Here is a 115,343-nt window from a genome sequence, read left to right on the forward strand (position 1 = left end):
ATGTTTGATACTCATATTGCTGGTGGTTTTAGCGAAGTGGAAATACCCAGCTCCATTCCGAACCTGGAAGTCAAGCACTTCTGCGCTGATAATACTGCAGGGTCCCCTTGTGGAAATGTAGGTCGCTGCCAGCTCTTGAGTATATTTATACTAAAGCTTACCATTACCAACTTATCTTAGTTGCTAATGGTAAGCTTTTTTTTTATCCTGCTTATTTGGATCCCTCTCCCTTGTTAGCCTTTCTTTTAGCCTTTTTATATTTTTTGTAATCACATTGAAATACTATCAATCTATAATTTTAGTATCTTAATTAAGGAGTAGATATGAAACTTATATATTTAGTATTATCAGAGGGTAGTGAGCTAGAGTTTGTGGGTACAGATGTTGATTATACTATTTTAAAAGAAGAATATTTAAAATATATGAAAACAGGCGAACAAGAACAATATTTATACTCTTTTCCTAATGAAGGAGAACTTTTAATTAACTTTGATGAACTTGTTTGTATATATGCAGAGGAAGATACAGATGAGGACGAAGATATAGAAGAAGATTTTATTTAAGAGAACTCATATTTAAACTGCTAGAGAGTTAACTCTCTAGCTATATATTAATCTCTTGCTTCTAAAATCTTAATAGAGTTGATTTTATCACCTTGTCTAATTGAATCAAGTACTTCAAAACTCTCTTCATCATTTTCTTCAATCTCACCAAAAACTGTATGTTGACCATCTAAGTGAGGTTGTGATTCAAAACAAATAAAGAATTGACTTCCACCAGTATTTGGTCCAGCATGAGCCATAGATAAGCTTCCTTTATTGTGTACTTGTTTATCTGCATCAGTTTCACACTCTATTGCCCAATCAGGTCCACCCATACCAGAACCTTCAGGACATCCACCTTGTGCCATGAAACCTGGAATAACTCTATGGAAGTTTAAATCATCATAAAAACCATCATTTGCTAATGTTGCAAAGTTAGAAACAGTATTAGGAGTTTCTTTATTAAAAAGTTTAATAAAAATTGTTCCTTTTTCAGTATCTATTTTTGCATATTGAAATTTTGCTAACTCTTCAGGAGAGTAATTATATTCTTTAAGTTCTTTTCTATTAAAACCAAACATTTTAATCCTTTATTATTTTAATTTTTTGAAATTATATCTTTTTTTGGTGTAAGATAGTTTAACTTTACTAAGTTATTAATTGTTTCTTTAAAAACAGGTACTGCTGACCATGCAGCATAATAATAATACCAGTTTTTACCTGTTGAAATTGGATCAACAACTGTTACACCAATTGTATATGAACTTTTTCCATCATTAACAAAGCCAAAGAATGATGAAATATATTTTCTAACATATTTTCCACCTTCAGCAACTTGGGCAGTTCCAGTTTTACCTCCAATTTCTAAACCATCAATTTGAGCTGCTTTTCCTGTTCCTTTTTGAACAGTTTTAATAAGAAGTCTTTTTATCTCTTCGGCAGTAGATTTTTTAATAATTCTTTCCCCTTCTAAAGTATCTTTTTTAAACTTTTCATTATCAAGTTCAATATAAGATACAATTTTAGGTGTAATCATTTTTCCACCATTATTAAATACAGAATAAGCTTTCATAATTTGCATAAATGTTGAAGTCATACCTTGTCCATATGAAACAGTTGCTTTAAATACATTATCTTCTTTTTCTTTGTCATTTGCAGCAAACTGCCAAACTTTTGGCATGACACCTATTTTTTCATAGGGTAAATCAATTCCTGTTTTTCTTGTAAAACCAAATCTTTTCATTCCTTCAAAAAATTCTGGTCCACTAAGTCTTTGTGCTAATTGCAATGTACCAATATTTGAAGAGAACATAAAAATATCATCAAGGGTTAAATAATGTTTTTTGAATTCATGATCATCTTTTATAAAAAATCTATCTAATTTATATCTTCCCCTAGGATATTCACCTTTACTGTTTGCTCTACCTTTTGTATTGTATGCAAAGAAAAGCTCATTTTTCTTTACTCTCCCTTTATCTAATACCAATGCAATAGATATTGGCTTAATAACAGAACCTGGTTCATATTGATACTCAATGGCATTAACATTTAAAGAGGGAATATCTTTTTGATAAATTCTTTCTGGATTAAATCTATTTGATGAAGCTAAAGATAAAATCTTTCCAGTATGACTTTCCATTATTGAAACAATAATCTCTTCAGCTCCTAGTTTCTTTTTATATCTATCTAAAATTGATTCATTGTTCTTTTGAAGTTTTAATGGAATATTTAAAACTAAATTTGCTCCATCAACTCTTTTTTTAATTGTTGAGTCTTTATTGAATGAAATATAAGATAAAACGTCTCTATTCCCACTAAGAACTCCATCTTTACTGCTATTTAAAAGGTCATTAAATTTTTTTTCTAAACCTTTAATTCCTTTTACCTTTGTTTTTCCATTTTCTGACTCATATTTTCTAATATAACCTACAACTGGAGTTAAAGTATCTTCATATGAGTAAACTCTTTTTTCACCACTTTCAACTATACTAAGACCTCTTAGAATTCTTCCCCCATCAACTTTTCTTGCTTTAAATACATCTAATTTTCTTAATTTAAATCCTAACTCTTTTAAGTTCTTTGCAGTTCTTGAATCTATATTATATGAAAGTACAACGTATCCTGGATTACGTAAAGATTCATCTATCTTTTCTTTTACTTTTTCATAGGGAATATTACTATAAATTGCAAATAGCTTTATAAATAACTCTTTTTTATTTTTATCTAAATATCTTGAATCAATTGAGGCTTTATATATTTTTTTAGAACTTGTAATTTTAAAGTTATCAGCACTAATTATTTCACCTCTAACTGAAAGCTCCTTTTTTGAAGTTTCTAGTCTAGGTAAATCTCTTTCATTATTAATTGTAAAATATACTGAAGTAATTAATATAATAATTAAAAAAAGTATGAAAAAAAATAGAATTACAATTTTCTTAATTTTGTTATCATTATCGTTAAGTTTTGAAGACATATTTATCCATAATATAATATAATAGCGAATGCATTCTAACAAAAATCAAATTAAAAATAATAGAGTTTATCAAGCTGATTATGTACTATTTCTACTTGTTTCACTACTTATTATTACAAGTATCATATTCTCATACTCTTTAAGCGTGTATACAGTACAGTATTATGAGTATAGTCAATTTCATTTTTTTATAAGACAACTATTTGTTGGAGTTGTTTCTATTCTTGTAATGTGGGTATTTTCTTTATTAAGTCCAGATAAAATTGTAAATAAACTTGGAATGTTTTTATTTATATCATTTTTTATACTTATGGCAATAATGCCTTTTTTACCATCTTCTTTAGTAACTGCATCAGGTGGAGCTAATAGATGGATTAGATTACCTGGATTTTCCTTATCTCCTGTAGAATTTTTTAAAATAGGATTTATATATTTTCTTTCTTGGTCATTTCATAGAAGATTAATTGAAATACCAAAAAAAATTACACTTAAAGAAGAGTTTATTCTTCTACTACCATACTTTTTTAGTTTTATTATTATTGTCTTTATAATTGCATTTTTACAAAAGGATTTAGGACAAGTTGTATTGCTTGGTGGAATTTTGTTTATTCTTTTAATCTTTGCAAATAGATCATATAAAGTTTTTGTTACATTAGGTTTAGTAGGATTATTGGCTCTTGTTGGATTAATTCTTGCAGCACCACATAGAATACAAAGAATTTTCTCTTGGTGGGCAATGGTACAAGATGGAATTCTTATGGTTTTACCTTCATGGGCAGATAAATATTTAAGAATTGAAGATTTGCCAGAACCTTATCAAGTTTCCCATTCATTAAATGCAATGAATAATGGTGGTTTTTTTGGGCAAGGTATAGGACTAGGAGATATAAAGCTTGGTTTTTTATCTGAAGTGCATACGGACTTTGTTTTAGCAGGAGTTACAGAAGAAATAGGTTTTATAGGTTTAGTATTTATAACTGCTATTATGTTTTTAATAGTGCTTAGAATCTTTAAGATAAGTGGAAGAGTAGAGAATAAGATTTATCATCTATTTACTATTGGTGTAGCATTGATGATTATAATTGCATTTTTAATAAACTCTTATGGAATATCAGGGATGATTCCAATAAAAGGTATTGCTGTTCCACTTTTATCTTATGGTGGTTCTTCAATGTTATCAATGGCAATAGCTATTGGTATGGTATTATCTATTAGCAAATCAGTCGATATGAAAAAAAAGGTTAAATAATGAAAAAAAGTGTAGTAGTTACTGGTGGCGGAACTGGTGGACACTTAAAAGTAGCAGATGCTTTTATTGAAGAGTTTCATAAAAGAGGCTATAAGGTTATATTTATAGGTTCTGCAAATGGACAAGATCCTAATTGGTTTGAAGATGATAAAAGATTAAAAAAAGCAATATTTTTAGACACTAGAGGAGTTGTAAATAAAAATATATTTGGGAAAATCCAATCTTTAATGCAAATAGTTTCTCAAGTAAATAAGTGTAGAGCAATCTTTCAAAAATTTAAAGTATCTACAGTAGTTAGTGTAGGTGGTTTTTCAGCTGCACCTGCAACCTTAGCAGCTATTACAACAGTAGATTGTTATTTATTTATTCATGAGCAAAACTCAGTTATGGGTAAATTAAATGAAAAAACTGCACGATTTGCCTCAGAAGTTTACTCATCATTTTTAGTAGATTCTCCAATAAAAGATTATCCTGTTAGTGAAGAGTTCTTTGATAATGCAAGAATAAGAGATGAGTTAAAAACAGTTATTTTTTTAGGTGGTTCACAAGGGGCAAAAGCTATTAATGATTTTGCACTTAGTGTTGCTAAGGACTTAAAAAAATTAAATCTAAAAATTATTCATCAAACAGGTAAAAATGATTTTGATAGAGTAGAAAAAGAGTATAAAAAATTAGGAATAGAAGCTGATGTTTTTGCTTTTAGTGATGATTTAGCTTTAAAAATGGGTAAAGCAGATTTTGCAGTAAGTCGTTCAGGTGCTTCAACTTTATGGGAACTATGTGCAAACTCTTTACCTACGCTTTTTATCCCTTTTCCTTATGCAGCAAAAGATCATCAATATACAAATGCTAAATTTTTAGAAGATAAAGGTTTATGCTATGTATTAAGAGAAAATGAACTAAGCTCTGAGAAATTTATGAATATTTTAAAAAAAGATAATTATAGTATAAGTAAAAAGTTAGTTGACTCTATAAAGTATAATGCTATAGAGTCAATCGTTGATGATATGTTAGGCAAAGCTTAAAAGTAAAATACCAAAAACTATTCTATAGATTCCAAAGGCAACAAAAGTGAAGTTTTCTAGGAATTTTAAGAATAGTTTTATTGCTACAAATGCAACTAAGAATGATACTATAAAACCTATTGCAAGATTTATAAAGTTTCCTGCAATAAATAGTTCTTCATGATGTTTTAAAAGATCATATCCTGTTGTTGCACACATTACTGGAAATGCAAGTAAAAAAGAGAATTCAGCACTTGCTTTTCTATTTAACCCAACAAGCATAGCTCCTATAATAGAAGAACCTGCCCTTGATGTTCCAGGAATTAGTGCAAAAATTTGAGCAAGACCTATATATAGTGATTGTTTAAAAGAAATATCTTCTACATCAGAGGTTATATGTTTTGATTCATCATAAAACTTTTCTACAATTAAAAAAACAATACCACCGATTATAAACATCCAAGCAACTATTTGTATAGAAAACATTGCTTTTACTTGGTCTGAAAAAATAAAACCAATAGTTGCAATAGGTAAAAAAGCTATAAGAACTTTAGTCCAAAGATTAATATGGGAAAAAGTAAACTTTGAAGGATAGTTTAATACAACTGCTAAAATAGCAGCAAATTGAATAATTACTTCATATGCTTTATTTACATTTGTTTGATCTATTCCTAAAAATTCGCTTGCAACAATTAAGTGCCCAGTTGAAGAAATAGGCAAAAACTCCGTTAACCCTTCAATAATTCCTAAAATAAGTGAATCATATATTGTCATTATAAACTCTTTGTTAGTTGTAAAAATTTTTTGATGGCTCTTTTCTCTTTTATTCCAATATCATAATCTATCTTTTTCAGATATTCTGTTATTGCCTTTTTAGGAATGCCACTTCTTTTTGAATAACTTTCTAATATATATTGTGGAATATATATTTTTCTTTTATCAAATCTTTTTGTAACTTTTTTTAAGTACTTTTTATTTTTGTTAAAACATAAGGTTGCAAAAACAAAAGGTAAATTATATTTGTCTTGCCAAGCAAGAGCTAAATCGATAAAATCTTTATCCTTACTATCATGAAAATATTTTAAGGCTTTATCTCCAATTAAAACTTTCCCTTTTAATCCTAATACTTTAGCTAGAGCATTAGAAGTTTCACTTTGATAGTCTTCTTTTTCTTCTCCTGGAATCAAAATAACAGATTGTACATCAGCTCTTGCAATAATTCCAAAATCTAATCTTTTTTCACCCCTTGAAGCAATTGATGAGATAAAAGCAGAATCTACTTTTCTTTTTTTAAACTTTTTATTGATCACTGAAGGGTAAGATTTTTTGTACTCTATGATAGCTTTAACTTGATTGGACTTTATGTTTCTTTTTATATAAACATGAAATGGTAGTAAATTTATAAAATCTATTTTAGCAAATAACATTGATTTAGGTCATCCTAACTTAAATTAAATTTGATATAATACATAATATTTAGTAAATAAGGGGTTAAATATGGTTAAAGTAGAATTTCTTGGCCCAATAAATAAAGAAGCATTAAATGTTGAAATTTCTAATTTAAATGAGTTAAGTACATTATTAAAAGAAGATCAAGATGTTTCTAAGTGGTTAGAGACATGTGCAGTTGCTGTAAATGATACATTAGTTGCATCAAAAGATGTTGCTTTAAGTGATGGAGATAAAGTTTCATTATTGCCTCCTGTATGTGGTGGATGATTAATTAAATAAAAAGTGAATAAAGAATAATGAATAATAAAAAACTACAATTATTTGATGGAAAACTACCTGTTGAAGATATAACTAATGCTTGGTATGATGAATTTAAAAATTCTAACTATGGAGCAATTATAACTTTTGTTGGTGTTGTTAGAGATGAAAACTCAATTGATGGATTAAGTTTTGATATATATGAACCAATCTTAAACTCTTGGTTTGATTCATGGCAAGAAAAAGCAAATGAAAAAAATGCAATAGTTTTAATGGCTCACTCAAAGGGTGATGTTTTAAATCATGAAAGTTCATATATTGCAGCTGTTTGTTCTCCTAAAAGAAGAGTAGCTTTAGAGATGATTGATGAATTTGTAGAAGATTTTAAAGCACAAGCTCCAATCTGGAAATATGATATTATTGATGGAAAAAGAGTTTATGCAGAAGATAGAAGTACAAAAATTCAAGGTTCAGGTATTTTAAATTGAGTATCATAAAACAAAGAATTGATTTACATAATCATACTTCTTTATGCAATCATGCAAATGGAACTACAGAAGAGTATATAAAAAGAGCAATAGAAATTGGAATTGATGTTTTTGGTTTTTCAGACCATGCTCCTATGCCTTTTGATCCAAAATATAGAATGGATATATCTCAAAAAGAGTTTTATGAAAATGATGTAAAGTTCTTACAAAATAAATATAAAGATAAAATTGAGATACTTCTTGCTTACGAAGTAGATTTTATGCAAGATAAAAATCTTATGTTAGATGAAATTTTAAAAGCTGATGTTGATTATTTAATAGGTTCAGTACACTTTATTCAAGAAAAAAACAATAATCTTTGGGGCTTTGATAATCCTGAATTTATAGGTAAATATAAAGAGAAAAATATTGATGATATTTGGGCTGATTACTTTTCTGCAATTGAAGAACTTGCAAAATCAAGACTATTTGATATGGTAGGACATTTAGATTTAATAAAAGTATTTAAGTATCTTCCTAATAAAGATATCAAAATGATTGCAAAAAAAGCTATGCTAGAAATAAAAAAAGCAAATATGGTTTTAGAAATAAATGCAGCAGGATTAAGAAAACCAATAGCTCAGACTTATCCTTCAAAAGAGTTACTTGAATTAGCTTATGAACTTGATATTCCTATCGCTTTCTCTTCAGATGCACATGAGATAGAGCAAATAGGCTTTAAATATGATGAGGTAACTAAACTAGCAAAGGATATTGGTTATACAACTTGTATAAAATTTAAGTCTAGAGAAAAAATAGTAGTTAAATTTTAAACAAAATATATAGTTATTTGAATATAAAAAATATTACATTGTATATTTTTTATACAGTTTATTTATCTTAGATTTTTTTTATTTAGCTACAATAATTCATAACAATTTCAAGGAGTAATTATAATGGGAAAATTTGTTAACAACACTGAAGAGTTTTTCAAATTTTGTGAAGAGAATGAAGTTAAATTTGTTGACTTTAGATTCTCTGATCTTAAGGGTATGTGGCATCATTTAACTTATATGATGAATGCAGTTAGTGCAGATCAATTAGAAGGTGGTATGCCTTTTGATGGTTCATCTGTTGATGCATGGCAACCAATTAATAAATCAGATATGATTTTAAAGCCAGATGTAGAGACTGCTTTCTTAGATCCATTTACTGCTGATTCAACAATAATCGTATTTTGTGATGTTTATGATATTTATAAAGGTCAAATGTATGAAAAATGCCCAAGATCAATTGCTAAAAAATCATTAGAACATTTAGCTGACGCTGGAATTGGTGATGTTGCATATTTTGGACCTGAAAATGAATTCTTTATTTTTGATGATGTAAAAATTAGAGATGACATTAATGAGTCTTATTATAGAGTAGATTCAGAAGAGGGTTGTTGGTCAGATGATACTGATTATGAAATGGGTAATATGGGACACAGACCAAGAACTAAAGGTGGATACTTCCCAGTACAACCAACAGATTCAATGGTTGACTTAAGAGCTGAGATGATGCAAATCTTAGAGCAAGTTGGATTAGAAGTTGTTCTTGGACACCATGAAGTTGCTCAAGCACAAGGTGAAATCGGTATTGTATTTGGAGATTTAATTGAAGCAGCTGACAACGTACAAAAATACAAATATGTTGTAAAAATGGTAGCTCATTTAAATGGTAAATCAGCTACATTTATGCCAAAACCTTTATTTGGTGACAACGGAAACGGTATGCACGTTCACCAATCAATCTGGAAAGATGGTAAAAACTTATTCTATAAAGAAGGTGAGTACGGAAACCTTTCTGAAATGGCAAGACACTATGTAGGTGGTATCTTCAAACACGCTAGAGCAGTTGCTGCGTTTACTAACCCATCAACAAACTCTTATAAAAGATTAATCCCAGGATTTGAAGCTCCTTCAATCTTAACTTACTCTTCTCAAAATAGATCTGCATCTTGTAGAATTCCTTATGGAGCAGGAGAAAAAGCAACAAGAATCGAAATGAGATTCCCAGATTCAACTGCTTGTCCATATTTAGCATTTGCTGCAATGTTAATGGCTGGTCTTGATGGTATTGCAAACAAAATTGAACCTATTGGTCCAATGGATGAAGATTTATTCGAAATGCCATTAGATGAAATTAGAGAAAGAAAAATTCCTCAAATGCCTCATACATTAAGAGGTTCATTAGAAGCATTAATTAGAGATAATGACTTCTTAAAACCAGTATTTACACAAGATATGATTGATACATATCAACACTATAAATTTGAAACTCAAGTTTGGCCTGATGAAGCTAGACCAACAGCATTCGAATTTAAATCAACTTATTCTTGTTAATAAGAAGATAAATATAAATAAAAAAGGTAAGCTTTTTAAGCTTACCTTTTTTTATGCCTAATTTTTATTTATTATAAGTTTAGAATTGAATATTTTGTTGTTGTGAATTATTATTTGTAGGAATTGAATCTAATTCTGGTAAAGGTGATTTATCTGTATAATACTCTTTTCTACCATTAATAATTGAAGTTTTAACTCCCTCAGGTTTTTTGAATTCTCTTTCTATCTCTGGATGAATTTGAATATATTCTTTATAAAAATGTCCAAATGCAGGACCTGCTGTTGTTCCTCCAGTTTCACTTCTTCTCATAGGAGTATTATTATCTTTCCCAAAATAAACAACTGTTTGAATAGTAGGAGAGAAACCACAGAACCAAGCATCTATATTATCATTAGTAGTTCCTGTTTTACCCGCTAGCTGGATGCCTTTCACCTTAGCTTTTCTTCCTGTACCTCTTTCAACAGTATCATACATTATTGATTTAGTTAAAAAAACTTGCTCAGGAGAACTAATATATTTATATTCTGGTTCAAATGTCATTGTTTCATTTTTTAAATTTGTAATTGAGTTAATTAAATATGGTTCAACTTGTGTTCCATCATTAGATAGTAGTGAAAAGGCTTTACTTAAATTTAAAGGTGAAATTGAAAAAGAACCAAGAGTAATTGATAGGTCTCTTGGAATATTTGTTATTCCATATGATTTTAAGCCTTTGTACATTTCATTAATTCCAACATCGGTAACTAAATTAATAGTAGCAAGGTTTCTTGATTTCATAAGAGCTTCTCTTAATGTGATAACACCTTTAAAAGTACCTCCATAGTTTTTTGGTTTCCATTTTTTCTCTTCTTCTCCAACTTTATACTCATATGTTCTTCCGATATCTGCTACTTGTGAAGCAGGAGAGTATCCTAATTCTATAGCAGTATGATATAAAAATGGTTTTACAGCAGAACCTGGTTGTCTTTCACTTTGTACAGCTCTATTAAAGTTTGATTCTTTGTAATTTATTCCTCCAACAAGGGCAAGAATTTTTCCAGTACTATTTTCTATAGAAACAAGTGCACCGTTTAAAGTATCAATAAAATATCCCTCTTCTACAGGTTCTCCATTTAAGTCAACATTGTTTGCAGAATTTTTTTGAAGCCATGCATCCCTTGCTAAAATTTTGTCATATGCAACTTTTAAAGACTCTCTACCAATTCTTTGAGCTTCTAAATCAATTGTTAAGTTAACAGTATATCCACCTGTTTTAATATCAGGGATATCTTTCTTTAAAAGTTTTAATGCATAATCTATAATATAAGGAGCTTTATTTAAAGTAAGTGTATCATCATAAACAGTTGGAATATAGTTTATTGCTTCTTTATATTGAGTCTCGTTTATCCAACCTAATTTATGCATTCTACTTACAACTTGGTTAGCTCTTGTAAGTGAATATTTTAAGTTTCTTGTTGGATCATAAAAACTTGGAGCTTTTGGAAGCCCAACTAAGATTGCAATTTCTTTAAGATTTAGTTCATATAAATCTTTTCTAAAATAACCTTTAGCTGCAGTTCTAATTCCATAATACCCATGTCCAAAATATACTTCATTCAGATATCTTTCTAAAATTTGTTCTTTTGTTAAGATAGTTTCTAGTCTTATTGAAAGAAGTGCCTCTTTAATTTTTCTAATAAGTTTTTTTTCTCTAGTAAGAACAATACTTTTAACTAACTGTTGAGTAAGTGTACTTGCTCCTTCAACATATCCCATGGCTTTAATATTTTTAATCATTGCTCTTGAAATTGCATCTGGATTTACACCTGAATGTTCAAAAAATTGTGTATCTTCAATAGCAACTAATGCTTCAACAACTCTTGCAGGAATATTGTCATAATCTACATACAGTCTATGCTTTTTATCAAAAATATTTGCAATAAGTTTTCCATTTTTATCATAAAACTGTGTAGTTACGTTTGGTTTATAATTTACAATTGCATCAATATCATGTCTAATTTCTGAATATAAATGTAGTAACCAACCAGAAATTGCAATTCCTACAAATACAATAAAAGCAAAAAAATATTTAATCATACTATTTCCTAAATTCTTTATTTTTAAATGTTGAGTTTATTAACTTTTTCGTATATTCCTCTTTAGGATTAGTTAATACCTCTTTAGTTAAACCTTGTTCAACAATAGCTCCATCTTTTATGATAATAAGCTCCTCACATAAGTTTTTTATAGATTCAATATCATGGGTAACAAAAAGAATAAGCAAATTTAATTTTTCACTTATGTCTTTTATTAAATTAAGTATTGTTTCTTTTGATGTTTCATCTAAAGCTGTAGTTGGTTCATCTAATAATAATAGTTTAGCATTATTAGATAAAGCAATAGCTATAACAACTCTTTGAAGTTGTCCTCCACTTAACTCTTTTGGAAAACGATTAAGAAGAGAAATTTCTAATCCTACTAACTTTAAAAGCTCTTTTTTTCTATTCTCCTCACAAAAGAATTGATCCTTAATTTTTGTCATAGGCGATAAAGAAGTAAAAGGATTTTGAGGAATAAAACCTATTGTTTTATAGTTGATATCAAAGTTAGAAGATATTTTTTTTTCACAAGACAAAGTAGAGGGAAGTAAATTTAATATAGCTTTTAAAGTAAGAGATTTTCCACTTCCACTTTGTCCTATTAATGCTGTAGAGTTTTTTATAGAAAAACTAATATCTACTAATTTCTTATTATCTACTTTTATGAGTAGTTTTTTGATATCTACAGCTTTAGACATAATTAAACTAGAGCCTCATCCATTTCTTTTGGAATATCAAGATTCATAAGTTTAAGTATAGTTGGAGCAATATTATTTAAACTTCCTGTTTTTACTTTTTTTACATTATCTGCCATAACAAAACAATATACATCCCCAACAGTGTGATTTGTTAAAGTTTTACCTGTTTCATCTTTCATCATTTCACAGTTTCCATGATCACTTGTTAAAACAACACTATATTCAAGCTCTTTTGCTTTTTCAAAGATAGCTCCAAGTTCTTTATCAACAGCTTCAACAGCTTTTACTCCAGCTTCATAAATGCCAGTATGACCAACCATATCTCCATTTGCAAAATTCACAACAATAAAGTCAGTTTCATTATCCATTGCTCTTTGAACTTCAATACTTACTTCAGGTGCACTCATTTCAGGTTTTAAATCATAAGTTGCAACATCAGGTGATGGAATTAAAACTCTACTTTCATTTAATACAGGTTCTTCAACTCCTCCATTAAAAAAGAAAGTTACGTGTGCATATTTTTCTGTTTCTGCTGTGTGTACTTGAGAAAGTCCTGCATTTGAAATAACTTCTGCTAAAGTATTTTTTGGAGTCTCTTTTGGAAATAGTATTGGAAGAGGTAAGTTTTTATCATATTGTGTCATTGTTGCAATATTTAAATTACCTTCAAACTTATCAAATTCACTAAATTGTTTATTTGCTAAAGCTGTTGAGATTTCTCTCATTCTATCAGATCTAAAGTTGCAGAAAATCAAACCATCATTTTCTTTTAATCCTTCGTATCCTTCAAAAGCAGTAGGTTCAATGAACTCATCATATATATCTTCTTTATATGAATTCTCAACATACTCTAAAATATTTGAAGATATATTTGGAGTTGCAAAAGCTACTACGTCATGACCTTTTTTAACTCTTTCCCATCTATTATCTCTATCCATAGTATAATATCTTCCAGCAATAGTAGCAATTTTAATATCTTCATCACAAATATCTATAAGTTGTTTGATATATTTATTTACACAATTTGGTGCAACATCTCTTCCATCTGTAATCACATGAATAAATACTTTTTTATTTTTATCTTTTGCAATTTTTGCTAATGCAATTATGTGTTTGATATGAGAGTGAACACCACCATCACTAATTAGACCTAAAAGATGAATATTATTAGATTTATCAATTGTTGTTTTTAGAGTTTCATTATCTTTTAATGTATTATTTTCTATAGCCATATTTATTTTTACTAAATCTTGGTATAAAACTCTTCCACTTCCTATTGTCATGTGTCCTACTTCAGAATTACCCATTTGTCCATTAGGTAATCCTACATGGTCTCCGTAAGTATGAATTAATGAGTAAGGAATATTTTTAAATAAGTAGTCATATGTTGGTGTAGAGGCATTTGTAAATGCATTAAATTTGTCTGATTCATTGTGCCCAATTCCATCAGTAATTATTAATATTGCTTTTTTCGTCATAATATAACCTTAGTAAAATTATTAAGTTAAGTTTTAGTATAATCTCGCGATTATATCAAAACTTTCTACTATCTTCGCTGAAGTATAATCTTATAAATAAGACTAAAAAGTTTTGAAGAATTCGGGATAATTTCCCACTAATTAAGGTTTCAATTTGTTTTATTGGTTTTATAGACACTTAGACATAAATATTTTTCAATATATCTCAGTTCGTGCAGGTCTTGCATTTTTTATATCATTTTTTCTTACAATGTATTTGTTACCAAAATTTGTAAGGTGGGCTAAATCAAAGAAAGCCTCACAGCCTATTTATGAATATGCTCCTAACTCTCATCAAGAAAAAGCTGGAACACCAACTATGGGTGGAGTAGTATTTATTTTTTCAACTATTATTGCAACATTATTAACTGTAAAGCTTAATAATTTTTATGTAGTTGGTTCTTTATTAACACTTGGGCTTTTCTCTTTAATTGGAATGAAAGATGATTTTTCAAAGATTGCAAAAAATGCAAATAATGAAGGATTGTCTTCAAGGGCAAAATTAATTTTACAATTTATAGCTGCCTTGATAGTAGCCGGGGTATTAATAACTTATAATCACACAACAACACTATATACACCTTTTTATAAATATCCTTTATTTGATATGGGAATATTTGCATTAGTTTTTTGGATATTAGTAATGGTTGCTGCATCAAATGCGGTAAATTTAACTGATGGTTTAGATGGTTTAGCAACAGTACCCTCTGTAATGGGACTATTTACTTTATCTGCAATTGTATATGTAAGTGGACATGCAATTTTTTCTTCATATTTATTATTACCTAATATTAAAACATCAGGAGAATTAGCAATTGTAGGAACAGCAATGATTGGCTCTTTAATTGCCTTTTTATGGTATAACTGTCATCCAGCACAAGTTTTTATGGGGGACAGTGGTTCCTTACCTATTGGAGCATTTATGGGATATATGGCAATAGTATGTAAATCAGAAATATTATTAATAGTAATTGGATTTATTTTTGTTATAGAAACAGTATCAGTTATCTTACAAGTAGGTTCATATAAATTAAGACAAAAAAGAGTTTTCTTAATGGCTCCAATACATCATCACTTTGAAGAAAAAGGTTGGAAAGAGAATAAGATTATTGTAAGATTTTGGATTATATCATTTATGGCAAATTTAGTAGCTCTTATGAGTTTAAAAATAAGATAAAGAGTAAAACATGATTAGAGTACTTGGTAAAGGACTTACAGCCCAAGCTATTAAAGAAGAGTATGAAGATGTAGTTCTTTATGATGATAGTGATTTTAATACATATGATAAACAATCTAATGAGATAACAGTTGTAAGCCCAGGTATTCCACCTAATAATAAGATGGTAAAAAACTCAAATAATATAATAAGTGATTATGATCTTATATATAAAGAGATGCCTTTTTCTATATGGATAAGTGGAACAAATGGAAAAACAACAACAACTCAAATGTGTCAACATATATTAAAAGATAAAAATAGTGTATGTGGTGGAAATATTGGAACACCAGTTTCCAAGCTAAACAAAGAATCTAAAATTTGGATTTTAGAAACATCTTCTTTTACTTTTCATTATACAAAGTATGCAAAACCTAATTTATATTTATTGTTACCAATTTCAGATGATCATGTTTCTTGGCATGGAAGTTTTGAAGAGTATGAAAAAGCAAAATTAAAACCTTTATATATGATGGAAGAGAGTGAAATTGCAATTGTTCCTGAAAAGTATAAAGATATAAACACAGTATGTCATCTTATAACATATAAAGATAGTGATGATTTATGTGAGAAATTTGATATAGATAAAACACAGATTAATTTTAAAGAACCTTTTTTATTAGATGCACTTCTTGCCTTGGCAGCAAAAAAGATAATATTTGATGAGGTAGATTACGAAACTATTAATACATATAAAGTTGATGAGCATAAAGTAGAAGAGTTCAAAGATAAAAAAAATAGACTTTGGGTAAATGATTCTAAAGCTACAAATATAGATGCAACAATTAATGCTATTGTACCTTATAAAGAAAAAAGAATATATTTAATTCTTGGTGGAGATGATAAAGGGGCAAATTTAGAACTTTTATTTGAATTTATAAAAGACTTAGATATCGAAATATATGCTATAGGAAGTAATTCTAATAAATTAGAAAAGTTAGCAGAAAAATTTTCTATAAAATTTTATGGATGTAAAATATTAAAAGAAGCTATAAAAAAAATATCCACAAAGCATGATTTAGAGGCTGTTGCAATGCTATCACCAGCTGCTGCATCTTTGGATCAATATACATCTTATAAAGAAAGAGGGAAAGAATTTAAAGAGTTTGTTTTAGGATTAAGCTTACTTTAATGTACTTCTGTATATAATTTCACTCCAATTTAAGAAGGACGCATTAAAAAGCGTATCTGGTTCGATAGCTCAGTCGGTAGAGCAAAGGATTGAAAATCCTTGTGTCGGCAGTTCGATTCTGCCTCGAACCACCACTTAAATTAAATTTGGATGCTGGTGTAGCTCAGTTGGCTAGAGCAGCTGATTTGTAATCAGCAGGTCGGGGGTTCAAGTCCCTTCACCAGCTCCATTCAAATTGTCGTGCGTAAGTCTTAAGACCAGCGCTTGACCAGAACAATAATATTTTTCAACCGGTGAGGTTGGAGAGTGGTCAAATCCTACGGACTGTAAATCCGTCGCCTTAGGCTTCGAAGGTTCAAATCCTTCCCTCACCACCACGCAAATGTTGCGGGAGTAGCTCAGTTGGCTAGAGCCTCTGCCTTCCAAGCAGATTGTCGCGAGTTCGAGTCTCGTCTCCCGCTCCATTAATTATTTATTGATTACTGGGAGCTGAGTTATAACGCAATTATACATTTATAACTCCTTTTTATTCAAAGTAACTCCCATTAAAGTTTATATTTAGTATTTTTTAAGTAAAATACCAATCCACAAAAAGATATTAGTTTATTTTTTTGTAATTAATAACAACAAACACCCCTCTGAATAGAGAAGCCACAGGGCTTATCTACTCAGAGGGCAATAACCAAAATTTTTTAAGGGGAATTTTATGGCAAAAGAAAAATTCGAGCGAAGTAAACCGCACGTAAATATTGGTACTATTGGTCACGTTGACCACGGTAAAACTACTTTAACAGCTGCAATCACTATGTGTTTAGGGCTTAAAAATGGTCAAGCAACTATGGATTATGATCAAATTGATAATGCTCCAGAAGAAAGAGAAAGAGGAATTACAATTGCTACTTCTCACGTTGAGTATGAAACTGAAACTAGACACTACGCTCACGTAGATTGTCCAGGTCACGCCGATTATGTTAAAAACATGATTACTGGTGCTGCACAAATGGATGGTGCTATTTTAGTTATTGCTTCAACTGATGGACCAATGGCTCAAACAAGAGAGCACATCTTATTATCTAAGCAAGTAGGTGTTCCATACATCGTTGTTTTCTTAAATAAAGAAGATCAATTAGATGATGAAGATAAAGAAGAGATGTTAGAGTTAGTTGAAATGGAAGTAAGAGAATTACTTTCTGAGTATGACTTCCCAGGTGATGATACTCCAATCGTTGCTGGTTCTGCATTCCAAGCTTTAGAAGAAGCAAAATCTGGTACAGCTGGTGAGTGGTCTGAAAAAATCTATAAATTAATGGATGAAGTAGACGCTTATATTCCAACTCCAGAAAGAGATGCTGATCAAGATTTCTTAATGCCTGTTGAAGATGTATTTACTATTCAAGGTAGAGGTACTGTTGTTACTGGTAGAATTGAAAAAGGTACAATCAAACTTAACGAAGAGATCGAAATCGTTGGTATGAAAGATACACAAAAAACTACTGTGACTGGTATTGAAATGTTCAGAAAAGAAATGGACGAAGGTCAAGCTGGTGATAATGCTGGTATCCTTTTAAGAGGTATTAAAAAAGAAGATGTTCAAAGAGGACAAGTTCTTGTTAAGCCAGGTTCAATTACACCACACACTAAATTCAGAGGTGAAGTATATATCCTTTCTAAAGAGGAAGGTGGTAGACATACTCCATTCTTCTCAGGTTATAGACCACAATTCTATGTAAGAACTACAGACGTAACTGGTTCTTGTGAATTACCAGAAGGTACTGAGATGGTTATGCCAGGTGATAACGTTGAATTAACTGTTTCATTAGTTGCTCCAATTGCTCTAGAAAAAGGAACTAAGTTTGCTATTAGAGAAGGTGGTAGAACTGTAGGTGCTGGAGTTGTTGCTGAGATTATCGAGTAAGGATAACTTATGGGTAACGGTGTAAGCATCAAAATTGGACTTAAATGTGAGGAGTGTGGTGATATTAACTACACTACTTACAAAAACCCAAAAACTCACACAGAGAAAATGGCGGTTAAAAAGTATAGTCCAAGATTAAAAAAACATACAATTCACAAAGAAGTTAAGTTAAAGTCGTAAGACTTTCTTAACTCTCTTTATCTTATAGGTCAGTAGCTCCAATGGTAGAGCGCCGGATTCCAAATCCGATGGTTACGGGTTCGAGTCCTGTCTGGCCTGCCACGATAAAATTTTTTTAAAAACAGTCGCGACTTTTTTTAAAAGAATTTTTAAGCTTAAATACTTGGAGTCGATTGTGAATAAATTTAAAACATACTATAAAAATGCTAAAGAAGAACTATTCAAAGTAATTTTCCCTATTAAAGAACAAATCAGATCTGCTTATCTTTCTGTTTTTGTTGTTGTAACAGTTATTACACTGTTTTTAGCATTAATTGACACAATCATGTCTTTAAGCTTATCAGCTGTAATGAACTAAGGATAATCAATGGCACAACAATGGTATGCAATACAAACTCACTCAGGTAGTGAATTAGCAGTTAAAAGAGCACTTGAAAGACTTTCAGAAGAAATGGCAGATGAAAGAATCTCAGAAGTATTAGTTCCAACAGAAGATTTAATTGAAGTAAAAAAAGGTAAGAAAACAATAGTTGAAAGACCTTTATATCCAGCATATGCTTTTGCTAAAATTGATTTAGATACTGCATTATGGCACAGAATTCAATCTATGCCAAAGGTTGGAAGATTTATTGGTGAATCAAAAAAACCAACTCCATTATCAAAAAAAGATATTGATGCTATTTTAGATAAAGTACAAAATAGAGCTGCGGCTAAACCAAAAGTTTCATTTGATGAAGGTGAAACTGTAAGAATAAATGAAGGACCATTTGCAAACTTCAATGGTATTGTTGAAGATTTTGATATGGCATCTGGAATGTTAAAATTAAATGTTTCTATTTTTGGAAGAAATACTCCAGTAGAGATTACATATACACAAGTAGAGAGAGTAATTTAACTCTCTTATTTTAGGCATTAGGCAATAAAACTTCGCTTCCTTTAGAGTTTTATTCCCTAATGCCTAAATCACATTAAAAACAAAATTTAAAAAGGAATTACGATGGCTAAAAAAGTAGAAGGTTTACTTAAACTTCAAATACCAGCTGGTGCTGCAAATCCATCACCTCCTGTTGGTCCTGCATTAGGTCAAAGAGGTATTAATATTATGGAATTTTGTAAAGCATTCAATGAAAAAACAAAAGATAAAGGTGGATTTACAATTCCTGTAGAAATCACTGTATATTCTGATAAAAGTTTCACGTTTGTTACAAAACAACCACCAATGACAGATTTAATTAAAAAGGTTTCTGGAATCAAAAAAGGTTCTGATAATCCATTAAAAAATAAAATTGGAAAATTAACGAAAGATCAAGTACTTGAAATCGTTGATATGAAAATTGCAGATTTAAATACTGATGATAAAGAACAAGCTTCAAAAATTGTTGCAGGTTCAGCAAGATCAATGGGTATTGAAGTTGAATTATAATTCAACAAAACAAGCCTGACCACTGGCTTTAAATAGCGGTAGCAAAAAAATATAAAAATTGCGGAGAAAAAAATGGCAAAAAAAGTTTCAAAAAGATTTAAAGCATTATCTGAAAAAATTGAAAATAGAAATTATTCATTAGCAGAAGGTTGTTCTTTAGTAAAAGAATTAAAATCTGCTAAATTTGATGAGTCAGTAGAAGTTGCGCTTAACTTAAATGTTGACCCAAGACATGCTGACCAAATGATCAGAGGTGCTGTTGTACTTCCAAATGGTACTGGTAAAACTGTTAGAGTAGCAGTATTTGCAAAAGGTGCTAAAGTAGACGAAGCAAAAGCTGCAGGTGCAGATATCGTTGGTAATGATGATTTAGTAGAAACTGTACAAGGTGGAGAAATTAACTTTGATGTTTTAATTGCAACTCCAGATTGTATGGGACTAGTTGGTAAACTAGGTAGAATTTTAGGACCAAAAGGTTTAATGCCAAATCCTAAAACAGGAACTGTTACTATGGACGTAACTAAAGCAGTTAATGATGCTAAAGGTGGTCAAGTAGCATATAGAGTTGATAAAAAAGGTAACATGCAAGCAGCTGTTGGTAAAGTATCATTCTCTGAAGAAGCTATTAAAGAAAATATTGAAGCATTCGTTGCAGCAATTAATAAAGCAAAACCTGCATCAGCAAAAGGTAAATATATTACTACTGCAGCTGTATCTTTAACTATGTCTCCATCTATCAAACTTGATACATTAGAGATTATGGATATTAAATAAGGATTTTTCCTTATTTAATAACATTCAATAATAAGGATTTTGATCCTTATGTTTGAGTGTTATTTCAAAGCACTGATATAAAACTAAAGACAGCTGGTAAGGAACTTCCTCGTTCCTTGTAAATCCCGCCGAAGTCGATGTTTTGAAGGGAGGAAAAAACAAGAATGACTAAAGCACAAAAATCAGAAGTTATTGATTTTTTAACTGGTGAATTTAAAGAGTCTCAAGCAATCGTTGTATGTGATTACAAAGGACTTTCTCACAAAGAGTTAGAATCTTTAAGAAAAGATGCTAAAGAAAATGGAACAAAAGTTCAAGTTGCAAAAAACTCTTTAGTTACTATCGCAGTTAAAAATGCAGAGTTAGGTGACATTGAATTAAATGGAACTAATATTTTCTTATGGTCTGAAGATCAAATCTCTGCTTGTAAAGTTGCTGATAAATTTGCTACTGCAAATAAAGATAAGTTCGAAATTAAGTCTGGTATTATTGAAGGTCAAATTGCTGATCTTGCAACTGTTAATGCATTTGCTAAATTACCATCTAGAGATGAACTTCTTGGTATGCTTGCAGCTACATGGATGGCTCCAGTTACTAACTTTACAATCGGGCTTGATGCTCTTAGAAAGAAAAAAGAAGAAGAGGCTGCATAATTGACCCCGCAATGAGCGAGGACAATAACTATTATGTAGAGTGAATAATTGTTGGTTTGTAAAGCAAACTATTAATAAAAATTAAAAGAAAATTATAAGGAACAAAGAAATGGCAATTTCTAAAGAAGACGTATTAGAGTATATCTCTGGTTTATCTGTATTAGAGTTATCTGAATTAGTTAAAGAATTCGAAGAAAAATTTGGTGTATCTGCACAACCTGTAGCTGTAGCTGGTGCTGTAGCTGGTGGAGCTGCTGAAGCTGCTGAAGAGCAAACTGAATTTAACGTAGTATTAGCTGACGCTGGTGCTAAGAAAATTAATGTTATTAAAGTAATTAGAGCATTAACTGGTCTTGGATTAAAAGAAGCTAAAGCAATGGCTGAAGAAGCTGGTGCAATCGTTAAAGAAGGTGTTTCTAAAGAAGACGCTGAAGCTGCAAAAGCTGAATTAGAAGGTGCTGGAGCATCTGTAGAATTAAAATAATTACTAGAAAGTAATTTTTTACCTGTATACAAGGCTATAAAAGCCTTGTATAAGATTAGCATCTTTGAAGGTTAAGGTTAGAATTTTAAGGAATTTTAACCCTATCCTTTAAGGATGCTTTTGCGCTTTATACACAAAGCTAAAAGTAAACCACATTTTTAATAAGGTCGACAATGTTAAACTCTTTAAAATCTGGTAATAGACTTAGAGTTGATTTTGCAAAAAATCCTCAACAAATTGAAATTCCAAATTTATTACAATTACAACAAAATAGTTATGAAAACTTCCTAATGATAGGGAAAGATGACCGAGCAGAAGCTGGTGTCGAAAAAGTTTTCAAATCAGTATTCCCAATCCATGATTCACAAAATAGAATAACATTAGAGTATATAGGTTCAGAAGTTGGTAAACCTAAATATGATGTTAGAGAATCTATGGTTAGAGGGCTTACTTACTCTATACCTTTAAAAATTAATATTAGATTAACTTTATGGGATTTAGACGAAAAGACTGGTGAAAAAATCGGTGTTAAAGATATGAAAGAACAATCTTTATTCATCAGAGAAATTCCACTAATGACTGACAGAACTTCTTTCATCGTAAATGGAGTTGAAAGAGTTGTTGTTAATCAATTACATAGATCTCCAGGTGTTATCTTCAAAGAAGAAGAATCAAACACTGCTGGAAATAAATTAATTTATACAGGTCAAATTATCCCTGATAGAGGTTCATGGTTATACTTTGAATATGATGCAAAAGATGTATTATATGTAAGAATTAATAAAAGAAGAAAAGTTCCTGTAACAATTCTATTTAGAGCACTTGGTTACTCAAAAGAAGATATTGTTAAATTATTCTACCCAGTATTAAATATCAAAATTAAAAACAATAAATTCTTAACAGAATTTAATCCTGATGACTTCACAGGAAGAGTTGAGTTTGATATTAAAGATGACAAAGGTAACTTAGTTATTGCTGCTGGTAAAAGACTTACAGCTAGAAAAGCAAAAGCTTTAGTTGATGGTGGTCTTAAATTAGTAGAATATCCAGTTGATTTATTAATGGATAGATCTACAGCTAATACAATCTTTGATCCAGAATCAGGAGAAGTATTATTTGACGCTTTAACTACATTAGATGAGTTAAAACTTAAAAAGTTACTTGACCTTGGTTTTGATAATTTTGATATTGCAAATGATTTAGCAACTGGTGTTGATGATTCTATTATCAATGCATTTAAAGCTGATGCAGAGTCTTTAAAACTATTAAAACAAACTGAACAAATTGATGATGAAAATGATTTATCAGCAATTAGAATTTATAAAGTTATGAGACCAGGTGAGCCTGTAACTAAAGAAGCTGCAAAAGAGTTTGTTAGAAAACTATTCTTTGACCCAGAAAGATATGACTTAACTAAAGTTGGTAGAATGAAAATGAACCACAAGTTAGGTGTAGATGTTCCTGAGTACGTAACTGTATTAACTTATGAAGATATTATTAAAACAGTACAATACCTTGTAAAAGTAAAAGCTGGTCACGGTCACATTGATGATAGAGATCACTTAGGTAACAGAAGAATTAGAGCTATTGGTGAATTATTAGCAAATGAGTTACACTCTGGGCTAATTAAAATGCAAAAAGCTATTAGAGATAAAATGACTACATTATCTGGTACATTAGAAGATATTATGCCACATGATTTAGTTAACTCTAAAATGATTACTTCAACAATTACTGAGTTCTTTACATCTGGTCAGTTATCACAATTTATGGATCAAACTAACCCATTATCTGAAGTTACTCACAAAAGAAGACTTTCTGCACTTGGTGAAGGTGGTTTAGTAAAAGAGAGAGCTGGATTTGAAGTAAGGGACGTTCACCCAACTCACTATGGTAGAATCTGTCCAGTTGAAACTCCAGAGGGACAAAATATTGGTCTTATCAATACTTTATCTACATTTGCAAAAGTAAATGAATTAGGATTTATTGAAGCTCCATATAAAAAAGTTGTTGATGGTGTTGTAACAGATGAGATTATCTATGTAACTGCTACTCAAGAAGAGGGAATGATTATTGCTCCAGGTTCAACAAAAATTGATGATAATGGAAAGATTTCAGAAAACTTAATTGAAGCTAGACAAGATGGTGAAATTTTATTAGTTGAAAGAGCAAAAGTTAACTTAATTGATATCTCTTCACAAATGGTTATGGGTGTTGCTGCATCTTTAATTCCATTCTTAGAGCATGATGATGCCAACAGAGCCCTAATGGGATCAAATATGATGAGACAAGCTGTTCCATTATTAAGACCTAATGCTCCTGTTGTAGGAACTGGTTTAGAAAAAACAGTAGCAAGAGACTCTTGGGAAGCTATTAAAGCTAGAAGAGCTGGTGTTATTGAAAAAGCAGATTCTAAAAATATTTACATCTCAGGTGAAGATGAAAATGGTGCATTTATTGACCATTATGAAGTTAATAAAAACGTTAGAACAAATAATAATACATCTTTTGGACAAAGAACTGCTATTAAAGAGGGTGATTTCATTGAAAAAGGTCAAGTTATTGCTGATGGTCCATCTATGGATAATGGTGAACTTGCGGTTGGTGTTAATGCTATGGTTGCATTCATGCCTTGGAATGGATATAACTATGAAGATGCGATTGTTCTTTCTCAAAGATTAATTAAAGAAGATGCATTTACTTCTGTTCATATTTATGAAAAAGATGTAGAGTGTAGAGAACTTAAACATGGTAATGAAGAGATTACAAGAGATTTACCAGGGGTAAAAGAAGAGTCTATTACTCATCTTGATAACTCAGGTATCGTTAAAGTTGGTACTTATGTTAAAGCAGGAATGATTTTAGTTGGTAAAGTTACTCCAAAAGGTGAAATTAAACCAACTCCTGAAGAAAGACTATTAAGAGCTATCTTTGGTGAAAAAGCAGGACACGTAATTAATAAATCATTATATTGTCCAACTTCAATGGAAGGTGTAGTTGTTGACGTTAAAGTATTCACTAAAAAAGGATACGAAAAAGACGAAAGAGCAGTTGCAGAAATTGAAGCTGAAAAAAGTGAATTAGATATTAAACACCATGATAAATTATTAATGCTTGATAGAGAAGAGATTCTTAAAATTAATGATTTATTATCTAAATCACCATTAGAAAAAGAGTTAGAATTAGACGGTAAAACATACAAAAAAGGTGATAATATCCCTGTTGATGTATTAGCAAGTGTAAATAGATTTGCTATGAAAAAAGTTGTTGCTTCTTATTCTAAAGAGATTGAAGCAAAATATAATAGTATTAAAGATCACTTCATTAAAGAAAAATCTACTTTAAGAGAAGATCATGAAGAGAAACTTCAAGTATTAGAACATGATGATATTTTACCAAGTGGTGTAATTAAACAAGTTAAAGTTTATGTAGCTACAAAAAGAAAAATTAAAGTTGGGGATAAAATGGCAGGAAGACACGGTAACAAAGGTATCGTTTCTAACATCGTTCCTCAAGTTGATATGCCATACTTAGAAGATGGAACTACAGTTGACGTTATTCTTAACCCACTAGGGGTACCTTCAAGGATGAATATTGGTCAGATTATGGAAGTTCACTTAGGTTTAGTTGGTAAAAAAATTGGTAATCAAATTCAAGAAATTTTTGAAGCAAAAAGAGATGAGTTTGTAAAAGAACTAAGAGAAAAAATGACTGAAATTGCTTCAGTTGCTAAGCTTATGAATGGTAAAGAGTTTATGGATTCTTTATCTGATGAAGAGCTTATTAAATATGGTCAAGACTGGGCAAAAGGTGTAAGATTTGCTACTCAAGTATTCGATGGTGTTCAAGTTGATGAATTTGAAAAACTATTTGAATTAGCAAAAATTGATACTGATGGTAAGTCTACATTATATGATGGTAAGACTGGTGATAAAATGAAAGAGAGAGTAAACGTAGGTTACATGTATATGCTAAAACTTCACCACTTAGTTGATGAAAAAGTTCACGCAAGATCTACTGGACCTTACTCACTTGTTACACAACAACCAGTTGGTGGTAAAGCACTATTTGGTGGACAAAGATTCGGGGAAATGGAAGTTTGGGCTCTTGAAGCATATGGAGCTACAAGTGTTCTTAAAGAAATGTTAACGACTAAGTCGGATGACGTTGAAGGTAGAACAAGAGCTTATAGAGCTATTGCAAACGGTGAAAATGTTCCAAGATCAGGTGTTCCTGAAACATTCTTCGTATTAACTAAAGAGCTTAAAGCTTTAGGTTTAGATGTTGATATTTTTGACGAGGTGGAAGATAATGAGTAATAATGAAAGAGTATTAGAACCTATTGAAATAAAAGAACTAGAAAGACCACAAGATTTTTCTGCTTTTCAATTAAGATTAGCTAGTCCAGAAAAAATTCTTTCTTGGTCTTCTGGTGAGGTTAAAAAACCAGAAACTATTAACTATAGAACATTAAAACCTGAAAGAGATGGTCTTTTTTGTGCAAAGATTTTCGGACCTGTAAAAGATTACGAATGTCTTTGTGGTAAATATAAAAAGATGAGATACAAAGGTGTTGTATGTGAAAAATGTGGTGTTGAAGTAACATCATCAAAAGTTAGAAGACACAGAATGGGTCATATTGATTTAGTATCTCCTGTTGCTCATATCTGGATGGTATCTTCACTTCCAACAAGAATAGGTACATTACTTGGTGTTAAATTAAAAGATTTAGAAAGAGTATTATACTACGAAGCATATATTGTATCTGAACCAGGTGAAGCATATTATGATAATGAAAAGACTAAAAAAGTTAATAAATATGATATCTTAAATGAAGAACAATATAGAACAATTTCTGATTTATTTGATCACACAGGTTTTGAAGCAAACATGGGTGGAGATGTAATTAGAGATTTATTAGAAAATTTAGATTTAATTGAGTTATTAACTGTATTAAAAGCTGATATGGCAGCTACTAAATCTGAAGCTAAGAGAAAAACTATTGTTAAAAGACTTAAAGTTGTTGAAAACTTTATTAACTCTGGAAATAGACCTGAATGGATGATGTTAACTCAACTTCCAGTTCTTCCACCTGATTTAAGACCACTTGTATCATTAGATGGTGGTAAGTTTGCAGTTTCAGACGTAAATGACCTTTACAGAAGAGTTATTAACAGAAATAACAGACTAAAAAGATTAACAGAACTTGATGCACCAGAAATTATTATCAGAAATGAAAAAAGAATGCTTCAAGAAGCAGTAGATGCATTATTTGATAATGGTAAAACTGCAAATGCAGTAAAAGGTGCTAATAAAAGACCTCTTAAATCTTTATCTGAAATTATTAAAGGTAAACAAGGTAGATTTAGACAGAACTTACTTGGTAAAAGGGTTGACTTCTCAGGTAGATCTGTAATTGTTGTTGGGCCTTCTTTAAATATGGACCAATGTGGTATTCCTAAGAAAATGGCTTTAGAGTTATTTAAACCACACTTAATGGCTAAATTAGAAGAAAAAGGTTATGCAACTACTTTAAAATCTGCAAAAAGATTAATTGAATCAGAAGCAAATGAAGTATGGGAATGTTTAAATGAAATTGTTGATGAATATCCAGTATTACTGAATAGAGCACCAACACTTCACAAACTTTCTATTCAAGCATTTCACCCAACATTAATTGATGGGAAAGCAATTCAGTTACACCCATTAGTATGTTCTGCATTTAATGCCGACTTCGATGGTGACCAAATGGCTGTTCACGTTCCTTTATCACAAGAAGCAATTGCGGAAGCAAAAATTCTTATGATGTCTTCGATGAACATTCTTTTACCAGCATCTGGTAGAGCTATTGCTGTACCATCACAAGATATGATTTTAGGTATTTATTACCTATCATTAGAAAAAGATGGTGTAAAAGGTGAACATAAACTATTTACAGATGTAAATGAAGCAACTATTGCTTTAGAAATGGGTCAAGTTGATTTACATGCGAAAATTAGAACAAAAATTAACGATAAAGTTATTCATACAACTATTGGTAGATTAATTGTTCATGAAATTTTACCTGATTTTGTTCCTGTTGAATTATGGAATAAAATTTTAAAGAAAAAAGATATTGGTGCACTTGTTGATTATATTTACAAATATGGTGGATATAAAGTAACTCCAAGATTTTTAGATAACCTTAAAAACTTAGGTTTTAGATATGCAACTGATGCTGGTATTTCAGTATCAATTGATGATATTAGAGTTCCTGAAACTAAAGAAGAGCATATCACTAAATCTAAAAAAGAAGTTATTGAAGTTCAAAAACAGTTTGCACAAGGTTTATTAACTGAGCAAGAAAGATATAATAAAATTATTGATATTTGGACTGAAGTTAACAATAAACTTGGTTCTGAAATGATGAATTTAGTACAAAGTGACAAAGATGGGTTCAACTCTATTTATATGATGGCCGATTCAGGGGCTAGGGGTTCTGCTGCTCAGATTAGACAGTTATCAGGTATGAGGGGTCTTATGGCTAAACCTGATGGTACTATTATTGAAACACCAATTATTTCAAACTTTAAAGAAGGTCTAAACGTACTTGAGTACTTTATTTCTACTCACGGTGCAAGAAAAGGTCTTGCGGATACAGCACTTAAAACAGCAAATGCTGGTTACTTAACAAGAAAGCTGATTGACGTTTCTCAAAATGTTAGAATTACAATTGAAGATTGTGGTACTCACGAAGGTATCGAAATAACAGATATCTCTTCAGGTAATGAACTTATTGAGTCTTTAGAAGAAAGAATTACAGGTAGAGTAATTGCAGAAGATATTATTGATCCAATTTCAAATGAGATTTTATTTGCAGAAGGTTCATTAATTTCTGAAGATGATGCAAAAGTTGTTGCTGAAGCTGAAGTTAAATCTGTAGTTATTAGAACTCCATTAACTTGTAAAGTTGAGCATGGTTTATGTTCTAAATGTTATGGTCTAAACTTAGGTGAGCAAAGAAAAGCTACTCCAGGTGAAGCAGTTGGTGTTGTTGCTGCTCAATCAATTGGTGAGCCAGGAACTCAGCTTACACTTAGAACATTCCACGTTGGTGGTACTGCGTCTGCAACTCAAACAGAAAGAGAGTTAAGAGCTGATAAAGAAGGTTTCATTAGATACTACAATATCAGAACTTATACAGACAAAAATGGTAAGCAAATTGTTTCAAATAGAAGAAATGCGGGTATTTTATTAGTTGAACCTAAAATTAATGCACCATTTAAAGGTAAGGTTTCAGTTGAAACTATTCATGAAGAGACTATCTTAACAATTACAAATGGTAAAGAAGAGAAAAAATACTATTTAAGAAAGAATGACGTTGCTAAGCCAAATGAGCTTGCAGGTGTTTCTGGTAAAATTGAAGGTAAATTATATTTACCATATAGAGATGGACATGAAGTAGAAGAAAATGAATCTATCGTTGAAATGATTAAAGATGGATGGAATGTTCCAAACAGAATTCCATTTGCCGCTGAATTAAAAGTTCAAGATGGAGCACCAATTACATCTACTATTATCTCTGGGTCTAAAGGAATAGTTAAATACTATAAACTTAAAGGTGATTATTTAGAAAGAAGACATGACATTAAAGCTGGTGAAGCTGTAAATGAAAAAGGTCTATTTGCTGTTATCGTTGATGGTGAAGACAGAGAAGCTTTAAGACACTATGTTGCAAGAGGTTCTGTTGTTGAATTAGATGATAACTCAGAAGTAGAAAAAGATTCAGTTATTGCAAACCCAGCAAGTGCAGAGCAAGTTGTAATTGCTGAGTGGGATCCATATTCAAATCCTTCTATTGCAGAAGAAAAAGGTAAGATTTCATTCGAAGATGTTATTCCAGGTGTTACAGTTGCAGAGCAATTTGATGAATTAACAGGTACATCTAAACTTGTTGTTAACGAATATATTCCTGCTGGTTATAAACCAACAGTTGTATTAACTACTGAAAACAAAGAGTTATTAAGATACTCTTTAGAGCCTAAAACTTCATTATTTGTAAGTGAAGGTCAAAAAGTAGAAGTTGCAGATATCATTGGTAAAACACCAAAAGCAACTCAAAAATCAAAAGATATTACTGGAGGTCTTCCAAGAGTATCTGAATTATTTGAAGCAAGAAGACCAAAAGCAATTGCTGTATTAGCATCTTTTGATGGTATTGTTTCATTTGGTAAGCCGCTTAGAAATAAACAAAGAGTTATTGTTACTGATGAAAATGGTAACAAAGCAGAGTACTTAGTTGAAAAATCTAAGCAAATTTTAGTACATGAAGGTGAATTTGTTCACGCTGGTGAAGCATTAACTGATGGTCAAGTTTCTCCTCATGATGTATTAAGAATTTTAGGTGAAAAAGCATTACATTACTTTATTGTATCTGAAGTACAACAAGTATATAGATCTCAAGGGGTAAATATTGCTGATAAACATATTGAGGTTATTTTATCTCAAATGTTAAGACAGGTATCTATTTTAGATGGTGGGGATACTAAATTCATCATTGGAGATATGGTATCTAAAAAGAGATTCAAAATTGAAAATGAGAAAATTATCAAGCTTGGTGGTAAACCAGCAATTGCTGAACCATTATTACTTGGTATTACAAGAGCTGCTGTAACATCAGACTCTATTATCTCTGCTGCATCGTTCCAAGAGACTACTAAGGTATTAACAGAAGCTGCAATTAGTGCAAAAATGGATATGTTAGAAGACTTAAAAGAAAACGTTGTAATTGGTAGAACAATTCCTGTAGGAACTGGTCTATACAAAGATCAAAAGATCAAATTCGCTTCAACTGAAGAAGAAGCTGAGTAAACCAAATAGGGCTTTTGCCCTAATGGTATATAAAGATGGATATACTTTCACTTTTTTTCATTTTTGTAGCCATTGAACTTTTTGAAACAAACTGGCAAAAATCAGATTCTATACATGGAATCTTACTTAATAACTATAAAGTATATAGATACAACATTTTCTTATTTTTCTTATTAAACTTTAGTTTTATTTATTCAATTTTTTTAGTAATATATTTACAAAATAACTCATTTTGGATGTTAAGTATTGTAGGTATAAAGTTTTTAGATATCGCATTTAAACTAAATATTATGTCAAGAATCAATAGTGATACACCTTTAGAAAATATTATGCCTAATATTAAAGTAGGTTTATTATTTAGATATGCAAATGTAATAATTTATCCAATTACTTTTTTATTTGCTACAAATTATTTTATTTTTTAAAATTGATAATCACTATTAATTAAATTTAAGAATAATATGGATATTATTTTATCCATGAATACACAAGAATTTAAATACCTTATAAAAAATGCAAAATATAAAACAAAGTACGAACCAATAATCTCTTCCATAGATGATTCTATCTACGCATATGAAGCACTTTCAAAATTTGAAATTAAACAAGATGTAATTAGTACAGAGGAAATATTTAGAAAACTGCATCATAATAATATGCTTTTCTTTGAACTTGAAAGAAGAAATAAAGAGTTACAAGTTGAATGTTTTGATATGGATAAAAAATTATTTCTAAACTTTGATGCTGATATTGTTAATACAATTGAGCAAAAAGAGTATTGGGAGAATTTTTTAAGTCCACATAAAAAAGATGTAGTAGTAGAAATAACTGAAAATGGAAGTGATGATGAAAAGAGTGCAGAAATAATAAGACAATTTAGTCAATGGCTAAAAAATAAAGATATTGACTCTGCACTAGATGATTTTGGACAAGACGGATCAATGTTTTCTTTCTTTTTAATGGGACAAAGTAAATATATTAAAATTGATAAATCCTTTTTAAGACAAATAGCTTCAAATAAAAACTATATTTACTATTTAGAAGGATTATTAAAAACTATCAGTAGAAATGGGCAGAAGTCTATTATTGAAGGTATAGAAACAAAATATGATTATCAATTGGCAAAAAAACTAGAGTGTGACTATATGCAGGGTTACTACTTTAATCATTTAGTAATCATAAAATGATATACTTTTAAAAAAGAAGGAGTCCAAATGCAATACTTAGTAATAGCATATGATAATGAAGGTGCATTAGAAAAAAGACTTGAAGTAAGAGATGCTCATATTGAAGGTACAAAAAAATTAATGGCTGAGGGGAAAGTAATTAAAGCTGGTGCTTTAATTGAAGAAGATCAAATGGTAGGTTCAACTTTATATGTTGATTTTGAAAATGATGATGAAATCAATGAATGGCTTTCAAATGAGCCATACGTACAAAATGGCGTATGGAATATGGAAGAGTTCCAAATCGTACCTGTAAAACTACTTCCAAACGCATAATAATATTTCCAAAAAAAGCCCATAAACTCTTATAATATGGGCTTACTTTAATCCAAATCTTTCCATTAATTTTCGATTCTTTTTATATTATTCACAGTTTTTTAACGGTACTATGTACGGTACTGAAGAAATATTAAAAAGTGAGTACCGTAATAAAATGGCAAGAACCGTTAAACTCCCTAGATTATACGCAACTTAAAAATGCTATAAAATGAACTCGTATGTTAATATCCTTTATTCTCTTCCCACTCTAAATTAATTTATTAAAGGTGTAATATAATATTATTTTAAATTAGAAAAAGGCAAAAAATTGGGTATAAATAAGCTTGATAAGAAAAGAAGGATTATAGATATAATAAAGTTTGCTATTATTTGTGTAATAGTTTTTTCTTTTTTATTATTATTTTTTCCTTCAAAAATTTTAGTAGTGTTTTCTTTTATTTTAATATGTTTATTTAGTTTAATTTCTCTTTTTTATTATTCTTATCGTGCAAATGAAGATGATAGAAAAATAATTATTGATATGTGGAAAATTTATTATTCATTTATTTTTGTATTTATAACTACTTTATTTGCTTTATTGGGTTATGGGCTGGATAAAAGTATTGATATGCAAAAAAATAAAATTGATTATTTGGTGAGTGTAAAGAAAAAAAAAGAAGCAGAAAAAATATATCAAGATTATTTAGAAACGAATGAAATTATTATTAATCTTTTTTCTCCTCTAACAATAGTAGAATTCTTTGAAGAAAGAAATTTTTCGTCATCTAGTAATAATAAAGAAAATAATGCTTATATATTTTGGTATATAAATTTTTTATGTTTATTAATAAGTTTAATGACTTTAATTCTATTTTTAAGAGCTATAGTTGAATTTAATGAGTTTAAGAAATAAAAGAATTAAATGTACATAAAATTGAATATAGAATTTGTGTCTTTTCCTTCCCCCCCCTTCTCTAACTTATAAAAGAGATAAAATCATATTTAAGACTAAAAGGAAATCTGTATTTTCTTCTCCTCAAAAAAGTAATAGAGGTGTCTCAGGTGTAACTCTAAGTAATACATTAGTAAGACTTGGATATTAAAATAGGCATATTGTGCATGGCTTTAGAAGTATGTTCTCTACTACTGCGCATAATTTTTATAAAGAACATGGTTTTCATTCTGATAGTATAGAAGCTTGTTTATCTCATAAAGAAAAAGTTTAATATAATAGAGAATCAAAGTTTAAGTACTTTGAAGAGAAGAGGGAGCTTATTCAGTGGTATGCAGATTGGTTGGATAAACTCCTCTGTTAAGATAACTAAAAAGTTATATTAATCTTCATCTTCATCATGATTATAATCATCATAGGCATCATTGTTGTCATTATGAGCATCAGCCCAATCATCCATATCTGCATCATTGTTTGGATTATTTATATCACTCCATAAATCATTATAGTCTCTAGACATTCTTTTTCCTTTTATATTTAATTGATATAGTTGATAAACTCTATTTTTGAAACGTTGATATTCTTTAATATGCTATAGAGTAAACCTAACTTTACTAACTTCTTCTTATCCACTGGAATAATTAATATCTTTTTATTTTCTTGCTTATAGACTCTGTGATTACCCTTGTTTAATCTTTCAAACTTATAACCAATTGAATTTACATATGATATTAACTCTTTTTCAGTTAAATTAGATTTAGAAACCATTATTTTCCTTTTGAACCTTTTGGGTTATTAGGATTCAATTGAGATCTCCTATTTCTATGTACTTTTGAATAAACACTATGTGTGCGTTAGTATCTTTATTTGAATTTGCTTAATTTCCTTTATGGTTATTGTTTGTCATATCTTCCTCCTTAAAAATTTAATTGAAATTGTGTCACAATATGTTAATTTAAGATAGGAATTAGGCTGGACAACTTTTTATGGATGGAAAAATTAGAAGTATTGAAGAGGTTTTTGATTGGTATTTAAAAGCAATAGATGTAAAACTCGATAGAAAAACTATTGAAAGATATATAAAAAATGAATCTCAAAAAGTAGAAAAGAATACTGATGTTTTCGATAATTTAGTAAATAATATTCTAGAATCAATAGAGTTTCAAGATAATTCTAAAGAACATTTTAAATACTTGCTAGAAAACTTTATTGAAGTTTATAAATGTTTTACTCAATATGTTGAATCTTACCATACCTCACAAAAACAATTAGACTTTTTATTAGCAAAGGACATCGTTATTCCATTTCTTGCTCTATTCAGTTCATATGTGTTTGGCAAGCATTTAATTATATTAAGACAAATAAAACCAGATGAAGTAAAAAAGTCTTTTCAAAAATTTTTAGTTTGGGCAGAAAGAAACATCTGTCAGCAAGATATAAAAAAATATTTAATAGGTACGTACGAAAAAGATGAAGACTATGACAAAGGCTATGATACTGTAAGAAAGTTAATAAACAGTTGGCTTGATTTAGAAGAACAAACTATTCCTAAGAAAGAACACCTTCAAAAAATAGTTCAATATTTAAAATATTGTAACAAAGCAACACACCTTAATTTACATAACCTATCACTTTTTTCAAAGCTTTTTCAATTTATTAATAAAGAACTTGAAAATAATTTTAATTATAAGGAAATAGAACTTCTTGTAGAACACTATTTTTGCTTATTAGAGTTTTATTCAGTTTCATCAACATCATTTGATATTCAAGAAACTGAATATAGAATTTATACTGAGCTTTTAAATCATATTAATCCTAATATAATAAATCTTAACCATTATTTTGATGATTATTTTATATGGCTTCGAAAAGTTGTAAAAAGAGATTATATTACTCCCTATAAATTGATAAAAAAAGTACTTGAGAGAAATAGGTTATTTTACAATTTATCTGAAACAGATTGTATGAAATATATTGAAACAAATCTTCCTGTATTATATTTTAATAAAACTAAACATCAAAATGAATATGTTGATTTATGGAATCAAATGAATTCACAAAAAGACAATATTGAACAACTTACACAATCAGCTAGTAGTAAGTTACTGACTAAACTGTACGTTGAACATTTAGATATGAAAAAAGAGAAAACTCTGGATGACAAAACAGAATGCCATGAGATTTTCAAGAAGTTAGAAAGTGAATTTAAAGAGGATGATACAAATCAATATATATGTTTTTTAAAAACTCGTTACTTTATTTTTGATAATAAACCAAAAGAAGCATTAGAATATTGTAAAAAATGTGTTGAATTAGGCATTGGAAAACTGGGAGAACATTTTAAAGAAGCTGTTATGACTGGTATTTTACTATCGGCTAAGAATAATAGAAAAAAAGAATATAACTTTTTCAGAACGATAGCAATCAAATATGATAGCTTGTTTTTTAACAGATTAAAAATTCCAGCTTATGGAAGAGGTGGCAAAGTGGTCGATATTCCTGAAGACAAAAACAATTTTACAGAGCTTATAAATGAATATAACAATTATTTTTGTCATAAGTTCGAATAATAGATACATAAATACTAGTTTTTATACAAATAACTATCAACTTCCATATCATTACCTCTAGCACTTTGTTCTGTTAAATTTGATTCTTCAATTTCATATCCATACTTGTCTAAATAATTAGTTTACTCTAAGTACTTATCTAAAAATGCAAATAAAGTAGGATTTTTAATTATTCGTTCTGATTCAGCTAATAAATCAATAAGTAAGTCAATTTTTTGACTAGGCTCTAATCTGATAAGCTCTTTGATATCATCAAATTGTTCCATTGCTTCATCAAGATACATTGCTAACCTAAATGGACATTTGTATTTTTTTATTTCATCAATAAAATACTCATATTCAGTTTCATAGTAGAATATTGCACAATCTCCAACTGCCTCTACAGGTTTTCCTAGTTTTATTTCAATAATCATAGTTTTTCCTTTTTAAATTGAATACAGAAACTTTACAATAGCATTGATTCTAAATAATAGTATAGGATCTACTCCTGTACTAAAAATTACAAGACTATAAAATAACTTAACAATATACCTTAATATCAATATTAAAATTAAATATAATAAAAGAAAAAAACTGCAATAATTATAAATATATTTCATAATATAAATAAGAAGGAGTTAATTATGTTATCTAATAAGATGAAAATGGTTTTACCCATTATTGTTGCAATTTTTATTGCTATTTTACCAACTCCAGAAGGTTTAACAACAAATGCTCATTATTTCTTTGCAGTATTTATTGGTGTAATCGTAGGATTGATTTTAGAACCAATTCCAGCAGCAATGATTGGATTAGTAGGTGTTGCATTTAGTGCAACTTTTGGATTAGTAAGTGATAGTGCAAAGGCAAGTAGAGATTGGGCTTTAAGTGGTTTTTCTAATGGTGTTATCTGGCTTATTTTTGCTGCATTTATGTTTGCCCTTGGATATAAAAAATCTGGGCTTGGTAAAAGAATAGCCTTATTATTAGTAAAAAAACTAGGAAAAACTTCTTTAGGATTAGGGTATGCAGTTGCTTTTGCAGATGGTATTTTATCTCCATTTATGCCTTCAAACACGGCAAGAAGTGCAGGTACTATTTTCCCTATTGCAATTAATATTCCACAAATGTTTAATTCAACTCCTGATAATGAACCAAGAAAATTAGGTGCTTATATCTCTTGGGTTGCAATTGCAGCTACTTGTGTTACAAGTTCTATGTTTTTAACCGCACTTGCACCAAATTTACTTGCAGTTTCTTTAGTTGAAAAAAATGCTAACATAGTTATCTCTTGGGGACAATGGTTTTCAACATTAGCAATTATTATGATTCCACTGTTTTTATTAGTACCATATTTAGCTTATTTAATTTATCCACCAGAACAAAAACATTCTCCCGAAGCTCCAGCTTGGGCAACTGAAGAGTTGAAAAAAATGGGTTCTATTACTAAAAAAGAACTTATTATGTTAGGACTTGGTATGTTAGCTTTAGTATTATGGATTTTTGGTAAACAAGTAGGAGTAAATAGTACAGTTGCAGCTATTTCTGTATTATGTTTACTTGTTTTAACAAATGTTATTACTTGGGATGATGTTATTTCAAATAAAGGTGCAATCAATGTATTTATTTGGTTTGCAACTTTAGTTGCTATGGCAGGAGGGCTTAAAAAAGTAGGTTATTTAGATTGGGCAGCAGGATTAATTTCTACTTGGCTTCAAGGCTTAACTCCTTCAATAGTAGTATTGGTACTTGTTGTATTATTCTTCTTATTCCACTATTTATTTGCTAGTGTTACGGCTCACGTTGTAGCTTTATTACCACTATTTTTAGGAATTGGAGTAAACCTTATTCCTGCTGATATGGTTCCTTCATTAGCTCTTTTATTAGTTGGATCTTTAGGTTTAATGGGTATTTTAACACCATATGCAACAGGACCATCGCCTATTTGGTATGGAGCAGGCTATATCTCTCAAGCAAAATGGTGGATGTTAGGTGCAATCTTTGGAGCTATCTATTTAGCAGCACTTGTTCTTTTAGCATTATTTATATTATAAAGAAGTAGCACTTTAAGTGCTACTTTTATAAAATAACTCTTATGACACCCTTTCAAAAATTTAATAAATGGTTTGACCAAAACTCAAATAAAATTCTATGGATAGTATTAGGCTTACAAGCTTTGATTGTAGCAATTGCAAGTTACAATAATTAGTTCATAAAATACATAACAATTCATAAATTTTATTCTTCTATAACTGCCTTGTAAATATAATTTCTAAAATAATAGAAAGGCAAATCATGAAAAAAATCATTTCAACTTTAGCAATTATTACTACAACAATTGTAAATGCACACTTTTTGACATTTATACCATCTACGGATAATGTTAATTCAAAAAAACAATCAACAATAAAACTTGATGCTATGTTTATTCATCCTTTTGAACAAACTGGTATGACAATGGAAAAACCTAAAGGTATTTATTTAGGAAACAAAAAAGAAGAATTGCCTTTAAAAGAAGTTAAAAAGTTTGAACATAAGGCATGGGAAACTACATATAAGATAAGAAGACCTGGTGTTTATAAGTTTTTTGTGCAACCAGAGCCATACTTTGAACCAGATGAAGGAAAATATATATATCATGTACCAAAATCAATAATTTCAGCATATGGAATGGAAGATGGTTGGGATGAACCACTTGGGTTAAAGTATGAAATCATACCTATGACTAAACCTTTTTCTTTATATGCAGGTAACATTTTTACAGGTAAAGTTTTACATGATGGAAAGCCTGCTAGTAATGTAGAAGTAGAAGTTGAACTATATAATGAGTTTGGATTAAAAGCACCAAGTGATACTCATATTACACAAGTTGTTAAAACAGATGAAAATGGTAATTTCTCTTTTGTAATGAATCACAAAGGGTGGTGGGGATTTGCTGCACTTATAGAAGAAGGGCAAAAAGAGTACAAAGGGAAAATGTATCCTATTGAAAATGGTGCATTAATTTGGATTAAGGCTTACTAATTATGCATATATCTGATGGAATTTTAACAAGCGAAGTAGCTATAGGAACTGCAATTATTTCTGTTGGACTTTTAGCTTTTTCTTTTAAGGATTTAAAAAACAAAAATATAGCTATAGTATCAGCAATGTCTGCACTATTTTTCATAGCTTCATTTGTTCATATTCCATTAGGTTTTGTTCAAATACATTTAATTCTTATTGGAGTAATAGGTATAGTTTTAGGAGCTCAAGTTTTCTTGGCTATTTTTATAGCACTTCTTTTACAAGCAACACTTTTAGGATATGGTGGAATTAGTTCTTTAGGTGCCAACTTAATAATTATGTCTTTACCTGCTTATTTACTATATTTGGCTTCTAAAATGCAATTGTTAAATATCTTTCCAGAAAAACTAAAATATTTTATGATAGGATTCTTAGCAGTTTTTCTAGCTACTTTACTGTTAGCATTGATATTAGCTTTATCAAAAGAAGAGTATTTATATGCTTCATATACAGTATTTTTAGCAAATATTCCTGCTATGTTTATAGAAGGATTAATAACACTGTTTTTAATTAATTATTTAAAAAAATCAATTCCTGATTTATTAGACGAGGCAAAAGTTTGAGAGTAGCTTTTTTAGTATGTTTTTTATGTTTGAATTTATTTGCACATAAATTGAATCTTTTTTTAGATTATGAAGAGGATAAACTTTATATTTATTCTTATTTTAATTCAGGTGCTCCATGTAAAAACTGTAAAATAGAACTTTTTGATTCAAAGCAGATATTATTAAAAACTTTAGAAACTGATGAAAAGGGTGAATACTTTTTAAAAGATTATGAGAAAGTATCATATGTAAAAGTTGAAGCATTAGGTGGACACTTGGCAAAAGAAAAAATTAATGATGCTTTAAAAAATGACAAAGAGAAAAAAGCAGAAATAAAAAGCGAAAGCTCAATTTTATCCTCTATTATTGCAATAGGATTAATTATTTTAATTTTCTTAGGTTTAAAAAGAGTAAAAAAGTGATAAATCTTTCTCCTACGGCTAGTTTTATAGCTGCAATTTTTTATTCTCTTTTTATTAGTTTCTCAAATGTTGAGTTTCTTTATTTCCTTCCTTTACTTTATGTACTATTTTGTGAGTATAAAAACTTTTTTCAAATTTTTAAAAGAGTGATTTTACTTAATGTATTTATTGTGATGATTTTTGTAGTTTTACTTTTTCAAACTTCTTTAGATGAAGCCTTAAATGTATATTTACGAACAAATATGATTATTATCTTTAATATAGCAATATTTTTCAGATCAAGTGGTTATGATATAGTAAGAGCTTTAAATGACTTGAAGTTCCCTAAAACAGTAGTTAGTTCAATATACTTTACTCTAAAAATGATACAAGTTTTAAGTGATGAATTAAAAACGATAAGGCAGACTTTAAAAGCAAGAGGTTTTAGGGCTAATTCTTCACTTTTTGCTTATGAAACATATGGAAACTTATTTGGACATATTTTTGTTAAATCAATAAGAAAAGCATATGCTTTAGAACAAACTTTTAGCCTAAGAGGTTTTCATGGTAGAATATATCTTATAAATACTATTAAAATCTCTTTTTATGATTTAATACTAATATTTCTAATCACACTTATTTATGTAAAAAGGTTTATTGTATGAGTTGCTCAATAAATGTAAAAAATGTATCCTATGAGGTAAATGAAAGAGTTCTTTTTGAAAATATAATTTTAAATGTATCCCATGAAGAGAAAATTGCAATTATTGGTTCAAATGGAAGTGGAAAGAGTTCTTTTTTAAAAATTGTTGCAGGTCTTGTAAAACCAAAAGAAGGTGAAGTATTTTTATTCCATGAAAAAATGAACAAGCTAAAAGATTTTAAAAAATATAGGTCTGATATTGGATATTTACCCCAAGATGTAAATGATCTTTTTCTTTGTCCTACAGTTATAGAAGATGTAATGTTTAATCTAAGAGCTAAAGGAATAAAAAAAGATGAAGCTTATGCAAAAGCAATTAAAATTTTAAAAGAGTTAGAAATTGTGCATTTAGAAAATAGAAATATTTATGATTTAAGTGGAGGAGAACAAAAAATAGTGGCTTTGGCTAGCATTTTAATTACTAAACCAAAAATTTTATTACTTGATGAACCAACAAATGCCTTAGATGAAGAAGCCGAAAAGAAAATAGTAAACATCTTAAACAGTATTAAAAAGTCAATGATTATAGTTTCTCATCACAAATCATTTATTGAAAGTCTTGCTCCTACAATTTATAGATTAAAAGAAAACTCTTTAGAAAAAATCAATTAGTAAATTAATTGCTAAGAATTTTAGATATACTTACGCTAATATATAACATAGGACAATCATGGATTTTAATAAATTAGATACTAAAACAAAAGAAGAATTAAGTTCTCAGTTTAAAGAATATTGTGAAACTTTAGGTGGGAAAAACTTCTTTTTAAAAACATTAGAAGAAATAAGAGATATCAAACCAAACCCTTTATTAAATAAAACAGGAGCTTTTCATACAAGTAAAGCAAGAATTTCATTAAGTAAATCTTTATTTAAAGATACTTTTACAACGCTTTTTGACTCAATTAGAAGAGAAGAAAAACTAGGGGATATGCTAGATGGAATCAATCCAAAAGAGTACAAAGTTGTAATGAATATGATTAAAACTTTAAAACCAACTACAGTAACTTTTGAATCAAAAGAGACAGGAGAAACTTTTACTTTTCCTATTTTAGATACAAGTGTTGAGAAGAAGACTAAAGTGACTTTTGCATTTAAAGCATTTTTCTTTTATCATTTAGATGAGGCTAAAAAAGCTTTAGCTTATGAAGATAAATAGATGATAAGAGATCCAAAAGAAAGGGATGATATTAACATTGGATTAAAAGTTAATATTGTTTTGAAAAAAGATCAAAGAACAAATAAACTTACACAAGGTGTAGTAAAAAAACTTTTAACTAACTCTTCATATCACCCACATGGAATAAAAGTTCAGTTAGAAGATGGACAAGTAGGAAGAGTAAAAGAGATTTTATAATGACATTGTATGTAGATGGTGATGCTTTTCCTAATCTTTTAAAACCTATTCTTTTAAGAGCAATTGAAAGACTAGGTTTAAAAACTCTTGTAATAGCAAACAAAAAAATCAATATTGGTAAATCTTCAAATATCACTTATATGGTAGTAGACCAAGGAGCTGATGAAGCTGATAATAAAATTGTTGAGCTTTTACAAGAAGGTGATTTAGTTATTACTGCTGATATTCCCTTAGCTTCTAGGACTATAGAAAAACAAGCCCATGCAATAGACCATAGAGGTTTAGAATATACGCAAGACAATATAAAAGAGTGTCTAGCAGTTAGAAATCTAATGCAAGAGATACGTGATAGTGGTGAAATAACAAAAGGACCAAGTGCCTTTACTCAAAAAGATGCACAGAAGTTTGCAAACTCTTTAAATGCATTTTTGCAAAATTGCAAAATGTAATACTTTATTTACTCCTTTAAATATTTAGATACCATTGCTTTATGAATTTAACTAAAGAACAAAAAGATATTATAAAAGCAGTTAGTAGAAACAAAAATATAAAGATAAATGCTTTTGCAGGTACGGGTAAAACAACTACTTTAAAAGAAGTTGCAAATGAGTATAATGATAAAAGAATTTTATACTTAGCATTTAATAGTGCAATCAAAAATGAAGCAAGCTCGATTTTTCCAAATAATACAAATGTAAAAACAACCCATGGACTTGCATACTCTGCAATTAAAAAATATACACAAATAGATTTAAACTCACTTGTAAATTATCGTGCTATTGATATCGCAAATGAGTTTGAAATACCATACACACAAGCAGTTAGTGCACTAAGAATATTTGAAAACTTTTGTAATAATACTCAAGATGAAATCTCAAAAGATGACACAGAACATAAAACTGCAAAAAAGATGTTTGACCAAATGCTAATTGGTGTTTTAAAACCTACTCATAGTTTTTATTTAAAGTATTACTATCTTCTTATATCAAAAGAGCAAATCCCTCAATTTGAGTATGATATTGTGATGCTTGATGAAGCACAAGATACAAATGAAGTAACTTTAGGTATCTTTGAAGCAATTAGTTCTAAGGTTAAAGTATATGTAGGAGATAGACATCAACAGATTTACTCTTTTAGGGGAAGTAAAAATGCCCTTGATAAAATCTCTTGTGATAAAGAGCTTTTTTTATCTCAAAGTTTTAGGTTCAACGAAGAGATTGCTTCTTATGCAAATACTCTTTTACAAAACTTTAAAAATGAAAAAGTAAATATTCAATCTCACTTAAATCCAAGTTCAAAGACTAAAGAGATAAAAAGTCATGGCTATGTATCAAGAACAAATGCCCAACTTATTTCTATTATTTCAAAAAGAATTGAACAAAGAAATCCTTTTGTAACTGTTAGAAATCCAGAAGAGATATTTAATCTTAGTATTGAAGTATATTATTTACTAAATAACGAAAGTGACCAAATTAGAAGAAACCAATTTTTAAAAGGGTTCAAAGATGAAGAAGAGTTAGCTTCTTATGCAAAAGAAGTTGATGATTTTGAGTTAAGAACAGCAATTAAAGTAGTAAAAGAGTATGGTGAGCGAATTTTTGAGTTTAAAGAGATAGCTATAAAGTTTTATAAAGCATGGCAAAATAGAAAAATGAACAATTTTGAAAGTAGGGTTGAAGAAATACTTTTTTTAACTACAGCTCATACTGCAAAAGGTTTAGAGTGGGATAGTGTAATTGTTGCAGATGATTTCCCAAACTTTGCTGAGCTAATTTTTGATTTGGGATGTGATAGTTTAAAACAGTTTAAAAAAGAGTTAGAAAAATTATCAAATCAAGAGTTAATTGATGAATTCAATCTTTTTTATGTAGCACTTACAAGAGCAAAAAAGAGTCTTGTAAAAGACAGTGAAAATTTTCACTATCTTATGAGTTCAAAGTTAGAAAAACTAATTGACACTAAAATTGATGAAGCAAAAGATAGTTTTGAAAAAGGCGATGAGAAAAAAGCAATTTCAAAAATGGATTATGATGAGGTTCAAAAACTTAAAGAAGAAAAAAACTTACAACAGGGAAAAGCTAAAAAAAGTGGTCTAAAATGGAGTTTAGAAGATAGAGTAAAAGTAAAGAGTTTATTTAAAAAAGATACAAATATTAAGCTTATAGCTTCAAAATTAGAAAGAAGTGAAAGTGCTATATTAGGTGAACTTTTAAAAAGTGAAGTTATAAATAGGCAAGAACAAATTTTCTTATCAAGCCTATTAAAAAATAATCAAAAAGCTAGTAAAAGTAGTCTATCTTAATATACTAGCTAAGAGTTTAAAGTGATTTCACAAATAACTAAAGCATGGTCACTTTGAACTAGGCTTCCATCTTTGTTATCTTTTAAGTGATTATCAAAGACTTCATAAGAGCTTATCTTTCCTAGATGATTTTTATATCTTTTATCAAACTCTTTTGAAACAAAAATATAATCAATAACATTTCCATATGATTGATAATAACTTGTAGGAGTTCTTTTAATCTCTTTTTGTTCTGGATGTGGATTATAAATCTTTTTTTCATATAAATAATAAGCATCATGAAGTAGTTGAAAGTTTTTATCTAAGTCTTCATGGTAAGTTCTATTTGTAAGTGCATCAATACTTAATGAAAACTCTTTGTCATTTAAATCACAAAGACAAATAATAGGTGATTTTGTTCTTTTAAAATCATAATACAAAGAGGAGGTTTCACAAAGTCTTTGTTTTAGTGCAGGGGAATAATCCTTTTCTAAAGCCTCTTTAACTTTTTCTTTTTTCATCTTTAGAGTATCTTTTTTAGTAAAGATATATTCAAACTCATTTAATCTATTTGATTTAAAGTGGTTTACATAAACTGTTATTTCTAAATTGTTTGGAAACTGGATTAAAGCTTTTATAGGTATTCTTGAGAACCTAAATTTACCTTTAAAATTATACTTCTTTAAACTATACCCATTTGCTTTTACTTCAGAGATTTTTTTTATTGGATATTTTGAAGCAAGTGCTAAAGTTGTACTTATGTAAATATTTGGTTTATTTTCATTTACTCTTGGTTTATCAACAGTTGCAAAGTAGTTAAAGCCTAACTCTTTTGTTAATTTTTCTAATTCTTTACTTGAAAAAACTTCTTGGAAACCTATAACATCACAATTCATTTGAGTGATTTTTTCTTTTATCCAAGTTGTTTTTTGTTGCCACTCATCTTGTGTGAATCTTTCTTTTTTTGTGTAATATGAAAAAGAAGGTTCACAAAACTGAAAAAGATTAAAAGTAGCAAATCTTAAGGTCATCTACTTTTTAACTCTCCAGTTAAATTTATTTTTAAAGTTTTCAACTTTACTTCTACTTTTTGTAGTTAAATCTATTTTGCTTTCTTCTATATTATCTCCAAAATCAATATTTAACATATCTGATTTTGAGAATTTTAAAATTTGAGAAGGGAATACACTTCTATGTCCAGTAAGTAAGAATGTAATCACTGCACTAACAGCAGCATAGTGAGCAATTTCAACTCCAAAAAGTTCTACTGCCATAATAGTTGCTGCAATAGGAGCATTAGTTGCCCCAGCTAAAACACTTGTAAATCCAAGTGCAGCAAATAATGCAAGATTATCTCCTAATAATGTTCCAAAGAAATGTCCACTTGTAGCGCCCACATAGAATATTGGAGTAATAACTCCTCCACTTCCTCCAGCTCCTAAAGTCACAGAAGTATATAAGGTTTTAGCAATAAATGAGTACCACGGAATATCTTCTATAAGTTCAGGATTTGAGAAAAATAGTTTTGAAATAGTATCTAAGCCTAATCCAAAGAATTGATCTCCAATAAAAAATGATAATATAACAAGAAAAAGACCACCAATAAATGCTTTTATATATGGATTTAGTTTTATTGCTCCAATTGTTACTTCAGCTTGTTTTACAAATATTATAAAGAAATATGAAATTAAACCAAAAAATACACCAGCAGCTGCAACTTGGAATATAAGACTTAAGTCAAAAGGAAGAAAGTCCATTACATAGTAAGTATAATGAACACCTAAAAGTTTGGCTGTAGTATAAGCTGCAAAACCAGCAATAAATGAAGGTAATAAGACATCATACATAATAATACCTACAATTAATACTTCAATTCCAAATATTGCACCTGAAATAGGTGTTCCAAATACTGAAGCAAAACCAGCACTAATACCACAGATTACAAGTTTTTTTCTATCTTTTGCAGAAAATTTTGCTAATTTTGAGATAAATGAGGCAGCACCAGCACCAATTTGAGCACCCGGTCCTTCTTTACCTACAGAACCTCCTGTAAAAATAGTAATAACTGTTGCAACAAGTTTTATAGGAATAACTGCAAAATCAATTTTTCCTTCTTTTTTATGAACAGCTTCAATAATCTTTTCAGTACCATGACCTGAAGCACTAGGTGCAAAAGTTCTAATAAGATATACAGTTAACATTAAACCAAAGGGAAGTAAATAATATGAAGGAAAGGGCAGAAATTCTTTAAAATCATCTGATTCATGAATAATATTTAAGAAAAACGTAACAATAGCTCCAATTACAACACCTATTACTGATGATAGGAGCACCCATTTTAATACACTAAAAAATATAACTGATTGTTCGATAAGATGTTTTTTCATTGAGAATACTTTGCTAAATAAATGTCTTTTTTTATTTTATCAAAATAATATGTTATTTATCTGATATAATACGGTAATTTAAAAATTTAAAAAAGGCTTTATAATTATTTTAACTAATAAAACTTTAAATGAACAGTTTCAATACTTTTGTGAAACAAATAAACCAAAAGATATGCAAACAGCAGTAAATTATTTTGCAGTATTTGGTGGACTAGATGTTAAACTAGATTTAACTAAACCTTTAAGAACATTGATAATAAGACATATCTTGGATGAATTTTATGAAATTCATGATTTTATAGAAAAAAAGACTAAAAATTCTTCTTTATTTCATAAAATATTAACAGGAATCTCTTTAGGTGATAGAAGAATAAATAGTGCTTTTAAAAGAAGCGATTTAGATTATGATGAAGCAATAGATTGTATTGATGATTTGGAAGATTTACAATTTATTACTGAAGAAACTTCAATGGACTTTTTAACAAATCAATTTGAAAAAAATGAATCAGCGGATAAACTTCTTTTTACTACACCATTTTTAAGGTTTTGGTTTGCTTTTGTTTCTCCTTTATATAAAGGAATAGCAAGAGAAGACTACAATGAGTGTTTCAAAAAATTTGATAACTACCAATCTGAATTTATGGATTTAATTTTTGAACAATTATGCCATGAATATACAAAAGAAATTTTTTCAAATGATGAAATTGAAGAAATAGGAAGATATTGGGATGATGAAAAAAGAGAGATAAATCTTTTAGCTGAAACTTCTAATGGAAAAGTTATAGTTGGGCTTTGTAAATATACAAACTCAAAGATGAAAAGTAGTGATGTAAATAGACTAAAAGAGTTATGTTTAGAGTTAGACTTAGTACCTGATTATGTTGTTCTTTTTTCAAAAAGTGGTTTTACCAATGAATTGAAGTCTCAAAAGAGTGAGAACCTTAGATTATTTACAGTAAAGAGTTTAAAAGCACTTATTAAATAGTTTATGAAAAATATTATTGATCAAAGTTATATTAACTATAAAGATAAAAAGTTAGTAGAAGAGTTTATCTTTTCAAGGAAAAAAAAGTTTATCTTAGGAATTAATAAATTTACAAAATCTATTCAAAAACATATAGAAGTAGATGGAGTGATTGATGACTTTACAAGAGTTCAAAGCTCTAGAAAAAAATCTATTTATAAAATAGAAGAGATTCCAAAAGATGCTCTTATTCTTTCTGTTTCTACAGGAAGTCCCTTAGAAGTGAAAAAAGAACTTGATAAAAGAGGCTTTGAAAATATAAACTATCTTAGTTTTTATAAATATTCAGGTCTTGACTTAAAAGAACCTCCTTTTATCTGTGACTTTGAAGAAGACTATAAGAACAATAAATTAAAATATGAAAAGGTTTATTCTTCTTTATGTGATGAAAAATCAAAAGAGGTCTTTACAAAAGTTATAAATTTTAAAATAAGTTTTGATTTAAAGTTTATGGATGGTTTTACAAATAACCATGAAGAACAATACTTTGATAAAGATTTAATACCACATATAAAAGATATTGTTTTTTTAGATGGTGGTTCATATGTTGGAGATACTCTTCTTTTTATAATAAAAAACTTTCCTGACTATAAAAAAATATACTGTATAGAACCAAATAAACTTCATATAAATATTGCAAAAAGAGATTTTGGGACTTGTGATAGAATTGAGTTTATAAACTGTGGTTTAGGGAAAGAAAAATTAGTAAGAGATGAGAATACTCATATAAAACACCATGGAACACATGATTACCAAGCTTTAAATATAGATACAATAGATAATCTAATACAGCAAAAAGTTGACTTTATCAAACTAGATATAGAAGGTGCAGAACAAGATGCTTTAATAGGTGCAAAAAATACTATTAAAAAGTATCAACCTATCTTAGCTATTTGTATTTATCACAAAGCCCAAGATTGGTATAAAGTTCCAGAGATAGTATTAGAAATTTGTTGTGAATATGATATTTATTTAAGACACTATATGGAAGGAATATATGAAACGGTTATGTATTTTATTCCTAAAAGATATTCTTTAAAATAAAGGTTTATTTTGGCTATTAAAAGGTATGAATATGAAAAAAACTATTTTTTAGAGTATAGCGATTATAACAGTTCTTGTTCAAAAACTCTTGTTATGCTTTATGGAACTTTTGGAACTATAAAACAAGATGAGTTAGCAAAGTTCTATGAAAAAAAACAGACCAGACTTATAGTTATAAGCCGTGTAGGTTATGGAAACTCAACATATAAAGAACTGGAAAACTACCTTGAATATGCAAATATAATAATCAAACTTCTTGATAGTTTACAATTAAAAGAATTTTCACTTTTAGGAACTTCTGCTGGAGCGTTACACTGTTATTGTCTTGATACTTTGATTTCGAATAGAATAAAAAACATCTTTGTATATAGTTCTATGGCAGCAGTTAATGAAGAAGAGGTTATTAAATGTTATGGTAATTATGAACAGATAAAAAGATTTTATGAATTTTTTGCAAAACAAAGCAATAAACAAAATGGTGATTTTATGTTTAATTTTTATAATGAGATTTTTGATGAAGAGTTTAAAAAAAGCCATAGATATAAAGATACAATTGCAAATGAGAATAAAGCTTTAGGTCAAGAAGTAAAACTACAAAGCAAGTCTTGGGGCTTTTCTATAAAAGATGTAAAGACAAAAGTATATTTACACCATGCAAAAGATGATAGGGAAGTTCCATATCAAGCAGTAGAACAAACAGCAAAAATACTTAAGAACTCTTCTTTGAAATTAGTAGAAAAAGGAGGTCATAATAATAAGACTTCCTTTTTTGATTTTAATGAGTTTTTATCTTCAAAACTTTAATTTATATTTTTAAAATAAACTCTTCTACTTTTGTAGCAAAATAAACAGGACACTCTATCATAGGATAGTGTCCTGCTTCCATACACTCTATTATTTCAAAATTATTATAATAACCTTCAAACTGTTTTCTTATATTGTTTTTATGAAAAGCAGGTAAATCATGATGCCCTACCATTATTTTTATAGGCACCTTTATATTCTTTGCTTCTTCTATAAAATCAGTTGTAAGATACATAGTCATATATCCAGTTCTAGCTTCTAAGGTTGAAGACTCATATCCCATTTTGATTCTATACTCTTTCCATGGTTGGTTATATCTTTTACTTGCACTTTCAACAACATGTTCGATTAAGTTTTCATTTTTTTTCATACTTTCAATTAATTTTGCTTGTGCAGTTGGTTTCATTTTTATACCAGCTGCAGAGATAGGAGTGATTAAAATTAATTGTTTAACTCTATTGTCTATCAAAGCAAGTTTTTGAGCTATCATTGTTGACATTGAGTGTGCAATAATATGTACTGACTCAAGGTTTAAATGGGTGATGAGGTTTTTAACATCATTAGAAGCTTCATTGCATGAATATTCACCTTTGAACTCTTTTGATAAACCATAACCTCTTAGGTCTGTAAAATAGTATGTGAATTTTGTAGTATCAAGATATGGAAATATTGCTTCGTAGTTTTTACACGAACCCATAAGTTCATGTAAAACAATTATACAAATATCTCCCTTACCTATTTTTTTATAATTTATTATAGACATAAAAGCTCTTTATTTTTATTTGAATTTTAGTGTGTTATGCCTTAGACTCCATAAAAATTAAATAAATATAAAATTCTTATATTAATATTATACTTTTATTGTATAATTAGAATAAGAAATTTAAAAGGGGAAAAAATGAATGTTTCAAGTATAAAATCAAAGCTTTTGATATTATTATTTATAAGTATTTCTTGTGCATTTCTTATAATTGGATATAAAGATGCTTCAAGTAAGTATGAAGTCGAGTCTTCTTTAGTAAAGAAAGATGAATCAGCATTAGCCCAACAAACAGCAAAATTTATTAATGATTATCTTCAATCAAAGCTTACTGTAGTAGAGTCTGTTGCTACTATGATTGAAAATGAAAATCTTTCTATAGATAATAAAGTCTTAGTAAATCAACTTATGCTTGGCAAAAGAGCAGGTGATTTTGCAAGTATGTATCTTGGAATAGAAGAGAGTGGAGATTTAGTTAAATTTAATGGTGTTTTAAAAAGTATCGCAACTATGAATTATGATGCTAGAATTAGACCATGGTATAAAAAAGCCGTAAAAATAAAAAGTTCAGGTGTTACAGAACCTTTTGTTGATAATACTACAAAAAGATTAGTTATTACAGTTTTTGCCCCATATAAAAAAGATGGAAAATTTATAGGTGTAATAGGTGCAAATATATTTTTAGATACTGTAGTAAATCAAATATTAAATTTAAAATTAGGTGAAGATGGATTTGCTTATCTTTTATCTAATGATGGAAAAGTGATAATTCATAAAAATAAAGAATTATTAAAAAAAGATAGCCTTTTATTCAAAAGTATTAAAACAGATGAAGATAATAAGTTCGCAGAGGCTAGTGAAAATGGAGTTGAAAAACTTGTAGCTTATAGCAAAGTTCCTATTCCTTCTTGGTATTTAGTTGTTGAAATAGATAAAGAAGGAGTATATAAAGAAATAAATAAGCATATTTATACACAAGTAGCTATTTATTTAGTATTATTAATTATAATCTTATTGCTTTTATATTTTTTATTAAAAAGATTATTGAATCCAATTAATACTCTAGAATCAGGGCTAAATGACTTTTTTGAATACTTAAAGGGTAAAAAAAATACTGTAGAGCCATTAAATATTAATACAAACGATGAATTTGGAAATATGGCAAGAAAGATTGACGAAGAAATAGAGTTTGTAAAAGAGGGTATAGATAAAGACAGATTATTAATTGAAAATGTAAAAGAAGTAGTTACTAAAGTTAAAAATGGAAATCTAGATGTTCAAGTAGAAAAAACTTCTTCAAAAGAATCATTAAATGAACTAAAAGACATTTTAAATGAAATGATAGATGCAATTAGTAAAAATGTAAATAATAATATCAATACAATTTTGTCTGCACTTAAAAACTACTCAAAACTTGATTTTGAAAAAAATATAGATAATGCTACTGGTGAAGTTTCTAAAGGGTTAAATGGATTATGTGATATTATCAATGAGATGTTACAAGAAAACCACCAGTTAGGTGTAACATTGGAAAATAATGCAAAACAACTTTTAGAAAATGTAAATACACTTAATAATTCATCAACAGACACGGCAGCTTCATTAGAAGAGACTTCAGCTTCAATTGAAGAGATAACTTCAACTATTGTTGAAAATACTCAAAATATTTCACAAATGGCAGTTTATTCAAATAACTTACTTAAATCAATTAGTTCAGGACAAGCTTTAGCAAAACTAACAGTTGAATCTATGAATGAAATAAATGATCAAACAAGTGCAATTGCAGAGGCAATTACAGTAATTGACCAAATAGCTTTCCAAACAAATATATTATCTTTAAATGCAGCAGTAGAAGCAGCAACGGCAGGTGAAGCTGGAAAAGGTTTTGCAGTTGTTGCAGCTGAAGTTAGAAACCTTGCATCTAGAAGTGCAGAAGCAGCAAAAGAGATAAAAAATCTAGTAGAAAATGCCACAATAAAAGCAGATACTGGTAAAAAGAATGCAGATGAGATGATTAGTGGATATGCACAGTTAAATGAAAATATAAATAAAACTACGCAATTAATATCTCATGTGGAAGTTGCATCAACAGAACAAAAACAAGGAATAGAACAAATCAATGATGTAGTATCAAGTCTTGATTCAAGAACTCAAGAAAATGCTAATGTTGCAAATCATACTTATCAAATAGCAATGGATACTTCTACTATTGCTAAAAATATTATTGAAAATGTAAATAAAAAGAAATTTAGGAAATCATAAAAACAAGGCTATCTTTTAGCCTTGTTTTTATAAATGGTTCAAAGTTTTAAAAGAAAGAAAACATACAGCTATATTTAGTTACTAAGCCTAATTTAATTTTATTTTAAGTATAATCTCTAACTTTTTTAGAAAACTCAACGTTTCCTAGAATGGTAGTATCGTTTTGATTATGTAGCTTAACATATGTCAAAGTAGACGAGAAGCATGAGCCGCTTTAAAGCTCAAACCAAATTTTATAAGGAAAAAAATGCCTACTATCAATCAACTTGTTAGAAAAGAGCGAAAAAGGGTGATTAAAAAATCTAAATCACCAGCTTTAGACAAATGTCCACAAAGAAGAGGAGTATGTACAAGAGTATATACAACTACACCAAAGAAACCTAACTCGGCTTTAAGAAAAGTTGCAAAAGTTAGATTAACAACTGGATTTGAGGTTATCTCATATATCGGTGGTGAGGGTCACAACTTACAAGAACACTCTATCGTATTAGTTAGAGGGGGAAGAGTTAAGGATTTACCTGGTGTTAAGTATCACATCGTTAGAGGTGCTTTAGATACAGCTGGTGTTGCAAATAGAACTGTTGCAAGATCTAAATATGGTACTAAAAGACCTAAGAAATAAGTAGAAGGATAAGATAATGAGAAGAAGAAAAGCTCCTGTTAGAGAAGTAATGGCTGATCCTATCTACAATAGTAAAGTGATCACAAAATTTATTAATACTGTAATGTTAGATGGTAAAAAATCTACTGCGCAAAAAATTATGTATGGTGCAATTGCAAACTTAGATGCTAGAGGTGAAGAAGCTGGTATTGAATTATTTGAAAAAGCAATTGAAAATGTTAAACCACTTTTAGAAGTTAAATCTAGAAGAGTTGGTGGAGCTACATATCAAGTTCCAGTTGAAGTTAGACCTGTAAGAAGACAAACTTTAGCTTTAAGATGGATTGTAGACGCTGCTAGAAAAAGAAATGAAAGAACAATGGTAGAAAGATTAGCAAACGAATTATTCGAAGCTGCTAATGACAGAGGTGCATCATTCAAGAAGAAAGAAGATATGCACAGAATGGCAGAAGCAAACAAAGCATTTGCTCACTATAGATGGTAATAGGAAACAATTAACATGGCTAGAAAAACACCACTTAACAGAGTTCGAAATATCGGTATTGCTGCACACATTGATGCAGGAAAAACTACAACAACAGAAAGAATTTTATTTTATACTGGTGTATCTCACAAAATTGGTGAGGTTCACGAGGGTGCTGCAACTATGGACTGGATGGAACAAGAGCAAGAAAGAGGTATTACAATTACTTCTGCTGCTACTACTTGTCACTGGCCTCACCCAAAAACTAATGAGCAACTACAAATAAACATTATTGACACTCCAGGTCACGTTGACTTTACAATTGAAGTTGAAAGATCTATGAGGGTTCTTGATGGTGCTGTAGCTGTATTCTGTTCAGTTGGTGGGGTTCAACCACAATCTGAAACAGTTTGGAGACAAGCTAATAAATATAGAGTACCAAGAATGATATTCGTTAACAAAATGGATAGAACTGGTGCAGATTTCTATATGGTTGAAAAACAAGTTTCTGAAAGATTAAAAGCTAATCCAGTACCTATTCAATTACCAATTGGTGCTGAAGAAAACTTCCAAGGTATAGTTGATTTAGTTGCAATGAAAGCTATTGTTTGGGATGAAGATGCAGCTATGGGTTCTAACTACCACGTAGAAGAAATTCCAGCAGATATGATGGACAAAGCAGAAGAGTATAGAGAAAAAATGATCGAAGCTGCTGCTGAGTCTTCAGAAGAGTTAATGGAAAAATACTTTGAAGAAGGTGAATTATCTGAAGAAGAAATTGTTGCAGGTCTTAAAGCTCAATGTTTAGCTATGCAAATTACTCCAATGACTTGTGGTACTGCATTTAAAAACAAAGGTGTTCAAACTTTACTTGACGCTGTTGCAATGTATTTACCAGCTCCAACAGAAGTTGCTGATATTAGAGGTGAAACTCAAGATGGTGAAGCTGTAATTGTACCTTCTTCTGATGAGGGTGAAGTTGCTGCATTAGCATTTAAAATTATGACTGACCCATTTGTTGGACAATTAACATTTACAAGAGTATATAGAGGACAATTAGAGTCTGGTACTTATGTAATGAACTCAACTAAAATGAAAAAAGAGAGAATCGGAAGATTACTTAAAATGCACGCAAACAACAGAGAAGAAGTTTCAGAACTTTATGCTGGTGAAATTGGTGCAGTTGTTGGTCTTAAAACTACAATTACAGGTGATACTTTAGCTTCTGATAAAGATCCAGTTATCTTAGAAAGAATGGAATTCCCTGAGCCAGTTATCTCTGTTGCAGTTGAGCCAAAAACAAAAGCTGACCAAGAGAAAATGGGTATTGCTTTAGGAAAATTAGCAGAAGAAGATCCATCATTCAGAGTAAATACTGATGAAGAATCTGGTCAAACTATTATTTCAGGAATGGGTGAATTACACCTTGAGATTCTTGTAGATAGAATGAAAAGAGAATTCAAAGTTGAAGCTGAAGTTGGTGCTCCACAAGTTGCTTATAGAGAAACTATTAAGAACCCAGTTAAAAATGAGTACAAATATGCTAAACAATCTGGTGGTAAAGGTCAATATGGTCACGTATTCTTAGAGATCAACCCATTACCATCTGATTCTGAAGAAAACTTCAAGTTTAATAACAACATTAAAGGTGGGGTTGTACCAAAAGAGTATATTCCTGCAGTTCAAAAAGGTTGTGAAGAAGCTATGGCTGGTGGTATTCTTGCTGGATATCCAATGGTTAATATTGAAGTTACTTTATATGATGGTTCTTACCACGACGTTGACTCATCTGAGATGGCGTTTAAATTAGCTGCATCAATGGGATTTAAAGAGGGTTGTAGAAGTGCTGCTGCACAAGCTGTAATCTTAGAGCCAATGATGAAAGTTGAAATTGAAACTCCTGAAGAGTATATGGGAGATGTTATCGGTGACGTTAACAAAAGAAGAGGACAAGTTCAATCTATGGATGAAAGAGCTGGTGTTAAACTAGTTACTGCAATGATTCCATTATCTGAAATGTTCGGATACTCTACTGACTTAAGATCTATGTCTCAAGGTAGAGCAACTTACGGTATGTTATTTGATAACTATGCTGAAGTTCCAAAGAATGTTTCTGAAGAAATCATTACTAAGAGAAATGGTTAATCACGTTAAGTAAGAGTGAATTGCTTCACTTCTTTAGTGATTAACGAGATTTACTTTGTTTAATAGAAATCTATGATTTCGTAATTAAACAGTAAATGTCAGAACTAATAGCGTTTAAAGCTCAAGCTTCGGCTTGGGCTTTTTTTATACCCACTGCTTTTTAACTTTTAATTAGATAAAATCTCTACAAATTATATAATCAAATAGGAAAAATATTTGAAACTTACAAGAAGTGCAAAAAAGCTTAAAACCAAAAGTAAAGCGGGAATCATCTTAAAACCAGAATCGCCTGAAATAGGAAAAGAGTACTTTGAAATAGTTGATTATTTTAAAGCCCATAATATAGAAACTTTTTTAGAAGAAAAAAGTGCGAAAATGCTTAATCTATATAATGGTGTCTCATTAGAACAATTATGTGAAAAAGTTGATTTTTTAGTATCAGTTGGTGGAGATGGTACTTTATTATCAGTTGTAAGAAACTCATTTAGATATAATATCCCAATCTTAGGTATTCATATGGGAACACTAGGATTTTTAACTGATATTGTGTATGAAGAATTACCAAATTTTTTAATTGACTTTTTCAATAATAATTATAGAATTGATAATAGAATGCTTGTAGAATGCCAAGTAAATGATAAAACTTTTGTTGCTTTTAATGATATAGTTATTTCAAGAAAAACTGTTTCTTCAATGATTAAAATCAAAGCAAAAATTGATGGTGCTTCATTTAATAACTACTATGGAGATGGTGTTATTATATCTACACCTACAGGTTCAACTGCATATAATTTATCAGTTGGTGGACCTGTTGTTTATCCTTTAACAGAAGCTTTTATTATAACACCTGTTGCACCTCATAGTCTTACTCAAAGACCACTTGTAATGCCAGCAGATATAGAGATAGAATTTAAGATAAAAGATGAACAAGGAGCTGTTTTATTAATTGATGGTCAAGATACTTATGAAGTTGATAATAACACAGTAGTAAAAGTAACTATTGCCAAACAAAAAGCTAAGCTAATACATAGAACTAAAAGAAACTTTTTTGAAGTTTTAAATGATAAATTACAGTGGGGTAATTAATTTTATGATTGAAAGAATTTATTTAAAAGATTTTCTATCGTTTAAAGAAGTAGAAATGGAACTTGATAAAGGTTTAATAGTTTTTACAGGTCCATCAGGAGCTGGTAAATCAGTTTTAATGCAATCTATTTTATCTTTATTTGCCATAACTGAGAGTAAAGCAAGTTTAGGAGAAGTATCATTAATAGATTCAAAGATAGAAGATGAAGCTTATGATATTTCAAAAGATGATGATATTGTAATAAAACAAATAAAAAAAGATAAAGTAAGATTTTTTTTAAATAACCAAACTGTTTCTAAAAAGAATTTAAATACCTTTTCAAAGAAATTAATTAAACATCTTCATTTAAAAGATACAAGTGATTTTGATAGTAAAAAACTAATTGCCTTTTTAGACTCGTTATGTATGAAAAACAATAAAGAGTTTAAAACATTAAAAGAACAATTTGATAAAGAGTATAAAGAGTTAGAAAAAACAAGAAAAGAGCTTGCAAAGATTAAAGAAGATGAATTAAAATTAGAAGACTTAAAAGAGTTTGCCAAGTTTGAAATTGAAAAAATTGATAGTATAAATCCAAAGGTTGATGAATTTGAGGAACTTGATTCTATAAAGAAAAAATTATCAAAAAAAGAGAAAATAGAAGAGGCAATAAAACTAGCTAGTCCTATTTTTGATTATACTTCTCATGTAAATAGTGCATTAGAATTATTAGATGAAGATTCAAGTTTCTTTGATGAGAGTATAAATGAAGTAAATAATATATTTGAGAAGTTTAATGACTCATTATATGAACTAGAAGAGTTAGATATTGAAACAGTTTTAGATAGATTAGAAAAACTATCTTCGTTACAAAAAAGATTTGGTTCTATTGAAGAAGCAATTGCTTATAAAGAAGAGAAACAAAAAGAGTTAGATGGATATGAAAACATCTCTTTTGAAAAATCTGTTTTAGAAAAAAATTTAAAAAAATTGCAAGAAAGTATTTCAATTTTAGTTGACAAAATCTCTTTATACAGAAAAGAGTCTGTAGAAATTTTAGTTGAAAAAATAAATCATTATCTAAAATATCTATATCTTTCAAATGCAACAATTACATTAGAGAAAAAAGAGTTAGACCACACAGGTATAGATGAAGTTATTTTTGAATTAAATGGAGTGAATCTTGATACTATAAGTAGTGGTGAGTTCAACAGACTAAGACTTGCACTATTAACTTCTATTAGTGAATTTGAAATAGTAAACAATGGAATACTATTTTTAGATGAAATTGATGCTAACTTAAGTGGTAAAGAAAGTTCAGCCATTGCAACTGTTTTAGAAAAGCTATCACAAAACTATCAAATATTTGCAATATCTCATCAACCACAATTAACATCAACTGCTGATATTCATTTTTTAGTTGATAAAAAAGATGGTATTTCTAGTGTGAAAAAACTTGATGATAAATCAAGAGTAGATGAAATAGCAAGAATGATTAGTGGTGAAGATATAACAGAAGATGCATATACTTTTGCAAAGAATCTTTTAGAAAAAAGAGTTTAAGAAGAAACTTCAAACTCTTTTTTCATATTTGAGATAAGTTTTGTAACTTTCTCTTTTTTAATTGGATCTTTAGTACCTTCTAAAACTTTTGGTAAGGTATCATGGAATTTTTTTAAGAAGGTTAAAATATATTTTGTTTTTTTGTGGGGGTTATTAATATGAGCCCCTTTTTCTAACATCTCTGAAACAATTTTTGTATAACCTAAAAATGCTGCATAGTTTATAGGTAAAACTCCAAACTTATCAGGGGTATTTAGTAATTCTTGGCAATGAGCAAAAATATATTTAAACATTTTTAAATCATTTTTCCAAACTGCATTATGAAGCATATGTCTGCCTTTATTATCAACTGCTTTTAAATTTGCTCCATTTTTCATTAATATTCTAACTACATTAATATCTAGGTCTAATATAGCTTTATGTAGAACAACACCTCCAAAAGAATCTTTTGCATTTACATTTGCCCCAAGTAGTAAAATTGTATTTAGATTATCATAATACTTTTTCTTTTTTACTTCATTTTCTTCTTTTAAATTCTCTTCCATATATTTGTAAAGAACATGATAACCTTCCATATCTGTTTGATTTATATCTGCTCCATATCTAATAAGTATTTTGATTAAATCAAAGTTGCCATATCTTAAAGCTTCAAAAAAGTATGGTTCTCTTTTTGAATTAAGCATAGTAAGGTTTGCATTTGTATTTTGCAAAATTGCTTCAAATAGCGTAATATAGTCCGTATTTGAGCTAATCTCTGGGAATCTTGGTTTCTTTTCACTTTTAACCGTTAATATAGCTTCAATTAATTTTTCAATTGCTGTTACACTATCTTTATCTTTTATATTTGGATCTGCACCAAAATCAATTAATATTTGATTTATTTCTGTAAAACTTGAGTTTTGAATAATAGATTGGCTAAGTGCAGTTTGTCTATCTCTATTTTTTATATTTATATCAACTTCACAATCAAGTAAAAGATTTAATATTTTTACAGATTTATATTTTACAGGAAGAGACACAGCTGTTTCATTGGCATAATTACAAGTATCTAAATTAATTCCACTATTTGCAACTATTGGTATCATATTAGTTAGATTCTCTAACTCTTTAACTTCTTCCTCATAATTTTCAACAATTCCGTTTTCTATTTTGTACTCTTTTTCTAAAACAATAGACAATAAATGCAATAGAATATTATTACCTTTTTCATCAACATGATTAATATCGACAATTTGAGTAAAAGGAGCAAATAACTTTTTACTTTTAACTCCATTTTCAACAATATAAAACAAAGCATTTCTTTGATGTTTATCTTCAACACTAAACTTATTAAATCTAGGAATTAACAGTTTAAAAATTTTTTCATCTAAAAATGTTTCATTGTAAAAAAGTATCTCTTCTTTATTTTTTAAGTTTTTATTATCAAGAATATCTTGAACAATCTCAATTGATTTATTCTTCACTGCAAGTTGTAGAAGGGATAAACCTTTATGGTTTTTTTTATTTACATCTGTAATCTTAGTTTTAATTTTTTTATAAATTTCAACTAAATTGTTTTCAATAATATATTCAACAGCTGATGTTTTATCATAGTCTAACTTATTTACATCAACATCATACTTTATAAGTTCTTCAATGCATTTAACATAATTATATTTGCAAGCAATTAATAATGCAGTTTGACCTTCTCCATCAACATCTCTTACATTTATACCATTTTTTAGAAGCCAAGCAACAGCTTTATGATTATTTTCTAATGTTGCAATATGTAAAAAGTTTTGTAAATTTTGATTTGTATGATTAATATTAATATGTTCTAAAATTGAATTTGCTTTTGATTCACTAAAGTTTTTACTTTTTATTTCTGTAATTAAATCATCAGCAGTTTTTTTAAATAGTTTTCCTATCATTTTTTCTCCATTAAAATTGGATTTTAACATAAATAAAGAAAAATAAAAATAATTTTTACAAATTCTCTAAGTAACTTGACAAATTTTGTTTTTAAAAGCTAAAATATATCAAAATAATGAAAAGGGATGCTAATATGGGGGGATTATCTATCAAAGGTAAATTGCTGCTTATTTCTTTAGTAGCAATAGTACTAGTTGTAGTTACAACTGAAGTACAATCTATTTACTCAATAAAAGAGTTATCTAAGAAGGACGTTGAAAAATTTAGAAAGGAAGCTTACTTAAAAAAAGAAAAAGAGTTGCAAAACTATGTTTCTTTAGCAATGAAAACAGTTGATTCTTATTATAAAAGAACAGCTATTGACAAAGTAAAAGTTGAAATTCAAGAGGATATTAAAAAGCATACAGGCTTTCTTTTTTCAATCTTAGAAGCAGAGTATATTAGATTAAATGGAAAAATATCTCAAGATGAATTAAAATCTAGGCTTAAAAGTATTGTAGAAGGAACAAGATACGGAAAGACTGGATATTTCTGGATCAATGACACTGATGCAGTAATGGTAATGCATCCTATTAAACCTCAATTAAATAATAAAGACTTATCTGAATTTAAAGATAAAGGTGGGAAAAAGATCTTTACAGAATTTGCTAATGTTGCAAAAAAAGATTCAGAAGGCTTTGTTGATTATGTTTGGCCTAAACCAGGCTTTGAAAAACCACAACCTAAAGTTTCTTTCGTAAAGTTATTTGAACCTTTTAATTGGGTCATTGGAACAGGTGAATATGTTTCAGATGTTACCGCAAATCTTAAAAAAGAGGCTTTACAAGCTATTAAAAATATGGGATATGGAAATAATGGATATTTTTGGATTAATGATTCACATCCTAAAATGATAATGCATCCAATCAAACCTAGTCTTGATGGAAAAGATTTATCAGCAGTAAAAGATAAAGCAGGAAAATTTTTATTTAATGACATGTCAAAAATTGCTAATGCTAAATCTGAAGGTGGTCTTATTAAATATATGTGGGAAAAGCCAGGTAAGGATGTGCCTCAACAAAAATTTTCATTTGTGCAAAAATTTGAGCCATGGGATTGGATTATTGGTACTGGAGAGTATGTAGACGATGTAGAAGATAGTATTGTTGCAATGGAGAAAAGAACTATTGATGAAATTAATTCAATTATTAAATACACATTTGTTTTTATCTTAATTTCTATTATTATCATTTACATTATTTATTCATATTTAATAAAAAAAGTAATTACTAATCCATTAGAAGATTTAAAAGATGCAATAGAAAATCTAAAAAGTTCAAATAGTAATAATATGATTGAGAAAAAGAATGATGATGAAATTGGAAAAGTTGTTGATTCTTTTAATGGTTATATAAAATCTTTACAAGATGAGCAAGCGCAAGATGCTATTGTAATTGATGAAGTAAAAGATGTAATACAAAAAGTAAATAATGGATTCTATGTTTATAAAGTAAATGCAACTTCAAGTAATCCTCAAATACAAGAGTTAAGAACTTCTATTAACGCTATGATTGAAGGTACTAATGTAAAACTTGAAGAAATAAACAAAATCTTAATTGAGTATGGTAATTCTAATTTTGATTATAAAACAAGTAGTAAACATGCTGTATCAAATGGTATTATTGGTTCTATTTTCACAAGTACAAAACAACTAGGTGGAACTGTATCTGAGTTTTTATCTATGATTACAACTACTGGTGAGAAATTAAATAATGATACTGATGTTTTATCTTCATCTTCATCTACATTATCAACTTCAGCTAATGAACAAGCTGCAAGTTTAGAAGAAACAGCTGCTGCGGTTGAAGAAATTACTTCAATTATTAAATCAAGTAATGAAAAAGTAAATAGAATGTCAATTTTGGCAAATGATTTAAATAAGTCAGCTCAAGATGGTCAAGAATTAGCTACTAAAACAACAAGTGCAATGGAAGAAATTGATGTGCAAGTTAGTTCAATTAATGAAGCAATTACTGTAATTGACCAAATTGCATTCCAAACAAATATTCTTTCACTAAACGCAGCAGTTGAAGCAGCAACAGCAGGTGAAGCTGGAAAAGGTTTTGCAGTTGTAGCAGGGGAAGTTAGAAATTTAGCCAATAGATCTGCTGAAGCAGCAAAAGAGATTAAAGAGTTAGTTGAAAGAGCAACTAGTAAAGCAAATGAAGGTAAGCAAATTGCTAATAATATGATTGGTGGTTATGCTGACTTAAGTTCTAAAGTAACTGAAACAATCGGATTAATTTCAGATGTAAACAGTGCAAGTAAAGAACAAGAAACTGGAATTGTTCAAATTAATGACGTTGTAAACTCTTTAGACCAAGCTACTCAAAAAAATGCTGAGTCTTCAACTCAAATCAGTAATCTTGCAAATGAAGTTGCAGGACTATCAACAAATATGCTTGAAATAGCAGATAGAGCAAACTTTAATAAAGAAAAAAAGAATGAGATTTGTGATATTAATCTTGTCTTTGAAATTGCAAAACTTAAAAATGATCATATTAAATTCAAAAATGATAACTTTGCAAAAGTAGGAAACTCAAATAGTTCTTGGAAAGTTAAAACTTGTAAAGAGTGTGACTTTGGCAAATGGATTTTAGAACAAGAAAATAAAGGAAAAGATTTTACAAAAACTTCATCTTGGCCTTCATTAAAAGAACAACATGAAAATGTACACAAAGCAGTACAAGAGTATGTTGATGAAAATGCTAAAAATGCTTCAAATGATAAATTAGAAATGATTTCTAAAAAGCTTGAAGATTCTACTCAAAGTTTATTTGATATGATGGATAATATAAAAGTAGAGCATTGTAAAACTTATACTCAAGATGTGCATGTTGAAAAAAAACCTTCAATAGAACCTAAAAAAGAAACAGTTATAAAAAAACATGTAGAAAGTGAGGTTTCTTCTTCTAAAAAAATAGAACCGAATACAAATCCTACTTCAGCAAAAAAAACTATAACTGCAAACAATAATGACGATGATGAGTGGGAAAGCTTCTAAGAAGCTTCCTTCTTCATCTGTATAAGCAAAATCTTATAAAATTTAACTAATTTTTTTTAAACTTTAATCTATAGAATTTTTTGATATAATCACGTTTTAAAAACAGTGTCTTGGAAACACAAAGGAATATAATGAACAAAAATAATAAGGTAGAATTGCTTTCACCTGCTGGTAATTTAGAGAAATTAAAAATTGCCTTTGCCTATGGTGCTGATGCAGTTTATGGTGGTGTAAGTCACTTTAGTTTAAGAATTAGAAGTGGAAAAGAGTTTAGTTTTGAAACTTTTAAAGAGGGTATTGATTATGCCCATGCAAGAGGAAAACAAGTTTATGCAACTATTAATGGGTTTCCTTTTAACTCTCAAATAGATTTATTAAAAAAACATATTATTAAAATGGCAGAGTTAGAACCAGATGCATTTATTGTTGCAGCTCCTGGGGTTGTAAGACTTTGTAGAGAGCTTGCTCCTCAAATACCAATTCATCTTTCAACACAAGCAAATGTATTAAACTATTTAGATGCTCAAGTATTTTGGGATATGGGTGTTAGAAGAATTATTGCAGCACGTGAAATCTCTTTAAAAGATGTACAAGAGATTAAAAAACATTTACCTGACATGGAAATAGAGATTTTTGTACATGGGTCTATGTGTTTTGCATATTCTGGAAGATGTTTAGTATCAGCTGTACAAATGGGAAGAGTTCCAAACAGAGGAAGTTGCGCAAATGACTGTAGATTTGAATATACTTTATATGCAGCAAATGAAGATCATAGTACATTATTTAGACTTGAAGAAGAGCCAGGTGTGGGAACATATATCTTTAATGCAAAAGATATGAACCTAGCTTCTCATGTTGATGAGATTTTAGAAAGTGGAGCAGTTGATTCTATTAAGATTGAAGGTAGAACAAAGTCACCATATTATGCAGCTGTAACAGCATATGCTTATAGAAAAGCAATTGATGATTATGAAGCTGGAAAATTTGAAGCAGACAAATATCAAGAAGAACTAGCAACTACAAAAAATAGAGGTTTTACAGATGCCTATTTAGTGCATAGACCTTTTGATAGAACTAATACTCAAAATCATGAATATGCATTAAGCAAAGGAAGTTATGAGGTAAGTGGACTTATTACAGAAGATGAAGAACATTTCTATTGTAAATATAAAACTTATCCAAATGATGAGATAGAAATTTTTGCTCCAATTGGAAGTTTAATTCAAGCGTGTGAAAATGAAATTGGAAAAATCTATAAAAAAGAAGATGGTAAATATTATGTTTCATTTAAAAAGATTCTAACAGAAACAAATAAAGAGTTAGAATCAGTACATAGTGGAAATACAAATAAAATTAAACTTCCAGGAAAGTTACCTTATTTAACAATGCTTAGAGTTAAAAGTGAAGAAGAAGTAAAATCTTGTGAAGGTTCTTGTAATAGTTAAGAATGGTAGTTTTTAGAGTTACAGAAAATATAAATATCAAGACAACAGATGGGACTTTAGTTAAGTATGAAAAAGTAAAAGGACCATCTAACTTATTAAATGAAACTATTTATATAACTACATTAGATGATTTTGGTGATTTAAAAAAAGTTTTTGCAAATGTCGGAAATAAATACAAAGCAAAAATTATCGATGAATCAAAAGTTAGATATTTAAGTCAGTTTCCTAGGGAACTAGGTATTACAAATATAAATGAATACAATATTACAAATAATTTAAACTATAAATATAGAAATAAAATAGCTATTCAAAGTGAAGAAAATCTTGTAGAGTCTGTTTATTTAAATGAAGAACAAAGTGATTTGAAAAAACAAATAGATGGTACTCTAAAAAAAGATATAAAAGTTCTAATTTTAGGTAGCTTAGGTTCAAGTATCTCTGAAATGATTTGTGCTTGTAGTGCCCTTAGAATTTTTTATGAAAGATTAAAAAAGAAGTTTAAAACAGTAAGCTTAGATATATATATTAATGCTTCTGAAAATAGATTTTACTCAAGAGATAAAATGATTTTTTCAAATCAAAGTTTTATAAACAAAATCAGTGCTTTATCAATTGATGTTAAAGAGTTTTGTTCTTATGATTTCTTTGTTGATGCAAGTTCAGTTACTAAAAGAAGTTTTTATCAAAGGCTTAACTACACTGATGCTTGGTTATATAAGTTAGGAATAGATTATAAAACTATACCAGAAAAGAAAAAATATAATGAAATCAACTTTACTTCATATAAGCCTAAAAAAGAAATAAAAGAAAAAATTGAATCAATAAAACAAATGGGAAAGGTTTTATTATTTCACCCATATTCAGCAAATGCAGCTAAATCTATACCAAAAGATTATGCAGTAAAATTACTAAAAAAAATGATAGAAAAAATGCCTGATTATGTTTTTGTATCGGCACTAAAACTTGACCCAAAATTTAAAGATAATAAATATATTGACCTTTCAAATGATTCAAGTAGTTTCTTAGATTTTTGTTATATTGTCTCAAATTGTGATAAGGTATTTACAGTTAATACTTCAACATATCATATTGCAGATGCTTTTTTTATTCCTAGTGTTGTTATCTTTACAGATTATGACCGCAAAAGAAATGTAAAACAGTATGAACATTCAAAAGCAATATATGTAAAAGATAAATCAAAAGACTATAGTCAGTTTATTTTTAAAAATGAATCTTTAGTTTTATATCGCTTTGATGGATGGCAAGAACTTAAAGCATCTAAAGTAATTAAATTATTAGAAAAACTTTGATAAAATCACGTGTTTAAAAAATAACAGGTGAGAAAATGAAGTTTGTATCTATTATTATGGGTAGTGAATCTGACTACGAAACAATGAAGTGTTGTGTTGAGACTTTTGAGAAGTTTGAAGTTAAATATGAACTTGTTGTTTCTTCTGCCCTTAAGTCACCCAAAAGAACGGAACAGTATGTGTTAGAAGCTGAGAGAAAAGGAGCTGTAGTATTTATTACTGCATCAAAGGTTGTTTCTCATTTAGCGGGAATGGTTAGTTCTTTAACTACTAAACCAGTTGTATCACATCAAACAAAAAGTAGTGATATTAATGAATCCTTTTCAACTGTTTACACCCCAGCAGGAATACCTGTTTGTAGTGCAACACTTGGTGAAACAGGAGCTATAAATGCTGCATATTTTGCGATGCAAATTTTAGCAATCTCAGATAAAGAGTTGGCTGTAAAATTAAAAGAAGATAGAATAGTTCAATCAAAAAAAGTTGAAACAATTTCTAAAAAAATAGAAGTAATTTTATAGTACACACAAATTAACCTGTGTTATTAATTGAAGTAAGCTATTACTTTCAATAAACAAAAATTTAATAAAGAGTTAGGAATAAAATAGATGGTAACATTTTCAGAAATTCTATTAAAGTTACAAGAGTTCTGGGCAAAGCAAGGATGTAATATTGTACAACCATATGATATCCCTGCTGGAGCTGGAACTTTTCACCCAGCTACACTTCTAAGAAGTTTAGATTCTACACCTTGGAGTACAGCATATGTTGCACCAAGTAGAAGACCAACAGATGGAAGATATGGAGAAAACCCAAATAGATTAGGAGCTTACTATCAGTTCCAAACTTTAATTAAACCTAGTCCAGATAATATTCAAGATTTATATTTACAATCTTTAGAATATTTAGGATTAGACCTTTCTAAACATGATATTAGATTTGTTGAAGATAACTGGGAATCTCCAACTCTTGGAGCATGGGGACTTGGTTGGGAAGTTTGGCTTGATGGAATGGAAGTAACACAATTTACTTATTTCCAACAAGTTGGAGGTCTAGCTTGTGACCCTGTTGCAGTTGAGATTACTTATGGTACTGAAAGACTTGCAATGTATCTTCAAGGTGTTGATTCTGTATTTGATATTGTATGGAATAAAAATGAACATGGAACAACTACTTATGCAGATGTTCACAAAGAGGATGAATATGAATTCTCTAAATATAATTTTGAGATAGCAAATACAGAGATGTTATTTAGACACTTCGATGATGCTTTTAATGAGTGTAAATCTTGTTTAGATGCGCAGCTTCCATTACCTGCATATGATCAGTGTATGATTGCTTCACATGCATTTAATACTCTTGATGCAAGAAAAGCAATCTCAGTAACTGAAAGACAAAACTATATTCTTAAAGTTAGAGAGTTAGCACAAGGTTGTGCTGTTTTATATAAAGAACAGGAAAAAGAGCGTTTAAAAAGAGTTATGGGATAACTCTTTTAGCTTTTTTTGATTTTTGTTGTAAGTTAAGAACTTACACAAAAAGCAGGTGTGAATTAGACACTATGTGTCGTATCAATCGTAGTGAATAAAATGAACTAGATTGTTATGAGAAAATTAATAAAGGACTAGTTTTGAAAATAAAAGAAATATATAGTTTTTTAGATGAATTATCACCTTTTGAGTTACAAGAAAAGTGGGATAATTCAGGTCTTCTAATAGGAAACTTTGAAGATGAGGTTAAACAAGTTTATATTTCTATAGATTTAGATGAGCAAATAGTTGATGAGATGGAAGAAAACTCATTAGTTATAACTCATCATCCTTTAATCTTCAAAGCTTTAAAAACTATCAATTATGATAGCTATAGTTCTAAATTAGTTAAAAAATTAATTCAAAAAAATATTGCTCTAATCTCTATGCATACTAATATTGATAAAACACATTTAAATAAGTATGTGGCACGTGAAGTTTTAGATTTAGAAGTTATTGATAGTGAAGAGTTTATTTGCTATGCACATGTGAATGATAGCTTTGAAAACTTTGCAAACAAAATTACTAAGAACTTAGGATTAGAGTATTTAAAATATGTAAAATGTAACGAAGAAGTTAAAAAAGTTGCATTAGTAACAGGTGCAGGTATGTCATTAATAAATGAAGTTCAAGCTGATCTCTTTTTAACAGGAGACATAAAATATCATGATGCTATGGAAGCCAAAGCAAGAGGTATTTCCTTAATTGATATTAGACACTACGAAAGTGAAAAGTATTTCAGCACTCTATTAGAGGGACTTGTTAGTGAATATTTGAAAAAAAATCAATTAAAAGCTATAATAACAGCTTCAAAAAACCCATTTAAGTTTTGTACACAAGGAGACACGGTTGAATAAGTATTTACAGGATTTAGTAAAACTATCTAAGTATGATGGTTCTATCAGTATGTTTGAACCAAAAATAGAAAATGAAAAAGCAAAGTTATCGACATTTATTGAAGTAGCAGAAACAATTAAAACTTCAATTAATGATACATATGCACAAATAGATGATGTAAAATCAAAAAGAACAAAAAACAATATTCATTTAGCAGAATTAAAAACTAAATTAGATGATATTTCTAAAAAGCATAATGAAGTAACAAATGAAAAAGAAGTAAAAGCTTTACAATTAGAAGAAGAGATTGCAAAAGAGCAAATTGCTTTTGCAAACGAAGAGATTGAAAGATTAGATGAAATTGCAGCAGCTAAAGAAGAAGAATTAAAAGAATTACAAGCAAAATTAGCTGAAGAAGAAGATTCAATCAAAGAGATTCAAATTGCAGTTGATAATGCAATTGATGAAATTAATCAAGAAAGAAATGCAGTTTATCAAGAAAGAAGTGAACTGTTAGAAAAATTTGATAATAAAATTTTAACTTTCTATGAAAAAATTAGAAGATGGGCAAAAGATTCAGCAGTAGTTCCTGTAGTAGACCAAGCGTGCTATGGATGTTTTATGAAAATCAATGACAAAACTTATTCAGAAGTTATCAAATCAGAAGAGATCATTAACTGTCCACATTGTGGAAGAATTCTTTACAAAGAAGATGAGACTGAAGAGGCTTAATTTTGAGCCTTTTTAGTATTTTTTATTATCTAGTTTCTTTAGTAATTTATATACTAGCAATTCCCTACTTACTTTATAAAACAAAAAACAAAAAATACAAAGAAGCAATTCCTGCAAAATTTTTTTTAAAAAACAATAAACCTTTTGAAAAAAGTGCTATTTGGTTTCATGTTTGTTCTTTAGGGGAAGCAAAAGCAATTGAACCTTTAGTAAAAGAACTAGAAGAGACAAATATAAGTGTAATAACAAATACAGGTTTTGAAGAAGCAAAAAAGCTATCTTTTAGTGTTAGATATTTGCCTTTTGAAATATTTTTACCTTTTTGGATAAAAAAACAAAAAGCTTTAGTTGTGATGGAAGCTGAGCTTTGGTATTTTTTATTTTTATTTGCAAAGAAAAAGGGTGCAAAAACATACTTAATAAATGCACGAATATCTGATAAATCTTATGCTTCATATAGAAAGTTTTCTTTTTTTTATAAAAGAGTATTTTCAAATATAGATAAAGTATTTGCTCAAACAATAGAAGATAAAGAAAGACTTTTAGAACTTGGTGCAAAGGATGTAGAAGTTATAGGAAATATAAAACTAGCACAACTTCCTAAAATAACTAGAAGTTTTGAAAAACCAAGTGAAACTTTAATTACAGCTGGAAGTACCCATGAAAAAGAAGAAGAGCTTATTTTAGAAGCATATGATAGAAAATTTGGGAAACTAGTTATTGTTCCAAGACATCCAGAAAGATTTGAAAAAGTAGCTGAACTTATTGAATCTTTTGCAAAAGAAAAAAATTTGAATTTTCATAGATTTTCACAACAAGAAAACTTCTCTTCTGATATAATTTTAGTAGATAAGTTAGGTGAACTTAATAACATCTATGCTATTTCAGATATAGTGATTTTAGGTGGAGCTTTTGCAAATGTTGGTGGTCATAATCCAATTGAACCAGCTTTTTTTGAGTGTAAATTAATTTCAGGAAAAAGAATTTTTAATCAAAAATCACTTTTTGAATGTGTTAAAAATTATAAGATAATAGAAGATAGTGAACTGAAAGAAACATTGGAAAATGTTCATAATATAGAAAAATCATCTTTAGTACAAGAAGGTGATATAAAGCCAATAATAAAGGAATTACATGGCATACGATAAAGCATATAAAGTTCTTGCAAAACAAGAAGGAATTTCGAACTCTAAAGCAAAAGAGCTTATTGATAAAGGTTTAGTTAGAGCTGCTGGCAAAAAAGTAATGATTGCTAGAGGTGAAATTGATACTGATACAAAGTTTACTGTTAAAGAGATTGGAATAGTTAAGGTTATTTTTCAAGATGATGATATTTTGGCAGTAGATAAACCAGCATTTTTAACTTCTGATGAGATAGCAAAAAAATTTCCAAAAGCAATTATGTTAAATAGACTTGATAAAGAGACAAGTGGAGTAATGCTTTTTGCAAAAAATGAAGAGTTCCAGAAAAAAGCAATTAAAGAGTTTAGAGATAACAATGTATATAAAGAGTATGTTGCAATTGTAGATGGAAAAGTAATTGATGAAATTGAAATAGATAAACCAATTCTAACAACAAAAGATAGAGGTCAAGCAAAATCAAAAGTTGATAGTAAAAAAGGTAAGCCTGCAAAAACAACTGTTTATCCAATGTTTGTTGAAGGGAATAAATCTAAAATCAAAGTTGTAATTGATACAGGAAGAACTCATCAAATCCGTGTACATCTTAATAATATAGGACTTCCAATTATTGGAGATACAATTTATGGAAAGCCTGTTGCTAATATAAATAGAGTATTATTACACTCAAAAAGAACAAAAATATTTGACTATGACTTTGAGGCAAAAGAGCCAAGAGAATTCAAAGTGTATGACTTTAACTAAAATTTAAGCTTATGAAAAATAAAATCTCCCTTTTTATGGGAGATCTATTTCTTATTAAAATTAATAATTACTTAAACTATTACTTCACTTAACCTAACTTAAAGTATACTTTTAATATAATCCACAAAAATTATTAAAGTTTGGAGTTTATTTTGTTTGATTCAATAACCGGTTCGATAAAAAATGCAGTTAATAAAATAAGACATAAAGATGATGCCGCTTCTCTTAAAAAGGCGACAACTGAACTTAGAAAGTCATTATTAAAGTCAGACGTACATCATAAAACTACAAAAGATCTTGTTACCGCAGTTGAATTAGAAACAAAAAGACTAGGAATAGGACAAGACTCATTTTTAAGAGCATTAAAAAGTGAATTAACAAAAATTTTAACTACAGAAGGGAATCAAGGTTTTGTATTCTCTGCTACTCCTCCAACTACAATTTTAATGACAGGACTACAAGGTTCTGGTAAAACAACAACAACAGGTAAATTAGCAAATTATTTAAAACTTAGAAAGAAAAAAGTTTTAGTTGCGGCTTGTGACTTACAAAGATTAGCAGCAGTTGAACAGTTAAAACAAATTGCAGCTCAAATTGAAGTAGATATTTATTTTGATGATAATGAAAAAAATCCAATTAAAATCGCATTAGCTGCACAAGAAAAAGCAAAAAAAGAACATTATGATGTACTTTTAATAGATACAGCCGGACGACTTGCAATTGATGAAGAATTAATGCAACAATTACATGATGTAAAACAAGCAGTTGTTCCAGATGAAATTTTCTATGTTGCTGACTCATTAACAGGACATGATGCTACTAAAACAGCAACTACTTTTAAAGAAAAAATTGGAATTGATGGGGTTGTATTATCAAAATATGATGGTGATACTAAAGGTGGAGTTGCAATCTCTATTTCTCATCAAGTTGGTGTTCCTTTAAGATTTATAGGTATTGGTGAAAAAATGCCAGACCTTGAAGTATTTATTCCAGATAGAATTGTATCTAGACTTATGGGTGCAGGGGATATTGAAGGTTTAGCTGAAAAAACAGCAGCTGTTATTGATGAGAAAAAAGCAAAAGCTGTATCAAAGAAGATTAAAAAAGGTGAATTTAACTTTAATGACTTCTTAGATCAGCTTTCAATGATGAGTAAATTAGGTTCTATGAAATCAATTATTGGAATGATTCCTGGACTTTCTCAAATGGCAGGACCATTAAAAGATATGGATTTTGAAAACTCTGATGAAATTAAAAGAATCAAAGCTTTAATTGGTTCTATGACTCCTAAAGAAAGAGAAAACCCAAGCTTGATGAATCCAAGTAGAAAAAGAAGAATTGCTAAAGGTTCTGGGCTTTCAGAAATGCAAGTAAACAAAATACTTAAGCAATTTAAAAATGCATCAAAAATGGCTAAAAAACTTTCTTCTAAAGGTGGAATGAAAGGTTTACAAAACATGATGCAACAAATGCAAGGAAAAGGTGGTCCAGGAGGACTTAATTTACCTAAATAGGTAAACAAATAAATAGTATTGAGTTGTAAACTTACTTTGAAAGAAGAGGAGTTTAGAATTCAATACTATAAATAAACAGAAGGAAAAAAAATGACAGTAATTAGATTAACAAGAATGGGTAGAAATAAAAAACCATTTTACAGAATCGTTGTAACAGACTCAAGAAAAAGAAGAGATTCAGGATGGATTGAGTCACTAGGTTATTATAACCCAGTATCTGAGCCAAAAGTATTAAAACTAGATGAAGAAAGATATAACTATTGGTTAAGTGTTGGTGCAAAACCATCTGAGAGAGTTAAGAAATTAGCTGAAAAAAAGTAAATTTATTATAAGATTTTATCATGATTACTAATTTTATAGAAAACTATGCAAAACTTATAGTAAGTTACCCTGAAGATGTTAGCATCTCAACTAATGTAATTGATGAAACTTTTACTGAGATAACTGTTCATGCAAATAGTGCAGATATCGGTAAACTTATCGGTAAAAATGGAAACATGATAAATGCATTAAAAACAATGGCGAACGGTTGTAAAGCCAAAGATGGTGTATCTTACAAAATACAAGTGTTGTCAAACTAGAATGAATGATAAAATCTATGTTGCTAAATTAGGAAAGGCTGTTGGTCTAAAAGGTCACTTAAGACTTTTTATTGACTCTGACTTTCCTGAGCAATTTAAAAAAGGCGCAAGCTTTACTACAAACAAAAAACTTACATTAACTCTTGAGGAATATAATCCCAATAGAGACTTAGTTAAATTTGAAGACTATGATGATGTAGATACTGCAAAAAAGCTTACAAATCAACTTTTATATGCAACAATAGAACAAACAAAAAATGATTGCAAATTAGAAGAAAATGAACACTTCTGGTTTGATATTGTTTCTTGTAATGTTATTGAAAATAATTTAGATTTAGGTGAAGTTGTTGAAATTCATCGATATCCAATTGAAGACTATTTAGAAATTAAAACATCAAAAGAGTTAGTAGATAAAGGTCATCCAAAAACTTTTTTAATCCCTTATAATATTGAGAACTATATTGTAAGCGTAGATACTGATAATAAAAGAATTGAGGTTAAAAACTCTTTAGTAATACTAGAAAACTCTTAATTAAGTTTTCTAATAATTACATCTTTTTTGATACTCTTCTTTTGTAAAATCAACTAAAAATGAATCCTTAAACCCATTGTCCATTAGAGCACTAAATACTTTGTTTCTTTCTACTGAAGATTCATATGGCCCAAAATAAATTTCTATTCTATTTTTAGAATCTCTACATAGTGAAATCTTTTTATCAAAGCTTTCTACTTTGTCTAAATATGATTTATGAAGTTCTCCTTTTATAATAGCTACATTAATAAATGGTAAGAAAAGATTTGAGTTCATAACATCATTAGCTTCTTCTTTTGTAGGAATAGCTATTGCTACTTCTTTTTTCTCTTCTTCATTAGTATTAGAGTTTGGTTCAATTATAACAGTAGTGTCTTTATCTTCATTTATTGCATTCTCTATTATTTGTTCAACGTTATTACTTGTTTCTACAACTTTTTTAACTTCTACTGGTTTTATAATATTTTTTTGTTCTTCAAGTTCTTTAAATATCTTTGCTTTTTGTTCTTTAAACTCTTGTCTTATTTGTTCTTGCAGTTTTAAAAACTCTTCTTGCTCTTTTTTTATTGCCATTTGTCTTTCTTCAAGAAGTTGTTTCTCTTTCTCTAAAGCCTCTTTTTCTTTGGCAATTTTTTCTTCTGCTTTTCTTTTTTCTTCTTCAATTGCTTTTTGTTTAGCTTCTTCTTTTTTTCTTTCTTCTTCTTTTATTTTTCTTTCTTCTGCTTCTAACTGTTCTTTATTTAAAATCTCTGTTTTAGTTAACATTTTAAGTTTTTGGTTTAACTTATTTTTATCAATATCATCAATATTAATATCAACTTCAGGTTTTTTTTCTTCTTTTACTTGTTTAACAATAGGTTTTTGTACTTTTTCTTCTTCATCAAAGAAACCTGCTAGAAATAGAATAGTTCCTAAAGTTAAAATAACAGATAATGCAGCTATGACACCAATTAATATTTTTAAAACCTTTGGTTTCTTTTTTTGAATTGGCTCTTCATCTAAATCTTCATTTTCAATGGTATTATCTTCATATTCTAGGTTCTCTTCGGTGTTTTGAATATTCTCTTCTACAGGATTATCAGATGATGAGTTTTCTTCATTATCAACAAGTTGAAGTGTATCTTCTTCATTAGTTTGATTATTATCTTGTTCTAAACCTAACTCTTCTATTATTTCTTGGTCTGTTTTCTCTGCCATTTTTTACTCTTTATTTTGTTTTCTTTTTTCTTTTTGTTTTGCTAGTATTTTTTCTTTGTTTCTTTTATAATATTCTCTTCGGTACTCTTTAAGCTTATCTTTTTTTCTTTGTCTATACTCTTTATCGTAGTTTAGTCTTTCTTCTTTATTTTCTTCGTAGTACTCTTTTTTACGTTTTTTATAGTCTTGAATCTTTTTAATGATTTGTTCTTTTCTATCATCAATATGACCTTTTTGCTTTTTTGCAATAAGTTTCATATTTTTTAAAAAGTTTATATCATTTAATTCTTCAGAGTAATCTATACTTTTTAAGTTTTTATATTTAGCAGAAGAGTCTTTATCTTTACTTTTTAAGTAATATTCTCTTTTCTTCTTTTTATGTTTTAAAAAGTTTTCTTCTCTTAGTCTTTTTAATTCTTTTAAATCCATTGAACTATAAAATTAATAATTATCTTTTTAATCTATTAACTGTATCAAGCATACTATCAGTTGTAGTAATTGCTTTTGAATTAGCTTCATAAGCTCTTTGTGCTGTAATTAAGTCAACCATTTCATTAACCAGTTTTACGTTTGATAATTCAATCATTCCTTGTCTTAATCCACCTAACTGATCTTCAGTAGGATTTGCTACAATTGCATCACCTGACGCTTCACTAGCTTTAAATAGTGATTCACCTGTAGGAGTTAATCCAGCAGGATTAATAAAATCAGCAATTGTAATTTGTCCAATTTCAACTTCTTCTTCTGTTTGAGGATCTTTTCCTGTTACAATACCATCAGTACCAATTGAAATATCAACTAGGTTATCAGGAACTGTAATTTGAGGTTCTAAAAGGTATCCATTCCCATTTACAATGTTTCCTTCTTCATCAAGTTTAAATTGACCATTTCTAGTATAAGCTAATTCTCCATTAGGTAATGTGATTTGAAAGAAACCTTTACCTTCAATAGCTATATCTAGTGGATTTGAGGTTTCTTTTAAGTCACCTTCTAGAAAGTCTTTTTGTATACCAGAAATTCTAACTCCTAAACCTACATCCATTCCTGTTGGATTGATAGTGTTTAATGAAGTTCTTCCTGCTGTATAGTTTAAACTTTCGTACATTAAGTCTTGAAATTCTGCTCTGTCTTTCTTAAAACCAGCAGTATTTACATTTGAGATATTATTAGATGTAACATCAATTTGATGCTGCATAGAATTCATTCCTGTTGCTGCAGTATATAAACCTCTTATCATGGTATCCCTTTTATTTAAAGTAATATTAAATAATTATATTTAAAGTACTTTTAAACTTTGATAAATTCTATTAATCATTTTTTTATTTATTAAGTATAAATTTAAAACAAATTTTATATAATGTATAGATTTTGAATATAGTTTTTTGATAAGGGTTAAATTATGAAAATTTTGATAGTGGATGATAGTTCTACAATGAGAAGAATCATTGGTAATGTTGTTATGCAATTAGGTTTTGCAAAAGATGACTTCGATGAAGCAGAAGATGGTGTTAAAGCATGGAAACTTCTTACTGAAAGTCAGTATGATATTATTTTAACAGACTGGAATATGCCTAATATGAATGGTTTAGATTTAGTTAAAAAAGTTAGATCAGAGGGAAATCACCAAAAAGTTCCAATTATTATGATTACTACTGAAGGTGGAAAAGGGGAAGTTATTACAGCACTAAAAGCTGGAGTAAATAACTATATTGTTAAACCATTTAATGCACAAGTTTTAAAAGAAAAACTTGATGGAGTTTTAAAATAATAAATAATTTACAGTACCAATAAAAGGTTTTAAAATGAGTATGAGTCAAGAAGAAATTGAAGCTTTAATGAATGGTTTAGACTTTGAAGATGATAGTTCAAAGGAAGAATCTACACCTGCAGAACAGCCAGAAATTTCTAAAGAAGTAGAACCAGAGCCTCAAGCAGAAGAGACGACAGAAAACTCAACGATGTCAGAAGATGACATTAATGATTTGATTGCACAAACTGAAGAAATAGTTAATAATAAAGAAGAAGATACAGAAGAAGAAACAGTTGATGATATTTTAAATAATATTGAAGAAACAGAACCAGTAGTTGATACAACACAAAATATTGATGATGTTTTAAAAGAAGTTGAATCAATTGAAGAGGTAAATGAACCTGAGGTTACAGAAGATAGTATCCCTTCAGTAGATATTCCTACAATAGACGAAACAGATATCCCTTCAGTAGAAGAACCAACTAAAGAAGAATCAACTGATGAAAGTATTTCAGAGGAACAAGCTTTTGAAGAAGATAATTTTGATGATATTCTTTCTTCAATTGATGGAATACAAGAAGAAGAGCCAAAAGAAGAAACTACTTCTGAATCTGAAAAAGTGGATATCCCTTATGATATTCCAGCAAATGATCCTGATATAGAAGATATCGATTCAAAAATTAATAGTGGGGTTTTTCCATTGCCAGTAGAACAAGATAATAAAGTAGTAAATCAATTAAGTCAAGTTGCAAATGACTCAGAAGAGAAAGCAACAAAAATATTTGATGTATTAAGTAATATTTTAGACTACAATAATGAAATTCAAAATGATGTTCAAGAGTTAGCAAACTTTAGTGACAAACAAACAGCAATGTTATCTTCATTAAATCAAAAGTTTCCTAATATAGACGCTTTTAAACAAAATCTTGAACAAGCAGAGAAAATGGGAAATTTTATCTCTGATATTAATGATAAGATAAATAATGGAAATATGGAAATATTCCAAGCAATGGAATTAATGCAATATCATGATATTAATAGACAAAAGATAGAAAGAGTAATGTCAGTTATTAGAAAATTAACTGTATACTTAAATAATCTTTTCGAAGATGAAAATGATTATAAAGAGATTGCAGTAGCAAAACATATTCATGGAGATTCATCTACTGGTGATTTAATGGCAGAAGATGATTTAGATGCATTAATTGCAGAGTTTAATAAATAGGAGAAGATAATGGCAAAATATCCTTTAGCAGCATCAATGATTAATCAAATAAATAGGATTGATGTAGTTTCTAATAATTTAGCAAATGTTAATACTGTTGGTTTTAAACAAGAAGGAACAGCTGAAGGGTCTTTTAATTATTATATGCAAAGAGCCAAAAAAGATGGTTTTGATCCAACAAAATTAAACGAAGTAGTTAATACAATTCCAAAAATGGATACAAAATATATAAGTGCTGAACAAGGACCAATTATACCTACAGGAAATGCTTTAGACTTTTCTTTAACCCAATCAGATACCTTTTTTAAAGTTAGAGATGAAAATACAGGCGACGTTGTTTATACAAGAGATGGGTCATTTAAAAATTTAAATGGAGTTTTAGTTGATTCAAATGGTCAAGCTGTATTATCAAATGACGATGAACCAATCGCAATAGAAGCTGGTGAAAATTTTGAAGCTCAAATTGGAGTAGTTCAAATAAACTATGATGATTTACAAAAATATAAAGATAATAATTTCAAAGCTAGAGATGGGCAGGCAAATATTATTCCAATAGAGAATAATGATGGACAATTTATGCAAGGTTCATTAGAAAAATCAAATGTAAATAGTGTCTCATCTATGGTAGCATTAATTGATGCTCACAGAAGATTAGAACAAGCACAAAAAGCAGTTCAAACAGAGAGTGAAATGAATGAAGTGTTAGTTCAAAAAATTGGAGATACAAGTAGATAATGGAAGCAAGTGGCGTAACTAACTTATTATTCAAACATTTAAGCTTTAGAAGTGATAGACAAAATGTTATTTCAAGTAATATTGCAAATGTAAATACACCAGGATATAAAACAAAAGATTTAGTTTTTGAAAATGAACTAAATAAAGTAAAAGGTAATAGAGAATTAGAACTTTATACAACAAATAAAAAACATATCAATCCTTCTTTAAGTGACATTAATAAATTCAATGAACCTAAATTAGTTAATGTAAAAGGATTAGAAGAACAAAATGATGGAAACAATGTTAGCATGGATAGTCAAATGAGTGAAATGTCAAAAAATAAGATTATCTTTGATGCTATACAATCATCAATTAAAAAAGATTCTAGACTATTTAGGTCAGTAATTGAATCATCACAAAAAAACTAGTTAGGATTATTATTATATGGATCAACTTTTAAAGTTTATTAACAACTTAAATGCTGCACAAAGAGCTGTAATAATTGGAGGTTTTTCTATTTTATTTGTGCTACTAGTTGGATTATTGGTATATTCAAATATAAAAGCAGAAGATAAAAAACTTAATTATACTATTGCAAGTAATTTAACTAAAAATCAAGTAATGATGGCAAGTAATGAGCTTGAAGCATCAGGTGTTCCTTTTTCTGTTATAGGAAGTGGAAACTCTCTTACACTTAAAACATCAAAAGAGTTTATTAATATTGCAAAAATTAAACTTGTTACAAGTGAAGCTGCAACAAGTAAACACGTTGGTTGGGAAATATTTGAGAAATCTTCTTTAGGAACAACAAATTTTGAAAATAATGTAAAATTTTTAAGAGCAACAGAAGGTGAATTATCTAGATCTTTAGAGTCTCTTTCTGGAGTTTTAAGTGCAAGTGTTAAAATAGCAATTCCTAAAAATACAATTTTTACAGAAAGAAAAAGTGAACCAACTGCATCAGCAGTACTTTCATTAAAACCTGGAGTTTTTTTAACACAAAAACAAATTGATGGAATAAAAAACTTCATTGCATCAGCAGTTCCTGATTTAGAAGTTGAGAATATCAAACTTATAGATCAAGATGGTGCTTTATTACAAATGTCAACAGATGATTTAGAAAATGAAAAATCATTAACACAAAATAAGTATAAACAAAAACTTGAAAAAGATTATGAAAAAAAGATTGTAGAGTTATTAGAGCCAGTAGTTGGGGTTGGAAGAGTTGTTGCAAGAGTAACAATGGAATTAGATTTCAAAAAAAGACATGTTCAAGAAGAAATATACGAACCTGAAGGAACAATAAGAAGTCAACAAACTACAGAAAATAGTTCAAGTGCAACTGGAGGAAATCCTGGTACTGGTGGAACAGCTGGGGTTGAGAATAATATTCAAGTACCTGATGAAGCAAATGGAAATAACGGGATTCAATCAAATAGCGAAAGTTCTAAGAATATAACTAACTATGAAATCTCAAAAAAAATAATAGATGAAAAGAACAATAACTATTCTTCTGTTAAAAAAGTAAGTGCAGCAGTAACTTTTGATTCAACAGTATTTGAAAATAATGAAAATAAAGAAGAATTTTTAGCCTCAATAGAGTCTATAGTTCAAGAAACAATAGGTTTTAATGCAAAAAGAGGTGACAAAATTGCAGTAAAAGCTTTCAAATTTGTTACAATGAAAAATACGAAAGTTCAAGTTGACGAAAATGGAAATCCTGTGATTGTTGATGCTTCAGAAGCAGACTCTTCAGTTGATACTTTAAGTATGGTTAAATCAATATTAAAAGAGTTTAGTGAATATTTCCAATATTTAATTGCAGCATTACTATTATTTATTTTTTACAAAAAATTCATTGTTAATCATGAAGTTGTTATATTAGGAGATGAAGGCAAAAGAAAAGTTGATGCTGATGGTAATCCTATTGATGATGATTTTATGAATGAGTTCTTAGGTGATTATGAAAATGAGTTTGATAGAAATACTGCAAAAGGTAGATTAAAGTCTAAAGTCAAAAGTCAAATTATGAATAATATTGAAGGCTTAGATGAAGAGAGTGCTGCTAAGTATGAAGTATTAATTGAAGCAATTGATAAAGAGATAAATAATAATCCAGAAGAAATAGCAAGAATGATTGAGTTACTACTTACAGAAGGTAGTGGTAAATTTAAATCGGAAAGAAAATAAAGATGGCTGAAGAGTATAAAGATTTATTAAAAGGGATGTCAATGCTAAGTAAGGTTGCACATTTCTGTGTCCTTATTGGTGAAGATGCAACAGTAAAGATTTTCCAACATTTACCAAAAAATGTTGTTGAGGACATTTCTACTGAAATCACAATGATTCAATCTGTTGATAAAGAGATATCACTTGCGATATTAGAAGAGTTTCATTTATTTACTAGGTCTAAAAACTTTATTAGTTCAGGTGGATATGATTATGCTAAAGATATTTTATATAAATCTTTAGGAAAAGGTGAAGCAGATGAAGTTTTAGCAAAACTATCAAGAATGAAGCTTGCAGCGCAATCATTTGCTTACTTAGATGCAATTAATCCGAAGCAACTATCTGACTTTATTAAAGATGAGTCTCCTCAAACTATTGCAGTAATTCTTTCTCATATGGAAGCAACAAAAGCAGCTGATGTTTTAATGCAACTTGAAGAAGATATCAAAGTTAAAGTTACGATGCAAATGGCAACAATTAAAGATGTATCACCAGATGTTGTAAGAACTATTTCTGTAGTATTAGAGAAGAAGCTTGAATCTCTTCTTTCTTCTATTGTTGATGTTGGTGGTGTTAAAGTTGTTGCAGATATGTTAAATAGGGTTGGACCAAAATCTCAAGATATTCTTAAAAATATCAATGGTGTTGATACATCATTAGCAACAAAAATTAAAGAAAACATGTTTGTGTTTGAAGATTTATTAAATTTAGATTCAGAACATGTAATGAAAATTTTACAAAATGTTGATACAGCAGATGTTGCAGTAGCAATGAAAAATGCAACTGAAGATGATATGGCTAAAGTTACAAGTGCAATGTCTCAAAGAGCTAGTGATAGATTTAGAGAAGAGTTTGAAATGCTTACAAAAGTTAAAATTAAAGACATTGAAGCTGCACAAAGAAAAATGCTTGATGTTGCACAAAAGATGATTGAAGAAGGTACAATTGATAGAGATATGGATGAACAATAATGAATAAAGCAAATGTATACTCAAATGCAAAAGTTGTAAAAAACAGTGAAGTTCAAGAGTACCAATTAGGTACTTTTGTTAAAGATGAAGCTGGACAAACACAACAGGTTAATATTCCAACATCTGTACTAAATACAAGTAATATCAATGGTGATATGGAAGCTGTACTAAGTGAAATAAAAAATTTAAGTACTCAACTTACTCAAATGAATCAAAAAGTTACTAGTCTTGAAAATGCAGGAGTAAAAGAGAAAGATATAGATGCACAAGTTGTTCAAGCTATAAAAGATTTAAAACATTATGCAAACTTTTTTGAACAAGCAACTTTTCAGATGGAAACAAAACTTCTTAAAACATCTATTTCAATAGCACAAAAAATTATTGCAATAGAAATTGGACAAAACTCAGCAGCAATTGCAAAACAAACTATTTCTCATCTTTTAGAGAAGATAAAGAATGCTTCAAAAGTTAAGATACATTTGAATCCAAAAGATTATCAAGTATTAAAAGATGAACTAAATTTAGAAAATTTTATTCAATTAGTTGACGATCCCAACGTAACAGCAGGTGGAGTAGTTATAGCTAGTGATTTAGGAAACTTTGATGGCAATATTGAAGCTAAAGTTAATACTATGCTTGAATCTTTAGATAATGTCTTATAAAAAAACTTACAAAAAATAAACTATTTAAATATTTCTTTTATATAATCTTTTTTACTATAATTTTGTGATATAATGTAGTAATTTAACAAAAAAGTGCATTTATGGAAATTAGTGAAAGAGATTATGACCTATTAGTAGATACAGAAATTACTGTTGATGTTATGCTAGGAAGTGCAAATGTTACTATAAAAGAGTTTTTAGAACTTTCAGAAGGTGACATTATATCTTTAGATAAGCAAGCTGGTTCAGGTGGTGATATCTTTGTAAATAAAAGAATTATCGGTACAGGTGATATCATTGTAATTGACGAAAAACTAGCAGTAAGAGTTCAAGAAGCAATGGATTCTGATAATGTAGTTAGATATTTCTTTGATGAAAAAGCAAACTAGGAGATTATTATGGCAGTAGAAAATAATGTAACAGTTAATAGTTCAAGGGGAGCAGATGGCAATTCATATACTACTTCTGTAGCTAATGATGAACTAACAAACAATGACTTTTTAAGATTAATGTTAGAACAGCTTAAAATGCAAGATCCTACAAAACCTATGGATTCTGAACAAATGCTTACTACTCAAATGCAAATGTCAAGTATCAATACCAATCTTGAAACAATTAAAACAATGCAGTATCTTGCTGATTCTTTTAAGCAATCAAATATCTCTAATGCAGCAACAATAATAGGTAAAAATATAGAAGATGGAAATGTTGGTGATAATGGAGTTACTAAAGCATATACTGTAAATTCAGTAGAAACTGTAGATGGAGAAGTTATATTAAAAGCGCGACAAATTTTATATATTGAAGACCAAGTAAGAGATAAAGATGGTAATTATGTTTTTTATGATGTAAAAGGTCAAATATTAGATGAAAATGGTAAACCAACTGGGAAAAAAGTTGCGTTAGAAGATCCAGGAAGGGTAATCATAGATAAAGATGGAAATCCTGTAATTTTAGATGAAAATAATGAAATCATTGAAGATTCAGGATATACAGTAGATGGAAGTACTATGCCTGTTTATTCTGACCAATTGTCTGCTATTCCTTTTTCTCAAGTTACTAAAATATTCTAAAGGCTAAAAAATGATTAGTGGATTATGGAATGGAATATCTGGACTTAGTGCCTTTGAAAGAGCATTAAGTTCTCAATCAAATAATGTTACAAACTCTAATACAATCGGACATAAGTCAGATAGAGTTAGTTTTGCAGATATGATGTATCAATCAGGCTATGGAAAAGGTGTAAATATTCAATCTGTACAAAAAGACTTTTCACAAGGTGGACTTAAAGATACAGGAAATGATTTAGATGTTGCCATTGAAGGAAGAGGTTTTTTTGTTGTAAATGATCCCTTAACCGGAGAGACTTTCTACACAAGAGCTGGAAACTTTAAAATGGGTGCTGATGGAACACTTCAAACAGTAGATAACAAAAAAATATATGGTTCTTCTCCTGCTTTAACTAATTTAGTTAGCTCTGATGGTTCAACACAGTTTAACTCAGATTATAGTGTGGATATTAGTTCAAAACAAATCTCTACATCAGACTATTTAGAATCAATAAATGCAAAAGCTACAGATTATACTAAAACTGCAAAAGATAGTGGTGTTTCAGGAAGTGGATTTAAAGATAAAGATTCAAAAATTTCTGATATCCAAGCTCTTATTACAAATTATAAAGAAAAATTAGAACTTTTTGCAAGTGATCCTAATGCAACTAGTCAAGCCTCTACATCTCAACAAAATCAAATCTCTTATAGCACTTTTTTAACAGATTTACAAGATACAGATGATTTTGTAGAAGTTACAGTTGATGGTGAAAAAGTAAGACAATATTTTGATACTGATGTTCAAACTACAATGAATCTTTTTGCTGATAAATTATCTTCTGTAATAGGTTTAACAGCAAGTGTTGATGCTACTGGACTTGTAACAATAGATTCTTTAATCCCTGGGAAAAGCTTTGATATAAGAGAAGCTGCAATAAATACTAGTTCACCTGCAATAACTGAGACAATATCTCCATCAAATGGTACTGGAAGAGCAATGCTTGATGATGCTAGAGAGGCTTTAAAAAATGCATTAGAAGCAGCAGATGCCAAATTAATTGAAATGACCCATACTATTCCTAGTAGTGGTGCTGCTTTAGGTGCAATAGGAGAATTACAATTAAAACTTGATAGTTTAGGTATAACAGAAGATGTATTTGGTAATTTATCTATAGAAAATGGAGCAATATATGCAAAGGATGGGGATAATAAGTTTTTAATAGGAAAATTAGAAACTGTTATGTTTACTAATCCTAATGGATTAGATCCTCAAGGAAATAATTTATATAGGGCAACTAAAGAGGCAGGAGAAATGATGAATGCATCTAACGTAAATAATTTAGTTGGTTCATCAGTAGAACTTAGTAATACAAACTTAGGTGAGGGTTTAGTTGATTTAATGGTATATCAAAGAGCATTTGAAGCAAGTTCTAAATCAATTACAACATCTGATGAGTTTCTTAAAACAGCAATACAACTAAAGAAATAATTTCTTTAGTTTGTGTTTAAATATCAGTGCTTAATTTTAAGCATTAATATTTGAACATGAAAGTGTTTAAAAATTTATCTAAAAGGATAAATCATGATCGGAGCATTATGGACAGGAATTTCAGGACTTGCGTCTCATCAAGCGGCGTTAGATAACGAATCACATAATATCGCGAATGTTAATACAATAGGTTATAAATCTTCAAGAATCTCTTTTGCAGATCAAATGTATCAAGATAGAATTGGTAAAGGTTCTAAAATACTTGATGCTGAAAAACTTTATGTACAAGGAAGCTTAAAGCTTACTGGAGTTGATTATGATATGGCAATTAATGGAGATGGTTTTTTTACAGTAAAAAACACTACTTCTAGAGGAAGTGGAGAAAATTATTATACCCGTGCTGGTAACTTCAGAATGGGTGATAATGGTACACTTCAAGATGCAGCTGGTAATGAAGTTCAAGGGTGGGCTATGAGAGCCATTGATCCAAATAAAGATGTTGTATCAACTGACCCAAATAACAAAACTTTTACTAGTGATTATACTAAGCTTTTAACATCAAAAGTAATTAAATATTCAAACTATATAGAGACAATTACAGCTAAAGCAACTGATTATAATCAAAGTGCAAAAGCAGACTCATCAACTATTTATGAAGGAGCAGGTGGAAAAAGTAAAGCATCAAAAATTTCTGATGTGGAAGCTTTAGTTGCTGATTATGCTTCTTGGCTTCAAAAACTTGCAGATAATCCTGATGGAGGAAGTGCAAGCTCAATTGCTCAAATTTCTCAAGTAAACTTTAAATCAGGTTCTGATGGACTTATCTCTAAAGAAGGAGATCAAGTATATGTATATATAGATGGAAAGAAAATTTCTCAAAACTATATTTCTACTTCAGCATCTCAAGATTTCATTGATAGTTTAAAAACAGGAAAAGCTTCTGTTACAGGTAATAATACATCAACAGCAACTTATTCTGTAGATAGCCCAACTAATAATACAAGATATGAAATTGAAATAAATGGAACAACTGTATATTATGAGAGTGATAATGATGCAACTACAGATGAAATTAGAAATGGACTTAAGCTTGCAATAGAAGCAGAAAGTACTCTTTCAGGGTATACTGTAAATATGCCTGCTGCACCTGATAAAACAATTACTATCTCTCATGCAGACCCAATTGAAATTTCAGAAAGAACTTTTGATAGTCTTGTACCTCTTGATTTAGATGTAGCTGCAAGTAGAATTGCTACATATAGAGCTTTAGCTGATAAAATTTCAGAAATTCAAGGTCTTAGAGCTACTATGGTTAGTGAGACAAACTCTACAACTGGAAATAATGATGTTTTAGAAGATAGTGATAACTTTAAGTTATCTACATCTAATATGGATATGATAAAAGGGATTCTTCAAATTAAATCTTTAATTCCTGGTGTAGCTTTTGATATTTCTGAAATAGGTGAGATATCTGGTAATAATACTGTTGCAGGTGATTTCCAAACTACAACTGTAGCTTCTGCTGGTGAAGGTGTTGGAGCACTTCAAAGTGCGAGAGATGCCCTTGCAAGAGCAATTACAGGAAATCAAAGGGATGTATATACTACAGCTGATTTAAAATTAGATATACCTAATATCAAAAATGACTTTACATATTCTATTTCAATCTTTGATAAAGAACTAGATAAAATTATTCCTGTACCAAATGATAATGGAACACCTCCTCAAGCTACAAATATTAGTATTGGCGATGTTGATAGTGTTCAAGATTTTGTAGATAAATTTAATGCACAAGCAGCTTTATCTAGTCCTATGTTATCTGATTATGTAGAAGCAGTAAATATCAATGGAAATGTTGTAATTCAAACATTAGATAATAATTATGATGTTGAGTTTAGTGGAAACTTAAAAGGTGCATTGCCATTTTATTTAGATGAAACTTCAGGAATTACTAACTCTCATACAGCTCCTGTAGCGGCAACTTCTACTATTGATACAGCAACGCTAACTTTCCCAGGTACATTCACATATAATTATAGTGGTTCAAGTGGTTCTAATACTATTACTCTAACAGGAGTAACAGATATCAATGATTTAGCTACAAAATTACAAGCAGATCCAAATATTGATACTGTTACAACATCGGGAACAGATATAGCAATTACTTTTGCAGATAAAACAATGGATATAACTGCTTCATCATTAGATGATTCAGATGGTGGTACTGCAGCTGTAAATGATGCTGTGCTTCCTCAAAATCACACAGGAGGAACAACAACTTCTGCAATTAATACAGCAACATTAACATTCCCTACAACTGATAATTTTGTATTCTATTATGAAAAAGCAGATGGTACAAAAGGTAGTGTGGATATTCCAGCAGGAACAGCTAATGAAACAGCTATGGCTGCATTAATCCAAGCAGATTCTAATATTACTACAGCTGCATTTGCCGGAAATACAATAACTATTACTCCTGCAAATGAAGATTATGCATTTACTTCTACAACATTAATTTCAGATGCACCTACTTCTATGTTACCACTTGATAAAAACAATGATTACAGTGGAAGACAAGGTGCAGGAGCTGAGTTTATTGAATTAGTAAATACAATTGATCAAACTACGACTCAAAGTTCACTTCAATTAAAACTTGATACTTTAGGTATCTCTGATTCAGCATTCGGAGAGTTTTCTGTAGATAGTACAGGACTTATTACAATGAAACAAGACGGTGCAGAGTTTGCTATTGGTCAAGTTTCAATTGCATTGTTTAATAATACAAGAGGGTTAAATCCAAGTGGAGACAACCTACTAGCAAAAACAAATGAATCTGGGGAACCAATCTATAACCTAAATAATGAGAAAACTGCTAAAATTGAAGGTAAAACTTTAGAACTTTCAACAGCAAATTTATCTGAGAGTTTAGTTAACTTAATGGTATTCCAAAGAGCATTTGAAGCAAATGCTAAATCAATTACTACATCAGATCAATTACTAAACACACTAATCAATCTAAAAAGATAATATTTTAAGAAGGCTTCTTTAGCCTTCTTAATGAATTAAAGAGGGGAATTTGGATAATTTTTTATTAATTACAATAATAGGAGTTTTACTTTTATACTTTTTTTCTAGTACAAATGTTCATAAATCTTTATATAGAAAAGTAAATGAAGAAAAAAATATGGTAGAAGAAGAAAACAAACGTTTACAAGATATAATTGATAGATATGAAAAACAAGTAAAAGTAAGTTCAGGTACTTTAAAAAACTCTCAAGACTCTTTACAAGTTGCAAGGGATGATCTACAAAAATTAAGGCTTGAAAATACTGAATTAAAGCATCAAGTTGAAATCTTAGAAAAAAGAACAGAAGAACTTTATGCTCAAGTAAATACTATGGTTTAGGAAAACTTTTTTGAAAAAGATATATAGTTTATTATTTATTATACTTATTGTGCCAATTGTAGCTTTTTCAAATGAGGGTAAAATTGATTCCCAACCAGAAATACTTTTTAAATATGATAAATTAAAAAAAGATCAAGAAAAATTTAGATTACAAGTAGAGTTCAATAAAGCTATTTTATTACTTGAAAAAGGTGAATATAAAAAAGCAATTGAAAGCTTTAAAGTTACTTCCGACTTATTAAAAGTTCCATCTTTTCTAAATATAGGAATTGCATATTACAAGCTAGGACAAATAGATAATGCTTTACTTTATTTAAATAATATTTATGACTATAAAGAGGCAATTTACTCAGATACTTATTCTTATATCTCTGCTAGTTATTATTTGTACTTAATAAAAAAAGAGAGAGAATACCTAGAAACCATTGTTAATATTACAAAAAAATTTAAAAATTTAACTGAGCATTCAAAAAGATTGGTTGTAGATACTTTTATTTTATTAAAAAATTATGAGTTGGCTTTAAAGATATTAGAAACTATGGATTTTCCAATGAATATGAAAAAAGCTTTACTTTATTTGAAATTAAAAGACTATATTAAAGCAGAAACACATTTGCAAAGAGCAAAAGAAGAAACCTTTAATCAAGATAGAATTAATTTAATTATTTGGCTAATGATTTATAGAGATTTAAAAGCAAATGATGTTCAGAAGTTATTAGATAGATTAAAAGAGTTAGAAAAAGTAAAAGATAATTTTAAAGTAAATCAAGAGTACCCTTTAAAAATATTTTTTAATAAAGCAAAATATACACCAAAAGAGTATCTAACTTTTGTAACAAAGTTTGACAAAGATAGAAAAATTGATTTCTTATTTTATTTTGCACCATTTGTATTTTCTGATAAGCAAGAAATTCTTTATGATATTTCAAAAGGATTTATTTTTAATAGTGAGCAAAATGTAGAAAGTTTAGAAGAAATGGTTAAGTTTAATGCTAAATTTATTGATGTAATAAAAGAAGACCCAATTATTAGGGTAAATAAAATGTTATCATTTTTAAAAGAAGACTCTAATTCTTATATTTACTATAATTTAGCTCTTTGTTATGCACAAATTAGTGATTTTCACAATGCATATAAGTATTTTTCAAAAGCATATAAGTTGAATCCAGGAAATAAATTATATGCGGTAATGACTTTAATTAGTGCAGATAAAATAAACCGAGCTATAAAAGATAAAGAATACATTATTCAAAATATAAAATCAAAGAATGGAATGTATAAATATTTTGGGCAAACTATATATAAAGAGTATGTAGATCAAAAGTTTAGTGTAGTTTTTGATCCTTTATCATATAGTGAAACAATTTTTTATAAGGCTTTAGATTATTTAGATAAATTAGCACAAAATAAAATTACCTTAGAGCATCCATTATTTGTGGAACATTACAAAGATCCATTAGTTTATTTAATGATGTCAACAATTAGACGAGATGGGGAAAATGATTATAATTATTTTGCAAGACTTCAAGATAAAACTCCTTTAAGTATTAATAATAACTTTTTAGAAGGACCTTTAGTTATTACTAAATATTACATAGATTTATTAAAAGCAATTGGGCTTTTTCAAAAAGCTGATCTATCTTTAAGTATAGATGAAAGCCCATCGTACTTGAGAACAAAAGCTTTAAGAGAGTTACATAATAGTAATCCTAAAAAGAGTTTGAAAATTTTACAAAATCTTCAAAAAAAGTATAAACTAGAAGATAAATATACTATGTATTTAATAGTAGCTGCACAATTAGAAGACAAAAAATACAATGAAGCATTACTTCAAATATCTTTAATTAAAGCAATTTTAAAAGATCCTGGTGCAGACTTTTTAACAGGGGTACAATTAATACAAGACCTAAAGTTAAATAGTGCATCACAATATTTCACTCAACCTTATAAAGACTCTTTTATTGATTTTAAACTTCTTAACTTTGATTCACTTTTAGAGTCAATGTAAAAATAATATAATTCCCCTCGTTTTTTTAGTAATATTCATCTATTTTAATATTTTTTTGATATAATAAATGTAATTCTGTACTTTTCAAGGAGGTTCTTATGGAACTAGGAAGAATTGCTGAAATTGATAATGCACAAGTTAACCATACAGAAAAGATTAAAACTGTACAAGAAGTTGATGAAAAGCATAAGTCTATTCAGGATGACCAGTACAAAAAAGTACAAGGTTCATTACATGAAACAGAAAAAAATGAAGTTATACTAGATAATGTGAAATTCGGTTATAACAAACAATCTCAGGACTTTTTTGTAAAGGTTACAAGGGGTGATGCTGAGTATAAGTATCCTACTGAGGATATGATGAGAATAAAGGCTCATATGCTTGAGTCTATAAACGAAGAAGAAAAAAAGAATATATAATCAAAGGGTTTATTTTTGGCGTCTGATTTATCAAGTTTTTTAAAAGATGAACTAGCTAATACTTTAGAGCAATTATTGTCTAAAAGCACAACTGTTGATTCAGTATCACCATTGGATGTTAATAGTTTAGATGATTCTCAATGTATTGAGGTATCGGTTAAGTTTGAGTTTTCATCAATTAGTTCAACTTGGAAGTTTTATATACCTTCTCTTACTGCAACTAAATTTGAGTACTTTATGCTTGGTGGAATGGGTGACTTAAAAGAGCATATTGATGATGAAATTGCAGATGCAGTAAATGAAATAATTTCTAATGTATGTGGTAGTTTATGTACTTCTGTAAATGCACAAGGTTTTCCTGATGTATCTTCAATTAAATCTGAAGTTTTAGATTTTTCAATAAAATCATGTTCAGATATTGAAGATAATGACAGAACTTATAATTTAGATTTAGCATTAGATGGTGAGAAATTACCAATTTATTTATCTTTAGACGAAATAATTTTGCCTTATTTATCATCAATAACTGGATATGATGACTCTTCTAACCATGAAGTAGTAACAGCTCCACAAAATGCATCTAGTAGTTCAAGTGTAGCTTCTACTCAACCTGCTATGAGTCCTAGTGTAAGTGCAATAAGTTCTTTATTATCAGAGGATTCAGCTGAAAACTTACAAATTTTATTTAATATCAAACTAAAATTAAGTGTAAGACTTGGAACTAAAAATTTCTTATTAAAAGATATTTTAAGATGGGATATTGGTGAAATTATTGAGTTAGAACAAATGGTAAATGAGCCTTTAGATATTTTAGTAAATGGCGTTAAAATTGGTGAAGGTGAAGCTGTTATTGTTGAAGGTAAATTTGGTCTAAAAATAAAAAATATTGGCGATGGTTCAACAAAACTAAGTCAAATAGGAATATAACATATGGATAAGAGTACTGCAGGTGGATTGGCTGGTGGTTGGGCCTTAGTTTCCCTGGCCATTATATTAGGTGGAGTTGGTTTTGGACCTTATTTGGATGTACCTTCTGTAATTATTGTTATTGGTGGAACTTTATCAGTAACTGCTGGGCAGTTTGAGGCAAGTGATTTAAAAAGAATTGTACCTTCACTAAAAGTAGCTTTTAATGAAGTTAAAGTTGAATCTTTACCTGAATTAATTGAAAAAATCACTTTTTATGCTACTGAGATCAAAAAGCATGGTGTGATGCATATTGAACAAAAAGTTTTAGAAGAAGATAATCCTTTTTTTAAAGAAGCTTTCCAATTATTAGTTGATGGTACAAAAGCAGAAACTTTAACTCCTTTATTAGAAACAAAACTAGAATATATGGAAAAAAGACATACTACTATGCATAAAGTATTTGCAAATATTGGTGGAACATCTGGTTCTATGGGTATGATTGGTACTTTAGTTGGACTTGTTGCAATGCTTGCAAACTTATCTGATCCAGCATCAGTTGGTCCTGCTATGGCAGTAGCTTTACTTACTACAATGTATGGAGCTTTAATTGGTACATTATTTGCAGGCTTAATTGAGAGTAAATTATCGCAAAAACATGCAAAAGAAGTTGAGTCTTGTGAAGTAATCATTTTAGGTGCAAGTATGATTGCAGCGGAAGAATCAATAGGTAATATTAAAATGCAACTAAATGCAATCTTAGTTGATGATGGAGAAGAGTAAAATCCATGGCAAATAAAAAGTGTCCAGAATGTCCTAAATGCTTACCAGGTTGGCTTGTTCAATTTGGTGACTTAATGTCATTACTTTTAACTTTCTTTATTTTACTTTTATCTATGGCAGTAATGGATAAGAAAAAAGTAGAAGAATATTTTGATATTATGAAAAAAGCAATGGGCTTTATAGATGCTTCAACTGATATTCAAACTCAGTCGGAAAAACATTCAACAGAAACAAGTAACTCTTCAAATGATGATACTGATTCAAATGATGAATCTATGGAAGAAAGTATGCAAGAAGTTACAGAACTTGTAAATCAAATGAATGATATAAGTACAATAGAAACAGAGCAGATTCAACTTGAAAAGGGACAAAACGAATTTACTTTAGATATTCCATCTACTATTATGTTTGAAGAAGGGGAATATAATATTACTAATCCTAATTCAAAAAGATTCATTGCAAAAGTTGCAAGAGTTATAAGAACGATGCCTCAAGCTTTTAATATTGAGATTATAGGTCATACAGCAACAAATGGTTTTAAAGATGATAAAATTCCTAGAGATAATTGGGATTTATCAGCTTTAAGATCAATTTCTGTGGTTAAAGAGCTTATAAAAAATAGAATTGACCCAAGCTCATTAAAAGTATCAGCATACTCTTCATATCATCCTAAGAGTGAATTAGCCTCAGATAATAGAAGAGTTGAGATGAAATTCTTTGCAGACAATACTAATGATGATATATTATCTGAAGAGAGTTTCTTTGATAGATTGGAGTAAAAATGGATATAAATACTAATTACGTAGATATTAATACAATAAAAAAGAACCCATCAGATAATTATAAAAATCTTGATTCGTCAAAATTAGAAGATGATGGCTTAAGAAAAGTTAGTAATGACTTTGAGGCTTTTTTTATGAAGCAATTATTAGATATATCTTTAAAAGATAGTACTTTTGCAGGTGAAGGAAGTGGTTCAGATATTATTAAAGGTATGTACACTGATACTATTTCAAGACAGTCAGCAGGTACCTTAGGAATAAGTGATATGTTATACAATTTTTTAAGTGAAAGAAAAAAATGAAGGTTTTAATATGGTTAACTCAATTATAGATGAAATGTTACTTTTAATAAGAAAAATGGAAGACTATATTGCCCAAGATATTGAAGATATTAAAAAAGCAAAACATGAAGAACTTCTTACTAGAAATAGTGAAAAAGAAGAGATGATTGAGAAAATAACATCATACAAACAAGATTTAAATAATGCCTTAGTAGAAGAGATGGAAAAAGGTGTTGATGTTAATATTTATAGGGAAAAAGTTGATAGTTTAGAAGAGGAACTTAAAACACTTTATGAAGCAAATAGAAAGTTAGCATTAATAGTAAAACCAATACAACAAATGTATAAAGATATCGTTGATGAGCTAACTGAATTAAACGGAGGACAAATGTTCGATGTTAAGGCTTAGTGCTCTTTTATTTTTAGTATCAATTCTTACAACTAAATTATTTGCAATAAATGTAATAATAGCAAAAGAGGATATCCATTTTAATAAGTTCATTACATTAGAAATGATTACAATGGGTAAAGTGCAAAGTGTTAAAAGACATTGTGTGCCTTCAACTATAGATGATTTTAGAACAAAAAAAGTACAAGCAACTCATTATATGAAAAAGGGATATGTGATTTGCAAAGATGACATAAAAGAGTTTAATCAAAAATCTGTATTATTTGACTTTGGAGCAATAGAAATAGAGAAGAATGGTAGAATAATATTTGAAAATGATGAATATATAAGAATTAAAAAGAGTAATGGTGATATTGAAAAAATTTATAAAGATGGAAGAATAAAATGAATATGCTTTCATTTTTAGGTGAGACTCCTACTGCTGCACTTAAAAACGCCCAAGCTGAATGTGGTGAAGAGGCAATTGTAATTTCTACTAAAAAAATATCTAGTGCAAAAGATGGAAATAAAGATATGTATGAAGTTATTGTTGCATTAGAAGACGATGATAATAAAGAGATAAAACATACAAAAAAAATCTCAACATCAGTTTCTTCTGTAGCCGATGACAGAAAAGATAAAAGATTTGAAGCAAAGGTTTATGATTTTAAAGAAGAGATTCTTAAGATGCAAGATGCAATTATGCAAGTACAAAAATCTCTTTGGAATCCTAAAAGTCAGCTATATGATTTAACTATACCTTTAGAATTTGTAGATATGTATAATCTTTTTGAGCAAAATGAGTTTGATCAAGAGATGACATATACAATTATGAAAAAGACTATTAAGCAGCTACCTGTTGCTTTAAAAAATAACCCTAAAAAAGTAAATGACTTTTTCAAATTAGTTCTTAGAAGAATAATTCCAATAAAACAAGAAATACCATTAAGAAAACACCAAAGAAAAATAGTAATGATGGTTGGACCAACGGGAGTTGGTAAGACAACTACAATTGCAAAGTTAGCTGCAAGATATGCTTATAAACTAGGACAAAATTACAAAGTTGGAATTGTTACTTTAGACTCATTTAGAGTAGGAGCTATAGAGCAACTTCAAGCATATACAAATATTATGAGACTTCCTTTAGAAGTAGCTAAAAAACCTGAAGATCTAGTTGAGGCATTACTTAGATTAAAAGATTGTAATTACATTTTTATAGATACCGCTGGTTCTAGTCAATATGATGTTGATAAGATTGAAATGATAAATGAATATCAAGAAAAAGTTCATGAATTACCTATAGAAAAAGTATTGGTGCTTCCTGCAAATGTAAAACATAGTGATTTAGTAGATATTTATACTAATTATTCAAGACTTAATATTGATTATTTAACTTTTACAAAGTTAGATGAAACTAGAAGTTTTGGAAATCTTATCTCTTTTGCACATAAAACAAAAAAATCAATTACTTATTTTTCAATTGGGCAAAATGTTCCTGATGATTTAATTGTTTCTGATTCCTCTTACTTAATTGATTGTTTTATGAATAATGCTTGCTCAAGGAGATAGCTTGTTTAATTCTATCTCAGCACAAGCTAGTAAGCTTGTAAATTTAACTAAAAGTACTTCTGCTGTATCCAAAACAAAACTACTTACAATCACATCAGGAAAAGGTGGTGTTGGAAAATCAACACTTACTGCAAACATGGCATATTTATTGGCTAGAAGAGGCTTTAAAGTAGCTGTAATTGATGCAGACATTGGACTAGCAAATATGCAAGTTCTTTTTGATATAAAGCCACGATATTCATTATTTGATTATATTGAAGGAAGAAATACAATAGAAGAAGTGATATCAAAAACTTCATATGAAAATATCTCTTTAATTGCAGGGAAAAGTGGATATCAGTATTCTAGTTTAAAAGCTTCATTTATCTTAACAAGAATAGTAACAGATGTAAAATCTTTAAACAGTTTTGATTATATAATTATTGATACAGGCGCTGGATTAAATGAATATGTACAAGAGTTTTTATCTATTTCTGATAATATCTTAGCTTTAACAACAACAGATCCTTCTGCTTTAACAGATGTTTATGCATTGATAAAAATGCTAGCAAAAGATAAAGAAAAACTATTGATATGTTTTAATCATACTAAAAATTATAATATTGGTGAGACAATTTCTAAATCTTTAGTAAATTTAGCTAAAAAAAATAGGTTAAATTCAAATTTTATGGTAAAATATATAGGTAATGTGTCGACATCTACAAATATTTCAACAACATCAAGATTAAGAAAGTTATTTGTTCAAGAGTTTACAAATGATGAAATAACTTTGCAATTACAAAAAATAATCGACATTTTACTAAAAGAGATTAAGTAAATAGGGTAGTTTGTGCTAATAAATAAGCATTTGGTATTTTTTATATTAGTAGGAAAAATATGGTTGTAGAAAGATTTTCTCAAAATCTTATAAATAGTGGAATATTTAAACTGTACATAGCTACAGGATTTTTTGCAACACTAATTTTCTTCGTAATAAATGCTGATTTATTTACACCAATGGAAATGATTTTTGGAATAATGGGTGTAACTATTGTTTTAAAAGGTGTCACTAACATGATGCTATCATTAATTATTTTACTTTTTAACTTAGATAATAAAAGAGAAGAGTTAAAGCATAAGTACAATGAAGACAAGATTGATGCTATGTTAGCTGAATTAAGTGTTCAAGATGCTCAAGAAAAAGTAGATAAACAAACTTCAAATAAATAAGGAGAAGTAGATGAATATTAATTCTATTACTGATTCAATTGGATCAATTACTTCGAAACAAACTAATCAAGTAAATCAAAGTCAACAATCAGATTTAAGTTTTAAAGATATGCTTAAAGATGCAGTTAATGATGTAAATGATACACAAGTACAAGGTTATAATGCAATGGAAGGTATAGCAACAGGTAAAGTTAAAAACCTTCAAGAAGCTGTACAAAAAATTGAAGAAGCAGAGCTTTCTCTAAAACTAGGGCTTGAAGTGAAGAATAAAGCAATTAGTGCTTATAGAGAAATTATGAAGATGCCAGTTTAATAGGAGTTTATTATGGGTTTTTTTGATGGATATGATATTGCTGTTTCTGGTATGAGTGCACAACGAACAAGAGTTAATGTTACAAGTGCAAATATTGCAAATGCTAAAACTACGCATACTGAAGATGGTGGACCTTACAAGAGACAAAGTGTTGCCTTTCATGAAGTACTATTAAAACAAAACGAAAAAGCAACAAATGATATTAATTCAGACTTTAATAAAAAAGATGGTGATAAAGATCAATTATCTTTAAGAGGAGTAGGAGTAAAATCAATAGTAGAAGATGATTCTGATCCTGTTATGAGATATGAACCATCACACCCTGATGCAAATGATGAAGGTTATGTTGCTTATCCAAATATTAATCCTGTTATTGAAATGATTAATTTATTGGAAGCTAGACGTTCTTATGAAGCAAATGTAACAGCATTTACAACTCATAAGAATATTGATGTGAGAACATTAGATATCTTAAAAGCATAATAAATGAGTGAAGAAGTAAAATTTTTAAATCTTAGTAAAACTACTCAAGACACAAAAACTACTAGTACTAAAGCTATTACTGAGTCAAAGAAAGAAGGTAAATCTTTATTTGATACAATGGTAGATAGTTCAGCTAAGAAAATTAAAACTTCTTCAGAAGAAAAAACTACAGAATCTAAAACTTTAGATTCTAAAAATACTGAAACTTCAAAAGAAGAAGTTAAAGAAAAAACCTCAAAAGAGACTGACACTAATAATTTAAAAAAAGAGTCTTCAAGTAATAAAACTGAAGATAATACTGAACAAAATAGTGAAAATAAAAAAAATCAAAAACAAAATATTAAAGAAGAAAATACAGAAAATCAAAAAGATACGAATAAACCTTCAACATCAAAAACTAGCGGTTCTTTATTAGATAGATTAGTTTTAGAAGCAAATAAAAAGATTAAAAAGAATGATTTAGAAAAAAATGGTGATAAAACTTTAAAAAACCAAGACTCTAAAGAAGTATCACAAAAGCAAAACTCATTATTTGAAGAAGTTGTAAAAGAAAATAAAAAAACAGATAAAAAAAGTCAAACAGAAGAAATTGACAAAGATAATAAAAAGAGTTTAGAGTCAAAAGAAAAAGTAAGTAAAGATTCAGAAACAAATGTAGAAAACAAGAGTGATAAAACAGATAAAAAAGCAAAAGTTACTGATGAAAAAGTAAGTGATGAGAAAGTAAAACAAACTCAACCTTCTTTGATGGATGAATTAATTAATAAAGCAAAAAAAGAGATAGATGGTAAAGAAAAATCTTCTACAAAAGAAAATAAAAAAGAGATAAAAGATTCTTCAGAAAAAGTAATTAAAAATGATAAAGATATCTCTACTTCAAAGATAGAAAATAAAGTTGAATTAAAAGAAAATCTTAAAAATGAAGAAAATGAAGAAAACACTGCAAAAGATAAAACAAAAGTAGAAAAAAATAGTGATTTAAAAGAGAGTTCAAAAGAGCTTAGTATCGCAAAAAATGTAGATGAAACTTTGGATGAGTCAAAAACAGAGACTAAAAATATAAATGAAGTTGCAAAAAAAGAGGAAAATAAAAGTTCTGAAATAAAAGAAGAAAAAACAAATAAAACTTCTATAGAAACAAAAGATACAAATAAAAAAGAAGCAGAAAAAGTCGTTAGTTCTGATAGTTCAAAAAAACAAGTTGATGATCTAAATGAAGAATCAAAGACTAAAACAAATAATACAAAAGAAGCTGTACTAAAAGAAGAAAAAACTGTTTCTTCTGAGAATATTAATAAAAAAACTGAAACAAATACTTCTACCTCGGAAGTTAAAAAAGAATCAGGTAATTTAAAAGATCTTGATAAAGAAGCTATTGTTAAAGATGAAGAGAAAGTAGATGTTAAAAAAGATTCTTTAAAAGAATCGACACAAGATAATACAAAAGAGACAAAACCTAAGTCTTTAATGGATCAACTTTTAAAGGCAAATCAGCCTAAAACTGTCTCAAGTGATGCTGTAGAAACTATAAATTCTAAAATTACTAAAAATAATGATTTAGTTACAAATATTTATTTAGGTTCACAAAAAAACTCAATTTATAATAAGATGCTTTCTAATAAAAGTGAAGCTGTAAAAATTGTAAAAGAGGGTAAAAGCACTGATGATATAAAAAAAGGTGCTGAGAAACTAGAGTTAAATCCTAAAGATTTATCTGTTTCAAAAGAAGATGCAAAAGTAGTAGAAACGAAACATGAATTAAACAAACAAACAGAACAAAAGGTTCAAAGAGATAGCATTGATAGAATGCTTTTAGACCAAAACAGTAAAAAAAGTTCAATTAAAAATGAAACAGTTTCTAAAGCAAGTAACTCTTCTAATCAAGAAACAACTGTTAATTTAACAGTATCACCAAATGCAACTTTAACTATACAAAATAGAATTATTGGTGCACATCAACAAATGTCATCAATGATGTCTGATATTGCAAGAAATATGTATGAGAATTATAAGCCACCTGTCACTGCATTTAGAATTAATTTATTCCCAGCACAATTAGGTCAAATTGCAATTTTAATGAAAAGTGATAGAGATAGTGGAATTAGTATTTCTATGAATATGACAAACTCTTCAACATTAGATGCTGTTGTAGAAAATCAAGGTTCACTAAGAGAAGCTATTAATAGAAACTTCAATAATCAAACAGATGTAAATTTTGAGTTTGGTATGCAAGGTGGAGAACAAGGTAATTCTTCTTCTGGAAATAACAATGAAGAACAACATCAAGAATCACAACAGCAACACTCTTCATCTGATATTTTAGATGCAGTTAATGAAAATAAAAATGTTGCAGATGACTTAAATTATATGTAAATGGAACAACTTTTATCCTTTTTAAATGAAGAGCTACTTTTTAGCTCTTTACTTCTTTTTGCAAGAATCTTAGCTTTTGTTGCTTTTATGCCTCCAGTTTTTGATCACAACTCTGTAAATCCTACAGTAAGAGTTTCTATAGCTTTTTATTTAACAATTTTTTTATATCCACTAATAGAAGTAAAAGGTAATTTTACCCAAGAAGCTTTTATTTTATCATTGATATCTGAAATAACATTAGGTCTTGTAGCTTCTTTCTTTTTGCATGTTATTTTTGCAGCTGTAAGAATTATTGGTGAGTTTGTTGAGTATGCAACTGCATTATCAATGGCAAGTATGTTTGATGCATCAAGTGGAACTAATACAGGTCTTGTAAATAGACTTTTATATTTAATAGCTTTGATGGTTTTCTTCCAAACTGGTATGTATGAAATAACTATAATAATGCTTGTAAAGAGTTTTTCTATGGTTCACTTAGGGATGTTTAATGTTTTTTCATATGATGGAATACAAATTGCAATAGATGAAATACAAAGAATGTTTGCTTTTGCATTCTCTTTTGCCTTACCTCTATTTTTTATTGGGTTTATATTGGATATATATTATGGGTATGGAACTAAATCAATGCCAGCTTTTTCTCCTTTTGTAATTACTTTTCAGCTAAAGTTTGCATTAATATTTATATTTTTGATTTTAGGTATGGAAGTTTTTACAGAAAATTTAACAGATTATATGATAACTAAGTTTGAGTAGATAATATGGCAGACGAAGAAGAAAAAACCGAAGAACCCACCCAGAAAAAAATAGATGATGCCAAAGAAAAAGGTAATGTTCCTAAATCAATGGAAGTTACAGGGGCAGCAGTACTACTTTTTGGTTCAGTTTATTTATTATTCTTTTCTGGTTTTACCTTTGAATCAATAAAAAAGTTAATGTTGTTTTCTTATGGTTTCATGGGTCAAGAAATGAATTCTACAGTATTTTATTCAATAGTATATACTTTTGTTATGACAGCTGTGAAGGCACTTTTACCACTTTTTGCATTAGTTGTTTTATTAGCATTGGTAACAAATTGGAGTCAATTTGGTTTTATCATAACTCCTTTAAAAATTGACCTTCAAAAGTTGGATCCAATCAAAGGTTTAAAAAATGTATTTGCATTAAAAAAAGGCTTAGAAGCATTAAAGTTATCTCTTAAATTAACAATTATTATTATCGTGATGTTTATAGTTTTAGCTTTAACCCATAAAGCCTTCCTAGCTATGATGGATAAAGAGTTTTATGCGACATTCAATACTATTATAAATCTGATTATATATTTTTTAGCAGCAATTCTTCTAATTATAATAATTTTTGCTATAATAGACTTCTTTTTTACTAGACATTATTATTTTAAATCTTTAAAAATGAGTAAACAAGAAATTAAAGATGAATTTAAAAATATGGAGGGTGACCCTCAAGTAAAAGGACGAATTCGTAAGATACAAATGCAAATGCATCAAAAAAGAATGATGAATGATGTTCCTGATGCAGACGTTGTAATTACAAATCCAAGTCATTATGCAGTAGCGTTAAGATATGATAACACTAGAGATAATGCACCTAAAGTAGTAGCAAAAGGTATTGATTTTATTGCTTTAAAAATTAAAGATGTTGCAAGAGAAAATGATGTTCCTATTATAGAAAATCCTGCTCTTGCAAGATCTTTATTTTCTCAGATTGAAGTTGATCAAGAGATACCAGCAGAGTTTTATAAAGCCTTGGCTGAAATATTCTCTTATGTATTTGAATTGAAAAAAAAGAAAAGGTAGTTTTTGAAGTTTTTTATATTTTTTATATTGATATTTACTTTTTCATTTGCAAAAAAAGATTTTTATTATGGATTTATTGACTCTACAGGAGAGCAAATATCACAAAAAAGAATTCAAGAAATAGATGATGGATTTTCAACAATTAAAAATGCAAGGCAACTTTCAAAAGAGGGTAGAGTTGATGAAGCATATTCTCAAGTAACTGCTTTAAAAGAACAAAATAAAGTTGAAATCTTATATTCAGATATTATTATTTTATATTCAGAATTAGCAATTAAAAAGAAATCAAAAAGAATTATAATTGATGCAGCAGCTGAACTTGAAAAAGCTATAAATGACTCAAAAATTCATGAAAATGATTTATCTCGTGCTTACATGATTTTAGTTGAACTAAAACTTAATCTTAATAAATCAGAAGAGGCCAAATATTTTGCTAATATTATTATAAATAACTTCGATAATGAAGTTATAAATGCTTATGGAAAAATTTACCTTGCAAAGGTTTATAAACATCAGCGAAATTATGACATGGCTATTAAAATTTTGTATGAAGTTTTAACAAAAACTACTGACCTTTTAGTTGCTACGTTAGTTGCAGATGAATTATTTGATGTATATATTTTGAATGACCAGAAAAAAGAGGCATATGAGCTTATTTCTAAAGTATTAGAAAAAAATATGGATTATTATGCGAAAGACTCTTTTTTAGCATTGGAAAAGGTTAATAGATTATTAAAAGCAGATATGCCTGAGTTTGCAGTAAAAATTTTAGAAGAGTTATTAAATAGAACAGATAAGCCAGCATCAATAGAAGACTTTAAGTTTAAATTAGCAGAAATATATATGAAAATGTACGATGGGACAGACAAATATTTAGTAAAAGCAAGAGAACTTTATAAAGATATTTTAAATGATTTTGCAGGTGGAATATACGCAGAAAAAGCAAAAATGTATATAGATGAAATCTTAATGAGACAAGGAATCTTAGAACCAGCAGCAGTTTCTGCAAAATATCCAGAATCTGAAGCCATGCAACAAAAAGTGTTAGTGCAAGAATTATTAAATCATAAAAGACAAGAAAAATATGATTTGATTTTAAAATCAAAAAGAATTTACAAAAAAATCTCAAACACTATTGCACAAAGATTTGGTTATGAATCAGTAGAAAAAATTTTTGATGAAGTAACTATTGATATGATTAAAAAATATTTAGCAACGGGAAAATGTTTTTTATTAAATGAGACTTTAAATAGTGCAAGAACAGAAACCTTTCAAACACTTATTGAAGATGAAACAACAAAAGATAAGTTTTTTGAGTGCTTAGTTGAGGTTCCATCAGAAAAAGCCTACAATTTATTAAAAGATACTTTTAGTACAAGTAGAGATGCAACCTTATATCTATATTTAGAAAGAATGGCACTAGCATTACAAAACTTTACAGATGCAAAAAGTTTTTCTGCCAAGATTGATATGGTTGATGATAGAAAAGTTTTAGAAAAGGAGTTTTTATATAGATTTTTAATTAAAAATACTGTTGGGGACTCTATTTCAATGGATAAATTTTTTAACTATGCCCATAGAAATCAACAATTTATAAAAGCTAATACCAATAATCCTATGATTATTGATTTTTATTACTACTACTATCTTTATTTGATGAAAAGAGATTTAAAAAATGAGGCGAAAGATATTTTAAATAAATTATATCAAAAACAAAAAGAGAACAATGCTTATGTGTATTCTCCTTTTGTAGAGTTGGAATTAGCAAAAATAGCTCAAACTAATAATAAAAATGAAGAAGCATTAAAGTTACTTTTAGATGCCCTAGATTACTCTAGAAAAATAAGTCCAAATGACTTAGCACAGGTTTATTATGAGTTAATAATTCTTTATGAAGAGTTTAATAACAACATAAAAAAAGATGAATTTATAAACAAATGTAAATCAATCGAAGGAACTAAAGATAGTTTATATAAAAAAATGTGTGATGAGATGTAAGTATGGATATTGACTCATTATTAAATAGCATTGACTCAACAGAACTTTCTATACCTTTTGGAAGAATTAAACATATCTCTTCAACAACAATAAAAGCTTCTGGAATTGAAGTTGCTGTAGGTGATATTGTAAGGATTGAGTCCCAACAACATATTTATACTGTTTTAGGAATGGTTGCCTCAATTGAATCAAATGTTTTTACAATTGTACCTTTTTCATTTATTGATGGATTTAGAATACATGATAAGGTTTTTTTACAAAAAGATGGATTATCTGTTGAAACGGGATATGGTCTTTTAGGAAGAGTAGTAAATGCTTTAGGGGAACCTATTGATGAAAAAGGGAAAATTAAAGATCTAGCAGAGAGTTCTGCTATTAATAAAGTTTCAATGTCTCCACTTGAAAGAGGAGTTATTGATGAGAGGTTTTCCACTGGAGTTAAAGCAATTGATTCAATGCTAACAGCAGGAAAAGGTCAAAAAGTAGGTATCTTTGCAGGTTCTGGAGTTGGTAAATCAACTTTAATGGGAATGATTGTTAAAGGTTGTGAAGCTCAGATAAAAGTTGTTGCCCTTATTGGGGAAAGGGGTCGTGAGATTCCAGAATTCATTCATTATAATCTTAACAATAATCTAGAAAATACAATTATTGTTGCAGCAACTTCTGATGAGTCTGCATTAATGCGTAAATATGGAGCCTTTACTGCAATGGCAATTGCAGAATTCTTTAGAGATAAAGGGCATGATGTACTTTTAATGATGGATTCTGTTACAAGGTTTGCAATGGCACAAAGAGAGATAGGACTTAGTACAGGAGAACCACCTGTAAGTAGAGGATACCCACCATCTGTATTTGCATTATTACCTCAATTAATGGAGCGAGCAGGTAATAACACAAAGGGTTCTATTACTGCCTTTTTTACAGTTTTAGTTGATGGGGATGATATGAATGACCCAATTGCAGATCAAAGTAGGTCAATTTTGGATGGACATATAGTTTTAACAAGGGAATTAACAGAACAAGGGTTTTATCCTCCTATAAATCTTCTTAAATCTGCTTCAAGGGTTATGGACAAAGTTGTAAATGATGAACACTATAATTACTTTTTAAAGCTAAAAAGGGTATTATCATTAATAAAAGAGAATGAAGTTTTAGTTCGTGTGGGTGCTTATAAACCTGGAATGGACAAAGAGCTAGATGATGCCTTAGCTAGAAAAGAGAAAATTAGAACTTTCTTGACACAAGGCATGAAAGAACAGTATAATTTTAATGAAATAGTAGCGAAGTTCAAGGAGGTATTCCAATGATTAGGTCAACTTCAGAAACGTTATTTAGATTACATAATTTAAATAAAGAACAACAAAGAGTAACTTATCAAACAAGTTCAACTAAAATACTACAACATGGTAGTGATGATGCAAATTTATTTTCTAGGGATGTTTATCTAGATGATAAAATTAATGTATATGAAGGGATAAAGCTACAAATAGAAAAAACAACTGCTCAAAATAATGTAGCTGATTCTACTTTAAAAGAAATAAAAGAGCTTTTAGATTACGTAAAACAAGAAGTAACTAAAGCAAAGAATGGAACAGTAGATGATGAAGCAAGAGAAGCTATTGCTGTTAACTTAAGAGGAGTAAAAGAGAATCTTTTTATGCTTGCCAATGAACAAGTAGAAGGAGAATACCTTTATGCTGGTTCAAATTCAATGAAAGAACCTTTTTCAATGGATGCCTCAGGGAAAATTACTTTTGAAGGTGATGGTTTTTTAAGAAAAGTTGCAGTAGAAGATGGTTCTTATAGAGAAAAAGGTATTACTGGCTTTGAAACTTTTATGTATAATTCAGAAGTTGGCTATAAAGGTGATACTTTAGAATTTAGTAAAAGTGATAGAATTATCGATGAAGGAAGATTTGAATGGAAATTAGAGGGAGCTTCACCTGCAATATCTGCTGAATCTTCTACAACTACATTAAGTTTTAGTGCTGAAACTCCATTAATTGATGAAAATGGTAAAGTATGGCAACTTAATGATAGTGCTAATGCTTTAGTTGATGATATGGGAAATACTGTAAGTCTTAAATCTGCTGATTCTTCAACTAATACATTTGTTGTTGATATGTCTAATTTTAATATGACACCAGCTAATGCAGAAGCTCCTGCACAATTTAGTAAGACACAATTAGTAAAATACAATGAAGAGGGAAATGCTACAAATGAAATACTTCAAGTAAAAATAGGTGAAAATAAAGATTTTCAAGTTGATTTACCTGATGTAGATGGAACGAAATTTGAAGCAAAAGGTAATACTTTTGATGTTATTGATAATATCATTAATGCCTTAGAACTTAAAGATTCAAATGGAAATGCCATTAGTAAAGATGAAGCTAAAGATGCTCTTTCTGATGGGTTAGAAGATATTTTAGAAGCATATGAAGCAGCAAATACAGGACATGCAAAACTTGGTGGGAGAAATAAAGTATTTGAGATTTCTTTAGATAGAATAGAATCTAAAATAAATCAATATCAAATTATGTCTCATGAAGTAGGTGCTGCTGATTTAACAAAACTAGCAGTAGAAGCCAAGGCATTAGAAGTAACATTTACTGCATTATATTCAACAATTAGTAAGATGCATGAATTAACATTAGTTAATTTTGTTAGATAATTGAAGAATTAAGTTAAAGAACTAAATGAATATAAGACGTTTCTTTTCTAAAGATTTATTGGTTGTTGCACTTTTTGTTGCAATTTTAATGATTATTATAGTACCTCTACCAAAAGGGGTACTAGATTTTTTTCTAATTTTATCTTTATCTTTTTCTCTTTTAATTTTATTAATTTCTTTATATATACAAAAACCAGCAGACCTTACAACTTTTCCAACTTTAATATTAATCTTAGCTCTTTTTAGACTATCTTTAAATATTGCCACCACAAGATCAATTTTAAGTGAAGGACATAATGGTCCTGATTCTGTAAGTTCTATTATTGCAGCCTTTGGAGAGTTTGTTGTTGGCGGAAATATGGTAATTGGTGTTATTGTATTTATTATTTTAGTATTAATCAACTTTATGGTTGTAACTAAAGGTGCTACAAGAGTTGCAGAAGTTACTGCTAGATTTACCTTAGATTCTATGCCTGGTAAACAAATGGCAATTGATGCTGATTTAAATGCAGGTTTTATTGATGATAAAGAAGCACAAATAAGAAGAAAAGAACTTATTTCAGAAGCAAGTTTCTATGGGGCAATGGATGGTTCCTCTAAGTTTGTAAAAGGTGATGCCGTTGCTGGTATTATTATTACAATAGTAAACTTAGTGGGTGGACTACTTATTGGTTTATTCCAGCATGATATGACAGTTTCACAAAGTGGTGAAATATATACTATCTTAACTATTGGCGATGGACTTGTAGCTCAACTTCCTGCATTAATTTTATCTACTGCTACTGCTGTAATAATTACTCGTTCAAATATGGATGAAGATAAGTTTGCAAATCAATCTGTTTCTCAATTAGTTAAAGAATCTAAATCTTTAGTTTTAGTTGGAATAGGTCTTGTTTTCTTTGGTTTTGTACCAGGATTCCCAACAGGAATCTTAGTTGTTATGGGAATTATTTTAGCAACTATTGGGTACACAATTTCAATGATTGAAGATGGTAAAGACAATGCCCTTACAAGGCTATTTACTCCTGCTGCACAAAAAGCTAAACCTATAGAAGATAAAGGTGATATAGAATCTCTAAAAGAGAAGAAACAAGAAGCTGCTCCTGATGAGAAACAAGTTATGGAGAATATCATGAAAATGGATGTTCTTGAACTTAAACTTGGAATTAGACTTCTACAACTAGTGCAAGGAAATTCAGAACTTCTTGATAAAATCAAAGCAATTAGAAAGACAATTGCATCTGATTTAGGTTTTGTAATTCCTCAAATTAGAATTTCAGATGATGCAAACTTGCCATCAAATGAATATGAATTATATTTAAAAAGAATACCTTTAACAAGAGGAAGAGTAGAGGTTGAAAAACTTCTTGCTATGGGTGGGATTCCAGGGAAACTAAAAGGAATAAAAGTAAAAGAACCAGTATTTAATCTTGATGCAGTTTGGATTGAAGAAGCACAAAAAGATGATGCTTTAATGAATGGTTTTACAGTTGTAGATGCACCAACTATTATTTCAACACATATTTCAGAACTAATTAAAAAACACGCTGAAGATATTATTACAAGACAAGATATTGTTGATATTGTTGAAAGACTTAAAAAAGACTTCCCAATTGTTATTGAAGAGGCTATGAAAGTAACTTCTTATGGTTCGTTATTAAAAGTGTGTAAAGATTTACTTCATGAAAAAATACCTATTGTTGATATGTTAACTATTATTGAAGCAGTTGCTGATATTGCAGAGTTTACAAAAGCACCTGATGTATTACTTGAACATGTAAGAAGTAAACTATATAGACTTATTACAAATAGATTTAAAGATGTAGATGATACACTACATATTATAACTATTAAACCAGAAATTGAACAACAATTTATAGGGAAATTGCAAGAACAGCATGGAGTGTCGCAACTTATGCTTTCAATTGCAGAGATCAATAATTTAGTAACAAAAACTAAAGAATTATTAGAGCAAATAGAAACAAAAGGCTTTGGAAAAGTTGCTATGGTAGTTGACCCAATGTTAAGAAAAAGAATTTCTGAAATATATGAAAAATTTGGACTTCAAGTTGCTGTATTATCACATGCAGAACTTGATTCTAGAGCAAACTTTGCAATCGAAGGAACATTAGACTTTTAATGAAAACAGTAGTTAAATCTTTAATTATTATTTTTATATTAACCTTGGATTTATTTTCAAGTGTAAAACTCAACTCTTCAAACACATTTATAAAAGGGGAACCTTTTATTTTTGAATTTGAAGTAAGTGGCAGCTCAATAAAATTCCCTAAGATAGAAAAAATAGACTCTTATGTAGTTCAAAGTTTAGGTACTTCAAGGTCTTTACAAATTATAAATGGCAACTATAGTGAAAAGATAAGTCAGAAGTTCCAAATCCTACCTCAAAAAGAGTTTATTATTCCTTCATTTACTTTTGAAATAGATGGAACAAAAACTCAATCTCCTTCTAAAAAAATAACTCAAAGAAAAGTTAATAAAACAGTATCTAATAATTTTGATTTAGAGTTAGTTGCATCAAAACAAGAAGCCTATGTGGGTGAAGATATTTTATTAAAATTAATATTTAAATATAAAAAAAATCTTCAAATTACCAACTTAGGTTTTGAACCACCACACTTTGAAAACTTCTGGTATAAAAAACTAAATAATAAAGATGGAAGATATGAAGAAAATGGCTATATTGTTCAAGAATTAGAGTATTTACTTTTTCCTCAAAAAGAAGGAAATCTAAAAGTTAATCCTTTATCAATAATTGTTCAATTAGTAAATCAAAACTCAAATTATGGAAATTTTTCTTTTCTAAGTGTTCCTGTTGAAAGAAGAGTATATTCTAATTCATTAGATTTTGATATTAAACCTTTACCTAAAAATGTAAGTTTAATAGGTGATTTTGATATAAGTGCAAGCCTTGACAAAAATGAGATTAAAGAAGGGGAATCGGTATCTTTGAAGTTAAATATCAAAGGAAGTGGTAATTTTGATGATTTAGAAGATTATAAACTAGATATTGAAAATGCAACTATTTATGATAATAAACCACAAATAAAAACAAGTTATTCTAATAAAGGATTTGAAGGAACTTATAAAAAGAGTTTTTCTATTGTACCTTCAAATTCAATTACAATTCCAAGTTTTAAACTAAGATATTTTGATAAAAAACAAAAAAAAGTTATAGAGAAAGAAACAAAAGAGTTTAAAGTAAAAGTAAACTCATTAAATAAACAAAAAACAACTTCTAAGTTAGAAAAATTAAGTGAGCCTAAAGTGATAAAAAAAGTTATTGAAAAAAGTATAACTTTAAAAGATAAATTTCTATATTTTTCATTAGGAAGTTTAGTTACAATATTAATATTTGGTTTATATATTTATGTTAAGATTCACAAACAAAAAACTAAAGAAGATAAACCTTTAATTAAAAAATTAAAATCATCTAAAACAAAAGAAGAGCTGCTAAAAACACTTCTTCCTTATTTAAAATATAATACTCAATTAGATGAATTAATATTTGAATGTGAAAAAACTGAGGATTTTAAACAAACAAAGAGAGATATTATCACTTTAGTTAAACAACTAGATATCAAAGGTTAAAGATGAAATATATTTTTGCACTATTTCTTTTAGTTAACTCTTTATTTGCCTATGAATTTTATGCAAAATTAGAACCTGTAAACTCTTATGAAATAAAAGCAGCTGTAAGTGGGAAAGTAATATATGTAAATGATGAAATTGAAGGTAAAAAAGCCAATAATTCAAAAATTGTAGAAATTGATTCTTATGTTGATAGAATAGATTTAAAACAATCAAAGATAAAATTAAAAGCTATTTCTCAAATGCTTAAAATTGAAGAAAAAAATTATAACAGAATGCTTCAAGTATCATCTAAATCTGGTTTTGAAAAAGATTCACAAAAATTAAAAGCAATAAACTATCAAACAACAAAAGCAGATATAGAAGTTAAAATTGCAAACCTACAAGATAGTATTAAAAATAAATTATTAAAAGAAAAAGATAGATACATTTATAATATTGCAGTAAAAGAAGGAGATTATGTTAATCCTGGCACTTTACTTTATGAAGCAAAAGATTTATCAAAGGGAAAGTTAGAAATATTTGTTCCTATTGATGATATTGAAGAGATAAAAAGTAAAACAATTTTCTTAGATGGTAAAAAAAGCAATATAAAATTAGACAAAGTTTATAAAGTTGCAGACTCTAAACATATTTCTTCATATAAAGTAGAAATAATTGTACCTGATCCAAAAGTATTCTCAAGGCTTGTAAAAATTGAATTTAAATAATCTAGTAGCCTGTCCTTTAGATTGCTATGATACTTGCCAAGGATATGTAGATGAAAAAGGGAATATTAAAGGTAGTAGTGAGCATTTAGTTACAAATAAAAAATTATGTGTAAATTTTGCAAACCTTTTAAAAGAGAATTTTTTAAAAACAGCTTTTTATAAAGATAAAGAAATAAAGCTAGAAGAAGCTTTAGCTATTTTAGTTAAAAAACTTCAAAGTACAAATAGTGATAAAACTCTATTTTATAAAGGTGCTGGGAATTTAGGAGTTATGCAAAATAGTGTTAAAACTTTTTTTGCAAAATATGGTTCTACTCTTACAAAAGGAAGTCTTTGCGATGCAATTGGTTCTTTAGGTATTGAACAAGGAAGAGGTGGGATTAATGTAAATCCTCCTATTAAAAAACTTATAAATAGTGATGTAATAATTGTTTGGGGAAGAAATTTAACTGTTACATCAGCTCACATGTATAATCTAATAAAAGATAAAACTTTTATAACTATTGACCCACTTAAAACAAAGATTGCCAAAAAATCTGAGCTTCATTTACAAATAAATCCAAAAACTGACCATGACTTAGCTCTTTTGTTAACTAGGTTTGCACATATGTCAAATCAAGAAGATGAAGAGTTTATTTCTTCTCATGAAGGAGCAGATTGGTTTTTTGATTTAGCAAGGTCAAAACCAGTAATTTCTTATGAAAAGACTACAGGTATATCTTTACAAGAAGTTACTAAGTTTTTTGAAATCATAAAAGAAAAGAGTGTTTCTATTTTATTAGGACTTGGGCCTCAAAAATATTATGAAGGCGCACAAATCTTTAGAACAATTGACTCTTTTGCTGCTTATATTGGAGTTCACAACAAAGAAAAGGGTGGGCTTTGGTATTTAGATGATTCATCTTATGGTTATGAAAAACAGCTAGTTTCAAATGCAAAGAGAAAAATTGCTCTTCCAACAGTAGACTTTTCAAATTTTGATTTAGTATTTATTCAAGGAACTGATCCTGTTGTAACTGCTCCAAATACTAAAAAAGTAATAGAAGGCCTTCAAAAGAGTTTTGTTGTATTTTTTGGTACTGTATTAAATGAAACAAGTAAATATGCAGATTTAATAATACCTTCTTCATCATTTTTAACAAAAAAAGATGTGAGACTTTCTTATGGGCATGAGTTAAAAGCAATTTCAAACTATACAGAAAAGAAAGATGAAAATACTATAAGCGAATATGACTTAGCTAATTTTTTAAATGAAAAGTTTGGTTTTGAAAAACTTGATGATGAAGAGAAGATTTTAAATTACTATATAAGCACAAAAGTTGAAGATAACTCTTATATAGAAAAATTTGAATTTATAGAAGAGCTTGAAGTAGAAGAACTACATGAAAAGAAAAAAGATAATCAATACTATTTTTTAACAGCAAAAAGAAAAAACTCTTTAAACTCTCAATTTAAAGTAGATAACTATTTATATGTAAATCCATGTTTAGGATTTAAAGATGAAGAAGAGGTCTTATTAAAGTCAAAATTTGGTGAAACAAAAATTAAAATAAAAAATAGTGAAGATATAAAAGAAAATTGTGTATTAGCATACTCTGGAAATAAATATGCAAACTATGTAACGCCTTTTTCAACTGATCAAGAAGCAGATTCTGCTATATTCCAAGAGGTTTTAGTAGAAATTGAACTATCGTGAATTATTAAAAAACTATGATGTAGTTAGACAACTATCTCTTTTACAATTAGTAGCATATTTTGCTGCATGGTTTTCAAATGTAGCTATTTATACTATGCTTGTACAGTTTAACTCTTCAGCTTTTGCTATTTCTGTTGTTACTGCAATGCATTTCTTACCTGCAATTATAATTGCTCCTCTTTCAGGGGCTATTATTGATAGATTTAGAATCAAACCTTTAATGATAACTCTTTTATCTGTAGAGCTTGCTATGACCTTACTTTTTTTAACTATTGATAGTAAAGAAGAAGTTTGGCTTTTAATGATTTTTATTTTTATTAGAATGGCTAGTGCATCAATGTTTTTTTCAACTGAAATGTCACTACTTCCTAAACTAGTTTCAGGTATAGCTTTACAAAAAGCAAATGAGATACACTCTATTATTTGGTCTTTTACTTTTGCTGCTGGTATGGCTTTAAGTGGCATTGTTGTTAATTTAGTTGGAGTAAAATGGGCTATTATTATTGATGCTTTTATTATTTTTACTGCAATAATACTTCTTATAAATATAAATTTTAAAATAGAAATAATACATACAAAAGAGAAAATAATATCTTTAATAAAAGATGGCTTTTTATATTTAAAACAGAATAAATTAGTAGTTCATTTAATTGTTCTTCATTCTTCTGTTGGACTTACTATCTTTGATACAATTGTAACTTTATTAGCAAAAAATCAATACAAATATGTAATCTCTGTTCCCCTTGCTATTGGATTAACAAATGCATTTCGTGCAACAGCACTTATGATAGGTCCTTTTATAATCTCAAATTGGGTAAATAAAGAAAGACTTCTATATATCTTTATTTTTCAAGGTTCTGCTATAATTTTTTGGGCATTAGTACAAAGTAATTTTTATATATCTTTATTAGCAATATTTTTTGTTGGATTTACCACAACAACTATTTGGTCTTTTACTTATGCTTTATTACAAGAGAAAACTGATAATAAATACCTAGGAAGAGTTATTTCATATAATGATATGATTTTTATGTTAACAACAGTTTTAACTACAATCTTTATTGGAATAATGGCAGAGTTAGTGTCATTAAAATTAATTACTTTAACTTTAGGGGTATTATTTTTTCTTGTAGCAATATATTACAAATGGCTAAAGTCAAGAATTTAAGTTAAATTTCTAAAAATTACAAAAAAATTACATAAAATAAATAATAAAAAATTAGCTCTTTATTATTATAAGACGAACTTATGTCTTGTTTAAACAAATCCCTATATAAACTTGTTTATAGAACTTTATTAATATAAAAATAAATAATATTCATACAGAAAAACATAAAAAAACTTAATAAAAAATGAATGATCATTCAAAAACTTGATTAATGTCAATTTTAATATAAAAAACTAATTGTATAATTTCAAAGTAAATAAAGGATAGGTAATGGAGAAGAATAAAAAAATTGTAGTTTATGGTTCAATTTTAAGTTTTCTAATTGCTTCAGCTCTTTTTGTTTACACAGTTTATGCGTCAAATATGTTGTCATATTTGTCAAGTGATCCAAAAGCCTGTATTAATTGTCATACTATGAATTCAGCGTATGCAACATGGGAAAAAAGTTCACATAAAAATGTGGCAGGGTGTGTTGATTGCCATCTACCTGTAGGCGATGTTGTTGCAAAATACAAAGCAAAAGCTATAGATGGGTGGAATCACTCTGTTGCATTCACTCTTAACACTTATAAGAATAATATTCATATAAGTGATGATGGAGCAAGCCGTGTGCAAGCAAACTGTGTTAGATGTCATGCAAGTGAAAATGCTACACTTAAAATGAACGCTGACAAATATCACAGTGAAGAGGTTGGAAGTCTTGAGAATGGTCGTAAATGTTGGGAGTGTCACAAATTTGTGCCACACGGAAAAGTTAGAAGTTTGATATCAACACCATATAATCTTGGTGTTAAAGCAAAAGAATAGTAGAGGTTGGTTGTTATGAAAAAATACAAAATATTACTGGTAGTAAGTGTAGTTGCAATTGGATTAATGATTGCTCTTTTAACTTCTATTACTGAGAAGAAAGAAGAACAAGTTAAATTAAATGAGGTTCCTAAAATAGATAGATGGGAAACAAAAAACGAAGAGTTTAAGAAATATTATCCAAGACAGTTTGATTCTTGGAAACAAACTAAAAACTCTGATGAAATTCATGATATGTTAAAAGATTATCCTGAATTAGTTGTATTATGGGCAGGTTATGGATTTGCAAAAGATTATAATGCACCAAGAGGACACTTCTATGCAATAGAAGATAATAGAAATACATTAAGAACTGGTGGTCCAGTTGATGAGAAAACAGGTCCTATGCCAACTGCATGTTGGACATGTAAATCTCCTGATGTTCCTAGAATAATGAATAAAGATGGTGACATGGAATACTTTACTGGTAAATGGGCTAAATATGGTTCAGATATCATTAATCCAATTGGTTGTGTAGATTGTCATAATCCAGAAACAATGGAACTTCAAGTAAATAGAAAATATTTAGATGAGGGATTAAAAGCAGCAGGTGAAAAATCATTAGCCGAAGCTACTCAACAAGATATGAGAACTATGGTTTGTGCTCAATGTCACGTAGAGTATTATTTTGCAAAAACACCATTAGAAAATGGTAAAAAAGCAGCAGTTGTAACTTTACCATGGGCTGAGGGTACACTTGTAGAAGAGATGGAAAAATATTATGACAATATGGAGTTTAAAGATTGGACACATAAAATTTCTAAAACACCTATGTTAAAAGCACAACACCCAGGTTGGGAAATGTGGAAAACTGGTGCACATGGAAGAAACAATGTATCTTGTGCAGATTGTCATATGCCATATGTTCAAGAAGGTGGTATTAAATATACAAGTCATAATATCGGAAATCCATTAGAAAATATGGATAAATCTTGTATGAATTGTCATAGAGTAAGTGAAAAATCATTACTTGCTAATATTAATGCTAAAAGAGAAAGAAAAAATGAGCTTCATAAAAAAGCTATGAAAGCTATTGCAGCTGCTCACTTAGAAGCAGGGAAAGCTTGGGAATTAGGTGCTAC

Annotated in this window: 111 protein-coding genes, 5 tRNA genes and 1 rRNA gene (1 of these 117 running past the window's edge); 100 read left to right on the top strand and 17 right to left on the bottom strand. The window is 28.9% G+C overall.

Annotated elements, in window-relative coordinates:
- Positions 1-18 precede the first annotated feature (18 nt).
- Both rrf and CRV01_RS02880 read left to right on the top strand, forming a co-directional pair.
- Positions 19-134, top strand: a 5S ribosomal RNA gene (gene rrf, locus CRV01_RS02875).
- 189 nt (positions 135-323) lie between these two features.
- Positions 324-563, top strand: coding sequence for a hypothetical protein (locus tag CRV01_RS02880; RefSeq protein ID WP_129006748.1), 240 nt, complete (start codon positions 324-326; stop codon positions 561-563).
- Between the two features lie 47 nt (positions 564-610).
- Here CRV01_RS02880 and CRV01_RS02885 read toward each other — a convergent pair whose 3' ends face one another.
- The gene (locus tag CRV01_RS02885) at positions 611-1,123 is read right to left on the bottom strand and encodes a peptidylprolyl isomerase (RefSeq protein ID WP_129006749.1); all 513 of its coding nucleotides are present in this window, start codon (positions 1,121-1,123) and stop codon (positions 611-613) included.
- 17 nt (positions 1,124-1,140) lie between these two features.
- The gene (locus CRV01_RS02890; RefSeq protein ID WP_129006750.1) at positions 1,141-3,015 is read right to left on the bottom strand and encodes a penicillin-binding protein 2; all 1,875 of its coding nucleotides are present in this window, start codon (positions 3,013-3,015) and stop codon (positions 1,141-1,143) included.
- 28 nt (positions 3,016-3,043) lie between these two features.
- On the opposite strand from CRV01_RS02890, the gene CRV01_RS02895 reads away from it, so the two are divergent.
- Positions 3,044-4,264 (top strand): FtsW/RodA/SpoVE family cell cycle protein, encoded by a 1,221-nt coding sequence (locus CRV01_RS02895; RefSeq protein WP_129006751.1) that lies wholly within the window; start codon positions 3,044-3,046, stop codon positions 4,262-4,264.
- Complete coding sequence (murG, locus tag CRV01_RS02900; RefSeq protein WP_129006752.1) at positions 4,264-5,289, top strand: undecaprenyldiphospho-muramoylpentapeptide beta-N-acetylglucosaminyltransferase; 1,026 nt, start codon at positions 4,264-4,266, stop codon at positions 5,287-5,289. Before CRV01_RS02895 ends, murG begins: the two co-directional genes overlap by 1 nt.
- On the opposite strand, the gene CRV01_RS02905 is transcribed toward murG, so the two are convergent.
- The gene (locus CRV01_RS02905) at positions 5,275-6,042 is read right to left on the bottom strand and encodes an undecaprenyl-diphosphate phosphatase (protein ID WP_129006753.1); all 768 of its coding nucleotides are present in this window, start codon (positions 6,040-6,042) and stop codon (positions 5,275-5,277) included. The two genes, murG and CRV01_RS02905, sit on opposite strands and share 15 nt — an antisense overlap.
- A complete protein-coding gene (locus tag CRV01_RS02910) occupies positions 6,042-6,695 on the bottom strand; it encodes an MqnA/MqnD/SBP family protein (RefSeq protein ID WP_129006754.1) in 654 nt (217 codons plus the stop codon). Before CRV01_RS02910 ends, CRV01_RS02905 begins: the two co-directional genes overlap by 1 nt.
- A 70-nt stretch (positions 6,696-6,765) precedes the next feature.
- Here CRV01_RS02910 and CRV01_RS02915 point away from each other — a divergent pair, with 70 nt between their 5' ends.
- The 4 genes from CRV01_RS02915 to glnA all read left to right on the top strand — a co-directional run bounded on the left by CRV01_RS02915 (position 6,766) and on the right by glnA (position 9,829).
- Complete coding sequence (locus CRV01_RS02915; RefSeq protein ID WP_129006755.1) at positions 6,766-6,987, top strand: MoaD/ThiS family protein; 222 nt, start codon at positions 6,766-6,768, stop codon at positions 6,985-6,987.
- Between the two features lie 29 nt (positions 6,988-7,016).
- Complete coding sequence (locus CRV01_RS02920) at positions 7,017-7,466, top strand: molybdenum cofactor biosynthesis protein MoaE (protein WP_129006756.1); 450 nt, start codon at positions 7,017-7,019, stop codon at positions 7,464-7,466.
- Positions 7,463-8,278: a histidinol-phosphatase gene (locus CRV01_RS02925; protein ID WP_258238299.1), complete on the top strand. Its 816-nt coding sequence runs from the start codon at positions 7,463-7,465 to the stop codon at positions 8,276-8,278. Before CRV01_RS02920 ends, CRV01_RS02925 begins: the two co-directional genes overlap by 4 nt.
- Before the next feature lie 123 nt (positions 8,279-8,401).
- Positions 8,402-9,829, top strand: coding sequence for a type I glutamate--ammonia ligase (gene glnA, locus CRV01_RS02930; RefSeq protein ID WP_129006757.1), 1,428 nt, complete (start codon positions 8,402-8,404; stop codon positions 9,827-9,829).
- Between the two features lie 79 nt (positions 9,830-9,908).
- Here glnA and CRV01_RS02935 read toward each other — a convergent pair whose 3' ends face one another.
- The 3 genes from CRV01_RS02935 to gpmI are packed head-to-tail and all read right to left on the bottom strand — an operon-like array spanning position 9,909 to position 14,084.
- Complete coding sequence (locus CRV01_RS02935; protein WP_129006758.1) at positions 9,909-11,906, bottom strand: penicillin-binding protein 1A; 1,998 nt, start codon at positions 11,904-11,906, stop codon at positions 9,909-9,911.
- Between the two features lies 1 nt (position 11,907).
- A complete protein-coding gene (locus tag CRV01_RS02940) occupies positions 11,908-12,606 on the bottom strand; it encodes an ATP-binding cassette domain-containing protein (protein WP_129006759.1) in 699 nt (232 codons plus the stop codon).
- A gap of 2 nt (positions 12,607-12,608) precedes the next feature.
- Positions 12,609-14,084, bottom strand: coding sequence for a 2,3-bisphosphoglycerate-independent phosphoglycerate mutase (gene gpmI / locus CRV01_RS02945; protein ID WP_129006760.1), 1,476 nt, complete (start codon positions 14,082-14,084; stop codon positions 12,609-12,611).
- 154 nt (positions 14,085-14,238) lie between these two features.
- Between gpmI and mraY the strand changes: the two genes are divergently transcribed.
- The 21 genes from mraY (at position 14,239) to CRV01_RS03050 (ending at position 33,147) form a co-directional block, all read left to right on the top strand.
- Entirely contained in the window at positions 14,239-15,300 is a 1,062-nt protein-coding gene (gene mraY / locus CRV01_RS02950; protein WP_129006761.1) for a phospho-N-acetylmuramoyl-pentapeptide-transferase, read from the top strand.
- A 10-nt stretch (positions 15,301-15,310) separates the two neighbouring features.
- Positions 15,311-16,471 carry a UDP-N-acetylmuramoyl-L-alanine--D-glutamate ligase gene (gene murD / locus CRV01_RS02955; protein WP_129006762.1) on the top strand — a complete coding sequence of 387 codons (1,161 nt, stop codon included), beginning with the start codon at positions 15,311-15,313 and terminating at the stop codon, positions 16,469-16,471.
- A 58-nt stretch (positions 16,472-16,529) separates the two neighbouring features.
- Positions 16,530-16,605: transfer RNA gene (locus CRV01_RS02960), tRNA-Phe, on the top strand.
- An 18-nt stretch (positions 16,606-16,623) separates the two neighbouring features.
- Positions 16,624-16,700 (top strand) — tRNA-Thr (locus tag CRV01_RS02965).
- 63 nt (positions 16,701-16,763) lie between these two features.
- Positions 16,764-16,848: transfer RNA gene (locus CRV01_RS02970), tRNA-Tyr, on the top strand.
- A gap of 10 nt (positions 16,849-16,858) precedes the next feature.
- A tRNA-Gly gene (locus CRV01_RS02975) sits at positions 16,859-16,935 on the top strand.
- A 242-nt stretch (positions 16,936-17,177) separates the two neighbouring features.
- Positions 17,178-18,386, top strand: a complete 1,209-nt coding sequence (gene tuf / locus CRV01_RS02980; protein WP_129006763.1) for an elongation factor Tu — start codon at positions 17,178-17,180, stop codon at positions 18,384-18,386.
- A 9-nt stretch (positions 18,387-18,395) separates the two neighbouring features.
- Positions 18,396-18,566: a 50S ribosomal protein L33 gene (gene rpmG / locus CRV01_RS02985; protein ID WP_129006764.1), complete on the top strand. Its 171-nt coding sequence runs from the start codon at positions 18,396-18,398 to the stop codon at positions 18,564-18,566.
- A gap of 26 nt (positions 18,567-18,592) precedes the next feature.
- Positions 18,593-18,668: transfer RNA gene (locus CRV01_RS02990), tRNA-Trp, on the top strand.
- A 73-nt stretch (positions 18,669-18,741) separates the two neighbouring features.
- The gene (gene secE, locus CRV01_RS02995) at positions 18,742-18,924 is read left to right on the top strand and encodes a preprotein translocase subunit SecE (protein ID WP_114838272.1); all 183 of its coding nucleotides are present in this window, start codon (positions 18,742-18,744) and stop codon (positions 18,922-18,924) included.
- 9 nt (positions 18,925-18,933) lie between these two features.
- Positions 18,934-19,461 carry a transcription termination/antitermination protein NusG gene (nusG, locus tag CRV01_RS03000; protein WP_129006766.1) on the top strand — a complete coding sequence of 176 codons (528 nt, stop codon included), beginning with the start codon at positions 18,934-18,936 and terminating at the stop codon, positions 19,459-19,461.
- Positions 19,462-19,563: 102 nt separating this feature from the next.
- A complete protein-coding gene (gene rplK, locus CRV01_RS03005; RefSeq protein ID WP_129006767.1) occupies positions 19,564-19,989 on the top strand; it encodes a 50S ribosomal protein L11 in 426 nt (141 codons plus the stop codon).
- A gap of 72 nt (positions 19,990-20,061) precedes the next feature.
- Positions 20,062-20,763: a 50S ribosomal protein L1 gene (gene rplA / locus CRV01_RS03010; protein WP_129006768.1), complete on the top strand. Its 702-nt coding sequence runs from the start codon at positions 20,062-20,064 to the stop codon at positions 20,761-20,763.
- 164 nt (positions 20,764-20,927) lie between these two features.
- A complete protein-coding gene (gene rplJ, locus CRV01_RS03015) occupies positions 20,928-21,416 on the top strand; it encodes a 50S ribosomal protein L10 (protein WP_129006769.1) in 489 nt (162 codons plus the stop codon).
- Between the two features lie 109 nt (positions 21,417-21,525).
- Positions 21,526-21,900 (top strand): 50S ribosomal protein L7/L12, encoded by a 375-nt coding sequence (rplL, locus tag CRV01_RS03020; protein ID WP_129006770.1) that lies wholly within the window; start codon positions 21,526-21,528, stop codon positions 21,898-21,900.
- A 173-nt stretch (positions 21,901-22,073) separates the two neighbouring features.
- On the top strand, positions 22,074-26,219 hold the full coding sequence (rpoB, locus tag CRV01_RS03025) for a DNA-directed RNA polymerase subunit beta (protein WP_129006771.1): 4,146 nt from the start codon (positions 22,074-22,076) through the stop codon (positions 26,217-26,219).
- A complete protein-coding gene (gene rpoC, locus CRV01_RS03030) occupies positions 26,212-30,750 on the top strand; it encodes a DNA-directed RNA polymerase subunit beta' (RefSeq protein ID WP_129006772.1) in 4,539 nt (1,512 codons plus the stop codon). The genes rpoB and rpoC overlap by 8 nt, the downstream gene beginning before the upstream one ends.
- Before the next feature lie 35 nt (positions 30,751-30,785).
- Positions 30,786-31,175: a hypothetical protein gene (locus tag CRV01_RS03035; RefSeq protein ID WP_129006773.1), complete on the top strand. Its 390-nt coding sequence runs from the start codon at positions 30,786-30,788 to the stop codon at positions 31,173-31,175.
- A gap of 54 nt (positions 31,176-31,229) precedes the next feature.
- Positions 31,230-31,937, top strand: a complete 708-nt coding sequence (locus tag CRV01_RS03040) for an EAL domain-containing protein (protein ID WP_164970004.1) — start codon at positions 31,230-31,232, stop codon at positions 31,935-31,937.
- Between the two features lie 27 nt (positions 31,938-31,964).
- Positions 31,965-32,252, top strand: a complete 288-nt coding sequence (locus CRV01_RS03045) for a YciI family protein (RefSeq protein WP_129006775.1) — start codon at positions 31,965-31,967, stop codon at positions 32,250-32,252.
- A gap of 310 nt (positions 32,253-32,562) precedes the next feature.
- On the top strand, positions 32,563-33,147 hold the full coding sequence (locus tag CRV01_RS03050) for a hypothetical protein (RefSeq protein WP_129006776.1): 585 nt from the start codon (positions 32,563-32,565) through the stop codon (positions 33,145-33,147).
- A gap of 421 nt (positions 33,148-33,568) precedes the next feature.
- On the opposite strand, the gene CRV01_RS13625 is transcribed toward CRV01_RS03050, so the two are convergent.
- Entirely contained in the window at positions 33,569-33,706 is a 138-nt protein-coding gene (locus CRV01_RS13625) for a hypothetical protein (RefSeq protein ID WP_164970005.1), read from the bottom strand.
- A gap of 17 nt (positions 33,707-33,723) precedes the next feature.
- On the bottom strand, positions 33,724-33,954 hold the full coding sequence (locus CRV01_RS03055) for a type II toxin-antitoxin system HicA family toxin (RefSeq protein ID WP_129006777.1): 231 nt from the start codon (positions 33,952-33,954) through the stop codon (positions 33,724-33,726).
- 218 nt (positions 33,955-34,172) lie between these two features.
- On the opposite strand from CRV01_RS03055, the gene CRV01_RS03060 reads away from it, so the two are divergent.
- Positions 34,173-35,756: a hypothetical protein gene (locus CRV01_RS03060; RefSeq protein WP_129006778.1), complete on the top strand. Its 1,584-nt coding sequence runs from the start codon at positions 34,173-34,175 to the stop codon at positions 35,754-35,756.
- A 122-nt stretch (positions 35,757-35,878) separates the two neighbouring features.
- Here the strand turns inward: CRV01_RS03060 and CRV01_RS03065 are convergent, their stop codons facing one another.
- On the bottom strand, positions 35,879-36,169 hold the full coding sequence (locus tag CRV01_RS03065) for a hypothetical protein (RefSeq protein ID WP_129006779.1): 291 nt from the start codon (positions 36,167-36,169) through the stop codon (positions 35,879-35,881).
- A gap of 210 nt (positions 36,170-36,379) precedes the next feature.
- Between CRV01_RS03065 and CRV01_RS03070 the strand changes: the two genes are divergently transcribed.
- From CRV01_RS03070 to CRV01_RS03115, 10 genes are all read left to right on the top strand, one after another.
- A complete protein-coding gene (locus CRV01_RS03070) occupies positions 36,380-37,789 on the top strand; it encodes a DASS family sodium-coupled anion symporter (protein WP_129006780.1) in 1,410 nt (469 codons plus the stop codon).
- A gap of 241 nt (positions 37,790-38,030) precedes the next feature.
- Positions 38,031-38,759, top strand: coding sequence for a DUF4198 domain-containing protein (locus CRV01_RS03075; protein ID WP_129006781.1), 729 nt, complete (start codon positions 38,031-38,033; stop codon positions 38,757-38,759).
- A gap of 2 nt (positions 38,760-38,761) precedes the next feature.
- Positions 38,762-39,364 (top strand): cobalt transporter CbiM, encoded by a 603-nt coding sequence (gene cbiM, locus CRV01_RS03080; RefSeq protein WP_129006782.1) that lies wholly within the window; start codon positions 38,762-38,764, stop codon positions 39,362-39,364.
- Between the two features lie 29 nt (positions 39,365-39,393).
- A complete protein-coding gene (locus CRV01_RS03085; RefSeq protein WP_129006783.1) occupies positions 39,394-39,768 on the top strand; it encodes a hypothetical protein in 375 nt (124 codons plus the stop codon).
- Positions 39,765-40,412 (top strand): energy-coupling factor transporter transmembrane protein EcfT, encoded by a 648-nt coding sequence (locus CRV01_RS03090; protein WP_164970007.1) that lies wholly within the window; start codon positions 39,765-39,767, stop codon positions 40,410-40,412. The genes CRV01_RS03085 and CRV01_RS03090 overlap by 4 nt, the downstream gene beginning before the upstream one ends.
- The gene (locus CRV01_RS03095; RefSeq protein WP_129006785.1) at positions 40,409-41,062 is read left to right on the top strand and encodes an energy-coupling factor ABC transporter ATP-binding protein; all 654 of its coding nucleotides are present in this window, start codon (positions 40,409-40,411) and stop codon (positions 41,060-41,062) included. The genes CRV01_RS03090 and CRV01_RS03095 overlap by 4 nt, the downstream gene beginning before the upstream one ends.
- 58 nt (positions 41,063-41,120) lie before the next feature.
- The gene (locus tag CRV01_RS03100) at positions 41,121-41,606 is read left to right on the top strand and encodes a hypothetical protein (RefSeq protein WP_129006786.1); all 486 of its coding nucleotides are present in this window, start codon (positions 41,121-41,123) and stop codon (positions 41,604-41,606) included.
- Positions 41,607-41,804 carry a YwbE family protein gene (locus tag CRV01_RS03105; RefSeq protein ID WP_129006787.1) on the top strand — a complete coding sequence of 66 codons (198 nt, stop codon included), beginning with the start codon at positions 41,607-41,609 and terminating at the stop codon, positions 41,802-41,804.
- On the top strand, positions 41,804-42,253 hold the full coding sequence (locus CRV01_RS03110) for a YaiI/YqxD family protein (protein WP_258238300.1): 450 nt from the start codon (positions 41,804-41,806) through the stop codon (positions 42,251-42,253). Before CRV01_RS03105 ends, CRV01_RS03110 begins: the two co-directional genes overlap by 1 nt.
- Before the next feature lie 41 nt (positions 42,254-42,294).
- Positions 42,295-44,106 (top strand): UvrD-helicase domain-containing protein, encoded by a 1,812-nt coding sequence (locus CRV01_RS03115; RefSeq protein WP_129006789.1) that lies wholly within the window; start codon positions 42,295-42,297, stop codon positions 44,104-44,106.
- Between the two features lie 8 nt (positions 44,107-44,114).
- Here CRV01_RS03115 and CRV01_RS03120 read toward each other — a convergent pair whose 3' ends face one another.
- Both CRV01_RS03120 and CRV01_RS03125 read right to left on the bottom strand, forming a co-directional pair.
- Complete coding sequence (locus CRV01_RS03120; RefSeq protein ID WP_129006790.1) at positions 44,115-45,116, bottom strand: endonuclease/exonuclease/phosphatase family protein; 1,002 nt, start codon at positions 45,114-45,116, stop codon at positions 44,115-44,117.
- Complete coding sequence (locus CRV01_RS03125; protein WP_129006791.1) at positions 45,117-46,472, bottom strand: chloride channel protein; 1,356 nt, start codon at positions 46,470-46,472, stop codon at positions 45,117-45,119. It lies immediately after the preceding gene.
- Between the two features lie 172 nt (positions 46,473-46,644).
- Between CRV01_RS03125 and CRV01_RS03130 the strand changes: the two genes are divergently transcribed.
- Genes CRV01_RS03130 through CRV01_RS03140 form a run of 3 tightly spaced genes read left to right on the top strand, consistent with a single transcriptional unit; the run spans position 46,645 to position 49,344 of the window.
- A complete protein-coding gene (locus tag CRV01_RS03130; protein WP_129006792.1) occupies positions 46,645-47,457 on the top strand; it encodes a DUF234 domain-containing protein in 813 nt (270 codons plus the stop codon).
- Positions 47,458-47,460: 3 nt separating this feature from the next.
- On the top strand, positions 47,461-48,540 hold the full coding sequence (locus CRV01_RS03135) for an FkbM family methyltransferase (protein WP_129006793.1): 1,080 nt from the start codon (positions 47,461-47,463) through the stop codon (positions 48,538-48,540).
- A 9-nt stretch (positions 48,541-48,549) separates the two neighbouring features.
- Complete coding sequence (locus CRV01_RS03140; RefSeq protein ID WP_129006794.1) at positions 48,550-49,344, top strand: alpha/beta fold hydrolase; 795 nt, start codon at positions 48,550-48,552, stop codon at positions 49,342-49,344.
- A gap of 1 nt (position 49,345) precedes the next feature.
- Here the strand turns inward: CRV01_RS03140 and CRV01_RS03145 are convergent, their stop codons facing one another.
- Complete coding sequence (locus tag CRV01_RS03145) at positions 49,346-50,107, bottom strand: alpha/beta fold hydrolase (RefSeq protein WP_129006795.1); 762 nt, start codon at positions 50,105-50,107, stop codon at positions 49,346-49,348.
- A gap of 135 nt (positions 50,108-50,242) precedes the next feature.
- On the opposite strand from CRV01_RS03145, the gene CRV01_RS03150 reads away from it, so the two are divergent.
- The 6 genes from CRV01_RS03150 (at position 50,243) to CRV01_RS03175 (ending at position 58,225) form a co-directional block, all read left to right on the top strand.
- Positions 50,243-52,366, top strand: coding sequence for a methyl-accepting chemotaxis protein (locus CRV01_RS03150; protein WP_129006796.1), 2,124 nt, complete (start codon positions 50,243-50,245; stop codon positions 52,364-52,366).
- Positions 52,367-52,613: 247 nt separating this feature from the next.
- Positions 52,614-52,988 (top strand): 30S ribosomal protein S12, encoded by a 375-nt coding sequence (gene rpsL, locus CRV01_RS03155; protein WP_129006797.1) that lies wholly within the window; start codon positions 52,614-52,616, stop codon positions 52,986-52,988.
- 16 nt (positions 52,989-53,004) lie between these two features.
- The gene (gene rpsG / locus CRV01_RS03160) at positions 53,005-53,472 is read left to right on the top strand and encodes a 30S ribosomal protein S7 (protein WP_129006798.1); all 468 of its coding nucleotides are present in this window, start codon (positions 53,005-53,007) and stop codon (positions 53,470-53,472) included.
- Positions 53,473-53,487: 15 nt separating this feature from the next.
- Positions 53,488-55,596 carry an elongation factor G gene (gene fusA / locus CRV01_RS03165; RefSeq protein WP_129006799.1) on the top strand — a complete coding sequence of 703 codons (2,109 nt, stop codon included), beginning with the start codon at positions 53,488-53,490 and terminating at the stop codon, positions 55,594-55,596.
- 216 nt (positions 55,597-55,812) lie between these two features.
- The gene (locus tag CRV01_RS03170; protein ID WP_129006800.1) at positions 55,813-56,682 is read left to right on the top strand and encodes an NAD(+)/NADH kinase; all 870 of its coding nucleotides are present in this window, start codon (positions 55,813-55,815) and stop codon (positions 56,680-56,682) included.
- A gap of 4 nt (positions 56,683-56,686) precedes the next feature.
- Complete coding sequence (locus CRV01_RS03175; RefSeq protein WP_129006801.1) at positions 56,687-58,225, top strand: AAA family ATPase; 1,539 nt, start codon at positions 56,687-56,689, stop codon at positions 58,223-58,225.
- On the opposite strand, the gene CRV01_RS03180 is transcribed toward CRV01_RS03175, so the two are convergent.
- Positions 58,222-60,135, bottom strand: a complete 1,914-nt coding sequence (locus tag CRV01_RS03180) for an ankyrin repeat domain-containing protein (protein WP_164970008.1) — start codon at positions 60,133-60,135, stop codon at positions 58,222-58,224. The genes CRV01_RS03175 and CRV01_RS03180 overlap by 4 nt on opposite strands.
- 134 nt (positions 60,136-60,269) lie before the next feature.
- Here CRV01_RS03180 and CRV01_RS03185 point away from each other — a divergent pair, with 134 nt between their 5' ends.
- The 13 genes from CRV01_RS03185 (at position 60,270) to rimM (ending at position 73,543) form a co-directional block, all read left to right on the top strand.
- Positions 60,270-63,179: a cache domain-containing protein gene (locus CRV01_RS03185; protein WP_129006803.1), complete on the top strand. Its 2,910-nt coding sequence runs from the start codon at positions 60,270-60,272 to the stop codon at positions 63,177-63,179.
- A 131-nt stretch (positions 63,180-63,310) separates the two neighbouring features.
- Positions 63,311-64,624, top strand: coding sequence for a peptidase U32 family protein (locus tag CRV01_RS03190; RefSeq protein ID WP_129006804.1), 1,314 nt, complete (start codon positions 63,311-63,313; stop codon positions 64,622-64,624).
- A gap of 2 nt (positions 64,625-64,626) precedes the next feature.
- Complete coding sequence (locus CRV01_RS03195) at positions 64,627-65,934, top strand: hypothetical protein (protein WP_129006805.1); 1,308 nt, start codon at positions 64,627-64,629, stop codon at positions 65,932-65,934.
- A gap of 35 nt (positions 65,935-65,969) precedes the next feature.
- On the top strand, positions 65,970-66,455 hold the full coding sequence (locus tag CRV01_RS03200; RefSeq protein WP_129006806.1) for an AIR carboxylase family protein: 486 nt from the start codon (positions 65,970-65,972) through the stop codon (positions 66,453-66,455).
- Between the two features lie 87 nt (positions 66,456-66,542).
- Positions 66,543-67,424: a glycine--tRNA ligase subunit alpha gene (glyQ, locus tag CRV01_RS03205; protein WP_129006807.1), complete on the top strand. Its 882-nt coding sequence runs from the start codon at positions 66,543-66,545 to the stop codon at positions 67,422-67,424.
- 140 nt (positions 67,425-67,564) lie between these two features.
- A complete protein-coding gene (locus tag CRV01_RS03210) occupies positions 67,565-68,320 on the top strand; it encodes a Nif3-like dinuclear metal center hexameric protein (protein WP_129006808.1) in 756 nt (251 codons plus the stop codon).
- Complete coding sequence (locus CRV01_RS03215; protein ID WP_129006809.1) at positions 68,313-69,032, top strand: zinc ribbon domain-containing protein; 720 nt, start codon at positions 68,313-68,315, stop codon at positions 69,030-69,032. The genes CRV01_RS03210 and CRV01_RS03215 overlap by 8 nt, the downstream gene beginning before the upstream one ends.
- Positions 69,032-70,180, top strand: a complete 1,149-nt coding sequence (gene waaA / locus CRV01_RS03220; protein WP_129006810.1) for a lipid IV(A) 3-deoxy-D-manno-octulosonic acid transferase — start codon at positions 69,032-69,034, stop codon at positions 70,178-70,180. The genes CRV01_RS03215 and waaA overlap by 1 nt, the downstream gene beginning before the upstream one ends.
- Complete coding sequence (locus tag CRV01_RS03225; protein ID WP_129006811.1) at positions 70,167-70,916, top strand: RNA pseudouridine synthase; 750 nt, start codon at positions 70,167-70,169, stop codon at positions 70,914-70,916. Before waaA ends, CRV01_RS03225 begins: the two co-directional genes overlap by 14 nt.
- Positions 70,917-71,068: 152 nt before the next feature.
- Positions 71,069-72,430 carry a signal recognition particle protein gene (gene ffh, locus CRV01_RS03230; RefSeq protein ID WP_129006812.1) on the top strand — a complete coding sequence of 454 codons (1,362 nt, stop codon included), beginning with the start codon at positions 71,069-71,071 and terminating at the stop codon, positions 72,428-72,430.
- 90 nt (positions 72,431-72,520) lie between these two features.
- Positions 72,521-72,751 (top strand): 30S ribosomal protein S16, encoded by a 231-nt coding sequence (gene rpsP / locus CRV01_RS03235; RefSeq protein ID WP_129006813.1) that lies wholly within the window; start codon positions 72,521-72,523, stop codon positions 72,749-72,751.
- 20 nt (positions 72,752-72,771) lie between these two features.
- Entirely contained in the window at positions 72,772-73,011 is a 240-nt protein-coding gene (locus tag CRV01_RS03240) for a KH domain-containing protein (RefSeq protein ID WP_129006814.1), read from the top strand.
- A gap of 1 nt (position 73,012) precedes the next feature.
- Positions 73,013-73,543: a ribosome maturation factor RimM gene (gene rimM / locus CRV01_RS03245; RefSeq protein WP_129006815.1), complete on the top strand. Its 531-nt coding sequence runs from the start codon at positions 73,013-73,015 to the stop codon at positions 73,541-73,543.
- A 9-nt stretch (positions 73,544-73,552) separates the two neighbouring features.
- Here the strand turns inward: rimM and CRV01_RS03250 are convergent, their stop codons facing one another.
- Genes CRV01_RS03250 through flgG form a run of 3 tightly spaced genes read right to left on the bottom strand, consistent with a single transcriptional unit; the run spans position 73,553 to position 75,977 of the window.
- Positions 73,553-74,740: a hypothetical protein gene (locus tag CRV01_RS03250; protein WP_129006816.1), complete on the bottom strand. Its 1,188-nt coding sequence runs from the start codon at positions 74,738-74,740 to the stop codon at positions 73,553-73,555.
- A 3-nt stretch (positions 74,741-74,743) separates the two neighbouring features.
- Positions 74,744-75,169, bottom strand: a complete 426-nt coding sequence (locus CRV01_RS03255) for a hypothetical protein (RefSeq protein ID WP_129006817.1) — start codon at positions 75,167-75,169, stop codon at positions 74,744-74,746.
- A 19-nt stretch (positions 75,170-75,188) separates the two neighbouring features.
- Positions 75,189-75,977, bottom strand: coding sequence for a flagellar basal-body rod protein FlgG (gene flgG, locus CRV01_RS03260; RefSeq protein WP_129006818.1), 789 nt, complete (start codon positions 75,975-75,977; stop codon positions 75,189-75,191).
- Positions 75,978-76,139: 162 nt separating this feature from the next.
- Between flgG and CRV01_RS03265 the strand changes: the two genes are divergently transcribed.
- From CRV01_RS03265 to nrfA, 38 genes are all read left to right on the top strand, one after another.
- Positions 76,140-76,508, top strand: a complete 369-nt coding sequence (locus CRV01_RS03265) for a response regulator (RefSeq protein ID WP_129006819.1) — start codon at positions 76,140-76,142, stop codon at positions 76,506-76,508.
- Positions 76,509-76,542: 34 nt separating this feature from the next.
- A complete protein-coding gene (locus CRV01_RS03270; RefSeq protein WP_129006820.1) occupies positions 76,543-77,715 on the top strand; it encodes a hypothetical protein in 1,173 nt (390 codons plus the stop codon).
- Between the two features lie 9 nt (positions 77,716-77,724).
- Positions 77,725-78,450, top strand: a complete 726-nt coding sequence (locus CRV01_RS03275) for a flagellar hook-basal body protein (RefSeq protein ID WP_129006821.1) — start codon at positions 77,725-77,727, stop codon at positions 78,448-78,450.
- Positions 78,450-78,860, top strand: a complete 411-nt coding sequence (gene flgB, locus CRV01_RS03280) for a flagellar basal body rod protein FlgB (protein ID WP_129006822.1) — start codon at positions 78,450-78,452, stop codon at positions 78,858-78,860. Before CRV01_RS03275 ends, flgB begins: the two co-directional genes overlap by 1 nt.
- A 16-nt stretch (positions 78,861-78,876) precedes the next feature.
- On the top strand, positions 78,877-80,622 hold the full coding sequence (gene fliF, locus CRV01_RS03285) for a flagellar basal-body MS-ring/collar protein FliF (protein ID WP_129006823.1): 1,746 nt from the start codon (positions 78,877-78,879) through the stop codon (positions 80,620-80,622).
- 2 nt (positions 80,623-80,624) lie between these two features.
- Complete coding sequence (gene fliG / locus CRV01_RS03290) at positions 80,625-81,632, top strand: flagellar motor switch protein FliG (protein WP_129006824.1); 1,008 nt, start codon at positions 80,625-80,627, stop codon at positions 81,630-81,632.
- Positions 81,632-82,294 (top strand): FliH/SctL family protein, encoded by a 663-nt coding sequence (locus CRV01_RS03295; RefSeq protein ID WP_129006825.1) that lies wholly within the window; start codon positions 81,632-81,634, stop codon positions 82,292-82,294. The genes fliG and CRV01_RS03295 overlap by 1 nt, the downstream gene beginning before the upstream one ends.
- Positions 82,295-82,395: 101 nt before the next feature.
- The gene (locus CRV01_RS03300; protein ID WP_129006826.1) at positions 82,396-82,683 is read left to right on the top strand and encodes a FliM/FliN family flagellar motor switch protein; all 288 of its coding nucleotides are present in this window, start codon (positions 82,396-82,398) and stop codon (positions 82,681-82,683) included.
- Between the two features lie 9 nt (positions 82,684-82,692).
- Positions 82,693-83,367, top strand: a complete 675-nt coding sequence (locus CRV01_RS03305; protein WP_129006827.1) for a flagellar hook assembly protein FlgD — start codon at positions 82,693-82,695, stop codon at positions 83,365-83,367.
- 10 nt (positions 83,368-83,377) lie between these two features.
- Positions 83,378-84,832, top strand: coding sequence for a flagellar hook-basal body complex protein (locus tag CRV01_RS03310; RefSeq protein ID WP_129006828.1), 1,455 nt, complete (start codon positions 83,378-83,380; stop codon positions 84,830-84,832).
- A gap of 93 nt (positions 84,833-84,925) precedes the next feature.
- Positions 84,926-87,859: a flagellar hook-basal body complex protein gene (locus tag CRV01_RS13810; protein ID WP_258238301.1), complete on the top strand. Its 2,934-nt coding sequence runs from the start codon at positions 84,926-84,928 to the stop codon at positions 87,857-87,859.
- A 49-nt stretch (positions 87,860-87,908) separates the two neighbouring features.
- Positions 87,909-88,238, top strand: coding sequence for a hypothetical protein (locus CRV01_RS03325; RefSeq protein WP_129006829.1), 330 nt, complete (start codon positions 87,909-87,911; stop codon positions 88,236-88,238).
- A 10-nt stretch (positions 88,239-88,248) separates the two neighbouring features.
- Positions 88,249-90,246, top strand: coding sequence for a tetratricopeptide repeat protein (locus tag CRV01_RS03330; RefSeq protein WP_129006830.1), 1,998 nt, complete (start codon positions 88,249-88,251; stop codon positions 90,244-90,246).
- Positions 90,247-90,344: 98 nt separating this feature from the next.
- Positions 90,345-90,665, top strand: a complete 321-nt coding sequence (locus tag CRV01_RS03335) for a flagellin (protein ID WP_129006831.1) — start codon at positions 90,345-90,347, stop codon at positions 90,663-90,665.
- Positions 90,666-90,680: 15 nt separating this feature from the next.
- On the top strand, positions 90,681-91,592 hold the full coding sequence (locus tag CRV01_RS03340) for a FliM/FliN family flagellar motor switch protein (RefSeq protein WP_129006832.1): 912 nt from the start codon (positions 90,681-90,683) through the stop codon (positions 91,590-91,592).
- A 3-nt stretch (positions 91,593-91,595) separates the two neighbouring features.
- On the top strand, positions 91,596-92,354 hold the full coding sequence (locus CRV01_RS03345; RefSeq protein ID WP_129006833.1) for a motility protein A: 759 nt from the start codon (positions 91,596-91,598) through the stop codon (positions 92,352-92,354).
- 5 nt (positions 92,355-92,359) lie between these two features.
- The gene (locus tag CRV01_RS03350; protein WP_129006834.1) at positions 92,360-93,133 is read left to right on the top strand and encodes a flagellar motor protein MotB; all 774 of its coding nucleotides are present in this window, start codon (positions 92,360-92,362) and stop codon (positions 93,131-93,133) included.
- A 2-nt stretch (positions 93,134-93,135) separates the two neighbouring features.
- Positions 93,136-93,438: a rod-binding protein gene (locus tag CRV01_RS03355; RefSeq protein ID WP_129006835.1), complete on the top strand. Its 303-nt coding sequence runs from the start codon at positions 93,136-93,138 to the stop codon at positions 93,436-93,438.
- Between the two features lie 10 nt (positions 93,439-93,448).
- Entirely contained in the window at positions 93,449-93,826 is a 378-nt protein-coding gene (locus tag CRV01_RS03360) for a hypothetical protein (protein WP_129006836.1), read from the top strand.
- Positions 93,813-94,214, top strand: a complete 402-nt coding sequence (locus tag CRV01_RS03365) for a hypothetical protein (protein WP_129006837.1) — start codon at positions 93,813-93,815, stop codon at positions 94,212-94,214. The genes CRV01_RS03360 and CRV01_RS03365 overlap by 14 nt, the downstream gene beginning before the upstream one ends.
- Positions 94,211-95,374 carry a flagellar biosynthesis protein FlhF gene (gene flhF, locus CRV01_RS03370; RefSeq protein WP_129006838.1) on the top strand — a complete coding sequence of 388 codons (1,164 nt, stop codon included), beginning with the start codon at positions 94,211-94,213 and terminating at the stop codon, positions 95,372-95,374. The genes CRV01_RS03365 and flhF overlap by 4 nt, the downstream gene beginning before the upstream one ends.
- Position 95,375: 1 nt before the next feature.
- A complete protein-coding gene (locus tag CRV01_RS03375; RefSeq protein WP_129006839.1) occupies positions 95,376-96,191 on the top strand; it encodes an AAA family ATPase in 816 nt (271 codons plus the stop codon).
- Positions 96,192-96,250: 59 nt separating this feature from the next.
- Positions 96,251-96,583 (top strand): hypothetical protein, encoded by a 333-nt coding sequence (locus CRV01_RS03380; protein WP_129006840.1) that lies wholly within the window; start codon positions 96,251-96,253, stop codon positions 96,581-96,583.
- A 10-nt stretch (positions 96,584-96,593) separates the two neighbouring features.
- The gene (gene fliE, locus CRV01_RS03385; protein WP_129006841.1) at positions 96,594-96,896 is read left to right on the top strand and encodes a flagellar hook-basal body complex protein FliE; all 303 of its coding nucleotides are present in this window, start codon (positions 96,594-96,596) and stop codon (positions 96,894-96,896) included.
- A gap of 12 nt (positions 96,897-96,908) precedes the next feature.
- On the top strand, positions 96,909-97,379 hold the full coding sequence (flgC, locus tag CRV01_RS03390; protein WP_129006842.1) for a flagellar basal body rod protein FlgC: 471 nt from the start codon (positions 96,909-96,911) through the stop codon (positions 97,377-97,379).
- Between the two features lie 3 nt (positions 97,380-97,382).
- Positions 97,383-99,752, top strand: coding sequence for a flagellar hook-length control protein FliK (locus CRV01_RS03395; RefSeq protein ID WP_129006843.1), 2,370 nt, complete (start codon positions 97,383-97,385; stop codon positions 99,750-99,752).
- A complete protein-coding gene (locus tag CRV01_RS03400) occupies positions 99,753-100,505 on the top strand; it encodes a flagellar biosynthetic protein FliR (protein ID WP_129006844.1) in 753 nt (250 codons plus the stop codon). It begins immediately after the preceding gene.
- Between the two features lie 5 nt (positions 100,506-100,510).
- Entirely contained in the window at positions 100,511-101,563 is a 1,053-nt protein-coding gene (gene flhB, locus CRV01_RS03405) for a flagellar biosynthesis protein FlhB (protein WP_129006845.1), read from the top strand.
- A gap of 3 nt (positions 101,564-101,566) precedes the next feature.
- On the top strand, positions 101,567-103,561 hold the full coding sequence (locus tag CRV01_RS03410) for a lipopolysaccharide assembly protein LapB (protein ID WP_129006846.1): 1,995 nt from the start codon (positions 101,567-101,569) through the stop codon (positions 103,559-103,561).
- Between the two features lie 2 nt (positions 103,562-103,563).
- Positions 103,564-104,868 carry a flagellar protein export ATPase FliI gene (gene fliI, locus CRV01_RS03415; protein ID WP_129006847.1) on the top strand — a complete coding sequence of 435 codons (1,305 nt, stop codon included), beginning with the start codon at positions 103,564-103,566 and terminating at the stop codon, positions 104,866-104,868.
- Positions 104,865-106,232: a flagellar hook-associated protein 3 gene (locus CRV01_RS03420; protein WP_129006848.1), complete on the top strand. Its 1,368-nt coding sequence runs from the start codon at positions 104,865-104,867 to the stop codon at positions 106,230-106,232. The genes fliI and CRV01_RS03420 overlap by 4 nt, the downstream gene beginning before the upstream one ends.
- A gap of 25 nt (positions 106,233-106,257) precedes the next feature.
- Positions 106,258-108,372, top strand: coding sequence for a flagellar biosynthesis protein FlhA (gene flhA, locus CRV01_RS03425; protein ID WP_129006849.1), 2,115 nt, complete (start codon positions 106,258-106,260; stop codon positions 108,370-108,372).
- Positions 108,372-109,841, top strand: a complete 1,470-nt coding sequence (locus CRV01_RS03430; protein WP_129006850.1) for a BatD family protein — start codon at positions 108,372-108,374, stop codon at positions 109,839-109,841. Before flhA ends, CRV01_RS03430 begins: the two co-directional genes overlap by 1 nt.
- Before the next feature lie 2 nt (positions 109,842-109,843).
- Positions 109,844-110,551, top strand: a complete 708-nt coding sequence (locus tag CRV01_RS03435; protein ID WP_129006851.1) for an HlyD family secretion protein — start codon at positions 109,844-109,846, stop codon at positions 110,549-110,551.
- Positions 110,538-112,247, top strand: a complete 1,710-nt coding sequence (locus CRV01_RS03440; RefSeq protein WP_129006852.1) for a molybdopterin-dependent oxidoreductase — start codon at positions 110,538-110,540, stop codon at positions 112,245-112,247. The genes CRV01_RS03435 and CRV01_RS03440 overlap by 14 nt, the downstream gene beginning before the upstream one ends.
- Positions 112,234-113,415 carry an MFS transporter gene (locus tag CRV01_RS03445; protein ID WP_129006853.1) on the top strand — a complete coding sequence of 394 codons (1,182 nt, stop codon included), beginning with the start codon at positions 112,234-112,236 and terminating at the stop codon, positions 113,413-113,415. The genes CRV01_RS03440 and CRV01_RS03445 overlap by 14 nt, the downstream gene beginning before the upstream one ends.
- 270 nt (positions 113,416-113,685) lie before the next feature.
- Positions 113,686-114,222 (top strand): cytochrome c nitrite reductase small subunit, encoded by a 537-nt coding sequence (gene nrfH, locus CRV01_RS03450; protein WP_129006854.1) that lies wholly within the window; start codon positions 113,686-113,688, stop codon positions 114,220-114,222.
- Positions 114,223-114,237: 15 nt separating this feature from the next.
- Positions 114,238-115,343, top strand: partial view of an ammonia-forming cytochrome c nitrite reductase gene (nrfA, locus tag CRV01_RS03455; RefSeq protein ID WP_129006855.1) — the 5' portion only. The gene runs 385 nt beyond the window's last position; 1,106 of the gene's 1,491 nt are visible here — the first part of the coding sequence; the start codon lies at positions 114,238-114,240; its stop codon lies off the right edge, out of view.

The organism is Arcobacter sp. CECT 8983 (assembly GCF_004118855.1).
In the GTDB taxonomy this organism is placed as follows: Bacteria; Campylobacterota; Campylobacteria; order Campylobacterales; family Arcobacteraceae; genus Halarcobacter.

Bases quoted from the DNA above. Each gene is read 5' to 3' on its own strand.
- CRV01_RS03200 (WP_129006806.1), top strand. From the start codon at position 65,970: ATGAAGTTTGTATCTATTATTATGGGTAGTGAATCTGACTACGAAACA.
- CRV01_RS03070 (WP_129006780.1), top strand. From the start codon at position 36,380: ATGTTATCTAATAAGATGAAAATGGTTTTACCCATTATTGTTGCAATT.
- cbiM (WP_129006782.1), top strand. From the start codon at position 38,762: ATGCATATATCTGATGGAATTTTAACAAGCGAAGTAGCTATAGGAACT.
- rplA (WP_129006768.1), top strand. From the start codon at position 20,062: ATGGCAAAAAAAGTTTCAAAAAGATTTAAAGCATTATCTGAAAAAATT.
- CRV01_RS02940 (WP_129006759.1), bottom strand. From the start codon at position 12,606: ATGTCTAAAGCTGTAGATATCAAAAAACTACTCATAAAAGTAGATAAT.
- tuf (WP_129006763.1), top strand. From the start codon at position 17,178: ATGGCAAAAGAAAAATTCGAGCGAAGTAAACCGCACGTAAATATTGGT.
- CRV01_RS03335 (WP_129006831.1), top strand. From the start codon at position 90,345: ATGGAACTAGGAAGAATTGCTGAAATTGATAATGCACAAGTTAACCAT.
- CRV01_RS03345 (WP_129006833.1), top strand. From the start codon at position 91,596: ATGGATAAGAGTACTGCAGGTGGATTGGCTGGTGGTTGGGCCTTAGTT.
- CRV01_RS03265 (WP_129006819.1), top strand. From the start codon at position 76,140: ATGAAAATTTTGATAGTGGATGATAGTTCTACAATGAGAAGAATCATT.
- CRV01_RS03175 (WP_129006801.1), top strand. From the start codon at position 56,687: ATGATTGAAAGAATTTATTTAAAAGATTTTCTATCGTTTAAAGAAGTA.
- CRV01_RS03240 (WP_129006814.1), top strand. From the start codon at position 72,772: ATGATTACTAATTTTATAGAAAACTATGCAAAACTTATAGTAAGTTAC.
- rpoC (WP_129006772.1), top strand. From the start codon at position 26,212: ATGAGTAATAATGAAAGAGTATTAGAACCTATTGAAATAAAAGAACTA.
- rpsP (WP_129006813.1), top strand. From the start codon at position 72,521: ATGACAGTAATTAGATTAACAAGAATGGGTAGAAATAAAAAACCATTT.
- flgC (WP_129006842.1), top strand. From the start codon at position 96,909: ATGGGTTTTTTTGATGGATATGATATTGCTGTTTCTGGTATGAGTGCA.
- fliF (WP_129006823.1), top strand. From the start codon at position 78,877: ATGGATCAACTTTTAAAGTTTATTAACAACTTAAATGCTGCACAAAGA.
- CRV01_RS03105 (WP_129006787.1), top strand. From the start codon at position 41,607: ATGATAAGAGATCCAAAAGAAAGGGATGATATTAACATTGGATTAAAA.
- CRV01_RS02905 (WP_129006753.1), bottom strand. From the start codon at position 6,042: ATGACAATATATGATTCACTTATTTTAGGAATTATTGAAGGGTTAACG.
- fliI (WP_129006847.1), top strand. From the start codon at position 103,564: ATGGATATTGACTCATTATTAAATAGCATTGACTCAACAGAACTTTCT.
- gpmI (WP_129006760.1), bottom strand. From the start codon at position 14,084: ATGACGAAAAAAGCAATATTAATAATTACTGATGGAATTGGGCACAAT.
- flhA (WP_129006849.1), top strand. From the start codon at position 106,258: ATGAATATAAGACGTTTCTTTTCTAAAGATTTATTGGTTGTTGCACTT.
- CRV01_RS02910 (WP_129006754.1), bottom strand. From the start codon at position 6,695: ATGTTATTTGCTAAAATAGATTTTATAAATTTACTACCATTTCATGTT.
- CRV01_RS03180 (WP_164970008.1), bottom strand. From the start codon at position 60,135: ATGATAGGAAAACTATTTAAAAAAACTGCTGATGATTTAATTACAGAA.
- CRV01_RS03040 (WP_164970004.1), top strand. From the start codon at position 31,230: ATGAATACACAAGAATTTAAATACCTTATAAAAAATGCAAAATATAAA.
- CRV01_RS03115 (WP_129006789.1), top strand. From the start codon at position 42,295: ATGAATTTAACTAAAGAACAAAAAGATATTATAAAAGCAGTTAGTAGA.
- CRV01_RS03250 (WP_129006816.1), bottom strand. From the start codon at position 74,740: ATGGCAGAGAAAACAGACCAAGAAATAATAGAAGAGTTAGGTTTAGAA.
- rpsL (WP_129006797.1), top strand. From the start codon at position 52,614: ATGCCTACTATCAATCAACTTGTTAGAAAAGAGCGAAAAAGGGTGATT.
- CRV01_RS03225 (WP_129006811.1), top strand. From the start codon at position 70,167: ATGGCATACGATAAAGCATATAAAGTTCTTGCAAAACAAGAAGGAATT.
- CRV01_RS03060 (WP_129006778.1), top strand. From the start codon at position 34,173: ATGGATGGAAAAATTAGAAGTATTGAAGAGGTTTTTGATTGGTATTTA.
- CRV01_RS03075 (WP_129006781.1), top strand. From the start codon at position 38,031: ATGAAAAAAATCATTTCAACTTTAGCAATTATTACTACAACAATTGTA.
- CRV01_RS03135 (WP_129006793.1), top strand. From the start codon at position 47,461: ATGAAAAATATTATTGATCAAAGTTATATTAACTATAAAGATAAAAAG.
- flhF (WP_129006838.1), top strand. From the start codon at position 94,211: ATGAATATGCTTTCATTTTTAGGTGAGACTCCTACTGCTGCACTTAAA.
- rplK (WP_129006767.1), top strand. From the start codon at position 19,564: ATGGCTAAAAAAGTAGAAGGTTTACTTAAACTTCAAATACCAGCTGGT.
- murG (WP_129006752.1), top strand. From the start codon at position 4,264: ATGAAAAAAAGTGTAGTAGTTACTGGTGGCGGAACTGGTGGACACTTA.
- CRV01_RS03420 (WP_129006848.1), top strand. From the start codon at position 104,865: ATGATTAGGTCAACTTCAGAAACGTTATTTAGATTACATAATTTAAAT.
- CRV01_RS03275 (WP_129006821.1), top strand. From the start codon at position 77,725: ATGGCAAAATATCCTTTAGCAGCATCAATGATTAATCAAATAAATAGG.
- CRV01_RS03145 (WP_129006795.1), bottom strand. From the start codon at position 50,107: ATGTCTATAATAAATTATAAAAAAATAGGTAAGGGAGATATTTGTATA.
- glyQ (WP_129006807.1), top strand. From the start codon at position 66,543: ATGGTAACATTTTCAGAAATTCTATTAAAGTTACAAGAGTTCTGGGCA.
- CRV01_RS03125 (WP_129006791.1), bottom strand. From the start codon at position 46,472: ATGAAAAAACATCTTATCGAACAATCAGTTATATTTTTTAGTGTATTA.
- CRV01_RS03190 (WP_129006804.1), top strand. From the start codon at position 63,311: ATGAACAAAAATAATAAGGTAGAATTGCTTTCACCTGCTGGTAATTTA.
- CRV01_RS02895 (WP_129006751.1), top strand. From the start codon at position 3,044: ATGCATTCTAACAAAAATCAAATTAAAAATAATAGAGTTTATCAAGCT.
- nrfH (WP_129006854.1), top strand. From the start codon at position 113,686: ATGGAGAAGAATAAAAAAATTGTAGTTTATGGTTCAATTTTAAGTTTT.
- flgG (WP_129006818.1), bottom strand. From the start codon at position 75,977: ATGATAAGAGGTTTATATACTGCAGCAACAGGAATGAATTCTATGCAG.
- CRV01_RS03355 (WP_129006835.1), top strand. From the start codon at position 93,136: ATGGATATAAATACTAATTACGTAGATATTAATACAATAAAAAAGAAC.
- CRV01_RS03270 (WP_129006820.1), top strand. From the start codon at position 76,543: ATGAGTATGAGTCAAGAAGAAATTGAAGCTTTAATGAATGGTTTAGAC.
- CRV01_RS03365 (WP_129006837.1), top strand. From the start codon at position 93,813: ATGTTAAGGCTTAGTGCTCTTTTATTTTTAGTATCAATTCTTACAACT.
- rplL (WP_129006770.1), top strand. From the start codon at position 21,526: ATGGCAATTTCTAAAGAAGACGTATTAGAGTATATCTCTGGTTTATCT.
- rpoB (WP_129006771.1), top strand. From the start codon at position 22,074: ATGTTAAACTCTTTAAAATCTGGTAATAGACTTAGAGTTGATTTTGCA.
- CRV01_RS02935 (WP_129006758.1), bottom strand. From the start codon at position 11,906: ATGATTAAATATTTTTTTGCTTTTATTGTATTTGTAGGAATTGCAATT.
- rpmG (WP_129006764.1), top strand. From the start codon at position 18,396: ATGGGTAACGGTGTAAGCATCAAAATTGGACTTAAATGTGAGGAGTGT.
- CRV01_RS03055 (WP_129006777.1), bottom strand. From the start codon at position 33,954: ATGGTTTCTAAATCTAATTTAACTGAAAAAGAGTTAATATCATATGTA.
- CRV01_RS13810 (WP_258238301.1), top strand. From the start codon at position 84,926: ATGATCGGAGCATTATGGACAGGAATTTCAGGACTTGCGTCTCATCAA.
- CRV01_RS03255 (WP_129006817.1), bottom strand. From the start codon at position 75,169: ATGGATTTAAAAGAATTAAAAAGACTAAGAGAAGAAAACTTTTTAAAA.
- CRV01_RS03065 (WP_129006779.1), bottom strand. From the start codon at position 36,169: ATGATTATTGAAATAAAACTAGGAAAACCTGTAGAGGCAGTTGGAGAT.
- CRV01_RS03310 (WP_129006828.1), top strand. From the start codon at position 83,378: ATGATTAGTGGATTATGGAATGGAATATCTGGACTTAGTGCCTTTGAA.
- CRV01_RS03295 (WP_129006825.1), top strand. From the start codon at position 81,632: ATGAATAAAGCAAATGTATACTCAAATGCAAAAGTTGTAAAAAACAGT.
- CRV01_RS03435 (WP_129006851.1), top strand. From the start codon at position 109,844: ATGAAATATATTTTTGCACTATTTCTTTTAGTTAACTCTTTATTTGCC.
- CRV01_RS03350 (WP_129006834.1), top strand. From the start codon at position 92,360: ATGGCAAATAAAAAGTGTCCAGAATGTCCTAAATGCTTACCAGGTTGG.
- CRV01_RS03380 (WP_129006840.1), top strand. From the start codon at position 96,251: ATGGTTGTAGAAAGATTTTCTCAAAATCTTATAAATAGTGGAATATTT.
- CRV01_RS13625 (WP_164970005.1), bottom strand. From the start codon at position 33,706: ATGTCTAGAGACTATAATGATTTATGGAGTGATATAAATAATCCAAAC.
- CRV01_RS03195 (WP_129006805.1), top strand. From the start codon at position 64,627: ATGGTAGTTTTTAGAGTTACAGAAAATATAAATATCAAGACAACAGAT.
- flgB (WP_129006822.1), top strand. From the start codon at position 78,450: ATGGAAGCAAGTGGCGTAACTAACTTATTATTCAAACATTTAAGCTTT.
- CRV01_RS02885 (WP_129006749.1), bottom strand. From the start codon at position 1,123: ATGTTTGGTTTTAATAGAAAAGAACTTAAAGAATATAATTACTCTCCT.
- CRV01_RS03305 (WP_129006827.1), top strand. From the start codon at position 82,693: ATGGCAGTAGAAAATAATGTAACAGTTAATAGTTCAAGGGGAGCAGAT.
- rpsG (WP_129006798.1), top strand. From the start codon at position 53,005: ATGAGAAGAAGAAAAGCTCCTGTTAGAGAAGTAATGGCTGATCCTATC.
- CRV01_RS03395 (WP_129006843.1), top strand. From the start codon at position 97,383: ATGAGTGAAGAAGTAAAATTTTTAAATCTTAGTAAAACTACTCAAGAC.
- flhB (WP_129006845.1), top strand. From the start codon at position 100,511: ATGGCAGACGAAGAAGAAAAAACCGAAGAACCCACCCAGAAAAAAATA.
- CRV01_RS03400 (WP_129006844.1), top strand. From the start codon at position 99,753: ATGGAACAACTTTTATCCTTTTTAAATGAAGAGCTACTTTTTAGCTCT.
- CRV01_RS03095 (WP_129006785.1), top strand. From the start codon at position 40,409: ATGAGTTGCTCAATAAATGTAAAAAATGTATCCTATGAGGTAAATGAA.
- CRV01_RS02915 (WP_129006755.1), top strand. From the start codon at position 6,766: ATGGTTAAAGTAGAATTTCTTGGCCCAATAAATAAAGAAGCATTAAAT.
- CRV01_RS02920 (WP_129006756.1), top strand. From the start codon at position 7,017: ATGAATAATAAAAAACTACAATTATTTGATGGAAAACTACCTGTTGAA.
- CRV01_RS03185 (WP_129006803.1), top strand. From the start codon at position 60,270: ATGGGGGGATTATCTATCAAAGGTAAATTGCTGCTTATTTCTTTAGTA.
- fliG (WP_129006824.1), top strand. From the start codon at position 80,625: ATGGCTGAAGAGTATAAAGATTTATTAAAAGGGATGTCAATGCTAAGT.
- CRV01_RS03300 (WP_129006826.1), top strand. From the start codon at position 82,396: ATGGAAATTAGTGAAAGAGATTATGACCTATTAGTAGATACAGAAATT.
- murD (WP_129006762.1), top strand. From the start codon at position 15,311: ATGATTAGAGTACTTGGTAAAGGACTTACAGCCCAAGCTATTAAAGAA.
- glnA (WP_129006757.1), top strand. From the start codon at position 8,402: ATGGGAAAATTTGTTAACAACACTGAAGAGTTTTTCAAATTTTGTGAA.
- CRV01_RS03045 (WP_129006775.1), top strand. From the start codon at position 31,965: ATGCAATACTTAGTAATAGCATATGATAATGAAGGTGCATTAGAAAAA.
- CRV01_RS02890 (WP_129006750.1), bottom strand. From the start codon at position 3,015: ATGTCTTCAAAACTTAACGATAATGATAACAAAATTAAGAAAATTGTA.
- CRV01_RS03035 (WP_129006773.1), top strand. From the start codon at position 30,786: ATGGATATACTTTCACTTTTTTTCATTTTTGTAGCCATTGAACTTTTT.
- CRV01_RS03110 (WP_258238300.1), top strand. From the start codon at position 41,804: ATGACATTGTATGTAGATGGTGATGCTTTTCCTAATCTTTTAAAACCT.
- CRV01_RS03360 (WP_129006836.1), top strand. From the start codon at position 93,449: ATGGTTAACTCAATTATAGATGAAATGTTACTTTTAATAAGAAAAATG.
- CRV01_RS03430 (WP_129006850.1), top strand. From the start codon at position 108,372: ATGAAAACAGTAGTTAAATCTTTAATTATTATTTTTATATTAACCTTG.
- fliE (WP_129006841.1), top strand. From the start codon at position 96,594: ATGAATATTAATTCTATTACTGATTCAATTGGATCAATTACTTCGAAA.
- nusG (WP_129006766.1), top strand. From the start codon at position 18,934: ATGGCACAACAATGGTATGCAATACAAACTCACTCAGGTAGTGAATTA.
- CRV01_RS02880 (WP_129006748.1), top strand. From the start codon at position 324: ATGAAACTTATATATTTAGTATTATCAGAGGGTAGTGAGCTAGAGTTT.
- fusA (WP_129006799.1), top strand. From the start codon at position 53,488: ATGGCTAGAAAAACACCACTTAACAGAGTTCGAAATATCGGTATTGCT.
- CRV01_RS03120 (WP_129006790.1), bottom strand. From the start codon at position 45,116: ATGACCTTAAGATTTGCTACTTTTAATCTTTTTCAGTTTTGTGAACCT.
- CRV01_RS03100 (WP_129006786.1), top strand. From the start codon at position 41,121: ATGGATTTTAATAAATTAGATACTAAAACAAAAGAAGAATTAAGTTCT.
- CRV01_RS03150 (WP_129006796.1), top strand. From the start codon at position 50,243: ATGAATGTTTCAAGTATAAAATCAAAGCTTTTGATATTATTATTTATA.
- rimM (WP_129006815.1), top strand. From the start codon at position 73,013: ATGAATGATAAAATCTATGTTGCTAAATTAGGAAAGGCTGTTGGTCTA.
- CRV01_RS03130 (WP_129006792.1), top strand. From the start codon at position 46,645: ATGCAAACAGCAGTAAATTATTTTGCAGTATTTGGTGGACTAGATGTT.
- rplJ (WP_129006769.1), top strand. From the start codon at position 20,928: ATGACTAAAGCACAAAAATCAGAAGTTATTGATTTTTTAACTGGTGAA.